This window comes from Leifsonia sp. NPDC056824, from assembly GCF_042789575.1.
In the GTDB taxonomy this organism is placed as follows: domain Bacteria; phylum Actinomycetota; class Actinomycetes; order Actinomycetales; family Microbacteriaceae; genus Leifsonia.
The window spans coordinates 219,439-332,116 of sequence record NZ_JBHUAV010000001.1; the positions used below are offsets into that span (position 1 = coordinate 219,439).

At 71.1% G+C, this 112,678-nt stretch carries 105 protein-coding genes (1 of these 105 cut by a window edge); 37 read left to right on the top strand and 68 right to left on the bottom strand.

All coding sequences use genetic code 11. The features are described from left to right. On the top strand, nucleotides 1-531 hold the 3' portion of the coding sequence (locus ACFRFH_RS01165; protein ID WP_382461197.1) for an SDR family oxidoreductase. 174 nt of this gene lie to the left of the window's left edge; 531 of the gene's 705 nt are visible here — the last part of the coding sequence; the start codon falls outside the window, past its left edge; it ends in the stop codon at nucleotides 529-531. Here ACFRFH_RS01165 and ACFRFH_RS01170 read toward each other — a convergent pair. After that, nucleotides 510-1,445, bottom strand: coding sequence for an aldose 1-epimerase family protein (locus ACFRFH_RS01170; protein WP_382461198.1), 936 nt, complete (start codon nucleotides 1,443-1,445; stop codon nucleotides 510-512). The two genes, ACFRFH_RS01165 and ACFRFH_RS01170, sit on opposite strands and share 22 nt — an antisense overlap. 16 nt (nucleotides 1,446-1,461) lie before the next feature. Beyond that, nucleotides 1,462-2,247, bottom strand: a complete 786-nt coding sequence (locus ACFRFH_RS01175) for a DeoR/GlpR family DNA-binding transcription regulator (protein WP_382461199.1) — start codon at nucleotides 2,245-2,247, stop codon at nucleotides 1,462-1,464. Between the two features lie 81 nt (nucleotides 2,248-2,328). Between ACFRFH_RS01175 and galT the strand changes: the two genes are divergently transcribed. From galT to ACFRFH_RS01195, 4 genes are all read left to right on the top strand, one after another. Next, nucleotides 2,329-3,537, top strand: a complete 1,209-nt coding sequence (gene galT, locus ACFRFH_RS01180; protein WP_382461200.1) for a galactose-1-phosphate uridylyltransferase — start codon at nucleotides 2,329-2,331, stop codon at nucleotides 3,535-3,537. Beyond that, nucleotides 3,534-4,694 carry a galactokinase gene (galK, locus tag ACFRFH_RS01185; protein ID WP_382461201.1) on the top strand — a complete coding sequence of 387 codons (1,161 nt, stop codon included), beginning with the start codon at nucleotides 3,534-3,536 and terminating at the stop codon, nucleotides 4,692-4,694. Before galT ends, galK begins: the two co-directional genes overlap by 4 nt. Nucleotides 4,695-4,738: 44 nt before the next feature. Continuing rightward, complete coding sequence (locus ACFRFH_RS01190; RefSeq protein WP_382461202.1) at nucleotides 4,739-5,527, top strand: MBL fold metallo-hydrolase; 789 nt, start codon at nucleotides 4,739-4,741, stop codon at nucleotides 5,525-5,527. A gap of 118 nt (nucleotides 5,528-5,645) precedes the next feature. Continuing rightward, nucleotides 5,646-6,158 (top strand): gamma carbonic anhydrase family protein, encoded by a 513-nt coding sequence (locus tag ACFRFH_RS01195; RefSeq protein ID WP_382461203.1) that lies wholly within the window; start codon nucleotides 5,646-5,648, stop codon nucleotides 6,156-6,158. A gap of 67 nt (nucleotides 6,159-6,225) precedes the next feature. On the opposite strand, the gene ACFRFH_RS01200 is transcribed toward ACFRFH_RS01195, so the two are convergent. The 3 genes from ACFRFH_RS01200 to glyA form a co-directional block, all read right to left on the bottom strand. After that, nucleotides 6,226-6,723 (bottom strand): YbaK/EbsC family protein, encoded by a 498-nt coding sequence (locus tag ACFRFH_RS01200; protein ID WP_382461204.1) that lies wholly within the window; start codon nucleotides 6,721-6,723, stop codon nucleotides 6,226-6,228. Further along, entirely contained in the window at nucleotides 6,720-7,601 is an 882-nt protein-coding gene (locus ACFRFH_RS01205) for a bifunctional methylenetetrahydrofolate dehydrogenase/methenyltetrahydrofolate cyclohydrolase (RefSeq protein WP_382461205.1), read from the bottom strand. The genes ACFRFH_RS01200 and ACFRFH_RS01205 overlap by 4 nt, the downstream gene beginning before the upstream one ends. Nucleotides 7,602-7,691: 90 nt before the next feature. After that, nucleotides 7,692-9,017, bottom strand: coding sequence for a serine hydroxymethyltransferase (gene glyA, locus ACFRFH_RS01210; protein ID WP_382461206.1), 1,326 nt, complete (start codon nucleotides 9,015-9,017; stop codon nucleotides 7,692-7,694). 286 nt (nucleotides 9,018-9,303) lie between these two features. On the opposite strand from glyA, the gene ACFRFH_RS01215 reads away from it, so the two are divergent. Continuing rightward, entirely contained in the window at nucleotides 9,304-10,815 is a 1,512-nt protein-coding gene (locus ACFRFH_RS01215; protein ID WP_382461207.1) for a family 20 glycosylhydrolase, read from the top strand. Between the two features lie 95 nt (nucleotides 10,816-10,910). Here the strand turns inward: ACFRFH_RS01215 and ACFRFH_RS01220 are convergent, their stop codons facing one another. Together ACFRFH_RS01220 and ACFRFH_RS01225 are read right to left on the bottom strand one after the other, a co-directional pair. Beyond that, nucleotides 10,911-11,540 (bottom strand): hypothetical protein, encoded by a 630-nt coding sequence (locus ACFRFH_RS01220; RefSeq protein WP_382461208.1) that lies wholly within the window; start codon nucleotides 11,538-11,540, stop codon nucleotides 10,911-10,913. 51 nt (nucleotides 11,541-11,591) lie between these two features. Beyond that, a complete protein-coding gene (locus ACFRFH_RS01225) occupies nucleotides 11,592-13,400 on the bottom strand; it encodes a DUF4012 domain-containing protein (RefSeq protein ID WP_382461209.1) in 1,809 nt (602 codons plus the stop codon). Nucleotides 13,401-13,593: 193 nt separating this feature from the next. On the opposite strand from ACFRFH_RS01225, the gene ACFRFH_RS01230 reads away from it, so the two are divergent. Beyond that, a complete protein-coding gene (locus ACFRFH_RS01230; protein WP_382461210.1) occupies nucleotides 13,594-16,008 on the top strand; it encodes a LuxR C-terminal-related transcriptional regulator in 2,415 nt (804 codons plus the stop codon). An 11-nt stretch (nucleotides 16,009-16,019) separates the two neighbouring features. Here ACFRFH_RS01230 and ACFRFH_RS01235 read toward each other — a convergent pair whose 3' ends face one another. The 4 genes from ACFRFH_RS01235 to ACFRFH_RS01250 all read right to left on the bottom strand — a co-directional run bounded on the left by ACFRFH_RS01235 (nucleotide 16,020) and on the right by ACFRFH_RS01250 (nucleotide 20,470). Beyond that, nucleotides 16,020-17,264: a mannosyltransferase family protein gene (locus tag ACFRFH_RS01235; RefSeq protein ID WP_382461211.1), complete on the bottom strand. Its 1,245-nt coding sequence runs from the start codon at nucleotides 17,262-17,264 to the stop codon at nucleotides 16,020-16,022. A gap of 107 nt (nucleotides 17,265-17,371) precedes the next feature. Next, a complete protein-coding gene (locus ACFRFH_RS01240; RefSeq protein ID WP_382461212.1) occupies nucleotides 17,372-18,268 on the bottom strand; it encodes a carbohydrate ABC transporter permease in 897 nt (298 codons plus the stop codon). After that, a complete protein-coding gene (locus tag ACFRFH_RS01245; RefSeq protein ID WP_382461213.1) occupies nucleotides 18,265-19,221 on the bottom strand; it encodes a carbohydrate ABC transporter permease in 957 nt (318 codons plus the stop codon). Before ACFRFH_RS01245 ends, ACFRFH_RS01240 begins: the two co-directional genes overlap by 4 nt. A gap of 7 nt (nucleotides 19,222-19,228) precedes the next feature. Beyond that, nucleotides 19,229-20,470 (bottom strand): extracellular solute-binding protein, encoded by a 1,242-nt coding sequence (locus tag ACFRFH_RS01250; RefSeq protein ID WP_382461214.1) that lies wholly within the window; start codon nucleotides 20,468-20,470, stop codon nucleotides 19,229-19,231. Between the two features lie 316 nt (nucleotides 20,471-20,786). Between ACFRFH_RS01250 and ACFRFH_RS01255 the strand changes: the two genes are divergently transcribed. The 9 genes from ACFRFH_RS01255 to nagA (ACFRFH_RS01295) are packed head-to-tail and all read left to right on the top strand — an operon-like array spanning nucleotide 20,787 to nucleotide 28,882. Continuing rightward, nucleotides 20,787-21,692 (top strand): SIS domain-containing protein, encoded by a 906-nt coding sequence (locus tag ACFRFH_RS01255; protein WP_382461215.1) that lies wholly within the window; start codon nucleotides 20,787-20,789, stop codon nucleotides 21,690-21,692. Beyond that, nucleotides 21,689-22,663 (top strand): ROK family protein, encoded by a 975-nt coding sequence (locus ACFRFH_RS01260; protein WP_382461216.1) that lies wholly within the window; start codon nucleotides 21,689-21,691, stop codon nucleotides 22,661-22,663. The genes ACFRFH_RS01255 and ACFRFH_RS01260 overlap by 4 nt, the downstream gene beginning before the upstream one ends. Further along, entirely contained in the window at nucleotides 22,660-23,568 is a 909-nt protein-coding gene (locus tag ACFRFH_RS01265) for a 1-phosphofructokinase family hexose kinase (RefSeq protein WP_382461217.1), read from the top strand. Before ACFRFH_RS01260 ends, ACFRFH_RS01265 begins: the two co-directional genes overlap by 4 nt. Nucleotides 23,569-23,595: 27 nt before the next feature. Beyond that, nucleotides 23,596-24,468 (top strand): ketose-bisphosphate aldolase, encoded by an 873-nt coding sequence (locus ACFRFH_RS01270; protein WP_382461218.1) that lies wholly within the window; start codon nucleotides 23,596-23,598, stop codon nucleotides 24,466-24,468. Continuing rightward, the gene (locus ACFRFH_RS01275) at nucleotides 24,465-25,250 is read left to right on the top strand and encodes a DeoR/GlpR family DNA-binding transcription regulator (protein ID WP_185276578.1); all 786 of its coding nucleotides are present in this window, start codon (nucleotides 24,465-24,467) and stop codon (nucleotides 25,248-25,250) included. The genes ACFRFH_RS01270 and ACFRFH_RS01275 overlap by 4 nt, the downstream gene beginning before the upstream one ends. Then, on the top strand, nucleotides 25,247-26,407 hold the full coding sequence (nagA, locus tag ACFRFH_RS01280) for an N-acetylglucosamine-6-phosphate deacetylase (RefSeq protein ID WP_382461219.1): 1,161 nt from the start codon (nucleotides 25,247-25,249) through the stop codon (nucleotides 26,405-26,407). The genes ACFRFH_RS01275 and nagA (ACFRFH_RS01280) overlap by 4 nt, the downstream gene beginning before the upstream one ends. A 41-nt stretch (nucleotides 26,408-26,448) precedes the next feature. After that, nucleotides 26,449-27,321: a formyltetrahydrofolate deformylase gene (gene purU, locus ACFRFH_RS01285; RefSeq protein WP_382461220.1), complete on the top strand. Its 873-nt coding sequence runs from the start codon at nucleotides 26,449-26,451 to the stop codon at nucleotides 27,319-27,321. Between the two features lie 53 nt (nucleotides 27,322-27,374). Then, nucleotides 27,375-27,737 (top strand): YrdB family protein, encoded by a 363-nt coding sequence (locus tag ACFRFH_RS01290; protein ID WP_382461221.1) that lies wholly within the window; start codon nucleotides 27,375-27,377, stop codon nucleotides 27,735-27,737. Beyond that, nucleotides 27,734-28,882, top strand: coding sequence for an N-acetylglucosamine-6-phosphate deacetylase (gene nagA / locus ACFRFH_RS01295; RefSeq protein WP_382461222.1), 1,149 nt, complete (start codon nucleotides 27,734-27,736; stop codon nucleotides 28,880-28,882). The genes ACFRFH_RS01290 and nagA (ACFRFH_RS01295) overlap by 4 nt, the downstream gene beginning before the upstream one ends. Before the next feature lie 400 nt (nucleotides 28,883-29,282). On the opposite strand, the gene ACFRFH_RS01300 is transcribed toward nagA (ACFRFH_RS01295), so the two are convergent. The 7 genes from ACFRFH_RS01300 to ACFRFH_RS01330 form a co-directional block, all read right to left on the bottom strand. After that, nucleotides 29,283-30,068, bottom strand: coding sequence for a glucosamine-6-phosphate deaminase (locus ACFRFH_RS01300; protein WP_382461223.1), 786 nt, complete (start codon nucleotides 30,066-30,068; stop codon nucleotides 29,283-29,285). Then, the gene (locus tag ACFRFH_RS01305; RefSeq protein ID WP_382461224.1) at nucleotides 30,061-30,963 is read right to left on the bottom strand and encodes an ROK family protein; all 903 of its coding nucleotides are present in this window, start codon (nucleotides 30,961-30,963) and stop codon (nucleotides 30,061-30,063) included. Before ACFRFH_RS01305 ends, ACFRFH_RS01300 begins: the two co-directional genes overlap by 8 nt. Then, a complete protein-coding gene (gene nagZ / locus ACFRFH_RS01310; protein ID WP_382461225.1) occupies nucleotides 30,960-32,486 on the bottom strand; it encodes a beta-N-acetylhexosaminidase in 1,527 nt (508 codons plus the stop codon). Before nagZ ends, ACFRFH_RS01305 begins: the two co-directional genes overlap by 4 nt. Before the next feature lie 5 nt (nucleotides 32,487-32,491). After that, on the bottom strand, nucleotides 32,492-33,358 hold the full coding sequence (locus ACFRFH_RS01315) for a carbohydrate ABC transporter permease (RefSeq protein ID WP_382461226.1): 867 nt from the start codon (nucleotides 33,356-33,358) through the stop codon (nucleotides 32,492-32,494). After that, a complete protein-coding gene (locus tag ACFRFH_RS01320) occupies nucleotides 33,355-34,311 on the bottom strand; it encodes a carbohydrate ABC transporter permease (RefSeq protein WP_382461227.1) in 957 nt (318 codons plus the stop codon). Before ACFRFH_RS01320 ends, ACFRFH_RS01315 begins: the two co-directional genes overlap by 4 nt. 138 nt (nucleotides 34,312-34,449) lie before the next feature. Next, the gene (locus ACFRFH_RS01325; RefSeq protein WP_382461228.1) at nucleotides 34,450-35,799 is read right to left on the bottom strand and encodes an extracellular solute-binding protein; all 1,350 of its coding nucleotides are present in this window, start codon (nucleotides 35,797-35,799) and stop codon (nucleotides 34,450-34,452) included. A 98-nt stretch (nucleotides 35,800-35,897) separates the two neighbouring features. Continuing rightward, entirely contained in the window at nucleotides 35,898-37,079 is a 1,182-nt protein-coding gene (locus ACFRFH_RS01330) for an ROK family protein (RefSeq protein WP_382461229.1), read from the bottom strand. Nucleotides 37,080-37,145: 66 nt separating this feature from the next. Here ACFRFH_RS01330 and ACFRFH_RS01335 point away from each other — a divergent pair, with 66 nt between their 5' ends. Further along, complete coding sequence (locus ACFRFH_RS01335) at nucleotides 37,146-37,934, top strand: SDR family NAD(P)-dependent oxidoreductase (protein ID WP_382461230.1); 789 nt, start codon at nucleotides 37,146-37,148, stop codon at nucleotides 37,932-37,934. Here ACFRFH_RS01335 and ACFRFH_RS01340 read toward each other — a convergent pair. The 4 genes from ACFRFH_RS01340 to ACFRFH_RS01355 form a co-directional block, all read right to left on the bottom strand. After that, nucleotides 37,888-39,201 (bottom strand): HipA domain-containing protein, encoded by a 1,314-nt coding sequence (locus tag ACFRFH_RS01340; RefSeq protein WP_382461231.1) that lies wholly within the window; start codon nucleotides 39,199-39,201, stop codon nucleotides 37,888-37,890. The genes ACFRFH_RS01335 and ACFRFH_RS01340 overlap by 47 nt on opposite strands. Continuing rightward, a complete protein-coding gene (locus ACFRFH_RS01345) occupies nucleotides 39,201-39,479 on the bottom strand; it encodes a helix-turn-helix domain-containing protein (protein ID WP_382461232.1) in 279 nt (92 codons plus the stop codon). Before ACFRFH_RS01345 ends, ACFRFH_RS01340 begins: the two co-directional genes overlap by 1 nt. 172 nt (nucleotides 39,480-39,651) lie before the next feature. Next, nucleotides 39,652-40,866 (bottom strand): NADP-dependent isocitrate dehydrogenase, encoded by a 1,215-nt coding sequence (locus ACFRFH_RS01350; RefSeq protein WP_382461233.1) that lies wholly within the window; start codon nucleotides 40,864-40,866, stop codon nucleotides 39,652-39,654. Between the two features lie 95 nt (nucleotides 40,867-40,961). Continuing rightward, nucleotides 40,962-42,017: an acyltransferase family protein gene (locus ACFRFH_RS01355; RefSeq protein ID WP_382461234.1), complete on the bottom strand. Its 1,056-nt coding sequence runs from the start codon at nucleotides 42,015-42,017 to the stop codon at nucleotides 40,962-40,964. Between the two features lie 242 nt (nucleotides 42,018-42,259). On the opposite strand from ACFRFH_RS01355, the gene ACFRFH_RS01360 reads away from it, so the two are divergent. The 3 genes from ACFRFH_RS01360 (at nucleotide 42,260) to ACFRFH_RS01370 (ending at nucleotide 43,563) form a co-directional block, all read left to right on the top strand. Continuing rightward, nucleotides 42,260-42,712 carry a GNAT family N-acetyltransferase gene (locus ACFRFH_RS01360; protein ID WP_382461235.1) on the top strand — a complete coding sequence of 151 codons (453 nt, stop codon included), beginning with the start codon at nucleotides 42,260-42,262 and terminating at the stop codon, nucleotides 42,710-42,712. After that, complete coding sequence (locus ACFRFH_RS01365; RefSeq protein ID WP_382461236.1) at nucleotides 42,696-43,037, top strand: MGMT family protein; 342 nt, start codon at nucleotides 42,696-42,698, stop codon at nucleotides 43,035-43,037. The genes ACFRFH_RS01360 and ACFRFH_RS01365 overlap by 17 nt, the downstream gene beginning before the upstream one ends. Nucleotides 43,038-43,122: 85 nt before the next feature. Continuing rightward, nucleotides 43,123-43,563 (top strand): hypothetical protein, encoded by a 441-nt coding sequence (locus tag ACFRFH_RS01370; protein ID WP_382461237.1) that lies wholly within the window; start codon nucleotides 43,123-43,125, stop codon nucleotides 43,561-43,563. 36 nt (nucleotides 43,564-43,599) lie between these two features. On the opposite strand, the gene ACFRFH_RS01375 is transcribed toward ACFRFH_RS01370, so the two are convergent. From ACFRFH_RS01375 to ACFRFH_RS01385, 3 genes are read right to left on the bottom strand one after another with little or no spacing between them, the layout of a single operon-like run. Further along, on the bottom strand, nucleotides 43,600-45,384 hold the full coding sequence (locus ACFRFH_RS01375; RefSeq protein WP_382461238.1) for a sensor histidine kinase: 1,785 nt from the start codon (nucleotides 45,382-45,384) through the stop codon (nucleotides 43,600-43,602). A gap of 7 nt (nucleotides 45,385-45,391) precedes the next feature. After that, nucleotides 45,392-46,075, bottom strand: coding sequence for a response regulator (locus ACFRFH_RS01380; RefSeq protein ID WP_382461239.1), 684 nt, complete (start codon nucleotides 46,073-46,075; stop codon nucleotides 45,392-45,394). 4 nt (nucleotides 46,076-46,079) lie between these two features. Continuing rightward, on the bottom strand, nucleotides 46,080-46,427 hold the full coding sequence (locus ACFRFH_RS01385; RefSeq protein WP_382461240.1) for a response regulator transcription factor: 348 nt from the start codon (nucleotides 46,425-46,427) through the stop codon (nucleotides 46,080-46,082). Between the two features lie 167 nt (nucleotides 46,428-46,594). Between ACFRFH_RS01385 and ACFRFH_RS01390 the strand changes: the two genes are divergently transcribed. Continuing rightward, a complete protein-coding gene (locus ACFRFH_RS01390; RefSeq protein WP_382461241.1) occupies nucleotides 46,595-47,593 on the top strand; it encodes a hypothetical protein in 999 nt (332 codons plus the stop codon). A gap of 128 nt (nucleotides 47,594-47,721) precedes the next feature. Here the strand turns inward: ACFRFH_RS01390 and ACFRFH_RS01395 are convergent, their stop codons facing one another. Then, nucleotides 47,722-49,536: an ABC transporter ATP-binding protein gene (locus ACFRFH_RS01395; protein WP_382461242.1), complete on the bottom strand. Its 1,815-nt coding sequence runs from the start codon at nucleotides 49,534-49,536 to the stop codon at nucleotides 47,722-47,724. After that, a complete protein-coding gene (locus ACFRFH_RS01400; protein ID WP_382461243.1) occupies nucleotides 49,533-51,377 on the bottom strand; it encodes an ABC transporter ATP-binding protein in 1,845 nt (614 codons plus the stop codon). Before ACFRFH_RS01400 ends, ACFRFH_RS01395 begins: the two co-directional genes overlap by 4 nt. Before the next feature lie 397 nt (nucleotides 51,378-51,774). Here ACFRFH_RS01400 and ACFRFH_RS01405 point away from each other — a divergent pair, with 397 nt between their 5' ends. After that, nucleotides 51,775-52,242 (top strand): hypothetical protein, encoded by a 468-nt coding sequence (locus ACFRFH_RS01405; protein ID WP_382461244.1) that lies wholly within the window; start codon nucleotides 51,775-51,777, stop codon nucleotides 52,240-52,242. Nucleotides 52,243-52,254: 12 nt separating this feature from the next. Here the strand turns inward: ACFRFH_RS01405 and ddaH are convergent, their stop codons facing one another. The 8 genes from ddaH to sucC form a co-directional block, all read right to left on the bottom strand. Further along, on the bottom strand, nucleotides 52,255-53,457 hold the full coding sequence (ddaH, locus tag ACFRFH_RS01410; protein ID WP_382461245.1) for a dimethylargininase: 1,203 nt from the start codon (nucleotides 53,455-53,457) through the stop codon (nucleotides 52,255-52,257). Between the two features lie 104 nt (nucleotides 53,458-53,561). Next, nucleotides 53,562-54,617 carry a Glu/Leu/Phe/Val dehydrogenase dimerization domain-containing protein gene (locus tag ACFRFH_RS01415; protein ID WP_370054542.1) on the bottom strand — a complete coding sequence of 352 codons (1,056 nt, stop codon included), beginning with the start codon at nucleotides 54,615-54,617 and terminating at the stop codon, nucleotides 53,562-53,564. Between the two features lie 124 nt (nucleotides 54,618-54,741). Continuing rightward, nucleotides 54,742-56,322: a bifunctional phosphoribosylaminoimidazolecarboxamide formyltransferase/IMP cyclohydrolase gene (gene purH / locus ACFRFH_RS01420; RefSeq protein ID WP_382461246.1), complete on the bottom strand. Its 1,581-nt coding sequence runs from the start codon at nucleotides 56,320-56,322 to the stop codon at nucleotides 54,742-54,744. After that, nucleotides 56,319-56,912, bottom strand: coding sequence for a phosphoribosylglycinamide formyltransferase (gene purN, locus ACFRFH_RS01425; RefSeq protein ID WP_382461247.1), 594 nt, complete (start codon nucleotides 56,910-56,912; stop codon nucleotides 56,319-56,321). Before purN ends, purH begins: the two co-directional genes overlap by 4 nt. Before the next feature lie 61 nt (nucleotides 56,913-56,973). After that, complete coding sequence (locus ACFRFH_RS01430; protein ID WP_382461248.1) at nucleotides 56,974-58,248, bottom strand: DUF6350 family protein; 1,275 nt, start codon at nucleotides 58,246-58,248, stop codon at nucleotides 56,974-56,976. 55 nt (nucleotides 58,249-58,303) lie between these two features. Next, the gene (locus ACFRFH_RS01435) at nucleotides 58,304-59,689 is read right to left on the bottom strand and encodes a hypothetical protein (protein ID WP_382461249.1); all 1,386 of its coding nucleotides are present in this window, start codon (nucleotides 59,687-59,689) and stop codon (nucleotides 58,304-58,306) included. A 145-nt stretch (nucleotides 59,690-59,834) separates the two neighbouring features. Then, the gene (gene sucD / locus ACFRFH_RS01440) at nucleotides 59,835-60,722 is read right to left on the bottom strand and encodes a succinate--CoA ligase subunit alpha (protein WP_382461250.1); all 888 of its coding nucleotides are present in this window, start codon (nucleotides 60,720-60,722) and stop codon (nucleotides 59,835-59,837) included. An 18-nt stretch (nucleotides 60,723-60,740) separates the two neighbouring features. Beyond that, on the bottom strand, nucleotides 60,741-61,904 hold the full coding sequence (gene sucC / locus ACFRFH_RS01445) for an ADP-forming succinate--CoA ligase subunit beta (RefSeq protein WP_382461251.1): 1,164 nt from the start codon (nucleotides 61,902-61,904) through the stop codon (nucleotides 60,741-60,743). 234 nt (nucleotides 61,905-62,138) lie between these two features. Between sucC and ACFRFH_RS01450 the strand changes: the two genes are divergently transcribed. Beyond that, nucleotides 62,139-63,638: a hypothetical protein gene (locus tag ACFRFH_RS01450; RefSeq protein WP_382461252.1), complete on the top strand. Its 1,500-nt coding sequence runs from the start codon at nucleotides 62,139-62,141 to the stop codon at nucleotides 63,636-63,638. After that, complete coding sequence (locus tag ACFRFH_RS01455; RefSeq protein ID WP_382461253.1) at nucleotides 63,635-64,462, top strand: oxygenase MpaB family protein; 828 nt, start codon at nucleotides 63,635-63,637, stop codon at nucleotides 64,460-64,462. The genes ACFRFH_RS01450 and ACFRFH_RS01455 overlap by 4 nt, the downstream gene beginning before the upstream one ends. Before the next feature lie 69 nt (nucleotides 64,463-64,531). On the opposite strand, the gene ACFRFH_RS01460 is transcribed toward ACFRFH_RS01455, so the two are convergent. The 3 genes from ACFRFH_RS01460 to ACFRFH_RS01470 form a co-directional block, all read right to left on the bottom strand. After that, nucleotides 64,532-65,575, bottom strand: a complete 1,044-nt coding sequence (locus ACFRFH_RS01460; protein WP_382461254.1) for an FUSC family protein — start codon at nucleotides 65,573-65,575, stop codon at nucleotides 64,532-64,534. Continuing rightward, the gene (locus tag ACFRFH_RS01465; RefSeq protein ID WP_382461255.1) at nucleotides 65,572-68,091 is read right to left on the bottom strand and encodes an ATP-dependent helicase; all 2,520 of its coding nucleotides are present in this window, start codon (nucleotides 68,089-68,091) and stop codon (nucleotides 65,572-65,574) included. The genes ACFRFH_RS01460 and ACFRFH_RS01465 overlap by 4 nt, the downstream gene beginning before the upstream one ends. 69 nt (nucleotides 68,092-68,160) lie before the next feature. Then, nucleotides 68,161-69,228 (bottom strand): glycerophosphodiester phosphodiesterase family protein, encoded by a 1,068-nt coding sequence (locus ACFRFH_RS01470; protein WP_382461256.1) that lies wholly within the window; start codon nucleotides 69,226-69,228, stop codon nucleotides 68,161-68,163. A gap of 64 nt (nucleotides 69,229-69,292) precedes the next feature. Here ACFRFH_RS01470 and ACFRFH_RS01475 point away from each other — a divergent pair, with 64 nt between their 5' ends. After that, complete coding sequence (locus ACFRFH_RS01475; RefSeq protein ID WP_382461257.1) at nucleotides 69,293-69,898, top strand: hypothetical protein; 606 nt, start codon at nucleotides 69,293-69,295, stop codon at nucleotides 69,896-69,898. 27 nt (nucleotides 69,899-69,925) lie between these two features. Next, on the top strand, nucleotides 69,926-70,720 hold the full coding sequence (locus ACFRFH_RS01480) for a Bax inhibitor-1/YccA family protein (protein WP_382461258.1): 795 nt from the start codon (nucleotides 69,926-69,928) through the stop codon (nucleotides 70,718-70,720). 66 nt (nucleotides 70,721-70,786) lie between these two features. On the opposite strand, the gene guaA is transcribed toward ACFRFH_RS01480, so the two are convergent. The 5 genes from guaA to ACFRFH_RS01505 all read right to left on the bottom strand — a co-directional run bounded on the left by guaA (nucleotide 70,787) and on the right by ACFRFH_RS01505 (nucleotide 75,636). Further along, nucleotides 70,787-72,400, bottom strand: a complete 1,614-nt coding sequence (guaA, locus tag ACFRFH_RS01485; RefSeq protein WP_382461259.1) for a glutamine-hydrolyzing GMP synthase — start codon at nucleotides 72,398-72,400, stop codon at nucleotides 70,787-70,789. A gap of 10 nt (nucleotides 72,401-72,410) precedes the next feature. Continuing rightward, on the bottom strand, nucleotides 72,411-72,860 hold the full coding sequence (locus tag ACFRFH_RS01490; RefSeq protein ID WP_370054557.1) for a DUF3817 domain-containing protein: 450 nt from the start codon (nucleotides 72,858-72,860) through the stop codon (nucleotides 72,411-72,413). Nucleotides 72,861-72,864: 4 nt separating this feature from the next. Beyond that, nucleotides 72,865-73,671: an SURF1 family cytochrome oxidase biogenesis protein gene (locus tag ACFRFH_RS01495; RefSeq protein WP_382461260.1), complete on the bottom strand. Its 807-nt coding sequence runs from the start codon at nucleotides 73,669-73,671 to the stop codon at nucleotides 72,865-72,867. Nucleotides 73,672-73,740: 69 nt separating this feature from the next. Continuing rightward, nucleotides 73,741-75,105 carry a cation:proton antiporter gene (locus ACFRFH_RS01500; protein ID WP_382461261.1) on the bottom strand — a complete coding sequence of 455 codons (1,365 nt, stop codon included), beginning with the start codon at nucleotides 75,103-75,105 and terminating at the stop codon, nucleotides 73,741-73,743. Between the two features lie 3 nt (nucleotides 75,106-75,108). Then, nucleotides 75,109-75,636, bottom strand: a complete 528-nt coding sequence (locus tag ACFRFH_RS01505) for a cation:proton antiporter regulatory subunit (protein WP_382461262.1) — start codon at nucleotides 75,634-75,636, stop codon at nucleotides 75,109-75,111. 114 nt (nucleotides 75,637-75,750) lie between these two features. Here ACFRFH_RS01505 and ACFRFH_RS01510 point away from each other — a divergent pair, with 114 nt between their 5' ends. Further along, the gene (locus tag ACFRFH_RS01510) at nucleotides 75,751-76,011 is read left to right on the top strand and encodes a type II toxin-antitoxin system Phd/YefM family antitoxin (RefSeq protein WP_345834092.1); all 261 of its coding nucleotides are present in this window, start codon (nucleotides 75,751-75,753) and stop codon (nucleotides 76,009-76,011) included. Next, nucleotides 76,008-76,262: a type II toxin-antitoxin system RelE/ParE family toxin gene (locus ACFRFH_RS01515; protein ID WP_382461263.1), complete on the top strand. Its 255-nt coding sequence runs from the start codon at nucleotides 76,008-76,010 to the stop codon at nucleotides 76,260-76,262. The genes ACFRFH_RS01510 and ACFRFH_RS01515 overlap by 4 nt, the downstream gene beginning before the upstream one ends. 3 nt (nucleotides 76,263-76,265) lie before the next feature. On the opposite strand, the gene ACFRFH_RS01520 is transcribed toward ACFRFH_RS01515, so the two are convergent. After that, nucleotides 76,266-78,149 (bottom strand): glycerol-3-phosphate dehydrogenase/oxidase, encoded by a 1,884-nt coding sequence (locus ACFRFH_RS01520; RefSeq protein ID WP_382461264.1) that lies wholly within the window; start codon nucleotides 78,147-78,149, stop codon nucleotides 76,266-76,268. Between the two features lie 34 nt (nucleotides 78,150-78,183). Beyond that, entirely contained in the window at nucleotides 78,184-79,302 is a 1,119-nt protein-coding gene (locus ACFRFH_RS01525) for a GuaB3 family IMP dehydrogenase-related protein (protein WP_382462715.1), read from the bottom strand. A 45-nt stretch (nucleotides 79,303-79,347) separates the two neighbouring features. Between ACFRFH_RS01525 and ACFRFH_RS01530 the strand changes: the two genes are divergently transcribed. Beyond that, nucleotides 79,348-80,490, top strand: a complete 1,143-nt coding sequence (locus tag ACFRFH_RS01530; protein ID WP_382461265.1) for a MalY/PatB family protein — start codon at nucleotides 79,348-79,350, stop codon at nucleotides 80,488-80,490. 46 nt (nucleotides 80,491-80,536) lie between these two features. On the opposite strand, the gene ACFRFH_RS01535 is transcribed toward ACFRFH_RS01530, so the two are convergent. The 6 genes from ACFRFH_RS01535 to groES form a co-directional block, all read right to left on the bottom strand. Beyond that, complete coding sequence (locus ACFRFH_RS01535; RefSeq protein ID WP_382461266.1) at nucleotides 80,537-80,950, bottom strand: hypothetical protein; 414 nt, start codon at nucleotides 80,948-80,950, stop codon at nucleotides 80,537-80,539. Beyond that, on the bottom strand, nucleotides 80,947-82,635 hold the full coding sequence (locus tag ACFRFH_RS01540) for an ABC-F family ATP-binding cassette domain-containing protein (RefSeq protein WP_382461267.1): 1,689 nt from the start codon (nucleotides 82,633-82,635) through the stop codon (nucleotides 80,947-80,949). The genes ACFRFH_RS01535 and ACFRFH_RS01540 overlap by 4 nt, the downstream gene beginning before the upstream one ends. A 724-nt stretch (nucleotides 82,636-83,359) precedes the next feature. Beyond that, nucleotides 83,360-84,862 carry an IMP dehydrogenase gene (gene guaB, locus ACFRFH_RS01545; RefSeq protein ID WP_382461268.1) on the bottom strand — a complete coding sequence of 501 codons (1,503 nt, stop codon included), beginning with the start codon at nucleotides 84,860-84,862 and terminating at the stop codon, nucleotides 83,360-83,362. Between the two features lie 82 nt (nucleotides 84,863-84,944). Then, nucleotides 84,945-86,132, bottom strand: coding sequence for a Fic family protein (locus ACFRFH_RS01550; protein WP_382461269.1), 1,188 nt, complete (start codon nucleotides 86,130-86,132; stop codon nucleotides 84,945-84,947). Nucleotides 86,133-86,209: 77 nt separating this feature from the next. Beyond that, entirely contained in the window at nucleotides 86,210-87,145 is a 936-nt protein-coding gene (gene rarD / locus ACFRFH_RS01555; RefSeq protein WP_382461270.1) for an EamA family transporter RarD, read from the bottom strand. A 120-nt stretch (nucleotides 87,146-87,265) separates the two neighbouring features. Beyond that, complete coding sequence (groES, locus tag ACFRFH_RS01560; protein ID WP_055894868.1) at nucleotides 87,266-87,562, bottom strand: co-chaperone GroES; 297 nt, start codon at nucleotides 87,560-87,562, stop codon at nucleotides 87,266-87,268. Between the two features lie 152 nt (nucleotides 87,563-87,714). On the opposite strand from groES, the gene ACFRFH_RS01565 reads away from it, so the two are divergent. Beyond that, nucleotides 87,715-88,902 carry an SAM-dependent methyltransferase gene (locus ACFRFH_RS01565; RefSeq protein ID WP_382461271.1) on the top strand — a complete coding sequence of 396 codons (1,188 nt, stop codon included), beginning with the start codon at nucleotides 87,715-87,717 and terminating at the stop codon, nucleotides 88,900-88,902. A 6-nt stretch (nucleotides 88,903-88,908) separates the two neighbouring features. On the opposite strand, the gene ACFRFH_RS01570 is transcribed toward ACFRFH_RS01565, so the two are convergent. The 4 genes from ACFRFH_RS01570 to tsaB all read right to left on the bottom strand — a co-directional run bounded on the left by ACFRFH_RS01570 (nucleotide 88,909) and on the right by tsaB (nucleotide 91,895). Further along, on the bottom strand, nucleotides 88,909-89,577 hold the full coding sequence (locus ACFRFH_RS01570; RefSeq protein ID WP_382461272.1) for a DUF4190 domain-containing protein: 669 nt from the start codon (nucleotides 89,575-89,577) through the stop codon (nucleotides 88,909-88,911). Nucleotides 89,578-89,680: 103 nt separating this feature from the next. Beyond that, entirely contained in the window at nucleotides 89,681-90,775 is a 1,095-nt protein-coding gene (tsaD, locus tag ACFRFH_RS01575) for a tRNA (adenosine(37)-N6)-threonylcarbamoyltransferase complex transferase subunit TsaD (RefSeq protein ID WP_382461273.1), read from the bottom strand. Further along, nucleotides 90,772-91,206: a ribosomal protein S18-alanine N-acetyltransferase gene (gene rimI / locus ACFRFH_RS01580; protein WP_382462716.1), complete on the bottom strand. Its 435-nt coding sequence runs from the start codon at nucleotides 91,204-91,206 to the stop codon at nucleotides 90,772-90,774. Before rimI ends, tsaD begins: the two co-directional genes overlap by 4 nt. A gap of 68 nt (nucleotides 91,207-91,274) precedes the next feature. Continuing rightward, nucleotides 91,275-91,895: a tRNA (adenosine(37)-N6)-threonylcarbamoyltransferase complex dimerization subunit type 1 TsaB gene (gene tsaB / locus ACFRFH_RS01585; protein WP_382461274.1), complete on the bottom strand. Its 621-nt coding sequence runs from the start codon at nucleotides 91,893-91,895 to the stop codon at nucleotides 91,275-91,277. 68 nt (nucleotides 91,896-91,963) lie between these two features. Between tsaB and ACFRFH_RS01590 the strand changes: the two genes are divergently transcribed. The 3 genes from ACFRFH_RS01590 to ACFRFH_RS01600 all read left to right on the top strand — a co-directional run bounded on the left by ACFRFH_RS01590 (nucleotide 91,964) and on the right by ACFRFH_RS01600 (nucleotide 96,109). After that, complete coding sequence (locus tag ACFRFH_RS01590; RefSeq protein ID WP_382461275.1) at nucleotides 91,964-93,214, top strand: ROK family protein; 1,251 nt, start codon at nucleotides 91,964-91,966, stop codon at nucleotides 93,212-93,214. 80 nt (nucleotides 93,215-93,294) lie between these two features. Further along, a complete protein-coding gene (locus ACFRFH_RS01595) occupies nucleotides 93,295-94,602 on the top strand; it encodes an MFS transporter (RefSeq protein WP_382462717.1) in 1,308 nt (435 codons plus the stop codon). A gap of 13 nt (nucleotides 94,603-94,615) precedes the next feature. Continuing rightward, nucleotides 94,616-96,109: a carboxylesterase/lipase family protein gene (locus tag ACFRFH_RS01600; RefSeq protein ID WP_382461276.1), complete on the top strand. Its 1,494-nt coding sequence runs from the start codon at nucleotides 94,616-94,618 to the stop codon at nucleotides 96,107-96,109. 91 nt (nucleotides 96,110-96,200) lie between these two features. Here ACFRFH_RS01600 and tsaE read toward each other — a convergent pair whose 3' ends face one another. Genes tsaE through glmS form a run of 4 tightly spaced genes read right to left on the bottom strand, consistent with a single transcriptional unit; the run spans nucleotide 96,201 to nucleotide 100,026 of the window. Next, nucleotides 96,201-96,650, bottom strand: coding sequence for a tRNA (adenosine(37)-N6)-threonylcarbamoyltransferase complex ATPase subunit type 1 TsaE (gene tsaE / locus ACFRFH_RS01605; RefSeq protein ID WP_382462718.1), 450 nt, complete (start codon nucleotides 96,648-96,650; stop codon nucleotides 96,201-96,203). Between the two features lie 44 nt (nucleotides 96,651-96,694). Then, complete coding sequence (alr, locus tag ACFRFH_RS01610) at nucleotides 96,695-97,816, bottom strand: alanine racemase (RefSeq protein ID WP_382461277.1); 1,122 nt, start codon at nucleotides 97,814-97,816, stop codon at nucleotides 96,695-96,697. After that, nucleotides 97,813-98,169 carry a holo-ACP synthase gene (locus ACFRFH_RS01615; RefSeq protein ID WP_382461278.1) on the bottom strand — a complete coding sequence of 119 codons (357 nt, stop codon included), beginning with the start codon at nucleotides 98,167-98,169 and terminating at the stop codon, nucleotides 97,813-97,815. Before ACFRFH_RS01615 ends, alr begins: the two co-directional genes overlap by 4 nt. Before the next feature lie 6 nt (nucleotides 98,170-98,175). Beyond that, a complete protein-coding gene (gene glmS / locus ACFRFH_RS01620; protein WP_382461279.1) occupies nucleotides 98,176-100,026 on the bottom strand; it encodes a glutamine--fructose-6-phosphate transaminase (isomerizing) in 1,851 nt (616 codons plus the stop codon). Between the two features lie 41 nt (nucleotides 100,027-100,067). On the opposite strand from glmS, the gene coaA reads away from it, so the two are divergent. Beyond that, on the top strand, nucleotides 100,068-101,036 hold the full coding sequence (gene coaA / locus ACFRFH_RS01625) for a type I pantothenate kinase (protein ID WP_382461280.1): 969 nt from the start codon (nucleotides 100,068-100,070) through the stop codon (nucleotides 101,034-101,036). Between the two features lie 113 nt (nucleotides 101,037-101,149). Beyond that, on the top strand, nucleotides 101,150-101,473 hold the full coding sequence (locus ACFRFH_RS01630) for a helix-turn-helix domain-containing protein (RefSeq protein WP_382461281.1): 324 nt from the start codon (nucleotides 101,150-101,152) through the stop codon (nucleotides 101,471-101,473). Nucleotides 101,474-101,510: 37 nt separating this feature from the next. Here the strand turns inward: ACFRFH_RS01630 and glmM are convergent, their stop codons facing one another. The 7 genes from glmM to ACFRFH_RS01665 all read right to left on the bottom strand — a co-directional run bounded on the left by glmM (nucleotide 101,511) and on the right by ACFRFH_RS01665 (nucleotide 108,126). Then, nucleotides 101,511-102,872 (bottom strand): phosphoglucosamine mutase, encoded by a 1,362-nt coding sequence (gene glmM / locus ACFRFH_RS01635; protein WP_382461282.1) that lies wholly within the window; start codon nucleotides 102,870-102,872, stop codon nucleotides 101,511-101,513. 27 nt (nucleotides 102,873-102,899) lie between these two features. Beyond that, on the bottom strand, nucleotides 102,900-103,400 hold the full coding sequence (rpsI, locus tag ACFRFH_RS01640) for a 30S ribosomal protein S9 (protein ID WP_382461283.1): 501 nt from the start codon (nucleotides 103,398-103,400) through the stop codon (nucleotides 102,900-102,902). A gap of 49 nt (nucleotides 103,401-103,449) precedes the next feature. Continuing rightward, nucleotides 103,450-103,896 carry a 50S ribosomal protein L13 gene (gene rplM, locus ACFRFH_RS01645; RefSeq protein WP_345834068.1) on the bottom strand — a complete coding sequence of 149 codons (447 nt, stop codon included), beginning with the start codon at nucleotides 103,894-103,896 and terminating at the stop codon, nucleotides 103,450-103,452. A gap of 205 nt (nucleotides 103,897-104,101) precedes the next feature. After that, on the bottom strand, nucleotides 104,102-104,968 hold the full coding sequence (locus ACFRFH_RS01650; RefSeq protein ID WP_382461284.1) for a tRNA pseudouridine synthase A: 867 nt from the start codon (nucleotides 104,966-104,968) through the stop codon (nucleotides 104,102-104,104). Nucleotides 104,969-104,990: 22 nt separating this feature from the next. Further along, nucleotides 104,991-106,040 (bottom strand): GNAT family N-acetyltransferase, encoded by a 1,050-nt coding sequence (locus tag ACFRFH_RS01655; protein ID WP_382461285.1) that lies wholly within the window; start codon nucleotides 106,038-106,040, stop codon nucleotides 104,991-104,993. 85 nt (nucleotides 106,041-106,125) lie between these two features. Further along, nucleotides 106,126-107,427, bottom strand: a complete 1,302-nt coding sequence (locus ACFRFH_RS01660; protein WP_382461286.1) for an MFS transporter — start codon at nucleotides 107,425-107,427, stop codon at nucleotides 106,126-106,128. Nucleotides 107,428-107,484: 57 nt separating this feature from the next. Next, nucleotides 107,485-108,126, bottom strand: a complete 642-nt coding sequence (locus ACFRFH_RS01665) for a TetR/AcrR family transcriptional regulator (RefSeq protein WP_382461287.1) — start codon at nucleotides 108,124-108,126, stop codon at nucleotides 107,485-107,487. Nucleotides 108,127-108,219: 93 nt separating this feature from the next. Here ACFRFH_RS01665 and ACFRFH_RS01670 point away from each other — a divergent pair, with 93 nt between their 5' ends. Continuing rightward, nucleotides 108,220-109,113 (top strand): shikimate dehydrogenase, encoded by an 894-nt coding sequence (locus tag ACFRFH_RS01670; protein ID WP_382461288.1) that lies wholly within the window; start codon nucleotides 108,220-108,222, stop codon nucleotides 109,111-109,113. Continuing rightward, entirely contained in the window at nucleotides 109,113-110,891 is a 1,779-nt protein-coding gene (locus ACFRFH_RS01675; protein WP_382461289.1) for a bifunctional sugar phosphate isomerase/epimerase/4-hydroxyphenylpyruvate dioxygenase family protein, read from the top strand. The genes ACFRFH_RS01670 and ACFRFH_RS01675 overlap by 1 nt, the downstream gene beginning before the upstream one ends. 70 nt (nucleotides 110,892-110,961) lie before the next feature. Here ACFRFH_RS01675 and rplQ read toward each other — a convergent pair whose 3' ends face one another. After that, the gene (rplQ, locus tag ACFRFH_RS01680; protein WP_382461290.1) at nucleotides 110,962-111,513 is read right to left on the bottom strand and encodes a 50S ribosomal protein L17; all 552 of its coding nucleotides are present in this window, start codon (nucleotides 111,511-111,513) and stop codon (nucleotides 110,962-110,964) included. Between the two features lie 50 nt (nucleotides 111,514-111,563). Next, nucleotides 111,564-112,562, bottom strand: a complete 999-nt coding sequence (locus ACFRFH_RS01685; RefSeq protein WP_345834060.1) for a DNA-directed RNA polymerase subunit alpha — start codon at nucleotides 112,560-112,562, stop codon at nucleotides 111,564-111,566. Between the last annotated feature and the right edge of the window lie 116 nt (nucleotides 112,563-112,678).

Below are 112,678 nucleotides of genomic sequence, written 5' to 3' on the forward strand. Positions count from 1 at the left end.
ACCGACGCGGAGAACATCCGCCGCGCCGCCGAGACCGCCACCGACGTGACCGTGCTCGTCAACAACGCGGGGATCGGCGTGAACCAGTCGCTCGTCAGCGGCGACCTGGCCGAGATCCATCGCGAGTTCGACACCAACTTCTGGGGCCCGGTGCTCGTAACGCGCGCCTTCGCGCCGATCCTGGCCACGAACGGCGGCGGCGCCATCGTCAACATGCACTCCGCCCTGAGCTGGTACGCCATCGGCTCGTACAGCGCGGGCAAGGCGGCGCTCTGGTCGGCGAGCAACTCCGCGCGCGTCGAACTGGCACCGCAGGGCATCCAGGTGGTCGGCGTGCACGTCGGCTACGTCGACACCGACATGGCCGCGCACGCGGACGGTTACAAGGTGCCGCCGGCGCAGGTCGTCGCCGAGGCGCTGGACGCCGTCGCCGCCGGGGACGCGGAAGCCGTGGTCGGTGAGACCGCGCAGCAGGTGAAGTCCGTCCTCCACCAGGACGTGCGCGTGCTCTACCCCCAGCTCGCCAGGTAGGAGTCCGACGCGAAGCCGCGCGGGCGGATGCCCCACTGCGCGGTCCAGGTCTCGCCGGGCTCCACCCAGCGCAGGCCCTGACCGGTGTTGAGGGCGTTCGCCGGCGCGGTCATCGGCTCCACGGCGAGCGCGACCTCCCCCGCCTCCTTCGTGGCGAAGGCCCGGTGCGTGAACACCTGGACGTAGCCGAACGCGTCGTCGCCCCAGAGCGTGACCGTGCGGCCGTCCGCCGCGGCGAGCACATGCTCGGCGGGCGTGCGGAGGTCACCGAAGCCGTCGTTGAGGTCGAGGTCGGCCACGATCCCGCCCTCGGAGAGGTCGAAACGTGTGCCGGCGACCGGGGTCTCGCCGGTGACGTTCAGCCGGTCGTCGGTCTCGAACCGGGTGCCGGCGTGGACGGTCAGCGTGAGCTGGGTGGCCGGGACGTCGCCGATGCGCAGGTAAGGGTGCGCGCCGATGGCGACGGGCGCGCTCCGCTCGCCGCAGTTCGTCACGGTGTGGGTGACCGTCAGGCCCTCCGTGTCGAGCTCGTGCGTGACGGTGGTGTCGAGGATGAACGGGTAGCCGGGCTCCGGGTAGATCGCGGCCGCCTGGGTCACCGCCGACTCGGAGCGCTCGACCAGCGTGTACGGCCGGTAGCGCAGGAGGCCGTGCGACGCGTTGCCGAGCGAGGGCTCGGTGAGCGCGAGCCGCTGGGGGACGCCGTCCAGCTCCCAGACGCCGTCCTTCACCCGGTTCGGCCACGGCATGAGCACGATGCCGTCGGCCGAGGGCGCGGTGGAGTCCTCCGGGAACGGCTCCAGGATGTCCACTCCCCCGTACCGGAGGGTGCGAAGGCCGGCCGCCACCTGCGTGACGGTGGCGGTCAGGTCGCCGAACTCGAGGTCGTACTGTTCTCCGGTCGGTGCGCGCATGATGACAGCGTATTCCTCAGGAGATGGTCACCGGCAAGCCTGCGGCCCGCAGCGATCGCACGGTGTCCGGATCGGCGGACTCGCCGGTGAGGAGACCGGCGACGTCCTCCAGCGCCGCGATGCGGCCGACGTGCGTGCGGCCGAGCTTGGAGCCGTCGGCGACGACCAGCGCGCGGCCGGAGGACGCCACCATGACGCGCTTGAGGTCGGCCTCCGGGAGGTTCACGTTGGTGATCCCGCCGACGGGGTCGACGCCCGTGCAGCCGATGAAGGCCAGGTCGGCGTGCAGGCGCTCCAGGAGGACGGACGCCAGCGGCTCGACCAGCGAGTGCTGCAGCGGCCGCAGCGTGCCGCCGGTGACGACGACCTGGAAGCGCGGGATGGCGCGCTCCAGCTCCAGCGCGATGGTGAGGCCGTTGGTGATGACGGTGACGTCCTCCAGGTCGTCGCGGTCGGCGAGCGCCCGCGCGATCGCAGCGGTGGTGGTGCCGACGTCGAGGAGGACGCTGCTGCCGGACTCCACGAGCGCCGCCGCGGCCGCGCCGATCCTCCGCTTCTCCTCGGCGGACGACTCCAGCGCCTCCTCGAAGCTCGGCTCGCGTGTGCCCGCGCCGCGCAGCACCGCCCCGCCGTGGACGCGGCGGATGCTCTGCTGCGCGTCGAGGGCGTCGAGGTCGGAGCGCACGGTGACGTCGGAGACCTGGAACGCCTCGCTCAGCTCGGCGACGCGGACGAACCCGGTGCGGCCGATGAGGTCGAGCATCCGCTCGCGGCGGAGGGCGGCCGGCAGTGGTTCGCTCATACCGCAATGCTCCAGTGCTTGCGTTTACTTGTCAATCCGCAAGCTAATCGGTACATTTACTTTCGGAAACGAAAGGTAAGCATGGCCGCCATCACGAAGCGCCCGCACCGCCTGTCCGACGGTCGCGACCTCATCTACTACGACGACCCGGACTCCGCGCTCGACCCGGAGCGCGCGCCCGACCTGCGCGAGCCCGCACCGCGGCCGCCGACGGCGACCATGCGTCAGGACCCGCTGACCGGCGACTGGGTCTCCATCGCCGCCGCGCGCCAGAACCGCGTCATGCTCCCTCCGGCCGAACTGGACCCGCTGGCGCCGGCCACCCCGGGCAACCCGTCCGAGATCCCGAGCCTCTACGACGTCGCGGTCTTCGAGAACAAGTCGCCGTCTTTCGGACCGCTGCTGGAGGACGCGAACCAGCCGGCCGACCTCGACGACCTCGCCACGGTCGGGCTGGAGCGCACCCTCACCTCGGTGGGCCGCTGCGAGGTCGTCTGCTTCAGTCCCGCCACCACGGGCTCGTTCGGCAGCCTCACGCCGACCCGCGCCCGCACCGTCATCGAGGCCTGGGCCGACCGCACCGCCGCGCTGTCCGCCCTCCCGAACGTGCGCCAGGTCTTCCCGTTCGAGAACCGCGGGGAGGCCATCGGCGTCACCCTGCACCACCCGCACGGGCAGATCTACGCCTACCCGTACATCACCCCGCGCACCAGCGCCCTCATCCGGTCGCTGGAGAGCTACGGCCCGACACTGTTCGCGGACATCCTGGAGCGCGAGCGCGCGTCGGAGCGGGTCATCCTCGCCGGCGAGCACTGGACGGCGTTCGTGCCCTTCGCGGCGCGCTGGCCGATCGAGATCCACGTCCTGCCGCACCGCCACATCCCCGACCTCGCCGCCACCTCGGACGCCGAACGCGACGAGCTCGCCACCCTCTACCTGCGCGTGCTGCGCGGCGTCGACGCGCTCTACGACTCCCCCACGCCGTACATCGCGGCCTGGCACCAGGCGCCCGTCCACACCCACCGCGACGACATCCGGCTCATGCTGCAGCTGACCTCCCCTCGTCGCGGCGCGGATAAGCTGAAGTTCCTGGCCGGCTCCGAGTCCGCGATGGGCGCGTGGATCGGCGACATCCCGCCGGAGCAGGCCGCGGCCGCGCTCCGGGAGGCCGTCGCTCGCGCCGACCGCGAGAACCCGGTGGGCGAGCTGCCCGACGGGATCGCCGGGCTCGTGACCGTGCCGGCCGACTCCACCCCAGACTCCGCCCCCGAAGGAAAGATCCCCGCATGACCGACCTGCGCACCGGCGTCCGCGACGACTTCGTCTCGATCTTCGGCCGGGAGCCGGACGGCGTCTGGTCGAGCCCCGGCCGGGTGAACCTCATCGGCGAGCACACCGACTACAACCTCGGCTTCGTGCTGCCGTTCGCGATCAACCGCCGCACCGTCGCCGCCCTCGGGCTGCGCGACGACCGCACCGTGCGGGTCGGCAGCACGTTCGCCGACGAGCTGGTGGAGATCGACCTCGACCGGCTCTCCCCCGATTCGCTCGACGGCTGGTCGGCCTACCCGCTCGGCGTCGCCTGGGCGCTCGGCGAATTCGGCGCCGACCTCGCCGCGGTGCCGGGCTTCGACCTCCTGCTCGACTCCAACGTCCCGGTCGGCGCCGGCCTGTCGTCGTCCGCGGCGATCGAGGGCGCCACCGCGCTCGCGCTCAACGACGTGTGGCGGCTGGGACTGGACCGCCAGACGCTGGCCCGCGTCGGCCAGCGCAGCGAGAACATCGTCGTCGGCGCCCCGACCGGCATCATGGACCAGTCCGCGTCGCTGCTCGGCCAGCAGGACTCCGCGGTCTTCCTCGACTGCCGCTCGCTCGAGTCGCAGATCGTGCCGCTCGGGCTCGACGAGGCCGGCCTCGCCGTCCTCATCGTGGACACCGGCGTCACCCACGCGCACGCGACCGGCGGCTACGCCGAGCGGCGGGCGTCGTGCGAAGCGGGAGCCGCGGCCCTCGGCGTCGCGTCGCTGCGCGACGTGAGTGTCGACGACCTCCCGCGCGCCCGCGAGCTGCTGGACGACGTGACCTTCCGCCGGGTGCGCCATGTGGTGACCGAGGACCAGCGCGTCCTCGACACTGTCCGCCTCCTCCGCGAGAGCGGCCCGACGGCGATCGGCGACCTGCTCGACGCCTCCCACGTCTCCATGCGCGACGACTTCGAGATCTCGGTCGCCGAACTCGACCTGGCGGTCGAGACGGCGCAGGCCAACGGCGCGATCGGCGCGCGGATGACCGGAGGCGGCTTCGGCGGCTCGGCGATCGCGCTCGTGCCGGTCGACGCGCTCAGCCGCGTGCAGGTCGCGCTCGACGGAGCCTTCGCCGAGCACGGGTTCGGCCAGCCGGAGGTCTTCACGGTGAACGCGTCGGAGGGCTCGCTGCGGGAGAGCTGAGGCGCGTTCATCCCCGCGTCACCCGCCTCCGCCAGAATGGGACGATGAGCGAACCGGAGATCACCTGGCTGAGCGCCGACACGGTCCAGCTCCGCCAACCGAAGTCCTCGCACTGGGAGGCGCCGTTCCTGTTCCTGCTGTTCGGGCGGGAGCGCGCGCTGCTCATCGACACCGGAGCGACGAACGACGAGCAGGTGTTCCCGCTCCGGGCGGCGATCGACGCGCTCACCGAGGAGTGGCTGCGCCGCAACCCCGCCGTCTTCACCCGGCCCTATCCGCTCGTCGTGGCGCACAGCCACGCGCACCGAGACCACATCGCGGGCGACCCGCTGCTGGCCGGTCGCCCGGGGACGACGCTGGTCGGGACCACGCCCGCGCAGGTGATCGCGTTCTTCGACTTCCGGTCGTGGCCGGACGCGACGGTGGAGTTCTCGCTCGGTCGCCGCACCGTCGACGTCATCGGCGGCCCGGGCCACGAGCCCTCCGCTGTGGCGTTCTTCGACCGCGAGACCGGCATCCTGTTCACCGGCGACACCGTGCTGCCCGGGCATCTCTATGTGCGCGACCTGCCGCAGTACCGGGCGACGGTCGAGCGGCTGATCCGCTTCAGGGACGCGCCGACCGCGCCGGTGCGCGAGCTGCGCGGCGCCCACGTCGAGATGTCGGACACGCCGGGCGTGATCTACCCGCCGGGGACGGTCGACCAGCCGGACGAGCTGCCGCTGCCCCTCCCGCCGCGCATCCTCGACCGGGTACTCTCGGCGCTGGACGAGTTCCGCGGCGAGCCCGGCGAGCGCGTCGTGCGCCGACGCTTCGTCGTCGCCGCCGACTGACCGCGGCCCGCCCCGCCCCGTCCCCGCCGCCGAGGGGCACGTCGTTGTCACTTTCTCGCGCCGAAAGCGACAACAACGTGCCCCTCGGCGGTGTGAGCGGGCGCTCTAGGGTGGGGGGATGACGATTATTACGCTCACGGATGGGTCCACCCCCAGCGTCGCGGACGACGCCTTCGTGGCGGCCGGCGCCGTGCTCGCGGGACGCGTGCGCCTGCTCGCCGGCTCCAGCGTCTGGTACAACGCGGTGCTGCGGGCGGAGGCGGAGGACATCGTCCTCGGCGAGCGCAGCAACCTCCAGGACAACGTGTCCTGCCACGTCGACCACGGCTACCCGCTGACCATCGGCGCCGATGTGTCGGTCGGCCACAACGCTGTGCTGCACGGCTGCACGATCGAGGACGGGGTACTGGTCGGGATGCACGCGACGGTGCTCAACGGCGCGGTCGTCGGCGCGGGCTCGCTGCTCGCGGCCGGGACGGTCGTGCTCGAGGGCGCGGTCATCCCGCCCGGATCGCTGGTCGCGGGCGTCCCCGGCAAGGTGCGCCGCGAGCTCACCGCGGAGGAGCGCGCCGGCATCCTCCACAACGCCGAGGCCTACCTCACCCACGTCACCGAGCACCCCGCTGGCTGAAACGGCCGAGGGGCACGTAGTTGTCACTTCCGGGCTCGAAAAGTGACAACAACGTGCCCCTCGGCGGTCAGATCTCAGTGGAGGTGGGTACGACGGGGGCGGGGGTTCCGGCGGTGATGCGGACGAGCTCGGCGAAGGTGGTCGGGAAGACCGTGTGGGCGTGGCCGGCGGCGGCCCAGACCTCGGGATAGCCGGCGAGCGCGACGTCCACGACGGTGCGCAGGCGCTCCGGGTGCCCGAGCGGGGCGACGCCGCCGATGGTCTGGCCGGTCGCCGCCTTCACCGTCTCGGCGTCCGCGCGGCGGATGCGGCCGCCCAGCCGCTCGCCGAGGAAGGCGGTGTCGACGCGGTGCGCGCCCGACGTCATCACCAGCAGCGGCTCGCCGTCGATCGTGAAGACCAGGGAGTTGGCGATCGCGCCGACCTCCACGCCCAGTTCGGCCGCGGCCGAGACCGCCGTCGGGGTCGCGGACTCGAACCAGCGCACGCGGGGCTCGATCCCGGCCTCCAGCAGCGCCGCCTCCACCCGCTCGACCGCGGGATGCGTGCGGTCCTCTGCGGTCATGCCAGCGCCCGCTCCGCGGACTCCACCACGTTCTGCAGCAGAAGGGCGCGGGTCATCGGGCCGACGCCGCCCGGGTTCGGGGAGACCCACGCGGCGACCTCGGCCACGTCGTCCGCCACGTCTCCGGCGACCTTGCTCTTGCCGGTGACCGGGTCCTCCACGCGGCTCACGCCCACGTCGAGGACGATGGCGCCCGGCTTGACGTTGTCCGCGGTCACCAGGCCCGCGACGCCGGCGGCGGCCACGATCACGTCGGCGCTGCGCAGGATGCCGTCGAGGTCGACCGTGCCGGTGTGGGTGAGGGTCACCGTGGCGTTGTACTCGCGGCGGGTGAGCAGCGAGCCGATCGCGCGGCCCACGGTCACTCCGCGGCCGACCACCACGACATGCTTTCCGTTCAGTTCGATCCCGTGCCGCAGCATCAGCTCGATGACGCCGCGCGGGGTGCACGGCAGCGGGGTGGTGATCGGCCGGTTGACGTTGAGGACCAGGCGGCCCAGGTTCGTCGGGTGGAGGCCGTCGGCGTCCTTGGCGGGGTCGACCAGCTCCAGGATCGCGTCCGTGTCGAGGTGCGACGGCAGCGGGAGCTGCACGATGAAGCCGGTGCAGTCCGGGTCGTCGTTGAGGTCCTCGATCACGGCCTCCAGCTCGGCCTGCGAGATGTCCGCGGGCAGGTCGCGGCGGATGGAGGCGATGCCGACCTCCGCGCAGTCGCGGTGCTTGCCCGCGACGTACCACTGCGAGCCCGGGTCGTCGCCGACCAGGATCGTGCCGAGCCCCGGCACGACGCCCTGCTCGCGCAGCCGCGTCACGCGCTCTTTCAGCTCCGCCTTGATCTCGCCCGCCGTAGCCTTACCATCCAAAATCCTCGCCGTCACGCCGGCCTCCAACCATCAGTTCCTGAGTTGTGCACGCGACACGCCGCCTCGCCCCGTGCACAACTCCGGAACGGATGGAGTGGGAGTGCGCTAGATCGAGGACGGGAGCTCGACGGGGAAGCCCTCCTGGCCGGACGGGGTGAGGCCGGGGTAGAGCGGGAACGCGGCAGTGAGCACGTCGACGCGGGCGCGCAGCGCCTTGGTGTCGGCGCCGGGACGCAGCGCGAGCGCGATGATGTCGGCCACCTCGGTGAACTCGGTGTCGCCGAAGCCGCGGGTCGCGAGCGCCGGCGTGCCGATCCGGAGGCCGGAGGTCACCATCGGCGGGCGCGGGTCGAACGGCACCGCGTTGCGGTTGACGGTGATGCCGACCTCGTGGAGGACGTCCTCCGCCTGCTGGCCGTCGAGCTCCGAGTGGCGGAGGTCGGCGAGCACGAGGTGCACGTCGGTGCCGCCGGTGAGCACGTCGACGCCCACGGCCTTCGAGTCGTCGGCGGTGAGGCGCTCGGCGAGCAGCTTCGCGCCGCGGATCGTGCGCTCCTGGCGGTCCTTGAACTCCTCGGTCGCGGCGAGCTTGAACGCGGTCGCCTTGGCGGCGATGACGTGCATGAGCGGGCCGCCCTGCTGGCCGGGGAACACGTTCGAGTTGAGCTTCTTGGCGAGCTCCATGTCGCGGCTGACGATGAAGCCGGAGCGCGGACCGCCGATGGTCTTGTGCACGGTCGAGCTGACGACATCGGCGTACGGCACGGGCGACGGGTGCAGGCCGGCGGCCACGAGGCCGGCGAAGTGCGCCATATCCACCCAGAGCTTGGCGCCCACCTCGTCAGCGATCTCGCGGAACGCGGCGAAGTCGAGCTGGCGCGGGTACGCCGACCAGCCGGCGATGATGACCTGCGGCTTGTGCTCGATGGCCTTGTCGCGCACGACGTTCATGTCGACGGTGAAGGACTCCGGGTCGACGCCGTAGGCGACCGCGTTGTAGAGCTTGCCGGAGAAGTTGAGCTTCATCCCGTGGGTCAGGTGGCCGCCGTGGGCGAGCTCCAGGCCGAGGATGGTGTCGCCGGGGGTGGCGATGGCCGACAGGACGGCCGCGTTCGCGGACGCGCCGGAGTGCGGCTGGACGTTGGCGTACTCGGCGCCGAACAGGCTCTTGGCCCGGTCGATCGCCAGCTGCTCGGCGATGTCGACGTACTCGCAGCCGCCGTAGTAGCGGCGGCCCGGGTAGCCCTCGGCGTACTTGTTCGTCAGCACGGAGCCGACGGCTTCGAGAACGGCGCGCGGCACGAAGTTCTCCGAGGCGATCATCTCGAGGTAGTCGCGCTGGCGGCCGAGCTCGAGCTGCAGCACCTCCGCGATCTCGGGATCGACCTCCGCCAGCGGGGCGGTGAAGGTGGAGGGAAGGGTGTCGGTCACTATCGGCTCCTTGAAAAAAGGGATGGACAATCGTTGTGCATCGACCCAGGCGCGCGGCCGAATCCATCCGTTCGTTCGAGGTAACCGTTGTCGCTCCCCGATGGTGACCATCTGAGCGCCAGTCGCGACGTGAGCAAGCATAGCAAAGGGGCGTCGACCCGTCCCGCGCTCATCCGCTGGAGGCCTTGCTGATTTGTTCGGAGGGCTGCGATACTCGCTGGTGGCCGTCCCGCGGGTGGGCAGTGTCGGCCGAACCCCGAATCCCCTGACGTGGTTAGGAACATCCGTGGTCGTGCCTCGCCCTGCAGCGCTCGAGAACACGGGCGACGCGCCCTTCACGCTCCTCCCCGGCGCCAGGATCATCGTCGCGGGGCCAGGCGCCGACGCGGTCGGCCGGCTGCTGCACCTCGAGCTCGCCACGGACTGCCGGCGCGAGCTCGCCGTCGTCCACGAGCCTCCGGCGTTCGGGGACATCGCGATCGTGATCGCGGACGACGAGGGGCCCGCCGGGCACCCGGCCGAGGGCTACACGCTGGAGGTCGCGGCCGAGGGCGTTCGGATCGGCGCGGCCACCGCGGCCGGCGCGTTCTGGGGCGTTCAGACGCTGCGCCAGCTCGTCCCTGCCGAGTGCGAGGGCGACCCGCTGACGGTCGAGGCGATCCGGATCAGCGACCACCCGCGCTTCGCCTACCGTGGCGCCATGCTGGACGTCGCGCGGCACTTCTTCCCGGTTGCGGACGTCAAGCGGTTCATCGACGCGATCGTCCTGCTGAAGGTCAACCACCTCCACCTCCACCTGACCGACGACCAGGGCTGGCGCCTGGATATCCCCGGGTGGCCGGAGCTGACGCGCATCGGCGGCTCCACGGGCAGCGACGGCAGCCGGGGCGGCTTCTACACCGCAGACGACTTCCGCGAGCTGGTCGCCTACGCGGCCGAGCGGCACGTCACGATCGTCCCCGAACTGGACATGCCGGGGCACACGAACGCGGCGCTCGCCTCCTACCCTGAGCTCAACCCGGACGGCGTCGCACCCGAGCTTTACACCGGGTCGGAGGTCGGCTTCAGCACGCTGCGGACCGGCGACCCGGTCACGGACGGCTTCGTGCGCGACGTGATCCGCGCGGTCGCGGCCCTCACGCCCGGCCCGTACCTCCACATCGGCGGCGACGAGTGCCTCAGCACCCCGGAGGCGGACTTCCAGGCGTTCGTGCGGCGGGCTGCGGAGCTCGTCGCCGAGGCCGGCAAGATCCCGGTCGGCTGGCACGAGATGGGCCGCGCGGCGGGCCTCCCCGCGGGAACGGTCGGGCAGTACTGGTCGTTCCGCGTCCCGCGCGGCGACGCCGCCGCCGAGACGCTGGCGTTCGTCCGCGGCGGTGGTGACGTGATCATGTCACCGGCCGACGTCGCCTACCTCGACATCGTGTACGAGGAGGGCGACCCGATCGGTCAGGACTGGGCGGACGGCCCGACGGATCTGCGCAGCGCGTACGAGTGGGACCCCGCCCGGATCGTGCCGGGGCTGGGCGACGCGCACATCCTCGGCGTCGAGGCCCCGGTGTGGACGGAGACGATCACGACGATCGACGAGGTCGAGCGGATGGTGTTCCCCCGCCTCGCGGCCGTCGCCGAGATCGGCTGGTCGGAGGCTCCCGCGGACACGGCCGAGGTGGAGTCGACGCGCGACTTCGATGAGTTCGCCGCCCGGGTCGCCCGGCTCGCCGAGCACTGGGACGCGCTGGGGACGTCGTACCGCCGCGTCGCGGAGGTGCCGTGGCCGGAGGACGCGACGAGCTGAGCCGTCCTGCGCACCGACGCGAGAGGAGCCGGTGACCCCGTGAGGTCACCGGCTCCGCTCATTCGGCGAGCGTCAGGCTCACCGGGTCGCGATCGTCACGCGGCAGCGGTCTCGACGCTGCGGCGACGACGGCGCACGACCAGCAGGACGACGCCCGCGCCGACCAGGAGCGCGGCCGAGCCGGCGATTCCTGCGATCGCGATGTCCGAACCGGTCATCGCGAGGCCGCCGTTCGAGCCGTTTCCGGCACCACCGTTCGAACCGTTTCCGGCACCGCCGTTGCCGTTGCCGTTGTCGTCGCCCGGAGGGATTACCGGGTTCACGACCGAGATGTCGAACGACTCCCAGACCGTGCCGTCGGCACGCAGGACCCGGTAGGTGTAGTTCGCGCCCGCCTGAGAGGGGATGACGAACGCGAAGGTGTGCGAGCCGTCGTCCTCGGCCGTCGCGTTGAACTGCCCGACCGTCGGCGTGACCGGGGCGGTGCGCAGCGACGCGGTGGTCGCGGTGTGCCCGTTCACGCCGGTGAGGGTGTGCGTCAGGGTCTCGCCCGGGAGGTAGGCGGTCGCTGGAGCGGTGTACGTGACCGTCTCGCCCGGGGCGGCGGTGTACTTGTCGAGCGAGCCGTGCACCCCATCGCCCGGCGGGTAGTCCGCGTGGGCTGCCGCCGCGGGCGCGAGCGCCAGCGCAAGGGCGACGAGGCCGCCGAACAGTTTCTTCTTCATGGGTTCTCCTTCGTAGGGGATGGGTGTCACTGGCCGACCGGAGCGGTTCGGTCAGCCACAGGTCCCGGGCTCGGCGAAGTGCTCGAACTCGGTGGCGGTGGGGGTCGCGACGACGCGGTCGACGGTCGGCGACCGGGTGGGCAGGGCGACGAACTCGGCGACGACGACCGAGACAGCGCCAGGAGCGAGGTCCACCTGGACGACGGACACCGGATGGCCGTCGATCATCCGGGAGAGGGCGGTGACCTCTGCGCCGTCGACCGTCAGCCGCTGCGGGCGGAGGCTGTCGGTCCCGGCGAACTGCACCATCGTCCGGATGTGTCCGGCCGGGAGGCCGGGCACGCCGTACCCGGTCACGACCCAGGGGAACGCGGCGATGTCCGCCGGCGCCGTGGAGGCGAGCGTCGCGGTGGCCGTGACGGTGCTGCCGACTTTCGTACTGTTCTTGGCCGGGGCGTGGCAGGTCGCGGTCACGGAGCCTTCGAGGTAGCTGTCCATCTTGCCGGCGGTCCCGTCGGCCAGGAACACGCCGACGGGCGCGCCGCGGTCGGTGAGCTGTGCGAGCGGTCCGGCGAGCGGGCCGCCGGCGATCTCGCGCTGCAGCGCGGTGTCGGCGAACCAGAGCGAGATCCGGCCCTCGTCCACGGCCGTGCCCAGCGCCTTCAGCACCGCGACGATGCCGGTCCCCGAGCCGAAGAGCTTGTCGAACATGGCGCGCGTGAGCTCGCCGAAGAACACGTCCTGCTCGTCGCGGCTCTCGATCTCGAGGTAGACGTCCCGCAACAGGACACGCGAGGCGTTCTCGCTGTTCAGCTCGCGCCCGGCGACGGTGATCGGACCGGTCGCCGCCAGCAGCAGCCCGATCGTCGCGGTGTCGATGGACACGACCCCGTCGAGCTCCTGACCGAGAGCCGCGCGCCAGTGCGCGGCCGTGAGCTCGCCGCTCCGGACGAAGTCGGGCGTGAGGTTGACGTTCTGGATGTACTCGCCGAGCTGGGGCCCGTACAGCGCCCGCTCCTCCGGACTCACCGCGAGCCCGGCCCCCGCTGCCGGGTTGAGCTGATCGGGGATGAGCTGCTGCCCCAGCTCGATGCGTCCGCCGTCGGCGGTCAGCGCCGAGACGGCCCCCGCGATCCCGCCGGTCGTCCGGAGCTCGGCGTTGTTGTTGAACAGCAGCGCGTAGTTCTTCGCACCGTTCGCGCCGGTCGCGGCAGGGAGGACGCGCGCGGCGACTGACAGCGAGGAGACGGTGCGGTGGAGGCTGTCGACCAGGCCCTCGGCCTTCTTGACGCCGGAGGCGAGCTGCGGCACGAGCGGGCCCGCCGAGGCCTCGCGCAGCGTCGTGCGGCCGCGCTCTAGCGCGCGTTCCGCTGTGCGGAGGCGGGTCGCCGTGCCCGCGACGGCGCCGGTGTCGACCGTGCGGTCCGCGAGCGACACGGCGGTCTCCAGCGTGGCGAGGTCGGCCACGACGGGAGCCAGTCCGCCGTCGACGGTCTCGTGGAGCGCTTCGACCGTGAGCCGGTAGGAGCGGAGGTTCGCCCCGGCGAACGGGAGGTACTCGGACGCGCGCCACACGACATCGCCCGTCAGGCCCTTGGCGTCGTCGAGGCGGTCGCCCACCGCGCGGAGCCGGTCGACGCGGGAGGCGGCCGACACCGGGTCCGCCGCGACGGCGGCGACGGTCGCCGTGGCCTCGGCGCGGGCGGCCGACACCTGACCGTAGGAGATGGCCGCTCTGATGCCCACCCAGGCGGCGCACACCACGACGACGAGGGCGACGGCGCCGAGCGAGATCAGCACGACACGCGTGACGCGTGCGCGCTCGGCCGCTCTCGCACGGCGGCGCGATCGACCGCTCATAGGCCCTGACTCCCTTTCGACATTGGGAACCATGCTGTCGTCGGTAACGGGGCTGCCCACTGTCGATCCGGGGATTTACGTGCGGATCGGTCGATGTTCCGTGCCGTTCACCCGGTCTTACGTGGAGCGCCTTACATCTTGCGTATTACCGTTGGGCTGCAGCAGTTCACCGCACGTCCCCTGGAGCCACCCGATGATCGATCCCCGCGCCGCGGACTCCGCTCCGCTCGCCGGCAGGGACCGGGTCCTGACCCTCGTGCGCGAGCTCCTGTTCTCCAGCGACGCGGACGTCGACCTCGTCGGTCCGCGCCTGAGCGGGCGCTCGACCGTCGTCGACGCGGTGGCGTCGTCGGCGGCCGACGCGCGCAGGACGGTCGTGCGCGTGAACGGCGTCCGGTCGCTGCGCGAGAGCCCGCTCGCCGCCCTCCACGCGGCAGGGCTCGGGGTGCTGACGTCCCCGGAGCGCCGCACGGCGTCCGCCCTCCAACAGGCGATCGACGCCCTGACGACCGCCATCGGGTCCGGCACGGCAGCGCTCCTCGTGGACGACGCCGACCTCCTCGACGACGCGTCCACCGGAGCGATCGACGCCGTGCGCCGCGCGACGCGCACGCCGCTGCTGCGCACCCGCGCGCGGCGGGACGAGGGGCCGTCGACGGCGTACGTCGTGGAACTGGTGCCGCTCGACTACGAGGAGCTCCGGTCGGTCGTGGCCGAGCGGCTCGGCGGTCCGGTCGACGCAGGCGCGATGAGCCGCGTGTACGCGCTGTGCGGTGGCAATGTCGGCCTCGCGCTCGCGCTCGCGGAGCTCGCTGTGCTGGAGGGCCGGCTGGCCAGGGCCTCCGGCGCGTGGTCCGCGACGGGAGAGCTGTGGAGCAGAGCGCTCCGCGGCGCCCTCGAAGCGCAAATCTCCGGGCTCTCCCCAGCCGAGCGCGGCGCGCTGGAGCGGATCGCCGTGACCGGCGTGGGCGACGTGGCGTCGACGCGCGGGCTGGTCGACCCCGCCGCCCTGGACGGCCTCGCCGCGGCCGGGGTCCTCCGGATCGTGCCGCACTGCGGGCGCAGGCTCCTCGCCCTCGATCCCCCGGTGCTCGCCGACCACCTGCGCGACCGGGCCCAGGTGGACGCCCCGACCACCGACGCCGCGTTCGTGCAGCTCGTGCACGCGGCGGCCGACGCCCGCCGCGCGGAGGCGTCGCGGGCGTGGCATGCCGCGCCTTCGCCGGGATCGGCGCTCGTCCTCGCGCGCGCCCTGATGGCCGACACCGGGATGACGCCGGGCTCGGCCGCCGAGCTCGACCGGGTGCTGGCTGCGTCAGCCGTCCTGCCGGGCGACCCGCTGGATGCGGCCGAGTTGGCCGTCCTCCGCGCGCGCCGATCGCTGGCCGCCGGCGCGGAGCTCGCCGCGGCGCTCGCGGCCCTGCGAACGGAGGTCGCCGGGCTCGGCGCCTTCGCACGGCTCGCGGACGCCGCCGCGGTGCTGCTCGCCGTCGAGATCGGGGCAGAGCCGGCCGTTCCCGAGGAGCTCCTGCGCGACGACAGCGACCTCCCGCCGCCCGTGCGGTCCCGGCTGATGGAGGCCTCCCGGGCCGTCGCGCTCCGCTGCGGGCGCTTCGAGGACGCCGTCCGTCACCTCGACGAGCTCGCCGCCCTGCCCGGCGCGGCCCCCGCGAGCGAGGCGGCCGCGCACGCCTACGCCCTCCTCGGCGTCGGACGGCACGCCGAGGCCGTCGCCTGGGCCGAACGCGGCGCCGCGTCGGCGCGCGACCGGCTCGACGCCGGAGCGGTGCGTGCGCACAGCGTCGCGCTCGGGCTGTGCCACCTGCTCGCCGACCGCCCGGCCGACGCCGCCGACGCGCTCGCGACGGCGTCGGCACTCGGCACGCCCGCGGTGCCCGGCGCCGCCGTCCAGGTCGCGCTCCACGTCCTCTCCGCCGTCATCGCGGTGCGCCGGGGCGACACCACGCTCGCCGAACGGGTCCGCGACGAGCTCGCCGCCGGCCTCCCGACGGCCTCGGACGGGAGCCCGCCGTCCGCGGTCGGCGCGGGCGTGCGCTGGATCGACGCCCAGCTCGCCGCCGGCAGGGGGCGGCCGGACGAGGCCGCGGAGCTGCTCCGGCGGCTCGCCTCGACCCTCGCGACCCACGGCGAGCTGCCCACGGCCGCGCTCGCACTGCTGACGTCGCTCGAGCACGCGCTCGACGACGCCGGGCTGGCGGAGGCACGCGCCCTCCTCGCTCGACAGCAGTCCGAGCTTCACGACGCACACCTCGCCTTCGTCCAGGCCCGCGCCGAGCCCGACGTCGCGGACCTGGGCGCGCTCGCGGAGCGTCTCGCCTCGAGCGGGAGGGCCGGCCCGGCCGCCGCGCTTCGACACCCCACGGGCGACGACGGCGGTGGCGGGTTCTTCTCGACGCCGATTGCGCTGACGGATCGCGAGCGCGAGATCACCCGGCTCGTGGCCGCCGGACTCAGCAACCCGGAGATCGCGTCCCGGCTCGTCCTCAGCGTCCGCACCGTGGAGAGCCACGTCAGCAGAGTGATGCGCAAGACCTCTGCGGCCAACCGCGGCGAGCTCGTCGCCGTCGCCCTCCGGCTCACGCCGTGAGCGGGGTCAGGTCACGGGTAGCCCACGAACCACAACAGCACGAGCGCCACGGGCTGCAGCGCGATCCCGGCCGCCAGCACGATCGTGCGAGCACGCCGGTTGTGGGTCAGCCCCGGCGCCCCGGCGAGCGGGGCCAGCGGCATGAGCAGCCGGAAGAGGCTCTGCTGCGGCAGGAAGACGGCGAACAGGTAGAGCGCGTAGCTGGCGGCGAAGGCGACCACTTCGGTGCCGAGCGCGCGGATGCCCGGCCGGTTCAGCAGCCACGCGTAGCCGCCGATCGCCGCGACGACGAGGAGGGCGCCCGCGACGCTCGCGTACCGCCAGGTGAAGAGGAACCACGGCGTCAGCGGCACGAAGGCGACCCGTCCGATGAAGCCGGTCCACCAGGAGAGCTCGGTCTCCACGTAGGCTCCTGGCGTGCCGGTGACGGTCGCCGCGATCAGCGGCCAGGCCAGCCCTGCCGCAGCGGTCACCGCCCCGGCGACGATCATCGCCACGCGCTCCCGGACGCCGAAGGTCTCCCGTCCCCGGCGCGCCCGCACCGCGCGGATCACGTACACGATCCCGAGGGTGAGCGGGAGCGCGAGCTCCCCCGGACGGGTGAACGCGGCCGCGACCCCGAACGGGATGACCATCCAGTACCGCCGCGTCATGGTCGCCAGCAGGGCCGCGAACAGCAGGAGGAAGAACAGACTCTCGGCGTACGCGATCTGCAGGACGAACGAGAGCGGGCCGAAGCAGAAGAACACGGCCGCCCAGAGTCCGCTGATCGAGCCGACGCGCGACGCCACGACCCGGTAGAGCACCAGGCTGGCCGCCGCCCCGCAGAGGACCGCGACGAGCACGCCCGCCGCCGGGAACCCGAGCCCGGTCGCCGACATGAGCGCGCGCACGATCAGCGGATACAGCGGGAGGAACGCCCATTCGTTCTGCTGCACGTCGCCGTCGGCGTCGACGGGCAGGGTCGTCGGGTAGCCGTGCTCGACGATGCGCCAGTAATAGGAGGCGTCCCAGGTGCCCGCGAAGCCCAGGAACGTCGGGTGCGTCTGCGGGCTGCCGCCCTCCCAGTGCATCGCGCCCGCGACGAGGTAGAGCGCGAGCAGGAGCAGCGTCGTCAGTACCCGGGAGGCCGCATAGACGCCGAGCACACCGGCCCACCAGGGCAGCTCCCAGCGGAAGAGCCGCACACGGGCGACCTCGGTCACGGGCCCGACGGGAACCGCCGGGTGCCGCGAACTCGTGATACCGGCCGTCATCGTCTCGATGCTACCGCGCGCCGATGCAGTGGTGCATCGGGGTGCATCGGGGCGCCCGCGTCGCGCCACACGCGCGGGCGCCCCAGCTCGGTCCGGCGACCCCAGCGCTATTTGACGCTGCCCGCCGTGAGGCCTCCGACCAGGCGTTTCTCGATCAGCGCGAACAGGATCACGACCGGGATGATCGCGACGACCGACACCGCGAACACGTACTGCCAGGCGGCGTCGTACTGGCCGACGAACTTGGTCAGCGCCACCGAGAGCGGCTGGTTGGCGTCGGTGGAGAGGATGACGAGGCTCGCCGCGAACTCGTTCCAGGAGGCGACGAACGTGTAGATGATCGCGGTGACGATGCCCGGCCAGACCAGCGGGAGCTGGACGCGCAGCAGCACCGTCCACTTCCCCGCGCCGTCGAGCTGGGCCGCCTCGTCGACCTCCTTGGGCACGCCCGCGAAGAACGTGTGCATGATCCAGATCGCGAAGGCGAGGTTGAATGCGGCGTTGACCAGGATCATCGCCAGCCAGGTGTCGTTGATCCCGAGCGCCACCATCTCCTTGAACAGGCCGGTCGCCAGCACCGTCGGCTGCAGCATCTGCGTGACGATCACCAGGAAGAGGAACACCCCGCGTCCCGGGAAGCGGAACCGCGCCGTGTAGTAGGCCGCCGGGACGCAGACCAGCAGCACCAGCACCGTCGCGAACACCGAGATGACGATGGTCGAGATCAGGTTGAGCGGCAACGGGGTCTCAGGGGTGGACCACATCGTGAGGTAGTTCTCGGGATGCCACTGCGTCGGGAAGTAGGTCGGCGGGACGGTGAGGATGTTGTCCCTGCTCTTGAACGAGCCGACCAGCATGATCAGGTAGGGCGCGATGAAGACCAGCGCGATGACGACGCCGGCGATCACCTTGCCGGCGACGCGCCAGGAGAAGCCGGAGCGCGGGCGGCGGGGAGCCGGGACGGAGGGGCGCGCTCCGGCGAGCGCGGGGGCGGGCGCGGTCACGAGACCTCCTTCATCGGCTTCACGATCCACAGGTAGAGCGCGACGACGATCAGCACGATCAGGAAGTTGATCACGCTGAGCGCGCTCGACAGGTCGATGCGCTGCTCGTTCTGCAGCAGCTTGAACACGTAGGTGGTCGTCGTGTCGGCCTTGTAGCCGGGGATCGTCCCGGTCATCAGTTTGAGGATCGGCAGCGAGTTGAAGACGTTGATGATGTTGATGAGGCTGGCCAGCGCGATCGCGGGCCGCAGGTTGGGCAGCGTCACCCCGAAGTAGGAGCGCATCGCGCCCGCGCCGTCCACCTTCGCGGCCTCCAGCATGTCGCCGGGGATGCCCGCGAGCCCGGCCAGGATCGTGTAGGTCGTGAACGGCAGCGACACGAACACCGCGATGGCGATGGACGAGAGGAACGCCGGTACCGGCTCCTTGGTGAAGCCGAAGGGCTGCGCGAGCACATGGATGTCGACGAGGAACTTGTTGATGATCCCGTAGAACGGGTCGAGCCCGTAGACGAAGACGGTCGTCGTCATGACGACACTCGCCGCCCACGGGACGATGATCGCCATCCGCACCCAGCGCCGGCCGGGGAAGTTCTTGTCGAGGAACTGTGCGAGCGCGAGCGAGATCACCACGGTGATGACCACCACCGAGACGACCCAGATGACGGTGTTGAGGAGGATGCCCGGGATCTCCGGGCGCGAGAGCACCGTGACGTAGTTCTGCAGGCCGACCGATCCGTGGTCGACGCCGGCGACCGAGATCTTCCGCGTCGAGTTGAAGATCATGTAGCCCGCAGGGAACAGCACGATGCCGAAGATGAGGATGAGCGCCGGAAGCGTCCACGGCACGGCGTTCCACAGCGTGGTGGTGTTGCCGTGCCTGGCGCGAGGCGCCCCGCGACGGGGACGGCCGGTGGCCGCCCCCGTCGTGGTCGTTTCGATCGTCGAGGTCATGCCGCTGCTACTGGCCCGTGGCCTTCGACTGGATGGTCTTGAGCAGTGCTGCCGGATCGGCGCCCTGACCGAGCTGACCGATCTGGCTCTGGATGGCGCCTTGCGCAGCCGACCAGTCCTTGTTGGTGGACGGGTAGAACTTCGCGTTCGGCAGCAGGTCGAGGAACGGCTTGATGTCCGCGTTCGAGCCCATCGTGTCCGCGCCGGTCTTCGTGGTGGGCAGGAAGCCCTCCGCGCCGACCCACTTGGTGTAGACCGCCGGCGAGTAGAAGTAGTCCAGGAACTTCTTGATCGCCGGCCGGCGGTCGGTCTTGCTCTTGAACGCCATCAGGTGGTCGGCGACGCCGAGCGTGAAGGCCGAGCCGTCCTTGGTGGGGATCGGTGCGATCCCGTACTTCAGCGACGGGTTGTTCTGCTTGATCTGCCCGACGGTCGGCGGGAGGCCGACCTGCATGCCGAGCTTGCCCTGGATGAAGACGTTCATCAGCGGGGTGCGGTTGGTCGAACCGGGGTTCGCCTGGGTGAAGCCCTGGGTGATGATCTTCTGCATCTCGGTGGCGCCGGTGGTGTTCTCCGCGCTGTCGAGGGTGAGCGTCTTGGCGTCGCCGTAGCCTCCGCCCGCGCCGTAGAACCAGACGGCGGTCTCGGCCTGGGCCTCCTCGGAGCCGAGCGGCATCCCGTAGGGGGTGATCCCGGCGGCCTTGAGCTTGGCGGCGTCGGCCTCGAAGTCGGCCCACGTCTTGGGCGGGTCGGTGATGCCCGCCGTGGCGAAGTCGTCCTTGTTGTAGAACAGCGCCCGGGCGGAGGCGATGAAGGGAAGCCCCCACTGGGTGCCGTCGATGCTCGCGTTGTCCGTGAACGCCGGCTGGAAGTCGTCGATCGTCGAGGACGACACGATGTCCTTCGCCGGGTAGAGCAGGTCGTCCGCGGCGAAGCCGGCGAACGCGTCGATGTTCAGGATGTCCGGCTGCTTGCCGGCCTGGATGCGCGTCTTGATGACGTTGTTGATGTCCGTCCAGGACTCGACGTCGAGGTTGACCGTGATGTCCTTGTTCTTGGCCTCGAAGTCCTTGATGATCTGCTGCCACTCGGCCTTGGTGTTGTCCGAGTAACTGGCGACCATCAGGTTGAGGCTGTTGCTGCCACCGGCCGAGCCGCCCGAACCCCCGCCGAAGCCGCAGGACGCGAGCGTCAGGGTGGCGACCGTCGCCGTGGCGACGGCGGCCCCCCACCGCACTGACTTCTTCATCGACTCTCCTCACTCTCGATACGGATCACGGACCGTCGACGGATGTGGTGCGGATGCGCGACGGTGCGTATCTGGATGATGCTTCGTGATTTGTTTCATGCAGAAACAATCACTTGCACTCAATTGATGCTCGAATAATTGCGCATCCCCGGGGCGCGCGTCAAGGAACAGAACCCAGATCGTTACCGCGGCTTGACCGAAGACCCCTAGATCGGGATCCGATCAGGCATAAACGATCGAAAATGATTAGTTGACGGACTAAACGCTCATAAGTAATCATTGTCATGACCGAATCGACGGCGAACAGGAGCGAGCAGTGACGGACATCCCCCTCGGAGCGCACATGGAGGCCGAGCTGCGATCGCAGCCGGAGACCTGGGCCCGCGCGGCCGCCCTCCGGGAGGAGCAGGCGCTGCTCCCCGCGTCCGGCGAGCGCATCGCGGTCGTCGGCTGCGGCACGTCGTGGTTCATGGCGCAGTCGTACGCCGTGCTGCGCGAGTCCGCCGGCCACGGCCTCACCGATGCGTACGCGGCCTCGGAGGCGGTGATCGATCGCGACTACGACGCGATCGTCGCGATCAGCCGCTCCGGCACCACGACCGAGGTCATCGAGCTGATCGACGGCCTGCAAGGCCGCTCGCGCCGGCCGCGGACGATCGCGGTCGTCGGGGCGGCGGGCACACCGCTGCCCGACGTCGTGGACGACACCGTGCTGCTGCCCTTCGCCGACGAGACCTCCGTCGTGCAGACGCGCTTCGCGACGACGGCGCTGGCGCTGATGCGCGCCTCCCTCGGCCACGACCTGAGCGCCGCCATCGAGCAGGCCGCCGCCGCGATCGACGAGGACCTGGACGACGAGCTCCTGGGGGCCGACCAGTACAGCTTCCTCGGCGCCGGCTGGACCATCGGCCTGGCGCACGAGGCCGCCCTCAAGATGCGCGAGGCGTCCCAGTCGTGGACGGAGTCCTACCCGGCGAAGGAGTACCGGCACGGCCCGATCGCGATCGCCGCTCCCGGCCGGGTCACCTGGATGCTGGGTGAGGCCCCCGCCGGCCTCGCCCAGGACGTCGCCGCCACCGGCGCGCGGTACGAGGACGCGCCGATCGACGGCCTCGCCGACCTGGTCCGTGCGCAGCGCGTGGCCCTGGAGCGCGCCCGCCGCGCCGGACTCGACCCCGATCGTCCCCGCAACCTGACCCGTTCTGTCATCCTGACCTCGTGAACGCGCACGCTGACACCGACGACCGGCTCGGCTCCGGAGTCCCGGTGCTCGCCTTCGACGTCGGCGGCACCGATCTGAAGGCCGCACTGGTGGACTCCGCCGGCCGCATCGTCGAGCTGATCCGCCGGCCCACCCCGCTCGACGGCGAGCGCACCGGCGAGGCCGTCATCGCCGCGACCGCGGAGCTGGCCGCCGGGTTCCGGCGCGCGCATCCCGAGGTGGTCCCCGTCGCGGCGGGCCTGGTCGTTCCCGGGCATGTGGATGAGGCGACGGGTGTCGGCGTGTATTCGGAGAACCTCGGCTGGAACGACTTTCCGTTCCGCGACCGCGCGACGGAGGCGTACGGGATGCCGGTGTCGTTCAGCCACGACGTGCGCGCCGCGGGCGAGGCCGAGTACCGGCTGGGCGCGGCCGCGGGCTTCCGCGATGTTGTCGTGATGGCTATCGGCACCGGGATCGCCGGCGCCATCTTCATCGACGGCACCCTGTTCACCGGCGGCGGCATGGCCGGCGAGATGGGCCACTCCCGGGTCGCCGACGGCCCCGACTGCGCCTGCGGGAGCCGCGGGTGCCTGGAGGCCGTCGCCTCGGCCGCGGCGATCGCCCGCCGGTACACGGCGATCAGCGGCGTCCCGGTGGCCGGGTCGCGGGAGGTGCTGGAGCGTGCCCGCTCCGGCGATCCCGCCGCGCAACGGATCTGGGACTCGGCCCTCGACGCCCTCGCGCTCGACCTGTCGCACACCGTCGCGCTGCTCGCCCCCGAGGCCGTCGTGATCGGCGGCGGCCTCGCGCAGGCCGGCGACGAGCTCTTCGTGCCGCTGGCCCAGCGCCTCGACGCGCTCCTGACCTTCCAGCGGCGGCCGCAGCTGATCCCCGCCCGCATCGGCGAGGACGCCGGCGTGATCGGCGCCGCCCTGCGCGCACGGGAGCTCCCGGCCCCGGCGGCCGATGCCCTGAAGGCCGTCCGATGATCCTCACCGTCACCCCGAACCCCGCGATCGACCTCACCTATCGCGTCGCCGCACTGGAGCCGGGCGAGACGCACCGGGTCGCACCTCCGACGGCGCGGGCGGGCGGCAAGGGCCTGAACGTCGCGCGGGTGATCGGGCAGACCGGCGGCGCTTCGTTCGTCCTGACGACCGCGGGGGGCGCGTCCGGGCTGCGCCTGGCCGACGACCTCGAAGCGAGCGGACTGCCGTCCGAGCTGATCCCGGTGGCCGCGCCGACCCGCAGCAGCGTCGCGATCGTGGACGAGGGCTCCGGTGTCGCGACGATCTTCAACGAGACCGGCGCCGGGCTCTCCCCCGCCGAGTGGACCGCGCTGCGGGAGGCCGTCGAACGCCTCGCCGTGCCGGCGACCGCGATCGTCGGGTCGGGCAGCCTCCCGCCCGGCGCACCCGAGAGCATCTACGCCGACCTCGTCGAGGTCGCCAGGCGGCGCGGCATCCCGAGCATCGTCGACGCGAGCGGAACGGCCCTCCTCGCCGCCGCCGAGGCGGGAGCCGACGTGCTCAAGCCCAACCGCCGCGAGCTGGCCGACACGGTCGGCTCGGACGACCCGGTCGCGGGCGCCCGCGTGCTGCTGTCGGCCGGAGCCGGGCTGGTGCTCGTCTCGCTCGGCGCCGACGGGATGCTCGCCGTCGGCGCGAGCCGCACCTGGTCCGCCCGGCTGCCCCGGCCCCTCGCCGGCAACGCGACAGGAGCCGGAGACGCGGCTGTCGCCGCCATCGCGACGGCGCTGGGCGCGGGCACGACCGATCCCGCCGTCCTCGTCCGCCGGGCGACCGCCTGGTCGGCCGCCGCCGTCGTCGCCCCACTCGCGGGCGAGCTCGACCCCGCCTACCCGGAGTACGAGGCCCGCCTCGTGACCTCCTGAACCACCCACACTGACCCGGAGCCCCGCATGCCTCTCGTCCCCACGCTCGACCTCCTGCACGGAGCTGTCGCCGCACACACCGGCGTGGCCGCCTTCAACGTCATCCACCTGGAGACCGCGGAGGCGCTGGTGTCGGCCGCCGAGGAGACGCGCCGCCCCGTCATCCTGCAGATCTCGCAGAACTGCGCCGACTACCACGGCGGCCTCGACCCGATCGCCCGGGGGACGCTCGCCCTCGCCGCGGACTCGTCCGCCCACGTCGCCGTCCACCTCGACCACGCGGAGGACGCCGCGCTGACCCGGCAGGCCGTCGACCTCGGCTTCGGCTCGGTCATGTTCGACGGCTCGATGCTCCCCTACGACGACAACGTGGCCGCGACCGTGCGGGTCGTCGAGTACGCGCACGCCAACGAGGTCTCGGTGGAGGCCGAGCTCGGCGAGATCGGCGGGAAGGACGGCGCGCACGCGCCCGGCGCCCGCACCGACCCCGTGGAGGCCCGCCGGTTCGTGACCGAGACGGGCGTCGACGCGCTGGCCGTCGCCGTCGGCAGCTCGCACGCGATGACCGAGCGGACCGCCCTGCTCGACCTCGATCTCATCGCCTCGCTCCGACACGCCGTGCACGTTCCGCTGGTCCTGCACGGCTCCAGCGGGGTCGCGGATGAGACGATCGAGGCGGCGATCCGCTCCGGCATCACCAAGGTCAACGTCTCCACCCACCTGAACCGCTTCTTCACCGACGCGATCCGCGCCTACCTGCGCGCGAATCCGGAGGTCGTGGACTCCCGGCGGTACGTGCGGGAGGGGCGTGCGGCCGTGGCGGCGGAGGCGGCGCGCCTGATGACCCTGTTCGACGTCGCCGCCGGCGCGGCGAGCGGAACGGAGACTGCACAGCGATGAACAGAGCGGAACGGCTGAACGCCGTCCTCGACCTCCTGGCCGAGTCGGGCCAGGTGGAGGTGGAGGACATCGTGGCGAAGCTCGACGTGTCGGCCGCGACCGCGCGGCGCGACCTGGACGCCCTGGCGTCGCAGCAGTTGCTGACGCGCACCCGCGGCGGAGCAGTCGGCCAGTCGGTCGCCTACGACCTCCCGATCCGCTACAAGCGCGAGCAGCACGCGCCCGAGAAGCTGCGGATCGCGCAGGCGGCGAGCGCGCTCGTGCCGCGCGGCGCGGTCGTCGGCCTCTGCGGCGGCACGACGAGCACCGCGGTGGCGACCGTGCTCGGGTCGCGGCCCGACCTCATGGAGCCGTCGCCGCATCCCAACCTCACCGTGGTCACCAACGCCATCAACATCGCGGCCCAGCTCGTGATGCGCCCGCAGATCAAGACGGTCGTCACGGGCGGCGTCGTGCACGCGCGCTCGTACGAGCTGGTCGGCCCGTACAGCGACGTCGTGCTGGAGAAGATCACGATGGACATCGCCTTCATCGGCGTCAACGGGATCGACCCGCTGGTCGGCGCGACGGTGCACGACGAAGGCGAGGCGAGCGTCAACTCGCTCATGGCCCGCCGGGCGACGCGCGCTGTGGTCGTCGCGGACTCCAGCAAGATCGGCCGCAAGGCGTTCGCGACCCTCGGCGGCCCGAAGCTGCTCACCACCCTCATCACCGACGACGGCATCACGGCCGAGCAGCGGGCGGCGTTCGTGGAGGCCGGCTTCGAGGTCATCGTCGCGTGAGCCGGCACGTCATCCACTCCGCCCGCCTCGTCGGCGAGGGCCGCACGACCCGCGACGCCTGGGTGCTGTTCGACGGCGAGCGCGTCGCCGCGACCGGCGTCGGGGACGGCTGGGTCGCGGCGGTCGCGGGCGATCCTTCCGCCGTCGTCACGGACGCCGACGGCGGCTGGCTGACCCCGGGCTTCATCGACCTGCACGGCCACGGCGGCGGCGGGGCGGCGTTCGACGACGGCGCTGACGCGATCCGCACGGGGATGGCCCTACACCAGCGCCACGGCACGACGCGCTTTGTGGTCTCGCTGGTGACGGCGACGGTCGCCGAGCTGGCCGAGCGTGTGCGCGGCGTGGCCGCACTGGCGGCGGACGACCCGCGCGTCCTCGGCTCGCACCTGGAGGGCCCCTTCCTCGACCTCGCGCACAAGGGCGCGCACGACCCGGCGCTGCTGCGCTCGGCGATGCCCGCCGACATCGCGCTGCTGCTCGACGCCGCGGCCGGCACCCTCCGCCAGGTCACCCTCGCCCCCGAGCTGCCCGGCGGGATGGACGCGGTGCGCGCGTTCGCCGCGGCCGGCGTCGCCGTCGCGGTCGGCCACACCGGCGCCGACTACGACCAGGCCCGCGCGGCGTTCGACGCGGGCGCCACCATCCTGACGCATGCCTTCAACGGCATGGACGGCATCTACCACCGCGCGCCCGGCCCGGTCGCGGCCGCCACGCGCACCGCGGGGGTGACGGTGGAGGTCATCAACGACGGCATCCATGTGCACCCGGAGGTGGTCAGGATGGCGTTCGCCTCCGCTCCGGGCCGCATCGCGCTGATCACGGACGCGATGGCGGCGGCCGGCGAGGCCGACGGCGACTACCTGCTCGGCGCCCTCCGCGTGCAGGTGCGCGACGGTGTCGCCCGCCTGGCCGAGGGCGGCTCGATCGCCGGCTCCACGCTGACCCAGGACGACGCGCTGCGCCGCGCGGTGCGCGAGGTCGGCGTGACGGTCGAGGAGGCCGTCCGCGCGCTCACCGAGACGCCCGCCGCCGCGATCGGCCGCGGTGCCGACCTGGGCCGCCTCGCGCCGGGGTACGCGGCGGACGCCGTACTGCTGGACGATGACTTCCAGGTGCTGCAGGTGTGGACGGCTGGAGCTCCGGTCCCGCGCTAGGACGTCAACGGCTCACCCGCACGGGCCGCTACCCTGGACGGATGGACTCCGCCGCTGCGACCGTCACCGCGAACCACTGGGTGCTGACCTTCAGCTGCGCCGACCGTCCCGGCATCGTCCACGCCGTCTCCGGCGCGATCGTGGCCGCCCGCGGGAACATCACCGAGAGCCAGCAATTCGCGAGCACGGACACCGGGCGCTTCTTCATGCGCCTACAGGTGGAGTCCGCGGCCGACCGCGCGGAATTCGAGCGCGCGCTCGCGCCGGTGGTGGAGCGGTTCGGGATGACGCACCGCGTCGACAACGTCGGCCGACCGCTGCGCACGCTCGTGCTCGTGTCCACCGCGGCCCACTGCCTCAACGACCTGCTGTTCCGCCAACGCGCCGGCCAGCTCCCGGTCGAGATCCCGCTCGTGCTGTCCAACCACGCCGCGCTCGGCGACCTCGCCGGCTTCTACGGCGTCCCGTTCGAGTCGCAGCAGGTGAGCGACCCCGAGTCCAAGGCCGCGTTCGAGGCGCGGGTACTGGAGGCCGTCGAGGAGCACGACATCGAGCTGGTCGTGCTCGCGCGCTACATGCAGATCCTCTCCCCCGGGCTGTGCGAGAAGCTGGCCGGCCGGGCGATCAACATCCACCACTCGTTCCTGCCCGGCTTCAAGGGCGCCAACCCCTACCGCCAGGCCCACGCCCGCGGCGTCAAGCTGATCGGCGCGACCGCGCACTTCGTCACCAGCGACCTGGACGAGGGCCCGATCATCGAGCAGAACGTCGTGCGCGTCGACCACACCCGCAGCGTCCAGGAGCTGGTCGCGATCGGCCAGGACGAGGAGTCGCGCACCCTCACGCAGGCGGTCAAGTGGTTCGCAGAGGACCGCGTGCTGCTCGACGGAGCGCGCACCATCATCTTCCGCTGAGCGGGATCGGCCGGCGCTCAGCCACGGCGGACCCGGATCGGTAGACTGGGCCGGTGACCTCCACGCACGACGAGCAGACCCCGATCAAGGTCGGGCCCAACGACATCCTCCGCTTCGTGCTGGAGCTGTTCGCCATCGTCTCGCTGGGCATCTGGGGCTTCGCAGCCTGGCCGCTGCCGTGGAACATCGTCGTCGGCATCGGCGCCCCCGTGCTCGCGATCCTGCTGTGGGCGCTGTTCCGCTCCCCCAAGGCCGTGCTCCACGTCGATGCGTTGGTGAAGGCGCTCGTCGAGATCGTCGTGATGGGCTGCGCGGCCTTCGCCTGGTGGAGTCTGGGGCAGCCGATCGTCGCGCTGGTGTTCGCGGTCGTGGCGACCGTGAGCGGCGTGATCAACGGGCGGCGCGAGTTCGCATGACCGGCGTCGTCGTCCATGACGCCCGCAAAGTGGATGCGAGCGGACGGGTCGACGAGTTCTGGCTGGTCGCCGAGGGCGACACGATCGTCGCGACCGGCTCCGGCACGGGCTGGCACGAGGCCGCCCGCGTCCCCGGCCGCGAGGTGATCGACGCCGGAGGCCACTGGCTGACGCCCGGCTTCATCGACCTGCACTGCCACGGCGGCGGCGGGCACCCGTACGACGACGGCCCGGAGGAGATGCTCGCGGCCCTCGCGACGCACCGCGCCCACGGCACCACGCGCGCGCTCGTGTCGCACGTCGCGAATCCGCTGGCCTCCCTGCGCGAGAGCCTCGGCGTCGTGGCCGACCTGACGAAGGTCGATCCGATGGTGCTCGGCTCGCACCTCGAAGGGCCGTTCCTGGCCCGCGAGCGGCGCGGCGCGCACGACGACGCCTTCCTGCGCGATCCCGGCCCCGAGATGGTGGAGGAGCTGATCGGCGCCGCCCGCGGCACCCTCCGCACCGCGACCATCGCGCCGGAGCTGCCGAACGCCCTGGAGGCGATCGGCGTGCTCATCGAGGCCGGAGTCGTCGTCGGCATCGGCCACACCGCGGCCGACTACGCGCAGGCGCAGCGGGCGTTCGAGGTCGGTGCGCGGCTGCTGGTGCACGCGTTCAACGCGATGAACGGCATCCACCACCGCGCTCCGGGCCCGGTCATGGCGGCGATCGAGAACCCGGAGGTGACGCTGGAGCTCATCCTCGACGGCCTCCACGTCCACCCGTCGGTGGCAGGACTGCTGTTCCGGGAGGCGCCGGGGCGCGTCGCCCTGGTCACCGATGCGATGGCCGCGGCCGGCGCGACGGACGGCGACTACCGCCTGGGCGGCCTGAACGTCAGCGTCCGCGACGGCCTGGCCGTGCTCTCCGGCACCACCACGATCGCGGGATCGACCCTCACCCAGGACGCCGCCCTCCGCAACGCGATCACCCGCGTCGGGCTCGACCCGGTCACCGCGGTCACCGCGCTCACCGCGACGCCGGCGAAGGCGCTCGGCGAATCCCGTCTCGGCCGGCTGCACGCCGGCTACGCCGCCGACGCGGTCCTCCTCGACCACGACTGGCACGTCCACCAAGTCCTGGCCAACGGCCACCTCCTCTAGCCCCGCCCCCTCCCCCTTGCCCCGCCCCTCCCCACCCACTTTCGCGGGCAACGGAGGAGATCCTGCCGGGTTGGGCCCGAATCTCCTCCGCTAGCCGCCATTCCGGCACCCGCCACTACCGATCTCCTCCGTTACCGGCACCTGTTGCGAACGGAGGAGTTCCGCATCGCGGGCCCGCCGAAAAGCAGCGAACGGAGGAGATTCGGGGTGTCGTGGGTCGGATCTCCTCCGTTAGCCGCCATTCCAGCACTGGCCAGCGCCGATCTCCTCCGTTATCGACACCGTTGCGAACGGAGGAGATCCGGGCCGCGGGGGTCCCGAAAAGCAGCGAACGGAGGAGATGCGGGGGTGTGGGGGCGGGATGTCCTCCGTTACCTACGAGGGGCGCGCGGGGGCGGGGTTACAGGTGCTGCCAGGCGGGCTTGTGGTTGTAGGCGTAGCGGTAGTAGTCGATGTTGCGCAGCCGGGAGGCGGCGGCCTCGTCGACGAGCACGGTGACGTGCGGGTGCAGCTGGATGGCCGAGCCCGGGTTGGAGGCCGACACCGGGCCCTCCACCGCACCGGCCAGCGCCTCCGCCTTGCCCTCGCCGAAGGCCAGCAGCAGCAGGTGCCGCGCCCGCAGGATGGTCGACAGCCCCTGGGTGATGCAGTGCATGGGCACGTCGTCCTCGCTCGCGAAGAACCGGGCGTTGTCGCGCCGGGTCTGCTCGGTCAGCGTCTTCACGCGCGTGACCGACGCGAACGACGACCCCGGCTCGTTGAAGCCGATGTGACCGTCCGTGCCGATGCCGAGCAGCTGCACGTCCACACCGCCGGACTCCGCGATCGCCTTCTCGTAGTCGGCTCCGGCGTGCTCGATCGTCGCGAGGTCGCCGTTCGGCACATGGATGAGCGACGGGGTGAGGCCGAGCGGCTCCACGACCTCGCGGGTGATGACCGACCGGTACGACTCCGGGTGGCCGGCGGGCAGGCCGACGTACTCGTCCAGCGCGTAGCCGCGGACGTGCGAGACATCGGTTCCGGCCTCCGCGACCCGGCGGGCCAGCGCCCGGTACACCGGCAGCGGGGTGGACCCGGTCGCGAGCCCCAGCACCGCGTCGGGCTTGGCGGCGATCAGGGCCTGGATCGACTCCGCCGCGAGCTCGCCCGCCGCGTCCTTGTCCGCCACCACCACGACTTCAGCCATCTGCTCCTCCAACGAGCGCCGCACCCAGCGCGGCAACGGGTGTTCCTTCCGGGACGAGGCGCACCCGCCGGGACAGCGCGAGCGACGCGAGGAACGGGGACGTCTCCGCCCATCCGTCGAGCACCTCGTGGACGTCGCAGAGCAGCCGGTCCCCGAGATGACTGAGGCCGCCGCCGATCACCACGGTGTCGACGTCGACGGTCAGCACGAGGACCCGCACCGCTGCGGCGATGCCCTCCGCAAGCCTAGCGGCGATCGCCCTCGCCTCCCGGTCGCCGTCCGCCGCCGCCGCGAACAGCGCGCGTGCCGGGAGCGGGTCGTCCGTGCGCCACTGCCGGGCGATGCCGGAGCCGCTTGCGACGGTCTCCAGACAGCCGCGCTGACCGCAGCCGCAGAGCGCGCCGGCCGGGTCGACGGGGAGGTGCCCGATCTCGCCCGCGACACCGGACGCGCCGCGCCAGAGCCGGCCGTCCACGACGATGCCGGCGGCCATCCCCGTGCCGAGGTTGAGGTACGCCATCGAGCCGCCGAGGCCGAGCAGGTGGAAGGCGCCGAGCGCTGCCGCCTTCACGTCGTTCTCGACGCGCACGCCCACGCCCAGCCGCCCGGCCAGCTCGCCGCCGAGCGCGAGCCGCTCGACACCCAGGTTGACCGCGTGGGTGACGTGCCCCGAAGCCCTGTCCACCATCCCGGGGATGCCGATGCCGATGGAAGTGAACCCGCCGGCCGGCAGCCCGGTGAGCTCGCCGATCCGGGCGACCGCGGTGACGGCGGTCTCCACGACCGCCGCGTGACCGAACCCGGTCACCAGCCGGACCCGCTGCGCGAGGCCGCCCAGCTCGTCGACGGCGACGGCGTCGGTCTTGGTGCCGCCGATGTCGATGCCGAGCCTCACGGGGTGCGCCCCGGTTCGCCGTCGAGCAGCTCGATCAGCGCGCGCCCGACGAGTCGTGAGGCGCCGAAGGTCGCGATGTCCGCGTAACGACGGTCGTCGCTCGGCCAGCCCATGTCCACGACGAGCACGTCCCGCTCGGCGCGCAGCCGGTCGATCGCCGCGCGGGCGAACGCGTGCCGGTGGTTGTCCTTGCCGACCACGAGCACGGGGGACTGCGCGGCGAGCACGAGGTTGGGATGGTCGCCCTCGGTGAACACCACCAGCGGGTTGGCCGCGAAGGCCGACGTCGCGTCCGCCTCGGCCGCGACCTCCGCGAACGGACCCCACGGCGCCTCGCCGATCGCGATGTTCGCGACCGTGTCGACCCGGACGACGGAGTACCGGCCCTGGTGCGACCGCAGCCACGACGACGCGTGCTCGGAGATGTCGAACGCCTCCACCGCGCGACGCACGTCGGCGGGATCGATGACCCCGGCTCCGCGCGATGCGGCCTCGTGCGCAGCGCCGTCCGCCCGCACCGCCGCGGCGAGCGCGAGCACCCGCCCGGCGGCCTCCTCGATGCGGGTCACGGCGATGCGTCCCTCGACGACCGCCGCGACGATCGCGTCCTCGATCTCCGCGAGCTGCGCGTCGGTGTTCTCGGTCCCGATGCAGAGCAGGTCGCAGCCCGCCGCGAGCGCCAGCACCGCGGCCTCCGGGATGCCGCGCTCCCCGCTCGCGCCGTGCATGTCGAGCGCGTCGGTGACGACGACGCCGCCGAAGCCCAGCTCGCCGCGGAGGAGGCCCTCCACGATGGTGCGGCTGAACGTCGCGGGCAGGTCGGGGTCGATCCGCGGCAGCAGGATGTGGGAGGTCATCACCGTGCGCGCGCCCGCGTCGATGACGGCGCGGAACGGCTCCAGCTCGCGCTCGCGCAGCTCCTCCAGCGTCAGCTCGACGACCGGCAGCTCGAGGTGCGAGTCGGCAGCCGTATCGCCGTGCCCGGGGAAGTGCTTGGCGCACACCGCGACGCCGGCGGACTGGAGGCCGCGCGTCCACGCGGCGCCCTGCTCGGCGACCACCGCGGGCAGTGAGCCGAAGCTGCGCACCCCGATCACCGGGTTGTCCGCGTTGGAGTTGATGTCGACGTCCGGCGCGAAGTCGAGGTTCACGCCGGCGGCGTGCAGCTCCTCCCCCACCCGGCGCGCGATGGCCTCGGTGTACGCGTCGTCGCCGAGCCGGCCGAGGACGGCGTTGCCGGGGAACGGCGAGCCCGTTTCGTAGTACAGCCGGGTGACGTCGCCGCCCTCCTCGTCGATCGCGACGATGGCGTCCGGGTTGGCGGCGTAGATCGCGTCCGTCAGCTCGCGCAGCTGCGCGACGGACTCCACGTTCTGGCCGAACACGCACACCCCGCCGAGGCCGTTCCGCAGGCGCTCCTCCAGCCACGCCGGCAGCGTGGTCCCCACGAATCCGGGGAGGAGGGTCGCCGCGATGCTGCGACGGAGGGCGGTGTCGGTCGGGGACGGCTGGGTGACCGACATCCCGCTCACCCCTTGACCGCCCCACTGACCAGCCCGCTGGTCATGCGGCCCTGGACGATGAGGAAGAAGATGATGACCGGCACCGCCACGAGCGTGGAAGCGGCCATCACCTGACCCCAGTCGGTCGCCCGCGACGCGGACTGCTGGATGAAGCCGCGCAGCCACAGCGGCAGCGTCTGGCTGCTGTTGTCCTGCAGGATGACCAGCGCGACCGTGAACTCGTTCCAGGCCTGCAGGAAGGCGTAGACGCCCGAGGCGACGAGACCCGGTGCGAGCAGCGGGAAGGTGATGCGCAGGAAGGCCTGGGTGCGGCTCAGCCCGTCCACCATCGCGGCCTCCTCCAGGTCGGCCGGGATGCCGGCGACGAATCCGCGCAGCATCCAGATCGTGAACGGCACCACAGCCGCGATGTAGATGATGCTGACGCCGACGACGGTGTTCAGGAGGCCGAGCGAGCCCATCAGCTTGTACTGCGCGATGAACAGGCCCTCGGCGGGCAGCATCTGGATGAGCAGCACGGCGAGCACGAACGACGTGCGCCCGCGGAACTTGAACCGGCTGATCGCGAGCGCCGCGAGGAACGCGAAGGCCAGGCAGAACACGACCGTGACGAGAGCGATGACCACGCTCATCCCGAGCGCGGGGAAGAACGTCCCGCCGTTGACGACGGCCGAGAAGTTGTCGAACGAGCCGCCGAACGGCAGCCAGGTCGGGGTGGAGCTCTGCAGCACGACGTTCGGCAGCAGCGACGAGTTGATCATCCAGTAGACCGGGAACACCCAGATCAGCCCGAGCACCACAGCGAGCGCGCCGAGGAGGATGCGACCGGGGCGGACCTTCTGCTTCAGCTTGCGGTCGGCGACGGTGGTCATGACTGGTCCTCCTTGAGCAGGTGGCGGACGTAGAACCAGCTCAGGGCGATGGTCAGGATGAGGACGAACACCGAGACGGCGCTGGCCATCGCGAAGTCGCTCGATCCGACGCCGAGCTGGTAGATGTAGGTGCCGAGCAGGTTGGTCTCGCTCGCGATGGAGCCCTTGTCCTGCAGCAGCTTGATCTGGGTGAACACCCGCAGGTCCCAGATGATCTGGAGCAGCAGGACGATCCCGAGCACCGGGCGGATCAGCGGAAGGATGATGTACCGCAGTCGCTGGAGGCCCTTCGCGCCGTCCATCTGCGCGGCCTCCAGCACCTCGGTGGAGACCTGGGTCAGCCCGGCGTAGACCGAGAACGCCACGAACGGGACGCTCATCCAGGTGACGATGATGCCGGCGACGAAGAAGAACGAGAGCGGGTTCTGCAGCCAGTTGTGGTTCTGGAAGTCCAGGCCCCACGAGGTGAGGACATTGTTGATCACGCCGCGGCGCCAGTCGAACAGCCAGTTCCAGACGGTCATGGCGGCGACGACCGGCATGGCCCAGGCGAGCAGGAGTGTGATCTGGAGGAAGATCCGCGGGAAGCGCGAGATGCCCGACATCAGCAGGGCGAGACCGACGCCGATGACGACGGTCACGGCAGCGGTGGTCAGGCAGAAGACGATGGAGCGGCCGACCACGGTCCACATGTAGGGGTCGGAGAACAGCGTGATGTAGTTGTCGAACCAGACGAACGGCGCGGGCTGCCCGAACTGCTGGGCGAGGCCGAAATGCTGCATCGAGGTGATGAGCTGCCAGACGATCGGGTAGCCGAGCGCGAGCAGCAGGATGAGGATGGCCGGCAGCAGCAGGGCGTAGGGCGTGAGCCGGCCTCGGCGCTTGCGCGGCGCGGACGGAGCGGGTGCGCTCGCGGTCGGCGCGGAGGTCACGGTTTCGCGGGTCGTCGTCACGGCGGTCCTCCTTCCGGGTCGTGGTGGGAAAAGCGGGTCTGTGGAAAGTCTGGGGGCAGGGACGAGGGCGCGGAAGGGTGGTGCTGCTTCCGCGCCCTCGCCTTGCGGGTCATGCCAGGTGTTGCTAGGTGGAGCCGATCAGCCGTTCTTCACGTTGAGGAGGGCGTTGATCTTGGTGTCGTACTGCTGGGCGAGGCCTTTCAGGTCGGACGAGTCGCGGATCTTGGAGAAGAACTCCTCCATCACGTTGGCCGCCTCGACCGAAGCCCAGCCCGGCGCGGCCGGGGTCAGCTTCGAGTTGGAGGCCGACGCGATGAGCGCCTTCGCGAACTGGTCGTCGCCGAGCGAGGACATGTAGTCCGAGTTCGCCGGGCCCAGGCCGTTCTTGCCGAGCATCTCCTGGTACTGCTTGCTGAAGATGATCTTCAGCAGCGTCTTGGACAGGCCCGGGTTCTTGGACTTGGCCGAGATGCCGATGTTGGAGCCGCCGGCGAAGACCGGAGCCGGCTTGCCGTTGTTGCCCGGCAGCACGTACGTGCCGAAGGTGTTGTCGTTCCAGGTGCGGACCGCCTTGCCGTCCTTGGTGGACAGGTCGCCGATCGACCAGTGCGCCCAGCCCGGAGCCATGATGGTGGCGGCGGCCAGCGAGGTGTCACCGGTCTTGTTGCCGTTGGCGTCCACCGTCTGGTCGGTGTCGTTCAGGTAGATGTACTGGTTCGAGTCCTTGGCGTCGTTCGGCGCCTTGGACGCGTTCTTGTAGATGTCCTGCAGCTGCTGGAGGCCCTTCAGCGAGTTCGCCGAGTCGAGCGTGGCGACCCACTTGGAGCCTTCCTTCTTGGCGATGTCACCGCCGTTGGCGAAGATCCAGGAGATGCCGTCGCGCCAGTCCTGACCCCCGAGGAAGAAGCCGGAGAAGTTGGCGATCCCCTTCGGGTTCTTCGCCGTGATGTCGGCGACGCTGCTGTTGAACTGGTCGAGCGTGGTCGGCACCGAGGCGCCGGCCGCGTTGTAGACGTCCTTGCGGTAGAACATGTAGCGCGAGCCGAAGTAGTACGGCAGCGTGTAGTTCTTGCCGTCGACCTTGCCGGCTTCGACGAAGGACGGCAGCAGCTTGCTCCCGCCGAGCTCCTGGTACATGTCGGAGACGTCGAGGAAGGCGCCGACGTTGGTGAAGGTCGGGGACTGGGTGTTGCCCATCTCCGTCACGTCCGGCGTGTTGTTCGCGTCGGGCAGCGAGGTGGTGAGCTTGGTGACGATGTCTCCCCAGTCCTGCTGCTCGATCTTGAGCGTCGCCCCGGTCTCCTTGTTGAACTCGGTCTTCAGGTAGTTGCGCAGCGCGTCCGGGGTGTCGGATCCGACGAGCCACAGGGTGACCGTCTTGCCCTTCCCATCGGTGCTCGGAGCCTGGGCTCCGCCAGAGGCGCATCCGGCGAGCACGAGAGCGGAAGCCGTAGCCACAGCGGCGAGGCCGACGAGCTTTCTCTTCATTGCTGTTCCCTTCATTCGTTCGGGCTTTCTTGAGTGGGTCAGTGTGTGCGGTCGCATCACACCGTCGGTGCAGGGGTCGTGGAGTGCACGGTGCTGTGTTACGAGACCCCGAGTTGTCCGGAGAGGACGAGTACGGCCGCGCCGCGCAGGACGATGTCCTGCCCCTGCGTGGTCATCCGGACCGCGAGGTCGGCGTGGTTCTCCGCCATCGTCCGGTTCCGGAGCGTGTGGATGGTCGCCTCGGCGAGGGGGCCATCGAGCAGATCGGTCGGGCCGCTCAGCACGAGCTCCGACAGGTTGAGGACGCCGACGACCGGCGCCAGGGAGATGCCGAGCCGCTGGCCCGCCTCGCGGAGGACGGGGGTGGCGTCGCGGCCGGCGGCCTCGGCCTCCCGGATGCCGCGCCGCAGCTGCGGCACGCTGAGCCAGTGCTCGAGCACCTGCTCCCGGGTGTAGGTCGCGTCCAGTCCGAGGTCGGTGCCGACCATGACCTGGCCGATCTCGCCCGCGGCGAAGTGGCTGCCGTAGACCAGCGTGCCGGCGATGATGAGGCCGGCGCCGATGCCGTGGCCGATGCGGATGAGCATCATGTCGCCGGTCGCGCCGCCGTAGCTGTGCTCGGCGAGCACGGCCGCGTTGGCGTCGTTCGCGACGACGACGGGGAGGCCGGTCAGCGCGTGGAGGTCGTCCTGCAGCCGCACGTCGGTCCAGCCGAGGTTGGGTGCGGTGAGGATGGTGCCGGACAGGTCGACGACACCGGGCGAGCCGACGCCGATCCCGAGGATCGGGGCGGTGGCGGCGCCGACGAGCTGCAGCACGAGCGCGCGGACCTTGGCGACAGCCGCCTCGCCGGTGGCGGGCTCCCCGTCACCGTCCTCGAGCGGCACCTCCGCCTCGGCGAACAGTTCGCCGTCCAGGTCCATGACCGCGCCGCGGAAGCGGTCGTGGTCACTGAGGTCGACGCCGACGATCTGGTGAGCCGTCCGGTTGATGTCGAGGAGGACCGCGGGCTTGCCCGGGCGGGCGGACTCCCGCTGCCCGAGCTCCACCACGAGGCCTTCGGCCAGCAGCTCGGCGACGAGGTCGGAGACCGTGACGCGGGTCAGGCCGGTGTCCCTGGCGAGGTCCGCCCGGCTGCGCTGTCCCGAGCGGTAGAGCGTCTGGAGGACGAGCGAGCGGTTGTGGCTGCGGGCGTGCTCCGGGAGGACCTTGGAGCGCGGACGGAGCGCTCTGCCGGGGCCGAGGCCTCCCGCGCTGCCGAGCACATCCGTCGTGGTCATGTTTGTTAGTAAAGCTTACGAACAAAAGAAATGCAAGCTCCGTCATGAAGTCGTTACACTCCGAGCGTGAACACCCCATCCCCCGCTCCCGCCCGCACTCCCTTCGCCCTGACCGGCTCCCGCGCCCTGGTGACCGCCGCCAGCCGCGGCCTCGGCCGGGAGATCGCCCTCGAGCTCGCCGGCCAGGGCGCCGACGTCGTCCTCGGCGTGCGCGACCCCGACGGCTCGGCGGAGCTGGTGGCGGAACTCGGCGCCTTCGGGGTGACCGCGCGGGCCATCCGGATGGACGTCCTCGACCTGGCGGCCTGCCGCGCCGCCATCGACGAGGCCACCGCCGAACTCGGCCCGATCGACATCCTCGTGAACAACGCGGGCGGCGGGATCAACGCGCCCGCGATCGACGTCACCGAGGACGACTTCGAGCGCGTCTGGCAGCTCAACACCCGGTCCACGTTCTTCCTCGCGCAGCACGTCGCGACGAGCATGCGGGCGAACGGCGGCGGCGCGATCGTCAACGTGGCGTCCCAGGCCGGGCTGGTCGCCCTCCCCCTGGAGTCGTCCTACTGCACGGCCAAGGCCGCGGTGGTGCACCTCACCCGCTGCCTCGCGGTCGAGTGGGGCGGCTACGGCATCCGCGTGAACGCCGTGGCACCGACCTTCATCGAGACGGACGGCACGGCGGACGCGCTCTCCCACGACGCATTCCGCGCCGACACGATCGAGCGCATTGCGGCGCTGCACCGGATCGGGGTGCCGCGGGAGGTGTCGGGCGCGGTGGCGTTCCTGGCGTCGCCGGCGGCGTCGCTCATCACCGGGCAGACGCTCGCGATCGACGGCGGCTGGACCGCGCGGTAGCCGCGCTCTCACTCCAGCCCTTGGACCTCGCCCGCGCGGCGATCCCATCGACGATGTCCGAGACGGAGACGAGACCGCCGGCATCCGCTTGCACCTCGGAGCGCGCGGCGAGGAACGCCTCCGCGACGCCGCCCCGGATGCGCTGCACCGATTCGATCGCATAGTCGGCGTCGACCTGGAGCGTCTTGGCCGCAGCGAGGAACTGCTTCTCGCCGATTCGGTCCATGACCCGCTCGCCGCCGATGGAGACGGCGCTCTCGACCGGATACTCGCCTCGATAGAGCACGTTGCTTCCCAGATCGTAGAGCGGCGCGAGCGCCATCTGAGCGCCGAAGTGAATGACCGAGTAGTCCTTGGCATGAGCATCCGTGTTCACCGCCGAGACGGTGTAGACGAGCGCATCGAAGAGCGAGCGACGCGCTTCGAACGCGGCGGTGGGAGGCATCGCGGCCAGCACGCGCGCGAAATCCGCAACCCCCGGGCCACCGTCCTGCTGGTACTTGCGTGCCGGGTCCACCGAGAGCGCTTGCGCGAAATCCTCCTGATGCAGCCGGTGGAGCCGACCGTCGAGCTCGGTTCTGTCGTAGCGACGGCTGACGAAGACGTGGTCGCCCTTCGCGGTCGTCAGGATCTCGTGGTGAGCCACGAGGAGGCCGAGATGCCGCGCGGCTCTCATGGTCACGAACTCGTTGAGGTCGTGCCGGGTCCCGGCTGCCGCCGGTTTGAGGATGTGCGTCGTGGGAGTGGAGTCCAGTGGCACCGCCCACCGACCGTCGGAGGTCCGATGCAGGGCGACCTTCGGCTGCGCCCCCGCGAGGCTCCATCTGATCTGGTCGCGCTCCCGCTGCCACACCGCGGCGTCCTTCACGATGTCGGCGATCAGGTCGTCGAAATCCTCGACGTACCGCACATCGCCGGTTCGCTTCGCGGCGTCGTCCGACTCACGGTCGGGAGGCAGGAGCTGGAGCGCTCCCGCTGTGTCGCGGCCGACATGCTCCAACAGCGCCATCGGATTCTTCGCACTGGTGTGGAAGGTGGCTGCGAGAGCGCCGAGCGTCGCATCGTTGTCGGGCAGGAGCCCTTGCAGAAACGGCCGGGCGACCGCGTTCTTGTACGTCGCCCCGGGAATGAGCGGCATCGAGACCGACAGCGGCGTCGCCTCGACGTCGATGTCGGAATCGTACGTGTAGGTGATCGCCCCGGCGTCGCTCTGCTGGAAGACCCCGGTCCGCACACCATCGACATACGCGATCAGCCTGCGTGCCATCAGCCGGGCCTCAGGATCGCGCCGAGATCGGGACGTGCGTCGGCGCGAGGCGGCGCGACGAGGAGTTCGAGCTGCAAAGCATCCACGACCCGAAGCACCTTGCCGAGGGTCGGATTGGCTGTCCGTCCGTTCTCCAGAAGGACGAGCCAACTCCGGTCGACGCGCGCCAACCGCGCGAGGTCGGCCTGCGAGAGCTGCGCCTCGAGGCGGGCGTGCCGCAGCGCGCCGCCCAGCTGCCGGACCGAGTGGAAGGGCACACCCCGAGACTGCTCAGCCATCTCACGCCTCCCCCTGTTGAATAGATCACACATTAGCGGAAGCGAGTTCTATCACACAATCCCCCTTGTGTGATTTATCGCACTTTCCGGCATGTTCGATAAACCGCACAGCCGCTCGAATGCCGAAGGCCCGGCGGATCACTCCGCCGGGCCCGTCGTCAACGCTGCGCGCTTACGCCATCCGCGTCTTCAGGTTCTCGCTGATCGCGTCGAGGAACTCCTCGGTGGTCAGGAACTTCTGCTCCGGGCCGACCAGGAGGGCGAGGTCCTTGGTCATCTTGCCCTCCTCGACCGTCTTCACCACGACGTCCTCGAGGGCGTGGGTGAAGTCGATCAGGTCCTGGTTGCCGTCGAGCTTGCCGCGGTGCGCGAGGCCGCGCGTCCAGGCGAAGATCGAGGCGATCGGGTTGGTGGAGGTCGGCTTGCCCTGCTGGTACTGGCGGTAGTGGCGGGTCACCGTGCCGTGCGCGGCCTCCGCCTCGACGACCGAGCCGTCCGGCGTGGTGAGCACGGAGGTCATCAGGCCCAGCGAGCCGAAGCCCTGCGCGACGGTGTCGGACTGCACGTCGCCGTCGTAGTTCTTGCAGGCCCAGACGTAGCCGCCCTCCCACTTGAGGCTGGAGGCGACCATGTCGTCGATCAGGCGGTGCTCGTAGGTGAGGCCGGCCGCGTCGAACTTCTCCTTGTACTCGGTGTCGAAGACCTCCTGGAAGAGGTCCTTGAACCGGCCGTCGTAGGCCTTGAGGATGGTGTTCTTGGTCGACAGGTAGACCGGGTACTGCCGGTCGAGGCCGTAGTTGAACGACGCGCGCGCGAAGTCGCGGATGGAGTCGTCCTGGTTGTACATGCCCATCGCGACGCCGGAGCCAGGAGCCTGGTAGATCTCGAACGACTTCGCCTCGCCGCCGTCGGCGGGCTGGAAGCTCATGGTCAGCGTGCCGGGACCGTCGAAAGTGAAGTCGGTGGCGCGGTACTGGTCGCCGAAGGCGTGACGGCCGATGACGATCGGCTTGTTCCAGCCCGGGACCAGCCGCGGGATGTTGGAGATGATGATCGGCTCGCGGAACACGACGCCGCCGAGGATGTTGCGGATGGTGCCGTTCGGGCTCCGCCACATCTTCTTGAGGCCGAACTCCTCGACACGGGCCTCGTCGGGGGTGATGGTGGCGCACTTGACGCCGACGCCGTGCTTCTGGATGGCATGCGCCGCGTCGATCGTGATCTGGTCGTCGGTCTCGTCGCGCTTCTGGATGCCGAGGTCGTAGTACTCGAGGTTCACATCGAGGTACGGGTGGATGAGCGAGTCCTTGATCGCCTTCCAGATGATGCGCGTCATCTCGTCGCCGTCGAGCTCGACGACCGTTCCATCAACCTTGATCTTGTCCACTGGTTCTCCTGAGGTCTGTGCCGTTTTTCAGCCGGAGACAGCTTACCTGAGGTGGGCAACTATCTTGACATCGAGACAGTTTTGCCAGCCTCCGGTCAGCCTCGTGTGGGGACGCTGCTCTCGGCGACCGGTTCGGTGGTGCCCGTGGGGGCGCCGAGTCGTGCCTTGACCCGGTTGAAGGGGCGTTCGACGGCGAACCAGGAGAGGGTCGCCGCGCCGATGGTGAGGATGATCGCCGGGATCTGCCAGTCGGTGACGCCGGCGTCCTGGAGCCACCAGGTGATCGGGTAGTTCCACAAGTAGGCGGCGTAGGAGATGACGCCCAACGCGACGATCGGTCGCACCCAGTCGGGGACGACGGGGAGGTCCTTCGCCCACCAGATCAGAGCCAGTGCGAACAGGGCGATCGTGATGCCGCCGAATTCGTACACCCACGGGTTGCCCTTCGCGTCGGGGAGGAACGACAGCCCGACCAGGCCCGCGAGCCCGGCCAGGCCGAGAACAGTCGCGGATCGGCGACTGATGACGCGTGCGATGTACGCGGACCCGAGCTGTCCGGCGGCGCCGATGACCATGCTGATGGTCCAGGTGGAGGGCCAGGTGTAGATCTTCACCAACGGCTCCACATGCGTCACCGTCAGCGTGAGGATGGCGAGGATGCCGGCGGCGGTGAGCGCGAGGGTGAGCCAGGTCTTCCGGTACCGGACCGCCACCAGGATGAGGATCGGCCAGATCAGATAGAACTGTTCCTCGTTGGCGAGGGTCCACAGGTGGGAGAGGTCGGTCGACCCGTGGTTGATGCCCGGCACATCGGCGGTGTAGGAGAGTGCGACGGCGATACTGCGGGGCACTTGTCCGGAGCCGATGTGGAGGAGGCCTTCGATGAGGGCGAATCCGAGGAGCATGAACGCGAGTGCCGGGAGGAGGCGAATGGCGCGGTTCCGGTAGAAGCGCCCGTATCTGATGCGTCCGTAGGTGCGCATGTCGTTGGCGAGCAGTCCGGTGATGAGGTAGCCGGAGAGGGTGAAGAATGTGACGACTCCGACGATTCCTGCTCCGCCGAAGGCGTCCCCCCAGGAGTGCCGCAGCATGACGAGAAGGATCGCGATTCCTCGCACGGCATCCAAGCCTTGAATTCGAGCTTTGCTCACGTTCTGGAGTTTGGCCCGATTAACGCATCCGGTCTACCCCCATTGCGAGTGCCAGGTTTTTAATGCGATTGCATTAATGGTTACGTTTCGGCATAAATGTCCGATCCTCAGCAGAACGCACAGTACACCCGTCCTCCCGCGGCGCAATCGGGTCGGATTCCGGTTTCGTCGCCGCGTCCGGAGGGCCGGCGCCCGCACCCCGCCGACTATGCGCGGGTCGCCGCGCACGTTACCCTTTCGTTATGGCTGAGTTGAGACTTGAAGAGTTGAGCGCGAAGACCGTCGTGGCGGCGAACGCGCTTTCGCTGAAGCCCGGCCAGGAGCAGTTCATCGCTCCCGTGTCGTACTCGGCCGCGGCCGCCGTCGCCGACCCGTCCACGTCCTGGCAGCGCGTCGTGCTCGACGGCGAGGACGTCGTGGGCTTCATCATGGGCGACTTCAACCCCTACGCGGAGCACGACGAGTTCAAGGCGATCCTCTGGCGCATCAACGTCGACGCCGACGACCAGGGCCGCGGCATCGGCACCTTCGCGGTCAAGGCCCTCGCCGCCGAGGCGCGCGACCGTGGGGTCGCCCGGCTCTACGTGATCTGGGAGTCCGGCGAGCTCGGCCCCGAGCAGTTCTTCCTGCGCACCGGCTTCGCGCCGGTCGGAGAGACGCAGTACGGCGAGACCATCGGTGCCCTCGACCTCTGAGCCGGCGGCCGGCGACCTGTCCGGCGACGACTTCGCCTCGCGCGTGCTCGCGGTCGTGGACAGCATCCCGCCCGGCCGGGTCATGACCTACGGGGACGTCGCCGCGTCGCTCGGGTCGCGCGCCGCGCGCATGGTCGGCCAGGTCATGGCCTACTCCAGCGGCGACGTTCCGTGGTGGCGTGTGGTGCGCGCGAGCGGGCATCCCCCGGCGAACCACGAGCACATCGCGCTGGAGCACTACCGCGCCGAGGGGACGCCGCTGCTGGGCGGCGGGAGGTCGCCCTACCGGGTGGATCTGAGGACCGCACGGCACGACACGCGCTGAGATCATCCTCCCGATCGATGGAAGCGCTCAGCTTCATGGTGTTGACTGGACGGGTCTGTCCATGTGAACCCGTCCAGGAGCGTCCGTGCCCCGTATCCGTCGACTCGGCCTCGCCGTCGCTGCCGTCCCCCTCGTCGCCGCCCTCTCGGGCTGCTCGGTCGTGGCGGCGTTCACCCCGCACGTCGATCCCTCGATCTACGACACGGCCAAGGATTTCAACGCCGCGGACACGTCGCGCATCGGCTCGCCGTCGTTCGTCCCGAACGACGCGACCCTGATCCGAGTCGACTACGACACGCAGAGCGGCGAGTCGATCATGACCTACATCTCGCCGACGCTGCTCAAGAAGGACGTCTGCAAGCTCACGAACGTCGCTCCGCCCAAGCCGACCATCCAGGACAGCTGGTGGCCCATCAACGGCATCCCCGCGAGCGCGTCGTACTCCTGCCCGGGAGGCTGGAGCGCCTTCACCATCGCGACGCAGGTGTACGCGGTCCGGCCCGCCTCCGCCAGCACCCACAAGTGACCGCCCGCCGACGGCCGGCGCCCTGACAGGTACAGGTCAGGGCCTGCTGCCCTCGGCCACCTGAGCAGGGAGCACGAGCTCCACGATCGTCCCGAGGCCGGCGACCGACCGCACCTCGACGTGCCCGCCGACGGTCTCCACCCGGTCGCGCAGCCCCTCCAGGCCGCCGCCCGGCTCGACGCGCGCTCCCCCGCGCCCGTCGTCCTTCACGGTCACGGTCACGGCGTCGCCGTCACGGGCGACGAGCACCGAGCAGGTGCGGGCGCCGGCGTGCTTGGCGGCGTTCGCCAGGCACTCCGAGACGCAGTAGTAGATCGTCTCCTCGACCACCTCCGGCAGGCGCTCGGCCGGCTCGACGCGCACCTCCACCGGGACGACGCTGCGCTGTGCGAGCTCCTCCAGCGCCGAGCGCAGGTCGCCGTCGGTCAGCACGGTCGGGTGGATGCCGCGCGCGAGCTCGCGGAGCTCCCTGAGCGCGTCGGCGAGCTGCGCCGACGCCTTCTCCAGGTCTCCGACGAGCTCGGTCTCGCCGGCCGCGCCGGCTTTCGTCGCGGCGATGCGGAGGCCGATGGCCAGCGACACGAGCTGCTGCTGCGAGCCGTCGTGCAGGTCGCGCTCCAGCCGCCGCCTGGCCAGATACCCTTCCTCGACGATGCGCAGGCGCGACTCGCGCAGCTCCTGGATGGTCTGCTCGAGCCGGCCGCGGAGCCGGTCGTTGTCCACGGACAGCAGCAACGCGGACGACACGGCGTCCAGCAGCCGGTCGTCCTGCCCGAGGGCGACGTCGTGCTCGATCAGGGCGATCGGGCCCTGATCGGAGTCGATCGCCATCGTCGACCGGCCGGGCCGCTCCGGCCTGTCGCCGTCCGGCACCGCGTCCCCGGCGCTCGTGCGGTACGCACGACGGTGCTCGTCCCACCAGAACACCCGGAGCGAATGGTCGTGCAGGGTGCGTGCGAGGCTGGACTCCCAGAGCGCCCTGTCCACCTTGTCGCGCGCGACGATGACGAGGTCGGCCACGCGCGACCGCAGCCCACGCGCGTAGAAGACGCCGCCGACGAAGGACGGCGGGATGAGCGCGATCGCGATCGGCGGGACGAACTGCAGCCAGCCGCTGTCCCAGCCGAGGGCGAAGCTCACCGAGTCCTGCACCGTGCCGTAGCACCACAGCAGCAGCGCGAGCGGCATCACGAACGACACCCGCCTGGCCGGCAGGGAGCTCGTGACCCAGCGCACCGCCAGCCTCCCCGCGACCGTCAGCAGCAGCACGACGCCGACGATGCGCCACGCGACCCCGAGCCAGTAGTCCGCGTCCGGGCTCGGCAGGATGGCGTACGGGTTCGCCACACAGCCGCAGTCGCCCGGGGGCGGCGAGGAGAACAGCAGGATGCCGAGGAACCGCACCAGGAACGCGCCGCTCAGCGTGTACGCCACGACGCGGTCGAAGCGCGACACCAGGTGGCCGCCCGGATACGTGAGCACCAGGATGCCGACCAGCACCGCCCACAGGTCGGTCACGCCCTCCACCAGCGGCCACAGCCAGCCGATGTCGCGCGTGAGCGGGTACCAGGCGCCCGCCGCCCAGAAGAACGCGGCGCCCACCATCAGCCAGCCGGGCGCGGCGCTGCGGATCGCCCGCCAGGCGATGACGGCGCAGACGACGTAGTCCAGCGCGACCGCGACGAACACGACGGCCCAGCCGATGCCCTGCGGCCGCGGGCCGTAGTCGCCGGTCAGCGCGCTGATCACCTGGGCCAGCACGTTGACGGCGATCGTCACCGTGACGGCGGCGGCCCGCACCCAGAGGCGCCCGGCGCCCATGATCGCCTCAGGCGTCCCGGCCGAGGAAGCGCAGCACCGCGAGCACGCGCCGATGGCCTTCGGTGGTCTCCTCGATGTCGAGCTTGGCCATGATGTGGCCGATGTGCGACTCGACGGTGCGGAGACTGAGGTGCAGCGCCGCGGCGATGCCGGCGTTGGAGAGGCCCTCCGCCATCAGCCGGAGCACGTCGACCTCCCGGGAGGACAGCGACTCGATCGCGGCCTCGGTCGAGCGCGCGGACACGAGCACCTGCACGACCTCGGGGTCGACGACCGACCCTCCGGCCGCGACGGTGCGCACGGCGTTGACCAGCGCGTCGGCGTCGGCGACGCGGTCCTTCAGCAGATAGCCGGTGCCGCTGCCCGCGCTCATGGCGCGGATCGCATACCCGGCCGTCGTGTACATCGAGAGCAGGAGGACGCCGACCTGCGAGCCGGACGCGCGCAGCGTCTCGAGCGCGCGCAGGCCCTCGTCGGTGTGCGTCGGCGGCATCTTGATGTCGAGCACCACGGCGTCGACGGTGTCGTCGTCCGCGAGCACAGCGAGGGCTTGCTCGGCGGTGTCCACCGACGCCACGACCTCCACGCCGGCCGCGCGCAGGATCTGCCCGATCCCCTCGCGGAGCAGCACAGCGTCATCGGCGACTGCCACCCGGAGCGGGCGGGTACCCGAGTTGTCTCCCCCGACCACGCGCTTACCTTAGCAGGCTGCGAATCGCCTCACCGCTCAGCTCCGCCTTGGTGATGAAACCGTCCGCTCCGCTGTCGGACACGCGCGTCCCGTAGTCGCGCAGCGACCGGCTCGACGTGAGCACGACGACCGCCCCGGTCTCGTGCATCGCGGTCACCAGGTCGAAGCCGTTGGCGTCGGGGAGGCCGACGTCCATCAGCACCACATCGGGGGCGAGGGTACGGCTGAGCGCGACCCCGCTGGCACCGGTTTCGGCGTCTCCGACGACCCGGAAGCGCTCCAGGGTGAGGAGCTCGGCCGCCTGCGCCCGGAACCGCGGGTGGTCGTCGACGATCACAACACGGAGGCACATGCCCCGATTCTCTCCGGCGCCGCCGCGCGTCGCATCCGTGCCAGCACGCATCGGCAAACGGGTGACCCCCCGGATGCGGGCCTGGGCCGCTGGCAGGAACATTTGAGTCAAGCTCAGCAAAACCGGTTACCCGCCGGCCGAGCCCTGAGGAACCCGAGGAGAACGCGATGCCCGCCGCAACCCGAACCGCCTTCCCGAACGGCGCCGCCCGAACGGCAGCCGAGGCGGTCGCGGCGGGCCTCGACGGCCTCCCACTGGTCGTGCTCGACCTCGACCGCGCCCGTCGCCGGTACACCGCGCTCCGGGAGGCCTTCCCGTGGGTCGACGTGCTGTACGACGTCAGCGCGCTCGCGCACCCCCGGCTGCTCGCGGCGCTCGCGGGCGCCGACGGCGGCTTCGCCGTGACCCACGACCAGGCGCTCCCCGCGCTGCTCGCCGCCGGCGTCGGCGGCCGGCGCATCCTGCACGCGACGCCCGTCGCCCACCCGCACGAGTCGCGCGCGGCGTACGACGCCGGCGTCCGGCACTTCGTGGTCGACGGATCGCGCGCCGTGGAGGGCTTCGCGGGGGCGCCAGGCGACCTGCGCGTCCTCCTCCGCCTGCGTCCGGGCCTCGCGCCGCGGCCCGCGCACCGCGCCGCCGGCGGGATGACCGCGGAGGAGGCGGTGTCCACAGCCGTGGCGGCGCGCGGCCTCGGCGTCCGGATCAGCGGCCTCTCCCTCACCCTCCCGGAGGACGGCAGCCCGGCCGAGTACGTGGCCGAGATCGTCCGATCGGTCGGGGTCGCGGCCGACATCGAGGCGGCGACCGGAGTCCGGCCGCGCATCCTCGACCTCGGCTGCGGTTTCCCCGGCCGCAGCGGCGACCGCCCCGCCGAGCGGGCGGAACTGGCCCGCGCGATCCGCGGCATCGTCGCCCCTGCGACCTCCGGCGTGACGGTGACCGCCGCGGCCGGGCACGCGGTCACGGCGGGGTGCGTGGCCGTCGTCACGGACCAGGCTCGCAGCGACGTCGACCTCGCGACCGCCGGCGAGCTGATCGACGTGGGGGCGGAGGTCGTGGTGATCGACACCGGGTCCTCGCCGCACCGCTTCCCGCTGCTCCGCCTCCCGCGCGCGCGGGGCGGCTCCGAGCACCGGATCGTCCGAAGAGCAGCACGCGGCTGATCCGCGCAGACCTGGCCGCGACGGGCCGTCAACCCAACCCGTATCCAACCCCTTGGCCCGTCCCGACCACGGCGACAAGCCCCGGGCCCCTCACCGAGGGGGCCGGGGCTTGTCCGTCGTGCCGTGACTCAGACCAGCGAGTCCCGCCAGGCGGCGTGGAGCTGGGCGAACCGGCCCGTGCCCGCGATGAGCTCGTCCGGCGAGCCGTCCTCCACCACGCGGCCGTGCTCCATGACGAGCACCCGGTCCGCGATCGCCACCGTCGACAGGCGGTGGGCGATGATGACGGCAGTGCGGTCGGAGAGCAGCGTCTGCAGCGCCTCCTGCACCAGGCGCTCGCTCGGGATGTCGAGCGAGCTGGTCGCCTCGTCCAGGATGAGCACCGCCGGGTTCGCCAGGAACGCCCGGGCGAACGAGATCAGCTGCCGCTGACCCGCGGACACCCGGCCGCCGCGCTTGTTCACGTCGGTGTCGTAGCCGTTCGGCAGGCCCGCGATGAACTCATGGGCGCCGACCGCGATCGCGGCGTCCTCGATCTCCTCGCGCGTCGCGTCCGGCTTGCCGAGCGCGATGTTCTCGGCGACCGAGCCGCTGAACAGGTACGCCTCCTGGGTGACCATGACGATCGCGCGGCGCAGGTCCTTCGGGTGCATGTCCCGCAGGTCCACGCCGTCGAGCGTGACCTCGCCCTCGCTCGGGTCGTAGAACCGCGAGATCAGCTTGGCCAGCGTCGACTTGCCCGCTCCGGTGGAGCCCACGAGCGCGACCGTCTGCCCGGCCGGGATGTCCAGGCTGAACTCCGGCAGGATGACCCGATCCCGCTTGTACGCGAACGTCACGTCGTCGAAGCGCACATGGCCCTCCGCCGTCCACAGGTCGGTCGGGCGCACCGGGTCGGGAACGCTCGGCGCCTCCTCCAGGACGCCCGAGATCTTCTCGAGCGCCGCGGCGGCCGACTGGTAGGAGTTGTAGAACATCGCCATCTCCTCCATCGGGTCGAAGAACCGGCGCGTGTAGAGCAGCGTCGCCAGCAGCACGCCGATCGCGAGCTGACCGTCCGCGACCCGGAAGCCGCCGACGAGCAGCACGGCGCCGACCGTGACGTTGCCGATCATCACGAGCCCTGGGTCGAAGATCCCGAACAGCTGGATGACGCGCGCGTTCACGTCGCGGTAGTCCTCGACCAGGCCGCCGAACTCCTTCTCGTTGCGCTTCTCCTTGCGGAACGCCTTGACCGCGCGGATGCCGGTCATGGACTCCACGAAGTGCACGATCAGCTTCGCCGACGCCACCCGCGAGATGCGGAACAGCACCTGCGAGCGCTTCTGGAACCAGCGGGTCAGGAAGTACAGCGGCACCAGCGAGCACAGCAGCACCACGCCGCTCACCCAGTCGAGCCAGAACAGCGCGATGGCGATGAACAGCATGTACAGGAAGCCCTGCACGAGCTGGTTGATGCCCGAGTCCAGCAGCTCGCGGATGGAGTCCAGGTCGCTGGTCTGCCGCGAGATGATGCGGCCGGACGTGTACGACTCGTGGAACTCCAGCGAGAGCCTCTGGGTGTGCAGGAACACCCGCTTGCGCAGGTCGATCAGGATCGCCTGGCTGATCCGCGCGCTCAGCACGGTGTACCACGCGATCAGCACGGCGCCGATGACGCCGGTGATCAGGTATGCGATGCCGGCGGCGGCGACCGGGAGCCAGTTCTGGCTCTTCAGCGCCGTGATGCCGTTGTCGATGCCGAACCCGATGATCGCCGGTCCTGCCACCTGCCCGGCGGTGCTGATCACGACGACGATCGCCGTCAGCACCAGCCGCATGCGCAGCGGGTGCAGCAGCGAGCCGAGCAGGCGGAGCGAGCGCCGGCGGATCTGCCGGCTCTCCTCCTTGTTGAGGTCGTTGCGCTCTTCGCCTTCGACGCCCAGGACGGTCGCGGTGCTCACAGGTTCACCTCCTGAAGGATCTCCTCGTCGCGGTCCTCTTCGAGGGAGGAAAGGACGAAACGGTAGTGCTCGTTGCTCACGAGCAGGTCGTGGTGGGTGCCGACGGCCGTGATCCGGCCGTCCTCCAGCAGCGCCACCCGGTCGGCCAGCATGACGGTCGACGGACGGTGCGCGACGACCAGCGCGGTCGTGGCGGCGAGCACCCGGCGGAGGGCGGCCTCCACCAGGGCCTCGGTGTCGACGTCGAGCGCGGACAGCGGGTCGTCCAGCACCAGGATGCTGGGCGCCGCGGCCACGGCCCGCGCGAGCGCGAGACGCTGACGCTGGCCGCCGGACAGGCTGAGGCCCTCCTCGCCGACCTTCGTCTCCACGCCCTCCGGGAGCTCGTAGACGAAGCCGGCCTGCGCGATCTCGAGCGCCTCGGTCAGGATGCGCTCCGCGTCGGCCGAGGCCGGGTCGAGCCCGTCGCGGCCGAGCAGCACGTTGTCGCGCACGGAGGCCGAGAACAGGGTCGCGTCCTCGAACGCCATGGCGATCGCCTTGCGCAGGTCGTAGCGGGTGAGGTCGCGCACGTCCACGCCGTCCACCCTCACCGCTCCGCCCGTCACGTCGTACAGACGGGTGGTGAGCGCGGTCAGCGTCGACTTGCCACTGCCGGTCAGGCCGACCAGGGCCATCGTCTCCCCCGGCCGGACCGTGAGCTGGATGCCGTTCAGGAGGTCGGGGTAGCGCTCCGGCGAGTCCTGGTAGCGGAAGTGCACGTCGTCGAAGACGAGCTCCCCGCGGGGCTCGGCGATGCGCTTCGGCTCGGCCGGGTCGGTGATCGTGTTGACCTCGTCCATGACCTCGAAGAAGCGGTCGGCCGCGGTGCGCGTGTCGAACGTCATCGAGAGCAGGAAGCCGATCGACTCGATCGGGAACCGCAGCACGGTCGCCGTCGCGAAGAACGCGACCAGCTCGCCGACCGTGAGCTCGCCCTGCGCGGCCAGCCAGACGCCGACCACCAGGCAGATGCCGAACGCGACGTCCGGGATGAGCAGCAGCCACAGCCAGATGCCCGCGATGGCCTTCGCCTTCTCGATCTCCGTGCCGCGCAGCGCCTCCGCCTGCGACTCGAACTTCTTCAGCGCGTGCTTACCGCGGCCGAACGCCTTGAGGACGCGGATGCCGTGCACCGACTCCTCGACGGCGGTCGCCAGGTCGCCGGCCTGGTCCTGGCTGCGGCGCGCGACGATGGAGTACTTCTTCTCGAAGACGAAGCCGTAGATCCACAGTGGCACGGACAGCACCAGGAAGATCAGGCCGAGGATCCAGTTCCAGCCGATCAGGATGGCGAAGCCGACGATGATCGTGACGACGTTGACGACGAGCAGCACGATGCCGAACGACAGCCAGCGCCGGATCAGGCTGAGGTCGCTGACGGCGCGCGACAGCAGCTGACCGCTCGGCCACTTGTCGTGGAACGACACGGGCAGGTCCTGCAGCTTCTCGTAGAGGGCGTTGCGCATCCGTGCCTCGACGTGGGTGCCCGGGGTGAGCACGAACCAGCGTCGCAGCGAGATGAACACGGCTTCCGCCGCGCCCAGTCCGACGACGAGCAGCGCCGCCGGCCACACGGCCGACGGGTCGCCCGTGGCGAGCGGGCCGTCGACCAGCCAGCGGAGCACCTGCGGGATGCTCAGCGCGACCAGGCTCGCGAGGAGCGCGGCGACCATGCCGAGCAGGATGCGGGGCGCCGCGGATTTGGCGAACGGCAGGATGCGCAGCAGCGTGCGCACGGTTCCCGAGCGCTTCTTCTGTTCTTTTTGCGGAGGGTGCTGATGGGTTTCAGCGATAGACATGAGTTCCGTTTTCTCTTCGTGCGTTTCTTGTCTTCGTGTTTTGGGTGCGGGGTCGGCTCCGACCCGATGAGGCGTGCTGAGAGGTCGCCAAAGGATGCGTCAACGAGAGCGTGACGTGCCAGGGCTACGGATGCCCTGTGCGGGTGCCGGCGACGGTCAGCCGGAAGCGCGTACCTGCCTGGGACCTACCAGGCGGGGGCCGGCTCCGGGGACGCGTACGCGACGGCGACGAGCCCGAACACGGTCACGGTTCGTGTGTTCTCTGTCGTTGTCATGGCGTCCTCCCGTAGCCCGAATGCGTCTTCCGAATGCTGCGACAAGGCAGCCCTACAGAATATTCCCAGGATCTCTCAGAGCGCAAGGGCGAGTTTCAGATCGGTGCCGCTAGGCTGCGGGGATGGCCTGGCGCTCGCCCTCGTTCCGGACCGTCCTGGCGGCGTTCGCCGTCTTCGTGGCGGTGGTCGTCGGCATGTTCGCGGCCGTCGGCGCCGCCGGGAACCTCGCCGTCCAGGCGCACTCGACCTCCATCGAGTTGCAGGTCACCGGCTCCTTCTCGCGCACGGTGACCCTCTACCACGCGACCTGCGTCCTGCGGGCGAACGGCCGCATCGTCGTGCGCAACGACCCGACATCACGCATCCCCGCCCAGATCGTGGGCGACCGTCAGAACGGCCAGTTCAGCACCAGCATCCAGACGGGTGACGGCGGGGTGTTCGTCTCCACCGCGCCCTTCGTGCTCGACGGTGACACGGTGCGCTTCGTGGCGACCGGCGGCAGCTTCACCGACCCGCGCCTCTCCGGCGAACGGGTCGACGCGCAGGTGAGCGGGTCCATCCCCTGCACGACGGACGCCTCCGGCGACTGAGCGCCGCCCGCCTCAGCGGATGCGGATCGACAGGCAGGTGACGCAGCCCTCGAGCTTCTCGAACTCCGAGATGTCGACCTGGATCACCGTGTAGCCGAGGTCCTCCACCAGCGCGACCGAGCCGGGCGCCGACGACGACATCAGCACGGTCTCGTCGTCCAGGACGACGACGGCGGTGCCGTGCGCCTCCGGGACCGGCAGGAAGCGCTCGAAGATCCGCGCGTCGTCGACGAGCGGCTCGTAGCCGATCACGGTGCCGTCCGGGAGGGCGGTGACGGCGGTCTTCAGGTGCAGCGCCTTGGTGACCGGCACCGCGACGACCGTGTAGCCGAGCGGGGCGACGAGCGCGCGGAGCTGGCGGATGCCCTCCGCGTTGGTGCGGCCGCCGCGGCCGACGTAGACGGTGTCGCCGACCTTGAGAACGTCGCCGCCGTCGAGGGTGCCGGGCTCCTCGATGCGCAGCAGGCGGAGGCCCTGCGCGCGCAGCGCTGCCTCGGTGCCGGCGATCTCGGGCTTGCGCGAGTCCGCGCCCGGGCGCGAGATGACCGCAGTGTCGCCGAAGACCACGGCCGTGTCCTCCACGAACACCGAATCGGCGAGCTTGTCGGCGCTGGCGACCTCCACGGTCTGCCAGCCGGCGGCGGAGAGCGCGGCGACGTAGGCGTCCCACTGCGAGTCGGCGAGCTCGCTGTCGACGGCCTCGCGGTCGATGTGGGTGATCAGGCCCTCGCTGAGGTTGCCCGCGGGGATGCGCACGAGCGCGATCTTGCGGGAGACCGGGGCGCCCTGCGCCTCGATGGCGGTGAAGACCGCGAAACCGGCCGTCGGGAGCGCGATGGCCGTCGAGAGCCAGAACGGGAGGTTGATCGAGATCAGGGACTGGGCGATCTGCCCCCACGCCTGGCCGTTGATCGGGGCGTTGAGGGTCGAGAACAGGATGAGCATCCCGACCACCGTGCTCACGAACGCGACGAGGACGCCGGCGACGACCGCGATCCAGCGGCGGTCCATGCATCCGAGGAGCGCCGCGACCGCCGAGAGCACGAACGAGGTGAGCGTCGGCCAGACCGTGTAGGTGGTGATGTTCCCCAGCACCTGCGTGTTGAGCTGGTTGGCGACCAGCAGCACGACGGTGCTCGCGACCAGGCCGATGGCGGCGACGGCGACGGCGGACACGAGGGAGGCGAGGAGCCGGCGGCCCCAGGAGGAAGTCATGGGAAAAAGCCTATCCGACCGATCCCTATGGGAATGCTGGCATCCCTCGACGCACAGCGTCCCGCTACCGGTCGCGGCGACCGATAGCGGGACGGGGGAACGGCTCAGGCGTGCGCGGGCTCGCGCAGGCGCGCCAGGGCGATCTCGTCGGCGGCCGCCAGCGTGGTGATCCCGCGCTCGGCGGCCACGTCGAAGACGCGCGCCACGATGTCGCCGATCGCCTCGACGCGCTCGCGCGTGGCCTCGGCCGACGGCTCCTCCTCGTTCATCATCGCGAGGAAGATGACGCCGCCGGCGTTGACGACGAAGTCGGGCGCCCACAGGATGCCGCGGGCGGCGAGGCGCTCGGCTCCTGCGCGCTCGGCGAGCTGGTTGTTCGCCGGCCCGACGACCGCCTTGACGCGCAGCTCGTCGATCACGGTGTCCGTCAGGACGCCGCCGACACCGGCGGGGACGAAGAGGTCGCCCTCCACACGGTGCGCCTCGTCCGGCTCCACCCAGGCCGCGCCCAGGGCCTCGGCGAGGGCGCGCTTGGCGGGGTTGACGTCGGTGACGGTGAGCACCGCGCCCTCGCTCGCGAGGCGCATGGCGATGATCGAGCCGACGTGGCCGAGCCCGAGCACGGTGACGCGGCGGCCGGAGACGTCGCGGCTGCCGGTGGCGCGCTCGAGGGTCGCGAGCAGGCCCGCGTACACACCGGCGGCGGTCGCGTCGCTCGGCTCGCCGACGCCGCCCTCCGCGGGCGGGAGGCCGCACACGTTGGCGGTGCGGGTGGCGACGACGGACATGTCCTCGGCGCTCGTGCCGACGTCTTCCGCGGTCATGTAGCTGCCGCCCAGGCTCTCGACGGCGTCGCCGAGGTCGAGCATGACCTCGTAGCGCTCGGTCGGGCTGAGCTGCTTGCCGCGCGGCAGGTAGACGACGGCCTTGCCGCCGCCGCGGTTGAGGCCGGCGGCGGCGTTCTTGAACGTCATCCCCTCGGCCAGGCGCAGGGAGTCGGCGACGGCCTCCTGCCAGGAGTCATAGTTCCACACGCGGCAGCCGCCGAGGGCGGGCCCGAGGACGGTGGAGTGCACCGCGATGCTGATGGTGAGGCCGCTCCGCCTCCCCTTCACCACATGCAGTGTTTCGTGCGGAAGGTCGGTGGGCAGGACGGACATCGGTGTCTCCTCGTGGGATCGCGGTGAATGTGAAGGTCTTGTGGACCGTCGTCTATTCTCCGCGACCCCGCGAGGGGATGCAATCCGGCTGGCGGGTCAGTGCCGACTCAGTGGCCAATCCTTCTCAGTGGAAGAAGTGCCGCTCGCCCGTGAAGTACATGGTGACCCCGGCCGCCTTCGCCGCGGCGATGACGTCCTCGTCGCGGATCGACCCGCCCGGCTGCACGATCGCGGAGACGCCCGCGGCGATCAGGATCTCCGGGCCGTCGGCGAACGGGAAGAACGCGTCCGAGGCGGCCACCGAGCCGACGGCACGCTCGCCCGCGCGGCTGACGGCGAGGTTGCAGGAGTCCACCCGGTTGACCTGGCCCATGCCGACGCCGACGGAGGCGCCGTCCTTGGCGAGCAGGATGGCGTTCGACTTGACCGCACGGCACGCCTTCCAGGCGAACTCGAGGTCGGCGCGTGTGGCGGCGTCGGCCGCGTCGCCGGAGACCAGCGTCCAGCCACTGGAGTCGAACTCGTCGAAGCGGTCGGCGTCCTGCACCAGCACACCGCCGGAGAGCTGGCGGAACTCGGTCACCGAGCGCGCGTAGCCCTCGGGCAGCCGGAGGATGCGGAGATTCTTCTTGGTCTGCAGCAGCTCCAGCGCCGCCGGCTCGAAGTCCGGTGCGATGAGCACCTCGGTGAAGATGCCCTTCACCGTCTCGGCCATCGCGAGCGTCACCGTGCGGTTCGCCGCGATGACGCCGCCATAAGCCGAGACCGGGTCGCACTCGTGCGCCTTGCGGTGGGCGTCGGCGATGTCGTCGGAGACCGCGATGCCGCACGGGTTGGCGTGCTTGATGATCGCGACCGCCGGCTCGGCGAAGTCGTACGCGCTGCGCAGCGCCGCGTCGGCGTCCACGTAGTTGTTGTACGACATCTCCTTGCCGCCGAGCTGGGTCGCCTGGGCGATGCCGCGGCCGGCCGGGTCGGCGTAGAGCGCCGCGGCCTGGTGCGAGTTCTCGCCGTAGCGGAGGGTCTGCTTGAGCTCGGCGCGGACCTGGAAGCGCTCGGCGAAGTCAGCGGTGGAGGGGGCGTCCCCCGCGAACCACGCCGCGACGGCGCCGTCGTAGGAGGCCGTGTGCGCGAACGCCTTCGCGGCGAGCGCGCGACGCTGGTCGAAGCTGGTTCCGCCCGCGGCGACCGCGGCGGTGACCTCCGCATAGTCGTCCGGCGAGACGACGATCGCGACGTTCGCGTGGTTCTTGGCCGACGCGCGCACCATCGCCGGTCCGCCGATGTCGATCTGCTCGACCACGTCGTTGCCGACCGCGCCGGAGGCGACGGTCTCCACGAACGGGTAGAGGTTGACGACGACCAGCTCGAACGGCTCGATGCCGAGGTCCTTGAGCTGCTCCTCGTGGGAGGCGAGCCGCAGGTCGGCGAGCAGGCCGGAGTGGATGGCGGGGTGCAGCGTCTTGACCCGGCCGTCCAGCGACTCCGGGAAGCCCGTGACGCTCGCGACGTCGGTCACGGCGTGGCCCGCGTCGCGGATGGTCTGCGCGGTGGAGCCGGTCGAGACGATCTCGACCCCGGCCTCCGCCAGCGTCGCGGCGAGGTCGAGCAGGCCCGTCTTGTCACTGACCGAGATCAGTGCGCGGCGGATCGGGACGACGTCCCGCTCGCGGTAGAGGATGGCTTCGTGGCGGGGTCCGCTCATACTCGGGAGAGCTCCTTGAGGTCGATGTGTCCGTTGGCGATGTCGAGGACGGCGTCGATCAGCAGCCGTCGCTCCACGGGTTTGATGCGTTCGTGCAGGCTGGCCTCGGTGTCGCCCGGCACGATCGGCACGCGCTCCTGGCTGATCACGGGTCCGGCGTCGACACCGTTGTCGACCACGATCAGGCTGGCGCCGGTCTGGGTCGCTCCCACGGCGAGCGCGTCGCGGACGCCGTGCGCGCCAGGGAACTCGGGCAGGTACGCCGGGTGCGTGTTGATGAGGTGCGGCGAGAGCGCGCCGACCACGCGCGGCGGCAGCAGGCGCATGAAGCCGGACAAGATGACCAGGTCGGGCTCCCAGAGCCGGATCTGCTCCAGCACGGCGTCGCCCCACTCCTCCCGGCTGTCGTAGGAGGTGAAGGGCACCGTGAACGACGGGATGCCGAACTCCTCGGCGTGGTCCAGGCCGTCGGCGTCGCGGTCGGCTCCCACCGCCACCACCCGGGCCGGGAACTCGGCGTCGGAGGCGGCCTCCAGCAGCGCACGGAGATTGGAGCCACCACCGGAGATCAGCACGACGATCGAGAGCACGCGACAAGCCTACCCACCTGCCGGGGCGGGCTCCGACCGGCGATGGGAGCGCTCCCCCCGCTCAGCGCCGGGCGCGGCCTCCCGCCAGCAGCCCGATGACGGCGGCGACCGCCACCTCCCCCGCCGCGAGCGCGCCGACGAGCCACGGGTTCGGCCCCACATCGTGCAGCCGGCCGGGGCCGAGCGCGCCGGAGGACCACCAGGCCAGGAGGCCGAGCTCGATGCCCGCGACGACGCCGATGCCGAGCGCGGTGAGGACGAGCGCAAGCGCTCCGTCGGTCTGCGCCCTCCGCGTGCCGCGCAGCAGGGCGGCGGCGACGAAGCCGGCGAGCAGGGGCACGATCACGCCCGCCAGCCCGAAGGTGTAGCCGTGCGCCGGGATGACGCCGAAGAGCGGGACGCCGGGCAGCGGCCCGAGCGCGGTCCCGATCGGGCTGACCGTGGACCCGGTGCCGATGGCGAACCCCGGCCCGACCAACCAGGACATCAGCCAGATCACGAGGTTCGGCAGGAAGGCGAGCTGGGCGACGGTCAGCGCGATGCCCCCGGCGACCCCGGTCTGAAGCTGCTCGTACAGGCCGATGATCGTGCCGTAGTTGCCGAAGATGAGGAGCGTCAGCAGCAGCGCGGACAGGCCGATGACGATGGCGGTCGCTGCGCTGCCGGCGCGCAGGGCGCCGAGGACCGCGGCGCGGACCGGGGCGGGGACGGCCGCGACCCGGGAGCGGACCGCGACGCCGACCGGCGCGGCGGCCCGGCCGGCCGCGGATGTCGCACGGTCGTCGCCCTTCCGGTCGCCGGCGTGATCGGCAGACGGCTCGCGCACCCCGCGGAGCGCCGCGAACACGAAGCCGATCCCGATGCCGAGCGCGTAGACGAAGGTGGGGAGCACGAAGCCGCGCCAGAGCGACGGCTGCACGAGGTCGCTGCCGGCGGTCGCCGTGACCACGACGGAGATCAGGAAGAACACCGCGAGCGCGGAGACGGCCCCGGTCGAGCGATACGGCGTCTCGGCCGCACGCAGCCCGGTGCGCACGCCGAGCCCGGCGGTGAGTGCGGCGAACCCCAGGAGCGCGATCGTCACCTGGAACGGCGCCGCGGCGGCCGGGAGGCCGAGGGATCCGACGAGCTGCGGGTCCAGCGTCACCGCGAGGTTCACGCCGTGCCCGAGCAGCCAGATGTCCGCCGTCGCACGCCAGACGATCGCGAAGTCCCCGGCGAGATGGTACTGGGCCGCCCACAGCACGGTGAGCGGGACGAGGCAGATCGCGAGCCCGATCGCCGCGACGATGACCGCCTCGAGTGCGGCTAGCAGGGCGACGGTTGTGCGATTCATGACCGGATGGAGCCTACCGGGCGCGCGGTCGCCCGCGGCGGAGACACTTCGAGGCTCAGGAGACGGTCATCACCGGGGTGTCGTCGTCGGCGTCCTCCGGCACCGTGATGACGGGCCGCTGGACCAGCTCCAGGATGGCGATGACGACGGCCGCGATCACCAGCGTCCAGATGATGAGCGACGGGGTGAGCGGTCGCACGAACAGGACCACCGCCGCCGCGATGACCGCGACCGCGGCCCGGAGCAGCACCCGCTGGGCGTAGAACCACTCCCCCACCCGGCCGGTGGTGATCCCGTGCCGCTCGGCGGACTCCCGCACCCAGGTCACCCCGGAGCCGAAGAACCCGCGCAGCTTGCGCGGCACCCCAAACGGCCCGGAGAACCAGCCGACCAGCGCGACGACGATCGCGAGCACGAGCACGGCGACGCCGGTGTCCTTCATCGCCGTCGAGACGGTCTGGTAGAGCGTCGTCGCGACACCGGCCGGTACCAGCCCGGGGGAGGCCGAGGCGATGAACACGATCTGGCCGATGGCGATGCCGGACACGACGACGATCATCGCGATGGCCAGCGCCGACGCCGCCCCGATCAGGGCGAGGGCGCGGCGGCGCGCGACGATCACGCCGAGCGCGAGCAGGCCGATCGAGACCCACGGCAGCCACGCGCCGGCGACGACAGCGAGGTTGTAGAAGACCTGGAGGGTCGGGATCGACGAGTTCTGCGCGACCGTGATCGTCTTGTCGATCGTCGGGATGCGCGACGCGAAGGTGATCCCCTGGCCCACCAGGACCTGCTTCACCCTGTCGATGATCGGCCCGAGCTGGACACCGACCGACCCGTCCTTGCCGATCGCGACCGCCGCCTGCGGATTGCCCTGCATCGTCGCGACGAGCTGGTTGTGACTGACCCGCAAGGCGTCCTGCCACACCTGGGCGAACGCGTCGGAGGCCACGAACCGGCCGACGGCGGTCTGGATCAGCGACACGATCCCCTGCGAGAGTGGCGCCTTGAGAGCGTCGAGCGCCTTCGTCGCCACGGGTCCCGTGCCGAGGCCGGTGATGCCGTCGATGACCTGCGAGGTGAGCTGCGGGATGTCGACGTGCTGCTGGATGACCTTGACGGTCTCGTCCGTGACGTACGCCTGGACGCCCGGGTCGTTCGCGAGCGGCGCGTAGGTGGCGACGAACGCGTCCGTGTCGGTGAGCTGCACCTTCGCCCAGGAGGCCACCACCGCGACGGGCGCCAGGATCGCGCCGATCACGATGAGCACGACGGCGAGCAGGGTCCAGCCCCAGCCGCGCTTGTGCTTCGCCTCCGGCGCCGGTGCGAAGTCCGGCAGCGGCTCGGTCGCGTTCTCGTCGAGCCGGCTCCGGAGCGCGGCGTTCTCGGACTCCAGCGCTGCGACCCTGCGCGCCAGATCGGCGTTCGTCAGACGTGGCATCGCATCCCCCTCCTGGACGGTGGTGCGCTCACTGTAGCGCCGCCGCTGCGGCCGCGGGCAGGCCCCGATCCAGGCTGTGGAGAGACGGATCGGGGCCGGACTCCGTGGAGGAGTCCGGCCCCGATCGGCGGTTCGAGCGGTGCTGTTACAGCGCCGCGTAGACCTCGCGCAGCAGCGCGGCGGTCTCGGACGGGGTCTTGCCGACCTTCACGCCCGCGGCCTCCAACGCCTCCTTTTTCGCCTGCGCCGTGCCGGCCGAGCCGGAGACGATCGCGCCGGCGTGGCCCATCGTCTTACCCTCGGGCGCGGTGAAGCCGGCCACGTAGCCGACGACCGGCTTGGTCACGTTGGCCTTGATGAAGTCGGCCGCGCGCTCCTCGGCGTCGCCGCCGATCTCGCCGATCATGACGATCGCCTTGGTCTCCGGGTCCGCCTCGAACGCGGCGAGCGCGTCGATGTGGGTGGTGCCGATGACCGGGTCGCCGCCGATGCCGATGGCGGTCGAGAAGCCCAGGTCGCGCAGCTCGTACATCATCTGGTAGGTCAGCGTGCCGGACTTGGAGACCAGGCCGATCGGGCCCTTGCCGGTGATCGTGGCCGGGGTGATGCCGACGAGCGCCTCACCCGGGGTGATGATGCCGGGGCAGTTCGGGCCGATGATCCGGGTCTTGTTGCCCTTCTCCTTGGCGTAGGCCCAGGCCTCGGCGGAGTCCTGCACCGGGATGCCCTCGGTGATGACGACGAGCAGCGGGATCTCGGCGTCGATGGCCTCCACCATCGCGTCCTTGGCGAACGCCGGCGGCACGAAGATGATCGACACGTCGGCGCCGGTCTTCTCGATCGCCTCCACGACGGTGCCGAAGACGGGGAGCTCGACGTCGCCGTGGGTCACGGTGGTGCCGGCCTTGCGGGCGTTGACGCCGCCGACGACCTGGGTGCCGGCCTTCAGCATCAGCGCGGTGTGCTTGGTGCCCTCGCCGCCGGTGATGCCCTGGACGATGACCTTGGAGTCCTTGTTGAGGAAGATAGACATTCTCTGATTCGTCCTTGCTTACTTCGCGGCCAGCTCGGCGGCCTTGTCGGCGCCTTCGTCCATGGTGAGTGCGAGGGTGACCAGCGGGTGGTTCGCCTCGGCGAGGATGCGGCGGCCCTCCTCGACCTTGTTGCCGTCGAGACGGACGACGAGCGGCTTGTTCGCCTCGTCGCCGAGGATCTCCAGCGCCTTGACGATGCCGTTCGCGACCGCGTCGCAGGCGGTGATGCCGCCGAAGACGTTGACGAAGACGCTCTCGACCTGCGGGTCGTTGAGGATGACGTCCAGGCCGGCGGCCATGACCTCGGCGGACGCGCCGCCGCCGATGTCGAGGAAGTTGGCCGGCTTGACGCCCTTGTGCTTCTCGCCCGCGTAGGAGACGACGTCGAGCGTGGACATGACCAGGCCAGCGCCGTTGCCGATGATGCCGACCTGACCGTCGAGCTTGACGTAGTTGAGGTCGGCCTTCTTCGCCTTGGCCTCGAGCGGATCCGCGGCGTCCGCGTCCTCGAGCGCCTCGTGGTAGAGGTGACGGAACCCGGCGTTCTCGTCGAGGGTGACCTTGCCGTCGAGGGCGATGATGTCGCCCTCCTCGGTGAGGACGAGCGGGTTGACCTCGACGAGCGTCGCGTCCTCACCCGTGTAGACGGCGTAGAGCTTGACGAAGACATCGGCGACCTTCGCGACCAGCTCTTCGGGGAAGCCCGCGGCCTTCGCGATCTCGACGGCCTTGGCGGAGTCGAGGCCGCCGCGCGGGTCGACCTCGATGCGGGCGAGCGCCTCGGGCTTCTCGACCGCGAGCTGCTCGATCTCCATGCCGCCCTCGACGCTGGTCAGCGACAGGTAGGAGCGGTTGGCCCGGTCGAGGAGCACCGAGAAGTAGAACTCTCGGGCGATGCGGGCGCCGCCGGCGACCATCACCCGGCGCACGACGTGGCCCTTGATGTCCAGGCCCAGGATGGCCTTGGCGGCCTCTTCGGCCTCGTCCGGAGTCTTGGCGACCTTCACGCCGCCCGCCTTGCCACGGCCTCCGACCTTGACCTGCGCCTTGACGACGGTGACGCCGCCCAGCTTCTCCGCGGCCGCACGGACCTCTTCCGGAGTGTCGGCGACGATGCCCGGAAGGACCGGGACGCCGTACTTCTCAAACAGGTCTCTGGCCTGGTACTCGAATAGATCCACGGTTATCCAATCCGCTGATGTCCGGCGCGCTCGTGGCGCTCCGGCTGTTGTCTGCTGGGCGGTCCGGCGGGAGAATAGCTCGACGCCGAGATAAATTCGCCAGTGAGAACTTTAGCGTGTCCGACTGAACAGCCCGAATCGGTTTCTCCTCCACAGGGTGACACGCAGGACGATCTCTCCACGGATTCGCTCGGAGCGGCCCGCCGGCGCTCCGTCGCCGCGACCGTTGAGGGCATGACACATCGCATATCGAACCTCGTGACCGTCTTCGTCCTCGCCGGCCTCGCCGTCTTCCTCGGCATGCTGCACGCGCTCGTCGTCTCCCCCGACGCCCGGGCGCTGACCGGTGCCGGCCACGGCCCCGGTTACCTCTCCCACGACGGCTGGTGGCTCGGAACCTACCGCCTCGACGACGGCGCCCAGGGCTTCTGCCTGAACGCCGGAAAGCCGAGCCCCACCGGCAACGTCTACGACTACGCGGACGCCGCGAGCCTCGGCTGGTACACGCCGGAGCAGTCGGCGTCCCTCGCGTACATCTCCCGCACCTGGGCCGGCACGGACGACCGGCTCACGGCCGCTGCCGGACAGATCGCGACCTGGCTGGTCGCGGGTCTCGGCGGTCACACGCCGGAGGAGCTCGCCGCTCGGGCCGGGTCGGACGCCGGCCCGGTCCTCGCCCGGGCTCACGAGATGGTGGACGAGGCCGCGCGCCTCGGCTCGTCCTCGGTGCGGGCGGAAGCCGTGCTCGAGCTGGCGGAGACCGGGCCGGGCCGGGTCCGCGTCGAGCTCACCGTCGTACGGCCCTCCGGCGCCGAGCTCCTCGCTCCCGGCGCGCAGCGGGCACGGGTGGCGCTCGACGGCGCTTCCTTCGCGGACGGCGCCGCCGACGCCGACGTTCCGACCGGGACGGACATGGCGATCATGCCGTCCGGCGACGCGGCGAGCGTGACCGTGAGCGCGGCGGCCTCCCTCGACGGGCTCCCGTACGGCGACCGGCTGCTGGTCGCCGCCCCGCACGCGGACGCGCAGGCCGTGCTCGTCGCGGTGCCCGCGACGGCGGAGGCGCGCGCTGCGGCGTCCACGACGGGTCCGTCCCCGCTGCCGTTCCAGCCGATCGTCTCGACCGTGACGAGCGCTCCGGAGGCTCTGCCCGGCGCGCTCATCCACGACCGGCTCACCGTGTCCGTCGACACCGCGGAGGGGCTGCTGCCGTCCTGGGGCGTGCGCGGGGTCGACGACGGCTTCGAGCCGGTGGAGGCCGTCGTCGAGAGCACTCTGTACGGCCCGTTCCCCGCTCCCCTGTCGGAGTCGCCGGACGTTCCCGACGGCGCGCCGGCGGTCTGCACGGTGGAGACGACGGTGGACGGCCCGGGTGAGTACGACACACCGGAGTGCGCGATTCCCGCCGCGGGCTACTACGTCTGGGTCGAGCGGATCGATCCGGCGCGCGTGTCCGCGGGAGACGGCGGGGAGCGGCTCCGGCCCTGGCGGTCGGCGTTCGGCGTCGCCACGGAGATCACGGTGGCGTCGGCTCCCGTGGTCCCGGCGCCCGAGGAGCCTGGGCCTGCTCCGATGGCGCCTGCCGCGCTGGCGGACACCGGCGGCTCCTGGGCGGTGGAGGCCTGGCCGGCGGCGGTCGGCCTCGGGGTCGCAGGGGGCGCGGTGCTGACCGCCGCACTCGGCCGGCGGCTGCGTCGCCGGAACACAGCCTCCCGTTGCAGGATGGACGCATGACCTCCACCCGCGCCGTCCGTGGCTCGTCGCGATCCGGGGTGACCGCGCAGCTCACGTACCTGCAGCTCACCGGCGAGGCGCTCTGCCTCGCCGGTGGCGGCAGGGCCCTGCTGCTACAGATCGCGCACCCGGCGGTGGGGCGCGGCGTGGTGGAGCACAGCGACTTCGCCAACCGGATGCTGGACCGGTTCCACGCCACGATGACCTTCGTCTACGCCGCGACCTTCGCGACGCCCGCCGAATTCGACGTGGTCCGACGCCGGGTCAACCGGGCGCACGCGCCCGTGCGCGGGGCGGCCAGCGGCTCCGAGCCGGCGTACAGCGCCTTCGACACAGAACTGCAGCTCTGGGTGGCGGCGACCCTCTACGCGACGATGGTCGACCTCGGCGAGCGCGTCTTCGGCCCGCTGAGCCCGGGCGCGCGGGAGGAGCTGTACCGCGAGGCGACCCGCTCCGGAGCCGGCCTCCAGGTCCGTCCAGAGGCGTGGCCCGCCACCGAAGCCGACTTCCAGGACTACTGGCACGGGATGGTCGGCCGGCTCCGCGTGACGGACGCCACCCGCGCGGTCGCCGGGCAGATCCTCCATCCGCGGGGCGTGCCCCTCTGGCTCCGCGCGACCCTCCCTGACGCCCGGATCGTCACCGCCGGACTGCTGCCGCCGAGCGTGCGGGACCAGTTCGGGCTGCCGTGGACACCCGCGATCGAGCGTGGCTTCGAGCGCCGGATGCGGATGGCGGAAGCGGTCTACCCGCGGCTCCCGCTGCGACTCCGTCAGCGGCCGCGCGACCTGTACCTTGCCCGGCTGCGGCAGTCGCTGGCATGACCATCCGTTCCGGAGTCGTGCACGCAACACGCCGACGCCTGGCGCGCATTTCTCCGGAAAAGACAGCGGCTAGGTGCGCGAGCGCTGGAGGAGGCGGGCGAGCAGCACCAGACCGATCCCGATCGCGGCGCCCAGCACGGTCTCGAGCACGCGGTCGAGGACCAGCGTGCCGAGCGGCGCCGGAGAGGCGAGGTGCGACACCGCGAGCGCCATCGGGGTGATGAACAGCAGCGCGTAGCCGTAGTGGCGGCCGACCAGCATCTCCGCGCAGAACTGGCAGACCACGATCACCGCGATCACCACCAGGGCCGGCGGAGACCACACCAGGACGAGCGCCGCGACGCCGACGCCCCCGATGGTTCCGAAGATCCGGTGGAGCGAGCGCGAGATCGAGTGCGCGGCGCGTGCGGGAGGGATGACGGCGACCACGCTCACGACCGCCCAATAGGCGTGGCCCAGCCCGAAGGCGAGGGCGATGCCTCCCGCCAGGAGCACACCGACAGCATTCTGCGCCGCGGTCAGCCAGACGCGGCGGTCGCGCAGGACGCTCGTGTCGATGCCCGGGCGGCGGTGCAGCTTCTTCAGGAGCACAGCACCCGTCCGCGCGGCGCGGTCGCCGGCAGCGCGGCGCAGCAGCCAGCCGGACATCGTCAGCAGCCACGAGAACGCCGCGACGGCGGCCGCGAGGCCGATCCGGCCCCAGGCCTCCGCCGCGGGCGTCGGGATCGCCGCGCAGACCAGCAGCGCGAACACGAAGAACAGCGGCTGCGCCGGCAGGAGCTGGAACGCGGTCGCGAAGAACGTCCCGATCACCACGACGGCCACCAGGAGCACCGCCGCCAGACACAACGGCTCCCCCAGCACCGCGACCAGAACACCGAGCGCGATGCTCGCCAGGAGCGCGACCGCCGCCACCGAGACGCTGCGGAGGCGGAGCCGGTAGGGCTCGTTGCGTCCGTACAGCGCCGTGAACGCGCCGAACGTGGCGTACGCGGCGAGATCGAGGCGTCCGACGGCCAGCAGGACCAACAGCGGCACCGCGACCGCGGCAGCGGCCCGGAAGCCGACCTCGACGCTCAGGGAGGCGAGCTGCTGCCTCGGCCGCAGCCTCACAGCTTGTCGATCGGTGCGATCTTGATGAGGAGCTTCTTCGCGCCCACCTTCTCGAACTGGACGTGCGCGACGCGCTTGGCCCCTTCGCCCGTGACGTTGGTCACCCGGCCGTCGCCGAAGTCCGCGTGCCGGATGCGATCGCCCGGCACGAGCTCCAGGTCGCCGTTGTCGCGGACCTTGCCGGTCACCCGGTTCGGCCACTCCGCCTTCGGGCGCTCGGCCGGCGTGCTGCCGCCGACCGGGTAGCTCTCGTTCCAACGTCCCGCCGTGCCGCCGATCCCGGGCCGGCGGGCGTTCAGCGCGCGCGACTGCGAGCCGCCGCGGCCGTTGGCCGCACCCGGCGACTGGCGCCAGTCGATCAGGTCCGCCGGGATCTCCTGCAGGTACCGGCTCGGCATCGCGACCGCCGTCTCGCCGAACTGCGCGCGCGTCATGGCGAGCGACAGGAACAGCCGCTTCTTGGCGCGCGTGATCCCCACGTAGAACAGCCGCCGCTCCTCCGCAGGCCCGCCCGGCTCGTTGGCCGACATCCGGTGCGGGAGGAGGTCCTCCTCGATGCCCGTCAGGAACACCGCGTCGTACTCCAGCCCCTTGGCGGTGTGCAGCGTCATCAGCGACACCGAGCCGCTGGAGTCGTCGATCTCGTCCGCCGCCGCGACCAGTGACACCTCGGTGAGGAAGTCGACCAGGGTGCCGTCCGGGTTGTTGCGCGCGAACTCGCGGGTCACCGCGACGAGCTCGTCCACGTTCTCGGCGCGCGCCTCGTCCTGCGGGTCGCGGCTCTTGCGGAGCACTTCCAGGTAGCCGCTGCCGTCGAGCAGGAAGGTGAGCACGTCCGCGACCGACGCGGCACCGGCCGGGTTGGCCGGGTCGATCTTCGCCGCGGCCTCGTCCAGCAGCCCGGAGAGCTGCAGGATGGCGCCGGTCACCTTCGGCCCCAGTCCCAGCGACCCGGCGTCGCGCATGGCATCGCGGAACGTGAAGCCGTTGTCCTCCGCGTAGCTCGCGAGCTGCGTCTCGGTCGCCGGCCCGATGCCGCGCTTGGGCGTGTTCAGGATGCGGCGGAGGGCCAGGGTGTCGTCCGGGTTGGCGACCGTGATCAGGTACGCCATCGAGTCCTTGATCTCGGCTCGCTCGTAGAACTTCGTGCCGCCCATCACCTTGTAGGGCAGCGCCGAGCGGATGAAGATCTCCTCCAGCGCACGGGTCTGGGCGTTGGTGCGGTAGAAGACCGCCATGTCCTTGTAGTCCATGCCCGCGGCGTGCAGCTTCTCGATCTCGTCGGCGACGAACTGCGCCTCGTCGTGACCCGAGTAGCCGGTGTAGCCGACGATCTTGTCGCCGTCGCCGACCGCCGTCCACAGCTTCTTGTCCTTGCGGTCGAAGTTGTTGGCGATCACGGCATTGGCGGCGCTCAGGATGTTCTGCGTCGACCGGTAGTTCTGCTCCAGCAGCACCACCTTGGCGCCGGTGAAATCCCGCTCGAACTCCACGATGTTGCGGATGTCCGCGCCGCGGAACGCGTAGATGGACTGGTCCGAGTCGCCGACAACGGTCAGCGACGCCCCAGGGATGGCGCCGACCACGTCGCGCAGCTTGCTGACGTTGCGGCCGTGCTGCTCCATCTCCTCCGCGACGTCGGGCGCGACCGGCATGGTCAGCTCGCGGATGAGCGAGTACTGCGCGTGGTTGGTGTCCTGGTACTCGTCGACGAGGATGTGGCGGAACCGGGTCTGGTACAGCGCCGCCACCTTGGGGAAGGCACGGAAGAGGAAAACCGTCTCGGCGATGAGGTCGTCGAAGTCGAAGGCGTTGGCCCGGCGGAGCGCCCGCGTGTACTGCCGGAAGATCTCGAGGAACATCACCTCCTGCGGGTCGCTCAGGTTGGCCGAGCGCGCGTAGGTCTCGATGTCGGTCAGCTCGTTCTTGAGCTTGGAGATGCGGCCGGAGGTCCCCGCCACCGTGAAGCCGAGCGTGTCGGCGTCCAGCTCCTTGATGATCCGCTTGAGGAGCGCGCGGGTGTCGCCGGAGTCGTAGATCGTGAAGCTCTGGGTCTTGCCGATCGTCTCGGCCTCCCGGCGCAGGATGCGGACGCACGCCGAGTGGAACGTCGAGATCCACATGCCCTGCGCCCGTCCGCCGAGGAGCTGCTCGACGCGCTCGCGCATCTCGTTCGCCGCCTTGTTGGTGAACGTGATGGCGAGGATCTCGCTCGGCCACGCCTCGCGGCTCTCGATGAGCCCGGCGATCCGGCGGGTCAGGACGCTCGTCTTGCCCGACCCCGCGCCCGCGACGATGAGCAGCGCGGGCCCGCGGTACTCGGCCGCCTCGCGCTGCTGCGGGTTGAGCCCCGCGAACAGGCGCTCGTTCGGCCCGCGACGGCCGCCGCTTGCCCCGTCACGACCGTGGGCAGCACCGTCGCCGGGGCGCACGTCGCCCTCCCAGCCGTCGAGGATGATCGGCACGGAGGAGGGCACCGCGGAAGTGGAGGAGGGGGCGTCGGGAAGGCTCGTCATGTCTCCAGACATTTTAGCCGCCGCCACCGTCATCGCGGCCCGGCAGCGCAGTCGGGCGACAGGACGCGGTCAGCGCCCGTCGCGCACTGCCACCGCGAGATCGGGATGGTCGGCGAACACCCCGTCGACACCGGAGTGCAGCAGGATCGCGAACAGCCGCCGCCAATCCCCCCACTCGTCGTCGCGGCCGGCCTGACGGAACTCCGCCGGCAGCATCCCGTTCTCCGGCCGGAGCGTCCAGCAGTAGACGAACAGCCCGGCCGAGTGCGCGAGGTCGACCAGGTCGGACGTGACCGCGCCGATGTCGACGCCGCCTTCGTCCTCGCCGAACAGCCCGACCGCCACCGACCCCGAGTGGAGGATCTGGGAGACGTCCACGCTGATCCCGTCGACGCGCTCCGCCGGGGACGCCGCCGAGCCGAGGGCGTAGAGCCCGCGCAACGTCAGGTCGGAGGCGTAGCCGGGCGCCGCCGCCCCGAGCGACGCGACACGGTCGGCCGGCGCGCCCTCCGCCTCCAGCAGGTAGACGCGCTTCCCGCGGAAGCCGCCGTCGTGGAGGCGCCCCAGCACCGTCTTCTCGAAGCTCTCCGCGACGAGCCCGGGATGGTCGGACCAGCCGGCCGCGGCGAGCTCGGCCAGGAACAGCTCGTGCAGCGGAAGGCCCGCCGCCTCGAAGTAGGTGGCGTGCTTCAGCTCGGCGACCAGCCCGAGCGCCCTGCCCGCCGCGTCGGAGGCCGCATCGACGACCTCCAGGACGTCCGCGAGCCGCAGGATCGGGTAGCGGTCGTCGAAGGTCGCGCTCGCCTGGCGCAAGTGCGGCACGCGCTCCCGCGCCCGCAGCGTGGCGAGTTCGGCCCAGGTGAAGTCCTCGGTGAACCACCCGGTCAGCGGCAGGCCGTCGACCTCTTTGGTCGTGCGGCGGGACGCGAACTCGGGATGCTCGGCCACATTCGTCGTGCCGGAGATCTCGTTCTCGTGCCGCACCACCAGCACGCCGTCCTTGGTGGCGACCAGGTCGGGCTCGACCGAGTCCGCCCCGAGCGCGAACGCCAGCTCGTACGATGCCCGAGTGTGCTCCGGCCGGTATCCGGGCGCGCCGCGGTGACCGATGACGGACGGTCTGGAGCGGGCGCGCATGTGGCGATACTAGTCGGGCGCCGAAGCCGTTCCGGTGCGCACCTGCGGGTGACACAATCGGAGTGTGCCCGACCCCGACGGCCTCCCGACCCCGACCGCGCCGGCGCCCCTGCGCGAGAGCTCGGAGGCGCCCGGCGTCTGGCGCGAGCCGACGCGCGCGCTCGACCTGCACTGGGGAAGCTACCGCGGCCGGTGGATCGCCGGGCTCGCGATGATCGTCGTCGGCACGGCCTGCGTCCTGGTGACGACCACCTACAGCCTGCCGTTCCTGCTGGCCGGGTCGATCCTGCAGCCGGCGGGGTGGGCCGTGATGCCCTCCACGATCGGCCGGAGGGTGGCCGTGGTCGTCCCCGTGCTCGGCTTCAGCTGGCTGATGCTCGGCGGCTCCGGCTTCGCGTGGTGCTACGCCATCGTGCTGGCGGCGTGGCTGCTCGTGCGGCTCCGGCCGCTCCCGGCGTTCGCCGTGCTGCTGCTGCCGATCGCCGCCAGCCTGCTGCTCCCGCTGTTCGTGACGACGTACTGGCAGGGCTGGATCACCATCCTGGTCATGAGCGTCATCGTCGTGGGCTCGGCGTGGCTGGCCCGCGCCGGAGCGGTCGCACTCGATTCATGGCAATCTGTCAGATCCCTCAGAAACACAACCGATAGGTTGGACGCACCGAGACCGTAAGCGGTCCCCGACAGTAGCGAGGAACCCATGGCAACCTCCAATCCCGCCTTCTCCCAGAGCCCGGCGTTCCAGAACGGTGCGACGGACGCGGCGAGCGCGCAGAAACTCGAAGAACTCTTCAATTCGCCGTCCGCCACGTCGGCCGACACCGACCGGATGACGGTGGAGGACACCGTCCGCAAGACCGCGGTCAGCTTCGGCGTCCTGCTCGTCGGCACACTGCTCGGCTGGTGGGTGCCCGGCCTGTGGATCGCGGGCGCGCTCGTCGGGCTGGTCCTGGCGTTCGTGAACATCTTCCACAACCGCAAGAAGCTTCCCTCCGCCGGGCTCACGCTGGCCTACGCCGGCGCGCAGGGGCTCTTCATCGGCGGCATCTCCAAGTTCTACGAGGACTTCGCGAGCGGCGTCGTCATCCAGGCAGTGATCGGCACGATCGTCGTCGTGGGCGTCACCCTGGCCCTCTTCGCCAGCGGCAAGATCCGCGCCTCGGCGAGGGCGACGAAGATCTTCCTGATCGCGATGGTCGGCTACCTGATCTTCTCGCTGGTGAACATCGTGCTGATCTGGACCGGTGCGGTGCAGGACCCGTGGGGTCTCCGCGGCTCGGTCCACATCTTCGGCATCCCGCTCGGGCTCGTCATCGGCGTGCTGGTCGTCATCATGTGCGCGTACTCGCTCGTGCTCGACTTCGACATGATCCAGCAGGGCGTCAAGAACCGTGCGCCGCGCGCGTTCGGCTGGGCCGGCGCCTTCGGCATCATGGTCACCGTCGTCTGGCTGTACCTGGAGCTGCTGCGCATCTTCGCGATCTCCCGCAACTAGCCGCCACACGCAGAAGGGCCGGGATGCTGTCACAGCATCCCGGCCCTTCTCATGTCTAGGGGAGCGTCACTCCCATTCAATGGTCCCCGGCGGCTTCGACGTGACGTCGAGCACGACCCGGTTGACGCCGTCCACCTCATTGGTGATGCGGTTGGAGATCGTGGCCAGCAGGTCGTACGGCACGCGCGTCCAGTCGGCGGTCATCGCGTCCTCGCTGGAGACCGGGCGCAGCACGATCGGGTGGCCGTAGGTGCGGCCGTCGCCCATCACACCGACCGAGCGGACGTCCGCGAGCAGCACCACGGGGCACTGCCAGATCTCGGCGTCGAGGCCGGCGGCAGTGAGCTCGGCACGCACGATCGCGTCGGCGTCGCGGAGCAGGTCGAGACGCTCCTGCGTCACCTCGCCGACGATGCGGATGCCGAGTCCCGGGCCGGGGAACGGCTGGCGGCCGACGATGACCTCCGGCAGGCCCAGCTCGCGGCCGATCGCGCGCACCTCGTCCTTGAACAGGGTGCGCAGCGGCTCGACGAGCTCGAACTGGAGGTCCTCCGGGAGGCCGCCGACGTTGTGGTGGCTCTTGATGTTGGCCGTGCCCGTGCCGCCACCCGACTCCACCACGTCCGGGTAGAGCGTGCCCTGCACCAGGAAGCGGATCGGGTCGCCGTCGTTCTCCGCCTCCGCGATCAGGTCGGCCTGCGCCTTCTCGAACACGCGGATGAACTCGCGGCCGATGATCTTGCGCTTGGTCTCGGGGTCGGAGACGCCGGCGAGCGCGGACAGGAACTGCTCCTGCGCGTTCACCGTCACGAGCCGCACGCCGGTGGCGGCGACGTAGTCCTCCTCGACCTGGCGCGCCTCGTCCTTGCGGAGCAGGCCGTGGTCCACGAAAACGCAGACGAGCTGGTCGCCGACGGCCTTGTGCACGAGCGCGGCCGCGACGGCCGAGTCGACGCCGCCCGACAGCGCACAGAGCACGCGGCCGGTGCCGACCTGGGCGCGGATCGCGGCGACCTGGTCGGCGATCACGTTGCCGCTGTTCCAGTCGGCAGGGATGCCGGCGGCGCGGTGCAGGAAGTTCTCGAGCACGGCCTGGCCGTACTGGGAGTGCTTGACCTCCGGGTGCCACTGCACGCCGTACAGGCGGCGCTCCTCGTTCGCGAACGCCGCGACCGGGGTGTCGTCGGTGGAGGCGAGCACCTCGAAGCCCTCCGGCGCCCGGGAGACCGAGTCGCCGTGGCTCATCCACGCGGTCTGCTCGGCGGGCTGGCCGTCGAGGAGGCTGCCCGCGCCGTCCGTCGCGGCGCCCGAGACGCGCACGGCGGTCGAGCCGTACTCGCGGCGGCCGGTCTTCGCGACCTCGCCGCCGAGCGCCGTGGCCATGACCTGGAAGCCGTAGCAGATGCCGAGAACGGGCACGCCGAGCTCGAAGATCGCCTCGTCGAGGCGGGGCGCGCCCTCCTCGTACACACTGGAGGGGCCGCCGGAGAGGACGATGCCCGCGGGCCGCTTGGCCGCGACCTCCGCCGCCGTCACGGTGTGCGGCACGATCTCGGAGTAGACATTCGCCTCGCGCACGCGGCGGGCGATCAGCTGCGCGTACTGCGCGCCGAAGTCGACCACCAGGACCGGGCCGGCGGGCGCGGCCGAGTCGGCCCCGCCGAGGATGTCCGAGAACACTGCGTCGGTGCTAATTTGCGGCCTCCACGTACGTCGCTGCCTCGGCCTCGCGGCCGGCCAGATAGCTCTTGACCTGCTTGGTGATCCTGGCCTCCACGAAGAAGGACAGGAAGGGGATGACGCCGCCGAGGGCGATGGTGATGAACTTCGAGAACGGCCAGCGCATGAAGCTCCACAGCCGGAAGTCGGAGAACAGGTACACGACGTACAGCCAGCCGTGAGCGATCAGGATGCCGGTGCTGAGGTCGACGCCGGTCGGCGCCACCGCGGTCTTGACGGGCACGAACGTGAGCGTGCCGTAGTTGCTGAACGCGAAGAGCTGGAAGCCGAAGCCGTACTTCACGAGCATCTCCACGCAGAGCAGCAGGAGCATGATGCCGGTGACGTAGGCGAACACCTGGTAGAACTTCAGCGCCCCGCGGATCTTCGGGAAGTCTTCGAGTTTGGGAGCGAGGGGCATGGATTTATTCTACGTTCCCGGCGTGGGCCCTCGCGCCGTCGCCCGCGGCCGCCTCGGCCGCCAGCGCGCGCTCCTCGTCCTCCCGCTCCTTGGCGTCCCGGACGAGCCGGTACCAGAGGAAGATCGCGAACCCGGCGAAGATGATCCACTCGGCAGCGTAGAAGATGTTGAGCCAGTTGAGCTCGGTCTGCTGGATGGGCGGCGGCGAGTCGATCTTGTCCAGCCCGGCCGGCGGGGTGCGGTCGACGACGTACGCATTGTAGACGTCCATGCCGTCCACCCCGGTCCACAGGTTGTAGAGCTGGCCGACGCCGAGGGTCGTCATCGCGGTCGGGTTCTTCTTGTCGCCCGGTACCTGCGGCTGCTCGTCGGGGAGGATGCGGCCGACGATCTTCTGCGGCTCCTGCGGCTGCTCGGCGAGCCGGGCCATGACGGACTTCGCGGTCGCCTCGTCCGGCGCCCAGCCGCGGGCGACGGCGAGCGCGATCCGCTGACCGCCGCCGGCGTCCACGTCCACATGGGCGACGACCCACCAGCCGGACCTGCCGAAGTTGATCCGGTCGTACAGGAGCTGGTCGTCACCGGCGACGAACGTGCCGGTGAACTCCACGAGCTGGCCGACCGACTTGTCCGTCATCGGCCCGTTCGGCTTCGCAACCTGCGCGAGCGGGAGCACCGTCTCGGTCGGCGCGACGACGGCCTTGCCGGACTCGATCGCGCGTTCGAGCTGCCACTGGCCGAGCGCGGCGAACCCGGCGGCGAGCGCGAGCGCGAACACAAGGGCGCCGATCCAGCGGGGACGCAGCATCATCTGCAGCATGGTCGTGCCGCCCTGCGGCGCCTGCGCGCCGGCCGGGCTGCCGGGGGTGGTGTCGATGGGTCAGTCCCGCTTTCGTTCGACGGTCGTGTCCTGCTGCTGCATGGCCTGCTCGACGATCCGGTCCACAGCCTGGCGCGCGTCGCCGCGCCCGTCGTCGCGGCGCGTGTCGGAGTCGAGGTCCGCGGTGGCCGCCTCGACGAGTGCGATCTCCTCGTCGAGCATGGGATCGCGCTGCTTCCGCCGGTCGCGCCGCTTGGACGATCCGGACCGCAGAATCATCCCACCGATCTTCTCGGAGTTCGCTGCGAGGATCGGCCCCAGGACGGCCATGATCAGCACGTAGAGCCCCGCGAACGGCACGATGCGCGCGTCCAGCCCCGCACTGAGCGACAGCGTCGCCAGGATGAGCGCGAACTCCCCGCGGTTCTGCAGGATGACCGCGGTGTTGATGCCCGCCTGCGGACCGAAGCCGTTCAGCCACGCGACGAACTGCCCCGCAAGGATGTTGAGCACGAGCGTCATGGCCACCGCGATGAGCACCGGTCCGAGCACAGCGGGGAACTTCGCGGGGTCGAGCTCGAGCCCGAAGTTGAGGAAGAAGAACGCCGCGAACACATCGCGCAGCGGTATCGCGATGTGCTCGATCTTGTTGCGGTACTTCGTCGCGCCCAGCACGAGCCCGATCAGGAACGCCCCGATCGCGTCGGTGACGCCGAGGATCTCGCCGATCCCGGCGAACAGCACCGCGAGCCCGAAGAACAGGATCGTGAAGAGCTCGTCGTCCTTCGTGCGGAACAGCCGCGAGACGTACCTCCCGCCGAACCGGGCCAGCGTGAACATCACGACCAGGAACAGGAAGGCGACCGTCAGCTTGCCGACCACCGGCCAGAGCTGGGTCTCCCCGCTCAGCACCACCGACACGATCGCGAGGTAGATCGCGATGAAGATGTCCTCCACGACCGTCACGCCGAGGATCATCGGCGTCTCGGTGTTGGGGAGGCGGCGCAGCTCGATGAGCAGCTTGGTCACGATCGCCGACGACGACGTGGCCGTCATCCCGGCGATGATGAGGGCCTCCCTGGTGCCCCAGCCGACCCAGAAGCCGAACGCGAGCCCGACGCCCATGTTGATCAGGATGTAGGAGCCGCCGGAGACGACCAGCTTGCCGAAGTTGCCGAAGAACTCGTCCTGGTCGAACTCCAGCCCGAGGTTGAACAGCAGCAGGATGAGCCCGAAGACCGCGATGAGCTCGATGTAGTTGCTCTCGAAGTCGAGCGGGAACCAACCGGTGTGCGGGCTCGCCAGCAGGCCGACGAGCATGTAGATGGGGATCGCGGGGAGCCCCACCAGTTTGCCGAGGCGTCCGAGCACGTACGCGACGAGCAGCAGGATGCCGAGGATGATGAGGTCTTCTCCGAGATGCATCGATCAGCCTCCCGGCGGAGCGTCGGACGTGGCCCGTGCGGTCTGACCGGTGCGGAAGAACGCGAACGCCTTGGCGACCTTCTCGGGGGTGCCCGCGACGACGAGCGTGTCGCCGGGGAATACCTTGAAGTCGGGTGCCGGCGCCGGATTCGCGGAGTCCCCGCGCACGACGGCGACGACAGTGAGCCCGACGAAGCCGCGGTCGGCGGGCGCTCCGAGCTGCTGGCCGGCGATGTAGTCCTCGTAGTCGACGGAGAACCAGTCGATGCTGAGCCCGGGGATCTGGTCGAGCGCGGTGAGCGACTCGGTGATCTGTGTGCCGCCGAGGAGCTCGGCGAGAGTGTGCGCCTCGTCATCGTTGAGGCGCAGCGAGACCTTGGTCACGTCGGCGCCGTCCTCGTGATCGGAGAACGTGATCAGGTCGCTGTGCCCGGAGCGGTGGGCGATGACGCCGACCTTGCCCCCGTCGTCCGTGACGAACGTGTGCAACACCCCGACCCCGGGCAGTTTGACCCGTCGAACGTCAACCATTTTCCGTCTCCATCCGTCGCGGGCACTGGGTTACAGCCTACCGGAGGGAGGTTACTGATCGTACAAAATGCACGTATTGCTCTGAAATGTACAGAACGGTGCTAAAATCGCGCCGTGAACCAGATCGCCATCTCCGAAGCCCGCGCCCGGCTGTCGTCGCTCATCGACGAGTCGCACACCGAGCCTGTCTATCTGACCCGCCGTGAGCGCGCGGTCGCCGCGATCGTCGACGCCGACCAGCTCAAGCACCTCCTGGAGGACGCCGAGGAGCTCGCCGACATCCGCGCCGTCGACGCAGCGTGGGAGGAGACGGAACGGCTGCGCGAGACGCCCGTCCCATGGGAGGACGTCAAGCGCGAGCTCGGTCTCGCGTGAGCTACGCGGTTCAGCTCCTCCCCGCCGCGATCCGTTCCATCAAGAAGCTCCCGCCCGAAGGCAAGCGCCGGGTTCAGGCGGTCATCGAGCTGCTCGGCGACGATCCCCGGCCTCCCGCGGCGAAGAAGCTCAGCGGGCGCGTCGAGTGGCGTGTCCGCTCCGGCGACTATCGCGTGCTGTACCGCATCGAGGACGCCATCCTGACGGTTGTCGTCGTAGATGCCGGCCACCGGCGCGAGATCTATCGCTGAGGCTCACTCCTCCTTCGGAGGTGCGTCGGCGGCCTCCTCTGCGGACGCTTTCGCCGCCGCCTTCGCAGCCGGCGTCTTCCCCGACGCCGCCCTCGCCGTGCGCGTGACCGCGCCCGCCTTCGCCGCAGCCGCATCCACGTCCACGATGTCCGGCGCCTCCAGGCGCACCCGGTCGGCCGACTCGTCGTCCGGCTGCTGCTGGCTGGCGCGTTCGGCGGCGACTCGCTTCAGGTAGGTCTGCACCTCGCGCTCCTCGCGGCCGGAGTCCCAGCCGAGCACCCCGGCCATCAGCGACGCCGCGACGGGCGCCGCGGAAACGCCGCGGTCCCAGGCCTCGATCGAGATGCGGGTGCGGCGCGCGAGCACGTCCTCCAGGTGGAGGGCGCCCTCGTGACTGGCCGCGTAGACGACCTCCGCGCCGATGTAGTCGTCGGCGCCGGGCAGCGGCTGGGCCAGCGACGGGTCGTCGCGGACGAGGGCCAGGATGTCCTCCGTCATCGTCCCGTAGCGGTTGAGCAGGTGCTCCACGCGCGCCGGGTGGAGGCCGGACTCGCTCGCGATGCGGCCGCGCCGGTTCCACGCGGCCTGGTAGCCCTCCGCTCCGACGAGCGGGATCTCCATCGTCGTGCTCGCCGGGATCTTGCCGTCGAGCGCCGACACCGCGGCGTCGATCGCGTCCTTCGCCATCACCCGGTACGTCGTCCACTTGCCGCCGGCGATCACGACCAGGCCGGGCACCGAGTGGGCGACGAGGTGCTCGCGCGACAGCTTGGACGTCTCCTCCGACTCGCCCGCCAGCAGCGGGCGCAGGCCGGCGTACACGCCCTCCACGTCCTCCCGGGTCAGCGGGACGTTCAACACCTGGTTGACGTGCGCGAGCAGATAGTCGATGTCGGCCGCCGTCGCCGCCGGGTGCGCCTTGTCGAGGTGCCAGTCGGTGTCGGTCGTGCCGATCAGCCAGTGCCGGCCCCACGGGATGACGAAGAGCACGCTCTTCTCGGTGCGCAGGATCAGGCCCATCTTGGACTGGAAGCGGTCGCGCGGCACCACGAGGTGGATGCCCTTCGACGCGCGCACCTTGAACTGGCCGCGCTCCCCCACCATCGACTGGGTGTCGTCCGTCCAGACGCCGGTCGCGTTGACGACCTGCTTCGCGCGGATCTCGAACCGCTCACCGGTCTCCTGGTCGACCGCCTGCACGCCGACCACCCGCTCCCCGACCTTGAGGAAGCCCTCGACCCGCACGCGCGGGGCGACGTGGGCGCCGTAGTGGGCCGCGGTCCGCGCGAGCGTGGCCGTATACCGGGCGTCGTCGACCTGTGCGTCGTAGTAGGTGATGCCGCCGACCAGCGCGCTCGGCGCCATGCTCGGGATGGCCTTGAGCACCTGCCGCTTGCTGAGGTGACGGTGGTGCGGCACCCCCGGCGGGCGCAGGCCGCTGTAGGAGAAGATGTCGTACAGCATCATGCCGGCGCCGATGTAGAACCGCTCGTACACGCGCTTGTGCAGCGGGTAGAGGAAGCGGACGGGCTTGACCAGGTGCGGGGCGATGCGCTGCAGCAGGAGGCCGCGCTCGATCAGCGCCTCCCGCACGAGCCCGAAGTCGAGCTGCTCCAGGTAGCGGATGCCGCCGTGGACCAGCTTGGACGACCGGCTGGAGGTGCCGGACGCGAAGTCGCGGGCCTCCACCAGGCCGACGCTCAGCCCGCGGGTGACCGCGTCGACCGCGCTGCCCACGCCGACGATGCCGCCGCCGACCACGAGGATGTCGAGCTCGGTGTTCTTGAGCGCCTCGATCGCCGCGGCGCGCTCGGCGGGGCCGAGGCGTGAGGGGTAGCCCACCGCTGTCGACTGCGCAGTGGTGCCGGACGGGGATGACGTCGCCATCGTTTCCTCCTCCCCGGCCGCCTTCGGCCAGGACCTAGTGCGTCTGATACGGCGCGACGACCACCTCGACGCGCTGGAACTCCTTCAAGTCCGAGTATCCCGTCGTTGCCATGCTCCTGCGCAAGGCCCCCACGAGATTCGCAGTTCCCTCGGCGACCGGCGCCGGGCCGTACAGGATCTCCTCGAGCGGAGCGACCTGGCCCACCGCGACCCGGTTGCCACGGGGAAGCTGCGGGTGGTGCGCCTCCGCACCCCAGTGCCAGCCGCCTCCCGGCGCGTCGGTCGCGCGCGCGAGCGTGGTGCCGAGCATGACGGCGTCGGCGCCGCACGCGATGGCCTTGACGATGTCACCCGAGCTGCCGAGGCCGCCGTCGGCGATGACGTGCACGTAGCGGCCGCCCGACTCGTCCATGTAGTCGCGGCGGGCGCCGGCGACGTCCGCGACGGCCGTGGCCATCGGGGCGTGGATGCCGAGCGTCGAGCGGGTGGTGGAGGCCGCGCCCCCGCCGAAGCCGACGAGCACGCCGGCCGCGCCCGTGCGCATGAGGTGCAGGGCCGCAGTGTAGGTCGCGGCGCCGCCGACGATCACGGGGACGTCGAGTTCGTAGATGAACTTCTTGAGGTTGAGCGGCTCGACCTGCTTCGAGACGTGCTCGGCGGAGACCGTGGTGCCGCGGATGACGAACAGGTCGACCCCGGCCTCCACGACGGTCTGGTAGAGCTCCTGGGTGCGCTGCGGCGAGAGCGCGCCGGCGACGGTGACGCCGCCCTCCCGGATCTCGGCGAGCCGGCGGGTGACCAGCTCGGGCTTGATCGGCTCGGAGTAGATCTCCTGCATGCGGCGGGTCGCCGTGTCGGCGGGCAGCTCGCGGATCTCGGCGAGCAGCGGCTCCGGGTCCTCGTAGCGGGTCCAGACGCCCTCCAGGTCGAGGACGCCGAGACCGCCGAGCTGGCCGATCATGATCGCGGTGGTCGGCGAGACCACCGAGTCCATGGGAGCGGCGATGAACGGGGTGGAGAACTGGTACGCGTCGATGGTCCAGGCGACCGAGACGTCCTCGGGGTCGCGGGTGCGCCGGCTGGGCACCACCGCGACGTCGTCGAAGGCGTACACGCGGCGGGCACGCTTGGCCCGCCCGATCTCAATCTCCATACTCACGGGTTCAGTCTATGGCGCGGCACTGGCAGAGTAGGCAGGGTGACCGTCGACGCCGAGCCCCTCGCCCGCCTCCGCCAGCGCACGAGCGAGAAGTGGACACTCTATCCGGACGACGTGCTCCCGCTGTTCGTGGCCGAGACGGACTACCCGCTGGCCCCGCCGATCGCCGCCGCGCTGCACGCCGCGATCGACCGCGGCGACACCGGCTACATCGGCGAGGACGACCACGCCAAGAGCGCCTTCGCCCGGTACGCGCAGGACACCTGGGGGTGGGAGGTCGACCCCGGCTCCGTCCTGACGACGACGGACGTGAGCGTGGTCATCGTGGAGGCGCTGCGCATGCTGATCGCGCCGGGCGACCGGGTGGTCATCACGCCGCCGGTCTACCCGCCGTTCTACGAGTTCATCCCGGAGTCGGGCGGCGTGGTCGAGGAGGTCCCGCTGCTCGACGACGGCACGTCCTGGTCGCTCGACCTCGACGGCCTGGAGCGCGCCTTCGCCGGCGGCGCCCGCGCCTTCCTGCTGTGTCACCCGCACAACCCGCTCGGCCTCGTCCACCCGCGGCCCGTCCTGGAGGCCGTGGCCGCGCTGGCCGCCCGGTACGACGTGGCCGTGGTGAGCGATGAGATCCACGCGCCGCTGACCCACTCGGACGAGACCTTCACGCCGTTCCTGACGGTGTCGGACGACGCCCGTCGCGTCGGTGTCGCGGCGCACTCGGCGAGCAAGGCGTGGAACCTCGCCGGGGTGAAGTGCGCACTGATGGTCGCGGCGTCGCCGTCGCGGGCGGCACAGCTCCACGGCCTCCCGGTGGAGGTGGAGGTGCGCACGAGCCTGCTCGGCCGGATCGCGACGGAGGCGGCCTTCGACGACAGCCGGGAGTGGCTGACCGGGACGCTGGAGTCGATCGAGGCGAACCGTGCGCTTCTGGGGCGGCTGCTGGCCGAGCACCTCCCGGAGGCCGTCTATCGAGAACCGCACGCGAGCTACCTGGCCTGGGTCGACTTCCGCGGCCTCGGCTGGGGCGACGAGCCCGCCGAGCGCATCCTGGAGGAGGCGCGGGTGGCGCTCGTGCGCGGGCTGGACTTCGGGCGCGAAGGGGCTGGGTTCGCGCGGGTCAACATCGCGTGCTCGCCGGAGGTGCTCACGGAGGCAGTGGAGCGGATCGCGCGCCTCCGCTAGAGCCGCCTCCCCCGCTCTTCCTCGTACGCCGAAGGGCACGTAGTTGTCACTTAGGGGCTCGGAAAGCGACAACAACGTGCCCCTCGTTGGGTTCGATGCGCGAACGCCGGTAGGACTCTCGCACCCGCCGCTGGCGCAGCCGCAGCCGGCGCCTGTCCTCCGGAAACCGAAATGCTCTGATCACGATCGTCCGCCCCTCCAGTTCGCTTGCGAGCCTGACCAGCAGCTTGTCGCCGTCGTCCTCCCACTCTGCGAGCGCTTCGGCATCCACTGTCTTGCCTTCAGGGTCCCGCGAGGCGACGTACGCATAGAGGTACTCCCAGCGGAGGTGCCACAACTGAAGATGGGCATCCAGCTCTTCGCTCAGCTCGAGGTCCTCAGCGTCCAGCGGCCCCTCGACACCCCACAGCGGCCAGGCGTGCCCCCACTCGTTCCACATCCAGACCTCGCGCACCGTCACCGCACCCGCTCCACCCGCTTCTCATCCCACACAGGCTCGTCCGCCTCGTACACGTTCCCGTCCGCCCCGAACACGAGGTACCGGTCGAAGCCGCGCGCGAACCAGCGGTCGTGCGTCACCGCGACGACGGTCCCCTCGTAGTCGGCGAGTCCGTCCTCCAGGGCCTCCCCCGACACCAGGTCCAGGTTGTCCGTCGGCTCGTCCAGGAGCAGGAGCGTCGCGCCCGACAGCTCCAGCAGCAGGATCTGGAGGCGCGCCTGCTGTCCGCCGGACAGCGACTCGAACGTCTGCTCGGCCGACGCCGCCAGGCCGTACCGATCGAGGACGCGGGAGGCTGCCTCCCGGGGCATGCCCGCGCGGCGGTCGTCGCCGCGGTGCAAGATGTCGAGGAGGGTCCGCCCGACCAGCTCGGGGTGCTCGTGGGCCTGCGCGAACAGGCCGGGTGCCACCCGTGCGCCGAGCTTCGCGACGCCGGAATGCGGCACAGGCGCGCCCGCGACCTCCGCCGAGGCGAGGTGGCCGGCCGACGGGTCGGGGTCGGTGCCTCCGGCGGCGAGGAGGCGCAGGAAGTGCGACTTGCCCGACCCGTTCGAGCCGAGCACCGCGATGCGCTCCCCGAACCAGACCTCCAGGTCGAACGGACGCATCAGACCGGTCAGCTCCAGCCCGTGGCACTCGATCACGCGGCGGCCGGTGCGGGAGCCGGTCAGGCGCATCCGGACGTTCTGCTCGCGCGGGCGCTCCTGCGGAGGCCCGGCCTGCTCGAACTTGGCCAGCCGGGTCTGCGCGGCCTGGTACGCGGAGGCGAGGTCGCTGTTGTACTTCGCCTTCTCCTTGAACCGCAGGACGAGGGCCTTCAGCTTGGCGTGCTCCTCGTCCCACCGCCGGCGGAGCTCCTCCAGCCGCGCCATCCGCTCCTCGCGGGCGGCGTGGTAGCCGCCGAAGCCGCCGCCGTGCGTCCAGGTCGTGTTGCCGGCGCCGCCGAGCTCCAGGGTGACGATCCGGTCGGCGGCGCGCGCCAGCAGCTCACGGTCGTGGGAGACCAGGAGCACGGTCTTCGGCGTCGAGCGGAGCTGCTCCTCCAGCCAGCGCTTGGCGGGGACGTCGAGGTAGTTGTCGGGCTCGTCCAGCAGCAGCACCTGCTCAGGACCGCGCAGCAGCGCCTCCAGGACGAGCCGTTTCTGTTCGCCGCCGGAGAGGTTTCGCACGCTGCGGTACTGGGCGCGCTCGAACGGGACGCCGAGGGCGGCGACGGTGCAGTGGTCCCAGACCACCTCCTGGTCGTAGCCGCCGGCGTCGGCGTAGTCGGTCAACGCGGTCGCGTAACGGAGCTGGGTGTCGGTCTCGTCGCGCTCGATGATCGCCTCCTCGGCGCCGGCAAGCGCCTCCGACGCCCGGCGGACGGCCCGGGGCGCGACGAGCACGAGGAGGTCGCGGACCGTCCGGTCGTCGCGGACGTGGCCGACGAACTGGTCCATCACGCCGAGGCCGCCGTCGATCACGACGCCGCCGCTCTCCGGCCGCAGCTCGCCGCGGATGATCCGCAGCAGCGTCGACTTGCCCGCGCCGTTCGCGCCGATCAGCGCGGAGACGCTGCCGTCCCCGACCCGGAACGACACGTCGTCCAGGAGCGGCCTCCCGTCGGCGAGCGCGTACGAGACGCCCGAGACGTCGATGTGACCCATGACCCCGCCTTCCCCGCAAAGCCTTCCAGCCTAGCCGACCCCACCGCCCACGCCCAGCCCCGCCAACAACAACATCCCCACCCACGCACCCCGATCCGCAGACAACGGAGGAGATCCGAGCCCACCACGGCCGAATCTCCTCCGTTACCTGGCACTCACGGCGTCCCCCGACCGGATGTCCTCCGTTCGCGACGGCCGTCGCCAACGGAGGACATCCCCATCCGCGACCTCCCGAAACGCATACAACGGAGGAGAACCGAGCCCATCGGGGCCGGATTTCCTCCGTTACGTCACGTCCACGGCCTCCCGTGACCGGATGTCTTCCGTTCGCGACCGACGTCGGCAACGAGGACATCCCCATCCGCGACCTCCCGAAACGCAGACATGGAGGAGAACCGGACCCATCGGGGCCGCATCTCCTCCGTTATCCGACGCTCACGACCTCCAGCAACCGGAGGTCCTCCGTTTGCGACGGGAGTAGGTAGCGGAGGAGATTTCCCATCCGCGCCCCGCAGAAGCGCAGACAACTGAGGAGAACCGAGCCGATCGAGGCCGGATCTCCTCCGTTGCCCGACGCTTACGGCCTCCAGCGGCAGGATGTCCTCCGTTGGCGACCGGCGGCGGCAACGGAGGACATCCCGGGTCGGAGACCCCCGAAACGCAGACAACGGAGGAGATCCGAGCCCATCAGGGCCGGATCTCCTCCGTTGGCGGCGGAGGTGGGTCAGCGGCGGTAGTTGGGGGCCTCCACGACCATCTGGATGTCGTGGGGGTGCGACTCCTTAAGGCCGGCCGCGGTGATCCGGACGAAGCGGCCGCGGTCCTTCAGCTCGGGGATGGTGCGCGCGCCGACGTAGAACATCGACTGGCGGAGGCCGCCGACCAGCTGGTACGCCACGGCCGACAGCGGTCCGCGGTACGGCACCTGGCCCTCGATGCCCTCGGCGATGAGCTGCTCGTCGCTCGGGACGTCCGCCTGGAAGTACCGGTCGCGCGAGTACGAGGTCTTCTTGCCGCGGGTCTGGAGGGCGCCGAGCGACCCCATGCCGCGGTAGTTCTTGAACTGCTTGCCGTTGACGAACACGAGGTCGCCCGGCGACTCGGCCGTGCCGGCGAGCAGCGAGCCGAGCATGACGCTCTCCGCGCCCGCGACGAGCGCCTTGGCGATGTCGCCCGAGTACTGGAGGCCGCCGTCGGCGATGAGCGGGACGTCCGCCGCGCGCGCCGCAAGCGAGGCCTCGTAGACCGCGGTCACCTGCGGCACGCCGACACCGGCGACGACGCGGGTGGTGCAGATGGAGCCGGGCCCGACGCCGACCTTGATGGCGTCGGCACCCGCGTCGATCAGCGCCTGCGCGCCGGAGCGGGTCGCGACGTTGCCGCCGATGATGTCGACGTGCGACGCGCGCGGCTCGTGCTTGAGACGGTGGATGATGTCGAGCACGCCGGCGGAGTCGCCGTTGGCGGTGTCCACGACGATGACGTCCACGCCCGCGTCGACCAGGGTCATCGCGCGGTCCCACGCGTCGCCGAAGAAGCCGATCGCGGCGCCGACGCGGAGGCGGCCCTCGTCGTCCTTGGTGGCGAACGGGTACTTCTCGCTCTTGTCGAAGTCCTTGACGGTGATGAGCCCGCGCAGCCGGCCGTCGGCGTCCACGAGCGGGAGCTTCTCGATCTTGTGCTCGGCGAAGATGGCGACCGCGGAGTCGGGGTCGATGCCGACCGGCGCGGTGATGAGCGGCATCCGGGTCATCACGTCGCGCACCAGGGTGGTGGAGCGCTCGAACGGGGAGACGAACCGCATGTCGCGGTTGGTGATGATGCCGACGAGCTTGCCGTCGGCCTCCACGACCGGGAGGCCGGAGACGCGGAACTGCCCGCACAGGAGGTCGACCTCCTCGACGGTGGCGTCCGCGGTGGTGGTCACCGGGTTGGTGATCATGCCCGACTCGGACCGCTTCACCTTGTCGACGTTGGTCGCCTGGTCCTCGATGGAGAGGTTGCGGTGGATGATGCCGATGCCGCCATGCCTGGCCATCGCGACGGCCATGCGCGACTCGGTCACGGTGTCCATGGCGCTGGAGAGGAGCGGGGTCGCCATGCTGATCCGCTTGGTCAGGCGAGTCGAGGTGTCCGCCTCGCTCGGGATGACGTCGGTGTGCCCGGGAAGGAGCATGACGTCGTCGTAGGTCAAACCGATGAATCCGAACGGATCCGCCTGGTCCATTTCACCCCTATCAAGGTCGCGCGAGTTGTGGATGTCTCATCGTAACGGCACAAGCTGGGCGGTTATTCCGGGGTGGGAAGCGTCATGGCGCCTCTCTGCGACCAGCCCGCCTGGCGAATCCGTCGATGGCCGCCAGGATCTGGTCCGAGCGCCAGAACGGCCCGATGTCGTGCTCCGCTTTCGACTTGACGATCCCGGCGTCGAGGAGGGCCTTCATCGGCGGGTAGACGTTCGGAGGCTGCACGCCGAGCTCCCGCGCGACCGCGACCGCGTCCAGCACCGGGCGCCGCACGAGGATGTCGAGGATCTTCCACGCGTTGCTGTCGCGGCGTGCGGTCAGCCGCTCTCCCCACTCCGCACGGATTCCGTCGATGTCCGCCACCAAGCGCCGCGCGTTCCCGACGGCGCGCAGCGACGCGTCCGCGAAGGCCCGGACGATCGGGCTCACATCACCGCTGCGGTAGGCCGTGAGGGCAGCGTGGTAGCCCTCCACATCCGCGAGCAGCCCTGCCGACACCGGGACGGCGACGCTGCGCGTGATGCCGCGATGCCGCAGCATGGCCTGGGCCAGCGCACGCCCGGTACGGCCGTTGCCGTCGGTGAAGGGGTGGATGGTCTCGAACTGCGCATGAGCCACGGCGATGGCCACCAGCGACGGGACGTCAGGCCGGTCGGCGAACGCCACGAGGTCGTCGACGAGCGCGGGGACCCGTTCGCTTGCTGGCGCGACGAACTCGGCGCCCAACGGGCTGTCGGAACGCGTGCCGATCCACACGGCCTCCTGACGCCACTCCCCCGGCGTGTGCCTCGGCTGGTCGTGGAGCAGGACCTCGTGCATGGTGAGGATCGCGTCGACCGAGATGTCTTTGGAGAGGTCGAGCGCAGCTTGAAGGGATCGGGTGTTGGCGGCGATCTCCTGCGCGTTGCGGCCGGTCTTCCCGCCGAGCTCGGCACTGAAGATGGCTCGCGCCGACGCGGTCAGGTTCTCGATCTGGGAGGACGAAGCGGCCTCGGAGCGCAGCAGCACAGGAGCGAAGGCGCTCACGCGCGATCCGAGTTCGGCGTCGAACCTACTCAGCTCCCGGTCGGCCTCTTCGGCCGCCGCGAGGGTGGCGGCGTCGGGTTCCGGCCTCAACTCGGCGATCAGCGGTGGCACGGCAGCACGATAGCTGCGCCGGGCGGTCTGCCGCTCGGCCGCGGCTCCCCAGACCGTGCTGGGAATCCAGACGCGCTCTTCCCAGTCGAGAGCCGGCCAGGTAGCGGAAGTCATAATGCCTCCCGTCAGAATTATGAGCTAGACCATTAGCTCATAATACTCGTGGTGGGCATTATGAGCTAGCAACCCCCTCACTCCACCGTCGCGAGATCCAGCTCCGCCTGCTTCTTCCCCTGGCGGGCCGCCACGATCATGTCCACGCTGAGGATCGCGAGGGCCAGCCAGACGATCGCGAAGCCGATCCAGCGCTCGGGCGGCATCGCCTCGTTCAGCACAGCGACGCCGACGACGAACTGGATGAACGGCGCGAAGTACTGGATGAAGCCCATGTACACCAGCGGCAGTCGCCGGGAGGCCGCGGCGAAGAACAGCAGCGGCACGGCAGTGATCACGCCCGCGCCCACGAGGAGCACCGTGTGCCACGGGCCGTCGCTCCCGATCGTCAAGCCGACCGTGAGGCTCACGACCACGAGCTGCACGATCGCGACGGGCGTCAGCCACATCGTCTCCAGCGTCAGCCCGGAGACCGCGTCGACCCGGCCGCCGACGCGCTTCTTGATGAGGCCGTAGAAGCCGAACGAGAACGCGAGGATGAGTGCGATCCACGGGACCTGCCCGTAGCCGACCGCGAGCACGACGACGGCGATCACGCTGACGCCGACCGCCACCCACTGGGCGACGCGGAGGCGCTCGCGCTGCACGATCACGCCGAGGAACACCGTCACGATCGGGTTGATGAAGTAGCCGAGCGCGGCCTCCACGACGTGACCGCTGACCGTGGCCAGCACGTAGGTCTGCCAGTTGACGTAGATGAGCGCGCCGGCGAGGCCCATCGTGAACAGGACCCTGCGGTCCTTCAGGAGGGCGCCGAACGTGCGCCACGTCCGTGTGACGGTGAGCGCGATGGCGCAGAACACCAGCGAGAACAGCACCCGCCAGGCGACGATCTCCCACGCACTGGCCGGCGCGAGCGCCAGGAAGTAGATGGGGAGGATGCCCCAGAGGACGTAGGCGGAGATCGCGTAGGTCAGACCGGACCTGCGGTGTTCGGAGAGGGGCTGCGGCACTCCCACGACACTACTCCGAACCGGTGACACGGACGGACCCGGTGGAGGCCGCCGGGCTCCCGCAGGGACGACGAAGGCCCGAGCGCAGCAGCGCCCGGGCCTCGGCCGAAAGAAGGTGCGTCAGCGGACGACGACCGCGAGGACGTCGCGAGCCGAGAGGACCAGGTAGTCCTCGCCGCCGAACTTGACCTCGGTGCCCCCGTACTTGGAGTAGATCACCTTGTCGCCGACGGCGACGTCGAGCGGAACCCGGTTGCCGTTGTCGTCGATGCGGCCCGGTCCGACGGCCACGACCTCGCCCTCCTGGGGCTTCTCCTTGGCGGTGTCGGGGATGACCAGACCGGAGGCAGTGGTCTGCTCAGCCTCGACCTGCTTGATGACGATGCGATCTTCGAGCGGCTTGATGGAGACCGACACGGTTGACCTCTTTCTTTGGTGAACTCAGTCTTTGCGAACTCAATACGTTGCGCGGCTTGCGTTAGCAAACTCGCACGGAGAGTGCTAACACCGAGTCTAGGGGGTGCGTTAGCAGTCACGCAACGTGAGTGCCAGAAGGTACCGTGGTCCACATGGACCGGTCCGAACTCGTCGAGCTGCTGAGCCCCGAAGGCCTCCGGCTGCTCGACTCGCTGCCCCCGTACCGGTCCGAGAAGGACGTCCTCGCGATGGTCACCGACCTGCGCAAGCAGGGCCACTCCCCCGGGCTGGTGGCGGCGGTGCTGACGCAGGCGAAGCTGCGCAAGAAAGCGGTCGGCAAGTTCGGCGAGTTCGCCTCCCGGATGCTGTTCACCGAGGCGGGGCTGGAGCAGGCGACGCGGCTGTCGGTCGCGGCGCGCCACGCCGGCCGCTTCCGGGCGGCGGGACTGACCCGCGTCGCGGACCTCGGCTGCGGCATCGGCGGCGACGCGCTCGCCCTCGCGGCGCTGGAGCTGGAGGTCACGGCCGTGGAGGCCGACGAGGTGACCGCCGCGATCGCCGCGTTCAACCTCGCCCCCTTCCCCTCGGCGACGGTCGAGCACCGCCGGGCGGAGGACGTGAGCCTCCGCGCGATCGACGGCGTCTTCCTCGATCCCGCCCGGCGCACGCCCGGCCATACCGACACCGACCGGCTGACCGATCCCGACGACTACACGCCGTCGCTCGGCTTCGCGTACGAGCTCGCGACCGGCCGCTCGGTCGGGCTGAAGCTCGGCCCGGGCTTCGACCGCAACCTCATCCCGTCGACCGCGGAGGCCCAGTGGGTGTCCGCCGACGGGCAGGTCGTGGAGCTCGGGCTGTGGTTCGGAGCGCTCGCCCGCACGGGCGTCCGGCGCGCCGCCCTGGTGATGCGCGGCGACGAGGCGAACGAGCTGACGGCGGAGGCCGACAGCGAGGACGCCGAGACCGGCGAGCTCGGCGAGTACCTCTACGAACCGGACGGCGCGGTCATCCGCGCGCGCCTGATCGGGGACCTCGCCCGGCGGCTCGACGGACGGATGCTCGGCGACGGCATCGCCTACATCACGGCCGACGAGCCCGCGCCGACGCCGTTCGCGGCGGGCTTCCGCATCCTGGAGACCCTGCCGTTCGCCGAGAAGGACCTCAAGAAGGCGCTGCGGTCGCGCGGGATCGGCACGCTGGAGATCAAGAAGCGCGGCGTGGACGTCGACCCCGCCGCGCTCCGTACGCGCCTCAAGCTGTCGGGCGACCGTCCCGCGACCCTGATCCTGACCAGGGTCGCAGGACGTCACACAGCGTTGCTCGCCGAGCGCCTCTGAACCCGGTCAGTACCGGTACGTGTTCGAGAAGTTGGCCAGGATGATGCCCCAGACGATCCAGAAGACGATCGCGATGACGATCGCCACGAATCCGAGGATGATCCCGGTGAGCCAGAAGCCCTTGGCCTGCGGCTCCTTGGTGCGCCCGATGAAGCCGAGGACGATCGCGGCGACGGCGAACAGGGCGCCGATCCCGAACGCGAAGTTCAGGACGATGCCGACGATGCCGCCGACGAGCGACAGGATGCTGAGGATCGGCGATTTGGTCGCCGGCGCCGTCGCATAGGGCTGCGCATAGCCGGGCGCGGGCTGGCCGTAGGCCGGCTGACCGTAACCGGGCTGACCGGGCTGACCGGGCTGCTGACCGTAGGGCTGCTGGCCGTAGGGCTGCTGCGGCTGCTGCCCGTACGGCTGCTGGCCGTAGGGCTGCTGCGGCTGCTGGCCGTAGGGCTGCTGCGGCTGCTGGCCATATGGCTGCTGGCCGTACGGCTGCTGCGGCGCACCGTACCCGGGCGCGGCAGGCGCGGCGGGAGGTGCGACCGGTGGCGTCGGCGGGACGCCGTCGGGCGCCGCCGCGGGCGGGATGTCGGAGGACGGCGGAACCGGCTGGGCCGGCGTGCTGCCGTCCGTCCCTTCGGGCTCCGGGGCGCCGGACGGGGTGTTCGGATCGGACATGCTGCCCATCTCCTTCTCTGGTGAGTTCCTGAGAAATGTCTGTACTGAATCCATGGTCTCAGCGGGGGGACAGGCGTGTCAACGCATGCATATTCCGCCCGGCTCAGACCACCGCGACCTGGATGTCCGTGACCGGAAGCGTGGAGTCCGCGCCGAAATCCAGCCGGCTCGGCGCACGGCCGGCCATGATGAGCTGCGCGCCGAGCGCCGCGATCATCGCGCCGTTGTCCGTACACAGCGAGAAGGCCGGGATCCGCAGGGCCACGCCGGCCTCCGCCGCCCGCTGCACCGCGAGCTGGCGCACGCGGGCGTTCGCGACCACGCCGCCGCCGAGCAGCAGGCGCGGCACGTCGTGGTCGAGGCATGCGGCGATCGCCTTGGTGATCAGCACGTCCGCCACGGCCTCCCGGAACGACGCGGCCACATCGGCGACGGGCACCACCTCGCCGGCATCCTGGCGCTGCTCGACCCAGCGCGCGACCGCGGTCTTAAGGCCGGAGAAGGAGAAGTCGTAGCGGTGCCGCTCCAGGTCTTTCGGCTTGGTCAGCCCGCGCGGGAACCGGATGGCGCGCGGGTCGCCGTCGGCGGCGACCCGGTCGATCTGCGGGCCGCCCGGGTACGGGAGGCCGAGCACGCGGGCGACCTTGTCGAAGGCCTCGCCCGCGGCGTCGTCGATCGTCTCGCCCAGCAGCTCCACGTCGGAGACCAGGTCGCGCACGAGCAGCAGCGAGGTGTGGCCGCCGGAGACCAGCAGCGCGACGGTCGGCACCTCGACCGGGTGGCCCGGGCCGCCCGCCGCGTCGAGGACGTCCGCCCCGACGTGCCCGACGAGGTGGTTGACGGCGTACAGCGGCTTGCCGAGCGACAGCGCGAGCGCCTTCGCGGCGCCGACGCCGACCATGAGCGCGCCGGACAGCCCCGGGCCGCTCGTCACGGCGATGGCGTCGACGTCGGCGAGCTCGATCCCGGCGTCCGCGACCGCGGTGCGCAGCGTCGGGGTGAGCGCCTCCAGGTGGGCGCGGGCCGCGACCTCCGGGACGACGCCGCCGTACCTGGCGTGCTCCTCCATCGAGGAGGCGATCGTGTTGGAGAGCAGCGTCGTGCCGCGCACGATGCCGACGCCGGTCTCGTCGCAGGAGGTCTCGATGCCGAGCACGAGCGGCCCGTCGCTGCGCGATCCGTGCTGAGCGTCGTTCATGCGATCGTTGTCTCCGGGGTCGGGACGGTCAGGCGCATGACGATCGCGTCCACCCCGTCCGGCTGGTAGTAGCGCGGGCGCACGCCGATCTCCTCGAAGCCGAGCGTGCGGTAGAGGGTCTGGGCGCCGGGGTTGTCGGCCCGCACCTCCAGGAACACCTCGCGGGCGCCGCGGTTGCGCGCCTCCCCGATGAGCGCGAGCATGAGGGCGCGCCCGAGGCCGTGCCGCCGCGCGTGCGGCGCCACGGCGATGGTCTGGATGTCGCCCTCGCCTGCGCCGCGCGGGGCGAGCAGGCCGGCGTAGCCGTCGATGCGATCCGGGTCGTCCAGACCGACGGCGACCAGGTAGTACCCGTGCGCCCCGGTCACCTCGGAGCGCATCGACTGCTCCGACCAGGCGTCGGTGACGAAGGTCGCGCGCTCCAGCAGCATGATCGCGTCGACGTCCGCCTCGGTGGCGCGGCGGAGCTGCCAGGACGGCGCACTCGGCCTCGGCTCGCTCACGCGCTCACCCGTTTCGGGCCGGCCGAGAGCGTGACATCCGGCGAGCGCAGGTACAACGGCTCGTCGCGGTCGAACGGGAGGCCGGCGGCGAAGCGCAGCTCGGCGATCATCCCGAGCAGTCCGGCGGAGACGGTGGCGGCCTCCTCGCGCGGCAGGTCCGGATGCGGCAGCGCGTCCGGCTTGTCCAGGCCGGGGCCGTCGAGGCGGACGGGGAGGCCGTGCCCGTCGACTCCCGAGTACGCCGTCCAGTAGCGCTCGCGGCGGCGCGCGTCGGTCACGACCAGCAGCGGGCCCGCGTGACCGGCCAGGTAGCGCTCGTACGCCACCGCGTCGTGGCTGACGACGGGGACGAGCGGGCGTCCGGCGCCGAACGCGAAGGCGGTCGCGGCCGCGATGCCGACCCGCAGGCCGGTGAACGGACCGGGCCCCATCCCCGCCACGACGCCGGACAGTGCGTCAGGGCGCGTGCCGGAGGCGTCGAGCGCCGCGGCGATGAGGTCGCCGATCACTTCGGCGTGCCGCATGGTGTCCGGCTCCGTCACTTCGGCGAGGATGCCGCCGTCACGGTCGACCACAGCCACACTCGTGCCCGCGGAGGTGTCGATGGCGAGGAGCATGCCTCCAGCCTAGGCGGGATGCGCGCCCCTGCGGACTCGGCGGCTCCCCCGTATGCGAAGCTGTCGGCATGGCGTCCTCCCCGTCCGGCTCCCTCGTCTCGGCCGACGTGCGCCGCCACAACCTGGCGCTCGTGGCGCACCGGCTCGCGCAGCAGGGCCCGCTGTCGCGCAGCCAGCTCGCGGACGCCACCGGGCTCGCCCGCGGCTCGGTGACCGCGCTGGTCGCCGCGCTGCTGGAGGCCGGGGTCGTGCGCGAGTCGGAGGAGCCGGAGGCCGCGCCGCGCGGGTCCGCCTCCCGTGGCCGCCCGCTCACCCTGCTGCGCCTGGCGGCCGACGACGTCGCCCTCCTCGTCCTCCAGCTCGACGCCGACCAGGCGACCGCCGTGCTGACGGCGGTGGACGGGCGCGCGCTATTCCGGGCCTCCGAGCACCACGGCCGGCCGATGGGCGACCCCGGGCGGGTGCTCGACGTGCTCGCCCGCGTGCTGGCCCGCACCCTCGACGCCGCCGCCGGACTCGGCCGACGCGTAGCGGACCTGACGGTGGTGGTGTTCGCCCCGATCGGCGGCACGCCTCCCGTGGTGGTGGCCGACACCGACTTGGAGTGGGGTGAGGTCGACGTGCTCGGTGAGCTCGGGCGACGGATTCCGGAGCTGCCGCCCGCCACCCTGGCGAGCGACGGCACGGTCGCCGCGCTGGCCGAGCTCGCGGAGCTGGAGGCCGCCGGCACCGGAGTCCGCGACCTGGTCTACGCCAAGAGCAACTCGGGCATCGGCGGCGCGGTGGTCGCGGAAGGAGCGCTCGTCGCCGGCGCGCACGGCTTCGCCGGCGCGTTCGGCCACATCTCGGTCGATCCGCACGGCGCGCGGTGCCTGTGCGGCCAGTGCGGCTGCCTGGTCACCGTCGCCGGCCCGGACGTCGTGCTGGCCGAGGCCGGGCTGACCGCCGTGGTCGCCGAACGCGGGCTGACGGAGGCACTGCGCGAGCTGGTCGCCCGCATCCAGGACGGCGAGGCGCGGGCGGGCGCCGCGTGGGAGGCGGCGTTGCCGTGGATCGCGCACGCCCTCCGCATCGTGACGATGACCGTCGACCCGGAGGTCGTCGTGCTGGGCGGGTACTGGAGCGAGCTGGCGGAGTCCATCGCCGACGCGTTCGCGCAGGACGGGCCGGCGATCGCAGCGACGGCGACGATCGCCGTGGTCCCGGGGCTGCTGGGCGAGGATGCGGCCCTGCTCGGCGCCGCGCGCGTCGCCCGCGACGCCCTCCTGGATGACCCTCTCGCGCTGACCACGATCCCGGCGTCGTCCTCCATGATTTGATTCGACGCTTGAATTAATCGCGTGGATGCGTCATGCTTACGCGGGTAATCACACCCTCGAAAGGACCGACCGTGACGACGATGTCATCGAGCTCCCCCGATCCAGCGCCCCTCTCTGCAACAACGGCCGCGCCGACCGACCCCGACGCGGCGGACACTGCAGGGACCGTCAGCCCGCTCGCCCGCCGCGGCCTGCTCCCCTCGCTCGCGATCACCTCCCTGGTGCTCTTCGCGACCTACTCCGGCCTGATCGCCGTACTGCTGCCCAACCAGGTCACGAACATCGACCCCGCTCACAAGGTGGCCAACCTCGCCATCGTGACCACGACCTCCTTCGTGTTCACGCTGTTCGCACAGCCCATCGTGGGCGCGTTCAGCGACCGCACGCGCTCGCGGATGGGGCGCCGCGCACCGTGGATGGTGATCGGCACCGCCGTCGCCGCCGCGTTCCTGATCGGGCTCGGCTCGCTGCAGTCCATCCTCTGGATCACCGTGTTCTGGGTTGTCATCCAGGTGGCGCTCAATGCGATGCAGGGACCGCTCAGCGCCATCACGCCCGACCGCTTCCCGCGCAGCCGTCGCGGCGTGGCCTCCGCGATGGTCGGGATCGGCACGATGGCCGGCAGCACCATCGGCGTCATCGTGGCGGGCATCCTCGCGGCGAACGTCGGCCTCGCGTACTCGGCCTTCGGGATCGTCGTGCTCCTGGTCACGCTCGGCTTCGTGCTGCTCAACCGCGACTACTCCAGTAAGAGCATCGAGCTGCCGCCGTTCCGCTGGAAGGCGTTCTTCGCCGGCTTCTGGATCAACCCGCGCAAGCACCCGGACTTCGCCTGGGCGTTCGCGGCACGGTTCCTGTTCACCCTCGGCTACTTCGTCGCCTTCAGCTACCAGCTCTTCATCCTGACCGACTACATCGGGATGTCGCTGACGCAGGCGAACGCCCAGATCGGCGTGATCAGCCTCGCGTCGCTCGCCACCACCGTCGTCTCGGTCGCCCTCGCCGGCTGGCTGAGCGACAGGCTCGGGCGCCGCAAGGCCTTCATCTACCTCGCCTCCGTGCTGATGATCGTCGGCCTGGCGATGCCGCTGCTGATGCCCACCCTCACCGGGATGCTGCTGATGTCGGCGATCAACGGCTTCGGCTTCGGCCTCTACATGGCCTGCGACACCGCCCTGATGACCGAGGTGCTGCCCGGCGGCGGCGTCGCTGCCGCGAAGGACCTCGGTATCCTCAACGTCGCGACCAACATCCCGCAGGCGCTCAGCCCCGCCATCGCGGCCGTGCTGATCGGCGCGGTCGGCGGGTACCCGGCCCTGTTCGTGTTCGCGATGGTCTGCGTCGCCCTCGCCGCCCTCGTCCTCATCCCCATCAAGTCCGTCCGCTGAGAAGGAGTACCCCGTGACAGACAGCACCCTCGACCGACCCGAGGTCACCACGACGGGAGGCCGCGTCCGCGGCCGGTGGCGGGACGGCTCGGCCGCCTTCCTCGGCATCCCGTTCGCCGAGCCGCCGGTGGGCGACCTGCGCTTCGCCGCCCCGGTCCCGCACCGCCCGTGGGAGGGCGTGCTCGACGCCGGCGAGCACGGCGCGACCCCGCAGCGCAAGGCGCTCGCGGAGATCACCCTCATCCCCGAGCCGTCCTACCCCGGGGAGTCGACGCTCAACGTGGACGTCTTCACGCCGCGCCCCGGCGACGCCGACGCGAAACTGCCCGTGCTGGTCTACATCCACGGCGGCGGCTACGTCGCCGGGTCGCCGGCCAGCCCCTGGTACGACGGCGCCGCCTTCAACCGCGACGGGGTCGTGACGGTGAGCGTCTCGTACCGGCTCGGCTTCGACGGCTTCGGCTGGATCGAGGACGCGCCGGCGAACCGCGGCGTGCTCGACTGGGTCCTGGCGCTGGAGTGGGTGCGCGACAACATCGCGTCGTTCGGCGGCGACCCGGCGACGGTCACGATCGCGGGCCAGTCGGCCGGCGGCGGCGCGGTGCTCACCCTGCTGACAGTTCCGCGCGCGGCGAGCCTGTTCCAGAGGGTCTACTCGATCTCCGGCACCACGGCGAGCGTGGCACTGGAGGACGCGGAGCGCTACGGTCGCGCTCTCGCCGCCGCGGCGGGGGTGCCGCCCACCCGGGCCGGGCTGTCCGCGCTGACCGAGGAACGCATCCTCGCGCTGCAGGCCGAGGAGGACACGGTCACCTCGCCGGAGGCGCCGAGCGACCCGCTGGCCCCACTGCGCGCACTGGCCTCCGGGTCGGCGTTGCGCTGGGCCCCGGTCGTGGACGGCGACCTCGTGCCGGCGCCCATCGGCGCGGCGATCGCGGACGGGATCGGCGCGGACAAGGCGCTGGTGCTCGGCGCGACCGACAACGAGTTCAACATGGCCGTCGCCGACCTGCGCGACGCGCTGGCCGGGACCGACCCGGCTGGCCTGCTGGCCTCCGTCGGCGTCCCAGAGGAGGCGGCAGCCGCATACGTCGCCGGCCATCCCGGGCTCGACACCGCCGGGACGCTCGGGCAGTTCGTCACGGACGCGATGTTCCGGGCGCCCGCCCGCGCGATCGCAGAATCCCGTGCAGCGGCCGGCGCCCCCGCCTGGATCTACCGGTTCGCGTGGACGTCGCCGACCTTCGGCGCGGCCGTGCACTGCCTCGACGTGCCGTTCTTCTTCGACTGCCTCGACAGCGAGCGGGTGGACTACATCGCGGGCGAGCAGCCGCCGGCCTCCCTCGCCGACGACGTGCACGGCGCGGCGGTGCGCTTCATCGCCACGGGCGACCCGGGGTGGCCGGCCTACGTGCTCCCGGAGCGCGACGTGCAGGTGTACGACGTCCCGACCACGGCCATGGGGGACGGCCTGGCCGACGTCGGCGTGCTTCAGAGCGCGCGCTGACGTCACCGCCCGCGCAACACTTCGTCGAAGGGCACGTAAACGCCCCTAAAACCGCGTTTTAGGGGCGTTTGCGTGCCCCTCGGAGGGTGGGTCAGGCGGCCCAGCGGGGGCCGTAGCCGGTGACGGTGATCGTGCGCGGCTCGTCGGCGTCGAGGTCGGCGCCCGCGCCGTCGGCGGCAGCCCCGGCCCCGCCGGTCGGCCGCACGATGTCGACCTCCAGCCACGACTCGGCGACGCCGTCGAGCATCCCGCCGCCCCACTCCACGACCACCACCGAGCCGGCGAAGTCGATGTCGAGGTCGTCCAGCTCCACCGCGCTGCCGAGCCGGTACGCGTCGACGTGGACCAGCGGCGCACCGTCGACCAGGCTCGGGTGCGAGCGGGCCAGCACGAAGGTCGGGCTCGTGACCGGGCCGCGCACGCCGAGGCCCTCGCCGATCCCGCGGGTCAGCGTCGTCTTGCCGGCCCCGAGCGGGCCGGTCAGCACCACGAGGTCGCCGGCGACCAGCATCCCGGCCAGCTCCAGCCCCAGCGCGTGCATGTCGTCGCCGATGTCGACCGTGCGCTCGATCAGGAGCCGACCGTTCACGCCGCTCCCCCGCGGTAGGTGCGCCGCAGCCGGCCGCCCAGGCGCGTGACGATCTCGTAGTTGATCGTGTCAGCGGCCTCCGCCCAGTCGTCTGCGCCCGGCACGCCCGTCGCCGGATCGCCGAACAGCACGACCTCGTCGCCGACCTCGACCTCGGCATTGCCGACGTCCACGACGAACTGGTCCATCGCGACCCGGCCGGAGATGCGATAGCGCTTCCCGGCGATGGACACCGGTCCTCTGCCCGACGCGTGGCGTGGGATGCCCTCGGCATACCCGAGCGGGACGAGCGCGAGCGTGGTCTCGGCCTCCGTGCGGTAGGTGTAGTCGTAGGAGACGCCCGTGCCGGCGGCCACCCGGCGCACCGCCGCGACCCGGCCGCGCAGCGTCATCGCCGGGCGCAGCCCCAGCTCGGCCGCCGACGCGGCGCCGAACGGGCTGAGCCCGTAGACCGCCAGCCCGAACCGCACCAGGTTGAACCGCGACTCCGGGAGGCTGAGCGCGGCGGCGCTGGCGGCGATGTGCCGGAGCTCCGGACGCAGCCCAGCAGCCTCCGCGCGCTCGACGCCCCAGGTGAACTTGGCGATCGCCGCGCGGTCGTCGTCGGGCGACGCGTTCGACAGGTGGCTGAACAGGCCGCGCACCACGATCGCGCCCGACTCCTCGAGCTCGTGAGCGCGCGCGACGACGGCCTCCCACTCGGACGCCGGGATGCCGTTGCGGCTGAGCCCGGTCTCCAGCTTGAGCTGCACGGACGCCGGGCGCCCGGGGGCGCCGGCGGCGGCAGCGGCCTCGAGCTGCGCACGCGACGAGATGCCCACATCGAGGCCGGCGGCGACGGCGGCCGCGAAGTCCTCGTCCGGGTCGTGCAGCCACGCGAGGACCGGGGCGTCGACGCCCGCCTCGCGCAGCGCGATCCCCTCGGAGATGTCGGCGACACCCAGCCAGTCCGCCCCGCCGGCGAGCGCAGCGCGGGCGCACTCGACCGCGCCGTGCCCGTAGGCGTTCGCCTTGACCACCGCCATCACATGCTCGGTTCCCACGATCTCGCGCAGGCGTGCGACGTTCGCGCTCACCGCGTCCAGGTCGATCACGGCCTCCCGGAACCCGCCGCTCACGCGTCGCGCTCCAGCACGACGAAGGCGGTGGCGATCCCGGCGTCGTGCGACATCGAGACGTGGATGTGCGCGATGCCCCGCTCGGCGACCTGGCGTCCGACGACGTTGTGCAGCACGAAACCCGGGTTCCTCTCTTCGTCCGGCACGATCTCCATGTCGTGCCAGCGCACACCCTCCGAGCCGCCGAGCGCCTTGATCAGCGCCTCTTTGGCGGCGAAGCGCGCGGCGAGGGAGTGCATCGGCAGGCCGCGCTCGGCCTCCGTGAAGAGGCGCTCGCGCAGCTTCGGGGTGCGCTCGAGCGATCGGGCGAAGCGCGCCAGATCGACGACGTCGATCCCGATGCCGGCGATCACGGCGGCCTACTCGACGGTGACGGACTTGGCCAGGTTGCGCGGCTGGTCCACGTCCAGGCCCTTGGCCGCCGACAGCTCCATCGCGAAGATCTGCAGCGGGACCACCGACAGCAGCGGCTCGAACAGCGGCGCGGCCAGCGGGATGCGGATGACCTCGTCGGCGAACGGCAGCACGGCGGCGTCCCCCGCCTCGGCGATCGCGATCACGCGGGCGCCGCGGGCGCGGATCTCCTGGATGTTGGAGACGACCTTCTTGTGCAGCTCGTCCGACCAGCGCGGGCTCGGCACCACGACGAAGACGGGCTGGCCCGGCTCGATCAGCGCGATCGGGCCGTGCTTGAGCTCACCGGCGGCGAACCCCTCCGCGTGGATGTACGCGAGCTCCTTGAGCTTGAGCGCACCCTCCAGCGCGATCGGGTAGCCGACGTGACGGCCGAGGAACAGCACGGAGCGGGTGTCCGACATCCAGTGCGCGAGCTGGGCGATCGTCCCGTGCGCCTCGAGCACGGTGGCGATCTTCTCCGGCACGGCCTGGAGCTCGGCGACCGCGTCGCGCTGCTGGGCGGCGGACAGCGTGCCGCGCACCCGGCCGAGGTGGAGGCCGAAGAGGTAGAGCGCGGTGATCTGCGCGACGAACGCTTTGGTCGAGGCGACCGCGACCTCCGGGCCGGCGTGCGTGTACAGCGCCGCGTCGGACTCGCGCGGGATGGTCGCGCCCTGCGTGTTGCAGACCGAGATCGCCTTGGCGCCGGCCTCGCGGGCGTACTTGACCGCCATCAGCGTGTCCATCGTCTCGCCGGACTGGCTGATCGAGATGACCAGCGTGCCCGCGGTGAGGACCGGCTCGCGGTAGCGGAACTCGTGGCTGAGCTCGACCGTGACGGGGACGCGCGCCCACTTCTCGATGGCATAGCTGCCGACCAGGCCGGCGTAGGCGGCGGTGCCGCAGGCGACGATGGTGATGCGGTCGATGCCCTCGAGGAAGGTGTCGCCGATCGCGTCGAGCTCGGGGATGTGCACGGTCTCGTCGACGATGCGGCCGCGCAGCGTGTTCGCCACGGCGTCCGGCTCCTCGGCGATCTCCTTGGCCATGAACGACGACCAGCCGCCCTTCTCGGCGGCGGAGGCGTCCCAGGCGACCTCGAAGGGCTCCACCTCGACCGGTGCGCCGGCGAAGTCGGTGACGGTGACGGAGTCGGGGGTGATCGTGACGATCTGGTCCTGGCCGATCGCGAGCGCGCGGCGGGTGTGCTCCACGAACGCCGCGACGTCGGAGCCGAGGAAGTTCTCGCCCTCGCCGAGGCCGATCACCAGCGGGGAGTTGCGGCGGGCGCCGACGACGACGTGCGGCTGGTCCTGGTGCAGGGCGAGCAGCGTGAACGCGCCCTCCAGCCGCGACACGACGCGCTGGAACGCCGCGCTCAGGTCGCCGGTGGCGCGGTACTCGCGGCCGAGGAGCACGGCCGCGACCTCGGTGTCGGTCTCCGACTCGAACGAGAAGCCGTCGGCGAGCAGCTCGTCCTTGAGGGTCGCGAAGTTCTCGATGATGCCGTTGTGGATGACGGCGAGCCGGCCGTCGTCGCCCAGATGCGGGTGCGCGTTGCGGTCGGTCGGGCCGCCGTGCGTCGCCCAGCGGGTGTGGCCGATGCCGGTGCCGCCGTTAGGGATCGGGTTGGCGGTGAGATCGTCGGCGAGCACGGCCAGCTTGCCGGCCTTCTTGGCCGTCGCGAGGTGGCCGTCAGGGTCGATGACCGCGACGCCGGCCGAGTCGTAGCCGCGATACTCGAGGCGCTTCAGGCCACCGAGCAGCACCTCCAGGCTCTTGTCGGTACCGACGTACCCCACGATTCCACACATGAACCCGAGTCTATCGTGGGCGCACCTTAGACTTTTCTCCTATGGCTGAGAACGGCGCCGCTCGCGGCGGACCCACGGCGAACGGCGAGTCCAGCACCCCCTTCGTGGAGCTGAGCCGTTCGGACTGGGCCGAGCTCGCCCAGAACACCCGGCTGCCGCTGAATGCGACCGAGATCGTGCAGCTGCGCGGCCTCGGCGACCCGCTGGACCTGCGGGAGGTCGAGGAGGTCTACCTCCCCCTCAGCCGGCTCCTCAACCTGTACGTCGGCGGTACCAAGCAGCTGCACCGCGTCACGAGCGACTTCCTCGGCGAGCGCGCCCAGCCGACGCCGTTCGTGATCGGCGTCGCCGGTTCCGTGGCGGTCGGCAAATCGAGCATCGCCCGCCTGATGCGCGAGCTGCTCTCCCGCTGGGACGACACCCCGCGCGTCGAGCTGGTGACCACCGACGGCTTCCTCCTTCCCAACGCCGAGCTGGAGCGGCGCGGCCTGATGGAGCGCAAGGGCTTCCCGGAGTCGTACGACCGCCGGGCGCTGCTGCGGTTCGTCAGCGCGGTGAAGAGCGGGGCGCCCGAGGTGCGCGCACCCTTCTACTCGCACCTCAGCTACGACATCGTGTCGGACGCGGAGATCGTGGTGCGCCGACCGGACGTGCTGATCGTGGAGGGCCTCAACGTCCTCCAGCCCGCGGGAGGCGGCAACCGGCTCGCCGTGAGCGACCTCTTCGACTTCAGCGTGTACGTGGACGCCAGGACGCGCGACATCGCGCACTGGTACGAGGAGCGCTTCCTCAAGCTGCAGCGCGGCGCGTTCGCCAACCCCAAGTCGTACTTCCACCGCTACGCGCAGCTCACCGAGGAGCAGGCGAGAGCGCGAGCGGCGTCGATCTGGACGGCGATCAACGAGCCCAACCTGATTCAGAACATCCGGCCCACGCGGTCGCGCGCCAAGCTGGTGCTGCGCAAGGACGCCGACCACACGGTCAGCTCGGTGCTGCTCCGCAAGCTCTGACGGCCCGACTCGCGCTGGGCGTCAGCCAGGAGCTAGGTATATATGCACTATGAATAAGTGCGTATAGTTTTCATCCTCTGGGAAAAGACCACGCAGGAAAACAGAGTAGACGCATGTCTTCCCCGCGCTTCGAAGCAGCCCGCATCCTGGGCGGCCGCCTCCGCGCACGTCGCATCGAGTTGGGCCTCTCGCAGTACGAGGTGGCCAACCTCAGCCAGGTCGACGTCGCCAACTACGGCAAAGTCGAGCGCGGTGCGGGCAACCCGACGCTGCTGACGCTGTTGCAGCTCGCCGTCACGCTCGAGACCGAGCCCGGCGCACTGCTCGAGGGCCTGGCCGACGTCGCCCTCCTGCCGGAGCGCACGCGGCCGTTCTCCGTGTCCGACTTCGTGCGCGAGCAGAACGCACGGATGGCCAGGGAAGCCGCGGAGAACTGATCCTCGGCGAACTGATCCGCGGCGAGCCACGCGCGGACTAGACGCCCAGCCGCTCCCGCACGACATCGGCCAGCTCGTTCGCAAGCCGCTCGGCCGTGTGCTGGTCGGCGGCCTCCACCATGACACGCACCAGCGGCTCTGTGCCGGACGGGCGCAGCAGCACCCTGCCGGTTTCGCCCAGCGCCGCCTCGGCGGTCTGGACGGCGAGCTGCAGCGGCTCGTCGGTGTGGACGGCGTGATGGTCCACGCCCTTCACGTTGACCATCACCTGCGGGTACACGGTCATCACCTTGGCCAGCTCGGACAGCGGCTTGCGCTGACGCGCCATCTCGCTGAGGATGTGGAGTCCGGTGAGGATGCCGTCGCCGGTGGTCGCGAACTCGCGCATGATGACGTGCCCCGACTGCTCGCCACCGATGGCGTAGTCGTTCTGGTTCATCTCCTCGAGCACGTAGCGGTCGCCGACAGCGGTCTCCACGATCCGGATGCCGTGCTCGCGCATGGCGATCTTGAGGCCGAGGTTGCTCATCACGGTCGCGACGAGCGTGTCGTCGGTGAGCTTGCCGCGCTCCTTCATGCCGACCGCGAGGATCGCCATGATCTGATCCCCGTCGACGACGTTGCCGTCGGCGTCGATCGCGAGGCAGCGGTCGGCGTCGCCGTCGTGGGCGATGCCGACATCCGCACCGGCCGCGAGGACGGCCTTCGCCAGGTTGTCGAGGTGGGTCGAGCCGACGCCGTCGTTGATGTTCATGCCGTCGGGCGAGTCGCCGATGACGGTCACGCGGGCGCCCGCGTCGGTGAACACCTCGGGCGAGATGCCGGCGGCCGCGCCGTTGGCGCAGTCGAGCACGACGTGGATGCCGTCGAGCCGGTGCGGGAGGCTCGCCAGCAGGTGCACGACGTAGCGGTCCTCCGCGTCCGCGAAGCGGCGGATGCGGCCGACCTCGGCGCCGGTCGGAGTCAGCTTCTCCATCGCGAGGTGCTGCTCGATGCGGTCCTCGACGATGTCGGGGAGCTTGGTGCCGCCGCGCGCGAAGATCTTGATCCCGTTGTCGGGGGCGGGGTTGTGCGAGGCCGAGACCATCACACCGAAGTCGGCGTCGAAGTCGGCGATCAGGAAGGCCGCGGCCGGCGTCGGGATGACACCGGCGTCGTAGACGTCGATGCCCGAGCTGGCCAGGCCGGCCGAGACGGCGGCCGAGAGGAACTCGCCGGAGACCCGGGGGTCTCTGGCGACGATCGCGCGCGGGCGTTTGCCGGCGGCGCGCCGCGCCTCGGCGCTGCGGCCTCGCGTCAGGACAGCAGCAGCTGCCTGAGCGAGGCCGAGCGCCAAGTCGGCGGTGAGAGGACCGTTCGCGAGTCCGCGGACTCCGTCGGTTCCGAAAAGGCGGGGCATGGACCGAAGCCTAAACGCTCGGGAGCGTCAACGCTTGGAGAACTGCGACGCCTTGCGGGCCTTCTTGAGACCGGCCTTCTTGCGCTCGGTGACGCGGGCGTCACGGGTGAGGAAGCCGGCCTTCTTGAGGGTCGGACGGTTGTTCTCGCGGTCGATCTCGTTCAGCGCGCGGGCGATGGCGAGGCGCAGCGCGCCGGCCTGACCCGACGGGCCGCCGCCGGTGATGCGGGCGACGACGTCGTACGAACCGATGAGGTCGAGGATCTTGAACGGGTCGGTGATGAGCTGCTGGTGCAGCTTGTTCGGGAAGTAGTCCGCGAATTCACGCCCGTTGACCGTGATGGTGCCGGAGCCGGGGACCAGGCGCGCACGCGCGATGGCCTCCTTGCGGCGGCCGACGGCTGCGCCGGGCACGGAGAGGACGGGACGCGGCGCGGCCGGGGCCGCGCTCTCGGGGGTCTCGGTCGAGTAGGACTCGACGTTCTCGGCAACCTGGGCCGAGTCGATGCTGTCTGCGATCTTCGCCACGATGGTGATAATCCTTTGTCTTTAAGTCAGTCGTGAAGGTCTGGATCGCTTACTGGGCGACCTGGCCGAGCGTGTACTGCTTCGGCTGCTGGGCGGCGTGCGGGTGCTCGCTTCCGGTGTAGACCTTCAGCTTGCGGAGCTGGGCGCGGCCCAGGGAGGTCTTCGGCAGCATGCCGCGGACGGCCTTCTCGACGGCGCGGACCGGGTTCTTCTCGAGGAGCTCCGAGTACGTGGTGGCCTTGAGGCCGCCCGGGTAGCCCGAGTGACGGTAGGCCTTCTTCTGAGCCGCCTTCTGGCCGGTGAGGGCCACCTTGTCGGCGTTCACGATGATGACGAAGTCGCCCATGTCCATGTGGGGGGCGAAGGTCGCCTTGTGCTTGCCGCGCAGGAGGGCGGCGGTGTGGCTGGCGAGACGGCCGAGCACGACATCGGTCGCGTCGATGACGACCCAGTCGCGCTGGATCTCGTCTGCCTTCGGGGAATAAGTGCGCGTCACAGTAGTGGCTGCTTTCTGTATCGAACGGAGGAGTTCGTGAATCCCGCTCCGATGGGGGTTCTCGTCTCGATGAGACGGGAACCGGGGCCGGTGGAGGGCTCACGTTCGTGTGTCGCACCGCAGTGAGGCGCGGACACCAAGGGTCAATACTACGCGACACGCCCGGAAGGGGTCAAACCGGGGCGGTTTCCCTTGCTGCGGTGGGTCAGAGCGACCGCAGGCCCCGCGTCTGCTCCGCCCGCAGCGCGAGCTCCGCGTCCTCCGGGTAGCCGACCTCCATCAGCGTCAGCCCACGCGCCGGCATCACCTTGAACGCGTTGGTGCGCGCGCGCCCGTCCCGCAGCTCGACCAGGTCGCCTGGCGTCAGATCCCCGTCGCCCACCGCGACGCACCCGCCGACGAGCGCGCGGACCATGCTGTGGCAGAACGCATCGGCCACGACCTCCCCCACCAGCACGCCGTCCGCGTCCCGTGTCCAGGCGAAGTCGAGCAGCGTGCGGATCGTGGTCGCGCCCTCCCGCGCCTTGCAGTAGCTGGCAAAGTCGTGGAGGCCGAGCAGGCCGTGCGCGGCCAGGTCCATCGCGTCGGCGTCGAGGTCCGCCGAGACCCAGGCCGTCCGGTGCCGCTGCAGCGGATCGCGGAGCGACGCACGGTCGGCGACCCGGTACTCGTAGCGCCGCCAGAGCGCGGAGAAGCGCGCGTCGAACCCGGGAGGTGCCACGCTCGCACGGAGCACCACGGCGTCCGCCACCGGCCCGAGGATGCCGTTGAGCCGCCGGGCCAGCGCGTCGGGCGCGTCGAGCGGAGGCCGCTTGCCGTGCGGTTTGCGCAGGATCGCCACCTGTTCGGGGCCGAGGTCGACGTGCGCCACCTGCGCGCGCGCATGGACTCCGGCGTCGGTGCGGCCGGCGACCGTCAGCGTGGGAGGATCGCCCGCGCGACGGAAGATGGTCGCGAGTGCATCCTCCAGCGCGCCCTGCACGGTCCGCAGGCCCGGCTGCCGGCCCCAGCCGTTGAAGTCGGTGCCCTGGTAGGCGATGTCGAGCCGGAATCGGGTCGCCTCGTCGGTCATCCCTCGATTCTAGGGAAACCGCTCAGTACTCACGGACGAGCGCGGTCTCGCCGAACGTCGTGACGAACCCCATCCCCGTGTAGAGGCTGTCGGCGCCGGTCGGGCTGGCGGCGTCCACGTCGAGCACGGCCTTCTGCCAGCCGCGGCGCGCGCTCGCGGCGAGCACCGCTCCGAGCAGCGCCGGCGCGATGCGGCGGCCGCGGTGCGCCCGGGTGACCGCGACCGTCGAGATGTAGGGGCCGGAGAAGCCCTGGCCCGGCCAATCGTCCTCGTTCACGTCGCTCAGGACCACGCCGGCCACCTCGTCAGCTCCTGTCGAGGTCGGGGCCAGCGCCACGAAGGACACCTCCGGAGCGAACGTCCCGCCGATCAGCGACCCCCACTGCTCGTCGCTCAGCGGCTGGCTCCCCCAGTGGTCCAGGAAGGCCTCGTCCCGCGCCGCGTGGACGGCGTCGGCGAGGTCGCTCGTGTAGGGAACGATCCGCACGGCCTCGGTCGGTGTCACCTCCGGGATGGGCTCGGCCAGGTCGCGCTCCATCGTGTGGAACCAGCGGACCGCGGTGAAGCCCGCAGCCGCCAGCAGCCGCTCCCGATCGGGCGCGCGCCGGTCGGCATAGCCCACCAGCCAGCCCGGCAGCGCCGCGTCGATCGCGGCGAGGTTCTGCTCGCCGCGCGCCCGCTGCCAGGCGAGCAGCTCGCGGCCGATGCCCTTCCCTCTGTGCTCGGGATGGACGGCGCCGTTCATGAACTCGCGCACCAGTGAGATCTGCCGCGGCGGCTCCAGCACCGAGCCGACCGCCAGGATCGCGCCGTCGTGGCCGACGGCCACGAGGGTGTCCCGTTCGACGTCGACGAAGCTGAAGGCCAGCTCGTCCGTCAGCTCCTCGCGCGTGGTGAGATAGTTCGGGTGATCGACCGCGTCGCTCGCGCGCAGTACGGCGAGCGCCGCGTCCACGTCGCCGTCCGCGATCGGCCGCCACTCGGCGACCAGCGGATGCCGTGGCCGGTACGTCGGCGGCGCCTCCACGCGCTCGCTCAGTCCCCTGACAGCACTCTCCCCATCCCCAGACATCCCCCCACCCTAACGCCCCCGAAACGTGAGTAGTCGCGGAAATCCCCGGGGTGATTTCCGCAACGACTCACGTTTCGGTGGAGGGTCAGCGGCGGCCGAGGTCGGCGGTGGGGGTCCGCGCGGTCTCCCGTGCCGTCAGCGCCGCGAGCGTCACGACCACGGCGATCACCGCGGTGAAGACCGAGATGACGATCCAGCCGTCCGGCCCGGTGCCTCCCATCGCCGTGACGATGGAGGGCGCGAAGCCCGCCATCAGGAAGCCGAGCTGGGTGCCGATCGCGACGCCGGAGAAACGCACCTCGCGCGGGAACATCTCGTTGTAGAACGACGGCCAGACCGCGTTCGCCGCCGCGTACCCGCAGGAGAACACCGCAACCGCCAGCAGGAAGGTGACCCAGACCTCCGAGCCGGACATCGAGCGCAGGTAGAACGGCATCAGCACCGCGCTCGCGAGCGCGCCGTAGATGAACACGGGCTTGCGGCCGATCCGGTCGGCGAGCATCCCGAACAGCGGCTGCGTGGCGAGCGCGACGATGTTCGCCACCACGACCAGCCAGAGCGTCACCGACGCGTCCAGGCCGGCGTCCGTCCCGTAGGCGATCGCCAGGTTGCCGAACACCGTCGACACCGCGGCGATCATCGCGAGGAACACCACGCGCAGCACGTCCCGCCAGTGCGAGCGGAGCAGCCCGACCAGCGGCAGCTTCTCGATCTCGCCGCCCTCGGCCGCGCTGACGAACTCCGGCGACTCCGGCAGCGACCGGCGAACGACGAACGCGACGACGACCACCACGGCCGACAGCCAGAACGGGATGCGCCAGCCCACGGAGTAGAGCACGTCCTCCGGCAGCGCCATGATCGGGATGAACGCGATGGCCGCGAGCACCTGGCCGCCCTGCGTTCCGGTCAGCGTCCACGAGGTGAAGAACGCGCGCCGGGCGTCCGGCGCGTGCTCCAGCGTCATGGAGCTCGCCCCGGCCTGCTCCCCCGCGGCGGACAGCCCCTGGAGCAGCCGGCAGAGCACCAGCAGCACGGGGGCGAGCCAGCCGACGGTCTCGAAGGTCGGCAGGCAGCCGATGGCGAACGTGGAGAACCCCATCAGCGCGAGCGTGAAGACCAGCACCTTCCTGCGGCCGATCCGGTCGCCGAAGTGGCCGAGGACCACCGCGCCCACCGGACGCGCCACGTAGGCGAAGCCGAAGGTCGCGAACGACATCACGCGCGCGGTGGTGTCGGCGTCGGGGAAGAAGATGTGCGGGAAGATCAGGGCGGCGGCCGACCCGAAGATGAAGAAGTCGTAATACTCGACGGCCGAGCCGAGGAATCCGGCGAAGGCCGCGCGCACCGGTGTCCGGGTACGCGTGGGGGATGGAGCGACGGTGGTCATCGTCGACACTCGTTTCTTTCGTAGCTGTTTCGATCCGCCGGGCGCACCCGGCCGGGATCAACGGTCCGCGGTGAGGAGCGCGACGATCATGTCGCCGAGCATCCGCCGGTAGTGGTCGGCGCGCGACTGGTTCAGCAGATCGCGGCCGAAGAGGTACCCGAAGGTGTGGCGGTTGGCCACCGGGAACACGCAGAAGGAGCTGATCGCCATGTGCACGTCCGTGGCGTCGATGTCGTCGCGGAACACACCCGCGGCGCGGCCACGCCTCAACACCTCATCGATCAGCTCGAGCGCCGGGAGCGCCAGGCTCTCCGGCTCGCCCACCTCGCGCAGGAACGCGGCGCGGTGGATGTTCTCGATCGCCACGAGCCGCACGAAGTCCTGGCGGCTGGTGTGGTGGTCGAAAGTGCGTTCGGCGATGACACGGATGGCCTCCACCGGCTCGAGACCGGAGACGTCGAGCTGCTGCTCGTACCCGCGCATCTCGGCGTAGGCGGCCTCCAGCACGCTCACGTAGAGCTGCTCCTTGCCGCCGAAGTAGTAGTAGATCATCCGCTTCGTCGTGGACATCCGGCGCGCGATCTCGTCCACGCGGGCGCCGGAGTAACCGCGGTCGGCGAACTCCTGGGTCGCGACGGCGAGGATCTCGGCGCGCGTACGCTCCGCGTCGCGGATCCGCTCGTGATCCAGCCGTGCCATCCCGCCTCCTCGCTAATGAACTATCTGGTACGTTAAGAAACCTCGCGGCGCTTGTCAAGCGGCGCGGCGCCGCACGATGGTCGAGGAGGACGCATGAGCGTGGTCGGAGAGTCGTACCTGGTCGGGCTCCTGGGCGAGGGCGTGCTGCCCTCGCTGACCCCTCCGCTGCACGAGCGGGAGGCCGAGGAGCAGGGGCTGCGCTACCTCTACCGGCCCATCGACCTTATGGCGGTCGACACCGACGGCGACCTCGACGCGACGATCGGCAGGGTCCTGGACGCCGCCGCCCTGCTCGGTTTCGACGCCCTCAACATCACCCACCCCTGCAAGCAGCGCGTCCTCGCCCACCTCGACGAGGTCACGGACTCGGCGGCGGCGATCGGCTCGGTCAACACCGTGCTGCTCACGGACGGCCGGCGCGTCGGCCACAACACCGACGTCACCGGTTTCGCCTCCGCGCTCCGCGACGGCCTCCCCGGCGCCGACCTCGGCCACGTCGTCGTCATCGGCGCGGGCGGGGCCGGGGCCGCCGTCTGCGCCGCGCTGCTGGAGGCCGGCGCCTCCCGGCTCACGGTCGCCGACATCGACGCCGAGCGCGCCGCCGCGCTGGCCGCCTCCCTCGGGCCGCGGGTCCCGGCCGCGTCGGCCTCCGGCGTCTCCTCGGACGCCCTGCCTGCGCTGCTGAGCGACGCGGCGAGCGACGTCACCGGACTGGTCAACGCCAGCTTCGTCGGCATGCACACGCACCCCGGCATCCCACTCGACCCCGGGCTGCTCCGGCCGGACCTCTGGGTGGCGGACGTCGTCTACCGGCCCGTCGACACCGAGCTCCTCCGTGCGGCACGGGAGGCCGGCTGCCGCACGCTCGACGGCGGCGGAATGGCCGTCGGCCAGGCCGCGGACGCGTTCCGGCTCATCACCGGCGCCGAGCCCGACCGGGAGCGGATGCGCGCCCACTTCGCCGCGATGATCCGCGAGGGCCGCTGATGCGCACCTCCATCGCGACGGTGTGCCTCTCCGGGACCCTCGTCGACAAGCTGCACGCCATCGCCGACGCCGGCTTCGACGCCGTCGAGGTCTTCGAGCCCGACCTGATCGCCGCACCGCAGTCGCCGGAGGAGGTGCGCGCGCTGTGCGACCGGCTCGGCCTGCGGATCGCGCTCTACCAGCCGTTCCGCGACGCCGAGGGCGTGACCGAGCCCGAGTTCGCGCAGGTGCTGCGCCGGGCCGAGGCAAAGTTCGTGCTTATGGACCGGCTCGGCGTCGACACGGTGCTCGTCTGCAGCAACGTGGCCACGGCCTCGATCGACGACGACGCGGTCTCCGCGGCGCAGCTCGCCCGCCTCGCCGACCGCGCGGATGCACACGGCAAGCGCCTTGCGTTCGAGGCCCTGGCCTGGGCACGATACATCGACGACTACCGGCGAGCGTGGCGCATCGTGGAGCGCGCCGACCATCGCGCGGTCGGCGTCTGCCTGGACAGCTTCCACATCCTCTCCCGGGGCCACGACCCCGCGGACATCGAACGGATCCCCGGCGACAGGATCTTCTTCGTCCAGCTCGCCGACGCCCCGCTGCTGTCGATGGATGTGCTCTCGTGGAGCCGGCACCACCGCCTGTTCCCCGGCGAGGGCGGCTTCGACCTCCCGGCGTTCGTCGGCCACACCCTCCGTGCCGGTTACACCGGTCCGCTGTCGCTGGAGGTGTTCAACGACGTCTTCCGGCAGACCGATCCGGCTCGGACCGCCCGTCACGCTCGCCGATCGCTGACCGTGCTGGAGGACGCGCTCGAGAGCGGCGCGGCCCGTCCTGCGGCCGAGCCCCGCGAGCTCGACCAGGTGGAGGTCAAGGCGCACGACACCGACGCCGTCGCCGCCGTGCTGGAGCGGATCGGCTTCGCACCGCGCGGCCGCCACGTCACGAAGCCGGCCTGGCTCTACACCGCCGGCGAGGCCAGGATCGTGCTCAACGAGCACAACGCCGCGGGCCGAGACCCGCACGTCGCCGGTTTCGGCATCCGGACGGACTGGCCGGAGGAGGCCGCCGCACGGGCGGAGCACCTCGGGGCGCAGCGCGCTCACCGCCGCGTGCTCGCCGGGGAGGCCGACCTCCCGGCCGTGCTCGCGCCCGACGGCACCGAGATCCTGATCAGCGGCCCGGAGAGCAGCCCGGCCTGGCCGAGCGAGTTCGCCGGCGGACGCGGCACGCCCGACCCTGCGATCCGCGGCATCGACCACGTCAACCTCACCGAGCCCGCCGCCGACATCGAGGAGGCCGTGCTCTTCTACGGCACGGCGCTCGGCCTCGCCCGCGATTCATCCGCGGAGCTGGCCGGCCCGGCCGGCCTGGTCCGCAGCCAGGTGCTCCGCTCGGCCGACGGAGCCGTGCGTCTCGCCCTCAACGTCGTGCCGCCGTTCGCCGAGCGCGCTGCGGCGTCCCGGCACGCCCAGCACGTCGCCATCGCGTGCGACGACCTCCCGGCGCTGATCGGCCGCGCGCGTGCGCGCGGCCTGCGCACCGTACCGGTCTCGGCGAACTACTATGACGACCTCGCCGCTCGTCTCGAGCTGCCCGATACCGACCTGGAGCGGCTCCAGCACGCCGGCCTCCTCTACGACCGCGACGCATCGGGCGAGTACCTGCACTGCTACACGGAGACGGTCGGCTCCGTGTTCTTCGAGCTGGTCGAACGGCGCGGTCGCTACGACGGCTTCGGCGCCGCGAACACGCCGGTGCGGCTCACCGCGCAGCACAGCACCGCCTGACCATCGGCACCGCAACGCGAAACGCCCCGCATCCGAACGGATGCGGGGCGTTACGACAGGATGCGGAAGGTCAGGCCTTCTCGGCCTCCGCCTCGGCGGTGGTCTCCTCGGCGTCGCCGGTGGCCTCCTCGACGACCTCGGCCTCAGCGGCGGCTGTCTCCTCGGACGTGGTGTCCTCGGCGGCCTCGTCCTCGACGGCCGGCTCCTCGACCGGAGCGGCCTTCGGCGCAGCGGCCTTCTTGGTCGCCTTGGCCTTCGGGGCGACGGGCTCGAGCACGAGCTCGATCTGCGCCATCGGCGCGTTGTCGCCCTTGCGGTAGCCGAGCTTCGTGATGCGGGTGTAGCCGCCCTCGCGCTCCGCGACCAGCGGCGCGATCTCGGTGAAGAGCTCGTGCACGACGGACTTGTCGCCGATGAGCGCGAGAACGCGACGGCGGGCGTGCAGGTCGCCGCGCTTCGCGAACGTGATCAGACGCTCAGCGTAGGGACGCAGGCGCTTGGCCTTGGTCTCGGTCGTCTTGATGCTCTTGTGCGTGAACAGCGCAGCAGCCAGGTTGGCGAGCATGAGGCGCTCGTGCGCGGGGCCGCCTCCGAGGCGGGGGCCCTTGGTGGGCTTAGGCATGATCGGTTATCTCCAGTAGTGAAAAAGTCGAAGGCTTCGCTGACGCGGCCTCAGATGGTGGTGGACTCGTCCTCGTCGTACCCGCTGTAGAAGTGGGCGCCGTCGAACCCGGGGACCGAGTCCTTCAGCGACAGGCCCATCTCGGTCAGCTTGTCCTTGACCTCATCCACCGACTTCTGACCGAAGTTGCGGATGTTCATGAGCTGCGTCTCCGACAGCGAGACGAGCTCGCTGACGGTGTTGATGCCCTCGCGCTTGAGGCAGTTGTACGACCGGACCGACAGGTCCAGGTCCTCGATCGGCATCGACAGCTCGGAGCTGAGCACCTGGTCGACCGGCGCGGGGCCGATCTCGATGCCCTCGGCCGCGCTGTTGAGCTCGCGGGCCAGGCCGAACAGCTCGGTCAGCGTGCGGCCGGCGGACGCGATGGCGTCGCGCGGGCTGATCGCCGGCTTGGTCTCGACGTCGACCACGAGGCGGTCGAAGTCGGTGCGCTCGCCGGCACGGGTGGCCTCGACGCGGTAGGTGACCTTGAGGACCGGGGAGTAGATCGAGTCGATCGGGATCTGGCCCGCCTCGCTGTACTCGTTGCGGTTCTGCTGAGCCGAGACGTAGCCGCGGCCGCGCTCGATGGTGAGCTCGACCTCGAACTTCGCCTTGTCGTTCAGGGTGGCGATGACCAGCTCGGGGTTGTGGATCTCCACGCCCGCCGGAGCCGAGATGTCGGCCGCGGTGACCTGGCCGGAGCCGGTCTTGCGGAGGTAGGCGGTGATCGGCTCGTCGTGCTCGCTGGAGACGACCAGGCCCTTGATGTTCAGGATGATCTCGGTGACATCCTCCTTGACACCCGGGACGGTGCTGAACTCGTGCAGCACGCCGTCGATGCGGATGCTGGTCACGGCGGCGCCCGGGATGGAGGAGAGCAGGGTGCGGCGGAGCGAGTTGCCGAGCGTGTAGCCGAAGCCCGGCTCGAGCGGCTCGATGACGAACCGCGAGCGGAACTCGGAGATGTTCTCTTCGGTGAGCGTAGGACGCTGTGCAATGAGCACTATTGATTCCTTTCGGCTGAGTGTCCGCTATATGACACTCGCGTGAGTGAGGTGGGGTTCGTCACGCCGTCAGGCGGCGGTCCTGGAGGACCGCCGCCTGGGCGGACGTGGAAGAG

Coding starts and splice junctions, on each gene's coding strand:
- ACFRFH_RS01435 (WP_382461249.1), bottom strand. CDS start 59,689: ATGCCACGTCTGACGAACGCCGATCTGGCGCGCAGGGTCGCAGCGCTG.
- ACFRFH_RS01200 (WP_382461204.1), bottom strand. CDS start 6,723: ATGACCGCAGAGGACCGCACGCATCCCGCGGTCGAGCGGGTGGAGGCG.
- ACFRFH_RS01345 (WP_382461232.1), bottom strand. CDS start 39,479: ATGGCTGAGCAGTCTCGGGGTGTGCCCTTCCACTCGGTCCGGCAGCTG.
- ACFRFH_RS01400 (WP_382461243.1), bottom strand. CDS start 51,377: ATGTCTATCGCTGAAACCCATCAGCACCCTCCGCAAAAAGAACAGAAG.
- ACFRFH_RS01390 (WP_382461241.1), top strand. CDS start 46,595: ATGCCCGCCGCAACCCGAACCGCCTTCCCGAACGGCGCCGCCCGAACG.
- ACFRFH_RS01655 (WP_382461285.1), bottom strand. CDS start 106,040: ATGTCTGGGGATGGGGAGAGTGCTGTCAGGGGACTGAGCGAGCGCGTG.
- ACFRFH_RS01385 (WP_382461240.1), bottom strand. CDS start 46,427: ATGTGCCTCCGTGTTGTGATCGTCGACGACCACCCGCGGTTCCGGGCG.
- ACFRFH_RS01415 (WP_370054542.1), bottom strand. CDS start 54,617: ATGTCCGTCCTGCCCACCGACCTTCCGCACGAAACACTGCATGTGGTG.
- ACFRFH_RS01470 (WP_382461256.1), bottom strand. CDS start 69,228: ATGCGCGCCCGCTCCAGACCGTCCGTCATCGGTCACCGCGGCGCGCCC.
- tsaE (WP_382462718.1), bottom strand. CDS start 96,650: ATGCACGCGCTGGGGCTGGAGCTGGCCGGGATGCTGGTCGCCGGCGAC.
- nagZ (WP_382461225.1), bottom strand. CDS start 32,486: ATGTCGGTCACCCAGCCGTCCCCGACCGACACCGCCCTCCGTCGCAGC.
- ACFRFH_RS01565 (WP_382461271.1), top strand. CDS start 87,715: ATGGACCGGTCCGAACTCGTCGAGCTGCTGAGCCCCGAAGGCCTCCGG.
- ACFRFH_RS01660 (WP_382461286.1), bottom strand. CDS start 107,427: ATGACCACCGTCGCTCCATCCCCCACGCGTACCCGGACACCGGTGCGC.
- ACFRFH_RS01490 (WP_370054557.1), bottom strand. CDS start 72,860: ATGCCCCTCGCTCCCAAACTCGAAGACTTCCCGAAGATCCGCGGGGCG.
- galT (WP_382461200.1), top strand. CDS start 2,329: ATGGCCGCCATCACGAAGCGCCCGCACCGCCTGTCCGACGGTCGCGAC.
- ACFRFH_RS01225 (WP_382461209.1), bottom strand. CDS start 13,400: ATGAGCGGTCGATCGCGCCGCCGTGCGAGAGCGGCCGAGCGCGCACGC.
- ACFRFH_RS01455 (WP_382461253.1), top strand. CDS start 63,635: ATGACCTCCACCCGCGCCGTCCGTGGCTCGTCGCGATCCGGGGTGACC.
- ACFRFH_RS01360 (WP_382461235.1), top strand. CDS start 42,260: ATGGCTGAGTTGAGACTTGAAGAGTTGAGCGCGAAGACCGTCGTGGCG.
- ACFRFH_RS01175 (WP_382461199.1), bottom strand. CDS start 2,247: ATGAGCGAACCACTGCCGGCCGCCCTCCGCCGCGAGCGGATGCTCGAC.
- ACFRFH_RS01665 (WP_382461287.1), bottom strand. CDS start 108,126: ATGGCACGGCTGGATCACGAGCGGATCCGCGACGCGGAGCGTACGCGC.
- ACFRFH_RS01330 (WP_382461229.1), bottom strand. CDS start 37,079: ATGACCACGACGGATGTGCTCGGCAGCGCGGGAGGCCTCGGCCCCGGC.
- ACFRFH_RS01315 (WP_382461226.1), bottom strand. CDS start 33,358: ATGACCACCGTCGCCGACCGCAAGCTGAAGCAGAAGGTCCGCCCCGGT.
- ACFRFH_RS01190 (WP_382461202.1), top strand. CDS start 4,739: ATGAGCGAACCGGAGATCACCTGGCTGAGCGCCGACACGGTCCAGCTC.
- ACFRFH_RS01540 (WP_382461267.1), bottom strand. CDS start 82,635: ATGGGTCACATCGACGTCTCGGGCGTCTCGTACGCGCTCGCCGACGGG.
- glmM (WP_382461282.1), bottom strand. CDS start 102,872: ATGCCCCGCCTTTTCGGAACCGACGGAGTCCGCGGACTCGCGAACGGT.
- ACFRFH_RS01195 (WP_382461203.1), top strand. CDS start 5,646: ATGACGATTATTACGCTCACGGATGGGTCCACCCCCAGCGTCGCGGAC.
- tsaD (WP_382461273.1), bottom strand. CDS start 90,775: ATGAACGACGCTCAGCACGGATCGCGCAGCGACGGGCCGCTCGTGCTC.
- ACFRFH_RS01170 (WP_382461198.1), bottom strand. CDS start 1,445: ATGCGCGCACCGACCGGAGAACAGTACGACCTCGAGTTCGGCGACCTG.
- tsaB (WP_382461274.1), bottom strand. CDS start 91,895: ATGCTCCTCGCCATCGACACCTCCGCGGGCACGAGTGTGGCTGTGGTC.
- ACFRFH_RS01650 (WP_382461284.1), bottom strand. CDS start 104,968: ATGACCGACGAGGCGACCCGATTCCGGCTCGACATCGCCTACCAGGGC.
- ACFRFH_RS01630 (WP_382461281.1), top strand. CDS start 101,150: ATGTCTTCCCCGCGCTTCGAAGCAGCCCGCATCCTGGGCGGCCGCCTC.
- ACFRFH_RS01480 (WP_382461258.1), top strand. CDS start 69,926: ATGGCAACCTCCAATCCCGCCTTCTCCCAGAGCCCGGCGTTCCAGAAC.
- ACFRFH_RS01375 (WP_382461238.1), bottom strand. CDS start 45,384: ATGGGCGCCGGGCGCCTCTGGGTGCGGGCCGCCGCCGTCACGGTGACG.
- ACFRFH_RS01220 (WP_382461208.1), bottom strand. CDS start 11,540: ATGAAGAAGAAACTGTTCGGCGGCCTCGTCGCCCTTGCGCTGGCGCTC.
- ACFRFH_RS01430 (WP_382461248.1), bottom strand. CDS start 58,248: ATGAATCGCACAACCGTCGCCCTGCTAGCCGCACTCGAGGCGGTCATC.
- galK (WP_382461201.1), top strand. CDS start 3,534: ATGACCGACCTGCGCACCGGCGTCCGCGACGACTTCGTCTCGATCTTC.
- ACFRFH_RS01590 (WP_382461275.1), top strand. CDS start 91,964: ATGGCGTCCTCCCCGTCCGGCTCCCTCGTCTCGGCCGACGTGCGCCGC.
- rplQ (WP_382461290.1), bottom strand. CDS start 111,513: ATGCCTAAGCCCACCAAGGGCCCCCGCCTCGGAGGCGGCCCCGCGCAC.
- ACFRFH_RS01235 (WP_382461211.1), bottom strand. CDS start 17,264: ATGACGGCCGGTATCACGAGTTCGCGGCACCCGGCGGTTCCCGTCGGG.
- purU (WP_382461220.1), top strand. CDS start 26,449: ATGGACTCCGCCGCTGCGACCGTCACCGCGAACCACTGGGTGCTGACC.
- ACFRFH_RS01275 (WP_185276578.1), top strand. CDS start 24,465: ATGAACAGAGCGGAACGGCTGAACGCCGTCCTCGACCTCCTGGCCGAG.
- ACFRFH_RS01265 (WP_382461217.1), top strand. CDS start 22,660: ATGATCCTCACCGTCACCCCGAACCCCGCGATCGACCTCACCTATCGC.
- ACFRFH_RS01325 (WP_382461228.1), bottom strand. CDS start 35,799: ATGAAGAGAAAGCTCGTCGGCCTCGCCGCTGTGGCTACGGCTTCCGCT.
- ACFRFH_RS01505 (WP_382461262.1), bottom strand. CDS start 75,636: ATGGTTGACGTTCGACGGGTCAAACTGCCCGGGGTCGGGGTGTTGCAC.
- purH (WP_382461246.1), bottom strand. CDS start 56,322: ATGAGCGGACCCCGCCACGAAGCCATCCTCTACCGCGAGCGGGACGTC.
- ACFRFH_RS01675 (WP_382461289.1), top strand. CDS start 109,113: ATGCGCACCTCCATCGCGACGGTGTGCCTCTCCGGGACCCTCGTCGAC.
- ACFRFH_RS01595 (WP_382462717.1), top strand. CDS start 93,295: ATGTCATCGAGCTCCCCCGATCCAGCGCCCCTCTCTGCAACAACGGCC.
- ACFRFH_RS01270 (WP_382461218.1), top strand. CDS start 23,596: ATGCCTCTCGTCCCCACGCTCGACCTCCTGCACGGAGCTGTCGCCGCA.
- ACFRFH_RS01520 (WP_382461264.1), bottom strand. CDS start 78,149: ATGGCGACGTCATCCCCGTCCGGCACCACTGCGCAGTCGACAGCGGTG.
- nagA (WP_382461222.1), top strand. CDS start 27,734: ATGACCGGCGTCGTCGTCCATGACGCCCGCAAAGTGGATGCGAGCGGA.
- ACFRFH_RS01250 (WP_382461214.1), bottom strand. CDS start 20,470: ATGAAGAAGTCAGTGCGGTGGGGGGCCGCCGTCGCCACGGCGACGGTC.
- sucD (WP_382461250.1), bottom strand. CDS start 60,722: ATGTCTATCTTCCTCAACAAGGACTCCAAGGTCATCGTCCAGGGCATC.
- ACFRFH_RS01230 (WP_382461210.1), top strand. CDS start 13,594: ATGATCGATCCCCGCGCCGCGGACTCCGCTCCGCTCGCCGGCAGGGAC.
- ACFRFH_RS01500 (WP_382461261.1), bottom strand. CDS start 75,105: ATGCATCTCGGAGAAGACCTCATCATCCTCGGCATCCTGCTGCTCGTC.
- ACFRFH_RS01550 (WP_382461269.1), bottom strand. CDS start 86,132: ATGACTTCCGCTACCTGGCCGGCTCTCGACTGGGAAGAGCGCGTCTGG.
- ACFRFH_RS01525 (WP_382462715.1), bottom strand. CDS start 79,302: ATGGAGATTGAGATCGGGCGGGCCAAGCGTGCCCGCCGCGTGTACGCC.
- ACFRFH_RS01670 (WP_382461288.1), top strand. CDS start 108,220: ATGAGCGTGGTCGGAGAGTCGTACCTGGTCGGGCTCCTGGGCGAGGGC.
- glmS (WP_382461279.1), bottom strand. CDS start 100,026: ATGTGTGGAATCGTGGGGTACGTCGGTACCGACAAGAGCCTGGAGGTG.
- rimI (WP_382462716.1), bottom strand. CDS start 91,206: ATGCTGCTGGAGCGCGCGACCTTCGTCACCGACGCCTGGTCGGAGCAG.
- ACFRFH_RS01300 (WP_382461223.1), bottom strand. CDS start 30,068: ATGGCTGAAGTCGTGGTGGTGGCGGACAAGGACGCGGCGGGCGAGCTC.
- ACFRFH_RS01465 (WP_382461255.1), bottom strand. CDS start 68,091: ATGACGAGCCTTCCCGACGCCCCCTCCTCCACTTCCGCGGTGCCCTCC.
- ACFRFH_RS01405 (WP_382461244.1), top strand. CDS start 51,775: ATGGCCTGGCGCTCGCCCTCGTTCCGGACCGTCCTGGCGGCGTTCGCC.
- ACFRFH_RS01495 (WP_382461260.1), bottom strand. CDS start 73,671: ATGATGCTGCGTCCCCGCTGGATCGGCGCCCTTGTGTTCGCGCTCGCG.
- ddaH (WP_382461245.1), bottom strand. CDS start 53,457: ATGACTTCCTCCTGGGGCCGCCGGCTCCTCGCCTCCCTCGTGTCCGCC.
- ACFRFH_RS01570 (WP_382461272.1), bottom strand. CDS start 89,577: ATGTCCGATCCGAACACCCCGTCCGGCGCCCCGGAGCCCGAAGGGACG.
- coaA (WP_382461280.1), top strand. CDS start 100,068: ATGGCTGAGAACGGCGCCGCTCGCGGCGGACCCACGGCGAACGGCGAG.
- ACFRFH_RS01450 (WP_382461252.1), top strand. CDS start 62,139: ATGACACATCGCATATCGAACCTCGTGACCGTCTTCGTCCTCGCCGGC.
- ACFRFH_RS01340 (WP_382461231.1), bottom strand. CDS start 39,201: ATGGCACGCAGGCTGATCGCGTATGTCGATGGTGTGCGGACCGGGGTC.
- ACFRFH_RS01245 (WP_382461213.1), bottom strand. CDS start 19,221: ATGACCTCGACGATCGAAACGACCACGACGGGGGCGGCCACCGGCCGT.
- guaB (WP_382461268.1), bottom strand. CDS start 84,862: ATGGACCAGGCGGATCCGTTCGGATTCATCGGTTTGACCTACGACGAC.